The organism is Rhizobium sp. 1399 (genome assembly GCF_031455475.1).
Taxonomy (GTDB): domain Bacteria; phylum Pseudomonadota; class Alphaproteobacteria; order Rhizobiales; family Rhizobiaceae; genus Rhizobium.
Map to the genome: position 1 here is coordinate 1 of NZ_JAVDSU010000011.1, position 109,384 is coordinate 109,384.

General features: G+C 61.6%; 124 protein-coding genes and 1 riboswitch (1 of these 125 cut by a window edge). Of the genes, 62 read left to right on the top strand and 62 right to left on the bottom strand.

The annotated features are described in order from the left end of the window. Positions 1–617, bottom strand: a 617-nt coding sequence (locus tag J2X71_RS27510; RefSeq protein WP_310387147.1) for a TCP-1/cpn60 chaperonin family protein, incomplete at its 3' end; no start/stop codon positions are given. A 63-nt stretch (positions 618–680) separates the two neighbouring features. Next, complete coding sequence (gene groES / locus J2X71_RS27515) at positions 681–977, bottom strand: co-chaperone GroES (RefSeq protein WP_113321375.1); 297 nt, start codon at positions 975–977, stop codon at positions 681–683. 314 nt (positions 978–1,291) lie between these two features. On the opposite strand from groES, the gene J2X71_RS27520 reads away from it, so the two are divergent. Continuing rightward, complete coding sequence (locus tag J2X71_RS27520; protein WP_037110174.1) at positions 1,292–1,480, top strand: hypothetical protein; 189 nt, start codon at positions 1,292–1,294, stop codon at positions 1,478–1,480. 129 nt (positions 1,481–1,609) lie between these two features. On the opposite strand, the gene copD is transcribed toward J2X71_RS27520, so the two are convergent. The 7 genes from copD to J2X71_RS27555 form a co-directional block, all read right to left on the bottom strand. After that, positions 1,610–2,497 carry a copper homeostasis membrane protein CopD gene (gene copD / locus J2X71_RS27525; RefSeq protein ID WP_310387152.1) on the bottom strand — a complete coding sequence of 296 codons (888 nt, stop codon included), beginning with the start codon at positions 2,495–2,497 and terminating at the stop codon, positions 1,610–1,612. Then, positions 2,497–2,862, bottom strand: coding sequence for a copper homeostasis periplasmic binding protein CopC (copC, locus tag J2X71_RS27530; protein WP_310387154.1), 366 nt, complete (start codon positions 2,860–2,862; stop codon positions 2,497–2,499). Before copC ends, copD begins: the two co-directional genes overlap by 1 nt. A 139-nt stretch (positions 2,863–3,001) precedes the next feature. Beyond that, positions 3,002–3,598 (bottom strand): SCO family protein, encoded by a 597-nt coding sequence (locus J2X71_RS27535; protein ID WP_310387156.1) that lies wholly within the window; start codon positions 3,596–3,598, stop codon positions 3,002–3,004. Then, on the bottom strand, positions 3,595–4,503 hold the full coding sequence (locus tag J2X71_RS27540; RefSeq protein ID WP_310387158.1) for a copper uptake system-associated protein: 909 nt from the start codon (positions 4,501–4,503) through the stop codon (positions 3,595–3,597). Before J2X71_RS27540 ends, J2X71_RS27535 begins: the two co-directional genes overlap by 4 nt. 10 nt (positions 4,504–4,513) lie before the next feature. Next, complete coding sequence (locus J2X71_RS27545; RefSeq protein WP_310387160.1) at positions 4,514–5,887, bottom strand: PepSY domain-containing protein; 1,374 nt, start codon at positions 5,885–5,887, stop codon at positions 4,514–4,516. Between the two features lie 88 nt (positions 5,888–5,975). Next, positions 5,976–6,383 carry a hypothetical protein gene (locus J2X71_RS27550; protein WP_310387162.1) on the bottom strand — a complete coding sequence of 136 codons (408 nt, stop codon included), beginning with the start codon at positions 6,381–6,383 and terminating at the stop codon, positions 5,976–5,978. Between the two features lie 242 nt (positions 6,384–6,625). Beyond that, positions 6,626–7,507, bottom strand: coding sequence for an NmrA family NAD(P)-binding protein (locus J2X71_RS27555; protein WP_310387163.1), 882 nt, complete (start codon positions 7,505–7,507; stop codon positions 6,626–6,628). Between the two features lie 155 nt (positions 7,508–7,662). Here J2X71_RS27555 and J2X71_RS27560 point away from each other — a divergent pair, with 155 nt between their 5' ends. The 5 genes from J2X71_RS27560 to J2X71_RS27580 all read left to right on the top strand — a co-directional run bounded on the left by J2X71_RS27560 (position 7,663) and on the right by J2X71_RS27580 (position 10,650). Continuing rightward, the gene (locus J2X71_RS27560; protein ID WP_310387165.1) at positions 7,663–8,223 is read left to right on the top strand and encodes a TetR/AcrR family transcriptional regulator; all 561 of its coding nucleotides are present in this window, start codon (positions 7,663–7,665) and stop codon (positions 8,221–8,223) included. Between the two features lie 54 nt (positions 8,224–8,277). Next, complete coding sequence (locus tag J2X71_RS27565; RefSeq protein WP_113321365.1) at positions 8,278–8,592, top strand: helix-turn-helix transcriptional regulator; 315 nt, start codon at positions 8,278–8,280, stop codon at positions 8,590–8,592. Further along, positions 8,589–8,957 (top strand): hypothetical protein, encoded by a 369-nt coding sequence (locus tag J2X71_RS27570; RefSeq protein ID WP_310387167.1) that lies wholly within the window; start codon positions 8,589–8,591, stop codon positions 8,955–8,957. Before J2X71_RS27565 ends, J2X71_RS27570 begins: the two co-directional genes overlap by 4 nt. Before the next feature lie 48 nt (positions 8,958–9,005). Continuing rightward, on the top strand, positions 9,006–9,626 hold the full coding sequence (locus J2X71_RS27575; protein ID WP_310387169.1) for an ATP-dependent Clp protease proteolytic subunit: 621 nt from the start codon (positions 9,006–9,008) through the stop codon (positions 9,624–9,626). A 106-nt stretch (positions 9,627–9,732) separates the two neighbouring features. Further along, the gene (locus J2X71_RS27580; protein WP_310387170.1) at positions 9,733–10,650 is read left to right on the top strand and encodes a LysR family transcriptional regulator; all 918 of its coding nucleotides are present in this window, start codon (positions 9,733–9,735) and stop codon (positions 10,648–10,650) included. Here the strand turns inward: J2X71_RS27580 and J2X71_RS27585 are convergent. Next, on the bottom strand, positions 10,638–11,696 hold the full coding sequence (locus J2X71_RS27585; RefSeq protein ID WP_310387172.1) for an NAD(P)-dependent alcohol dehydrogenase: 1,059 nt from the start codon (positions 11,694–11,696) through the stop codon (positions 10,638–10,640). The genes J2X71_RS27580 and J2X71_RS27585 overlap by 13 nt on opposite strands. Before the next feature lie 368 nt (positions 11,697–12,064). On the opposite strand from J2X71_RS27585, the gene J2X71_RS27590 reads away from it, so the two are divergent. The 5 genes from J2X71_RS27590 (at position 12,065) to J2X71_RS27610 (ending at position 17,440) form a co-directional block, all read left to right on the top strand. Beyond that, positions 12,065–13,297: a hypothetical protein gene (locus tag J2X71_RS27590; protein WP_310387174.1), complete on the top strand. Its 1,233-nt coding sequence runs from the start codon at positions 12,065–12,067 to the stop codon at positions 13,295–13,297. A 55-nt stretch (positions 13,298–13,352) separates the two neighbouring features. Continuing rightward, a riboswitch (cobalamin riboswitch) is annotated at positions 13,353–13,662 on the top strand. A 177-nt stretch (positions 13,663–13,839) separates the two neighbouring features. After that, positions 13,840–14,865, top strand: a complete 1,026-nt coding sequence (locus J2X71_RS27595) for an ABC transporter substrate-binding protein (RefSeq protein WP_310387176.1) — start codon at positions 13,840–13,842, stop codon at positions 14,863–14,865. Between the two features lie 11 nt (positions 14,866–14,876). Next, the gene (locus J2X71_RS27600; RefSeq protein ID WP_405049762.1) at positions 14,877–15,902 is read left to right on the top strand and encodes a FecCD family ABC transporter permease; all 1,026 of its coding nucleotides are present in this window, start codon (positions 14,877–14,879) and stop codon (positions 15,900–15,902) included. Next, entirely contained in the window at positions 15,899–16,663 is a 765-nt protein-coding gene (locus J2X71_RS27605) for an ABC transporter ATP-binding protein (RefSeq protein WP_310387180.1), read from the top strand. The genes J2X71_RS27600 and J2X71_RS27605 overlap by 4 nt, the downstream gene beginning before the upstream one ends. A 3-nt stretch (positions 16,664–16,666) precedes the next feature. Then, positions 16,667–17,440, top strand: coding sequence for a methyltransferase domain-containing protein (locus J2X71_RS27610; protein ID WP_310387181.1), 774 nt, complete (start codon positions 16,667–16,669; stop codon positions 17,438–17,440). A gap of 34 nt (positions 17,441–17,474) precedes the next feature. Here J2X71_RS27610 and J2X71_RS27615 read toward each other — a convergent pair whose 3' ends face one another. The 3 genes from J2X71_RS27615 to J2X71_RS27625 all read right to left on the bottom strand — a co-directional run bounded on the left by J2X71_RS27615 (position 17,475) and on the right by J2X71_RS27625 (position 19,984). Next, positions 17,475–17,690 (bottom strand): hypothetical protein, encoded by a 216-nt coding sequence (locus J2X71_RS27615; RefSeq protein ID WP_310387183.1) that lies wholly within the window; start codon positions 17,688–17,690, stop codon positions 17,475–17,477. A 482-nt stretch (positions 17,691–18,172) separates the two neighbouring features. Next, positions 18,173–18,958: a class I SAM-dependent methyltransferase gene (locus J2X71_RS27620; RefSeq protein WP_310387185.1), complete on the bottom strand. Its 786-nt coding sequence runs from the start codon at positions 18,956–18,958 to the stop codon at positions 18,173–18,175. Positions 18,959–19,279: 321 nt separating this feature from the next. Beyond that, positions 19,280–19,984, bottom strand: coding sequence for an SDR family oxidoreductase (locus tag J2X71_RS27625; RefSeq protein WP_310387186.1), 705 nt, complete (start codon positions 19,982–19,984; stop codon positions 19,280–19,282). Between the two features lie 117 nt (positions 19,985–20,101). Here J2X71_RS27625 and gcvA point away from each other — a divergent pair, with 117 nt between their 5' ends. Both gcvA and J2X71_RS27635 read left to right on the top strand, forming a co-directional pair. Next, a complete protein-coding gene (gene gcvA / locus J2X71_RS27630; RefSeq protein WP_310387188.1) occupies positions 20,102–20,995 on the top strand; it encodes a transcriptional regulator GcvA in 894 nt (297 codons plus the stop codon). Between the two features lie 131 nt (positions 20,996–21,126). Continuing rightward, positions 21,127–22,245 (top strand): metallophosphoesterase, encoded by a 1,119-nt coding sequence (locus J2X71_RS27635; protein ID WP_310387191.1) that lies wholly within the window; start codon positions 21,127–21,129, stop codon positions 22,243–22,245. On the opposite strand, the gene J2X71_RS27640 is transcribed toward J2X71_RS27635, so the two are convergent. After that, the gene (locus J2X71_RS27640; RefSeq protein WP_310387193.1) at positions 22,228–23,088 is read right to left on the bottom strand and encodes a helix-turn-helix transcriptional regulator; all 861 of its coding nucleotides are present in this window, start codon (positions 23,086–23,088) and stop codon (positions 22,228–22,230) included. The two genes, J2X71_RS27635 and J2X71_RS27640, sit on opposite strands and share 18 nt — an antisense overlap. A gap of 181 nt (positions 23,089–23,269) precedes the next feature. On the opposite strand from J2X71_RS27640, the gene J2X71_RS27645 reads away from it, so the two are divergent. Beyond that, a complete protein-coding gene (locus tag J2X71_RS27645; protein WP_310387194.1) occupies positions 23,270–24,169 on the top strand; it encodes an SDR family oxidoreductase in 900 nt (299 codons plus the stop codon). Here J2X71_RS27645 and J2X71_RS27650 read toward each other — a convergent pair. Both J2X71_RS27650 and J2X71_RS27655 read right to left on the bottom strand, forming a co-directional pair. Beyond that, complete coding sequence (locus J2X71_RS27650; protein ID WP_310387196.1) at positions 24,166–25,134, bottom strand: SDR family NAD(P)-dependent oxidoreductase; 969 nt, start codon at positions 25,132–25,134, stop codon at positions 24,166–24,168. The two genes, J2X71_RS27645 and J2X71_RS27650, sit on opposite strands and share 4 nt — an antisense overlap. Before the next feature lie 55 nt (positions 25,135–25,189). Further along, on the bottom strand, positions 25,190–25,948 hold the full coding sequence (locus J2X71_RS27655) for an SDR family oxidoreductase (protein ID WP_310387197.1): 759 nt from the start codon (positions 25,946–25,948) through the stop codon (positions 25,190–25,192). A 157-nt stretch (positions 25,949–26,105) separates the two neighbouring features. Between J2X71_RS27655 and J2X71_RS27660 the strand changes: the two genes are divergently transcribed. Further along, a complete protein-coding gene (locus J2X71_RS27660) occupies positions 26,106–26,696 on the top strand; it encodes a TetR/AcrR family transcriptional regulator (protein WP_310387199.1) in 591 nt (196 codons plus the stop codon). A gap of 17 nt (positions 26,697–26,713) precedes the next feature. Here the strand turns inward: J2X71_RS27660 and J2X71_RS27665 are convergent, their stop codons facing one another. After that, positions 26,714–27,232: a helix-turn-helix domain-containing protein gene (locus J2X71_RS27665; RefSeq protein WP_310387201.1), complete on the bottom strand. Its 519-nt coding sequence runs from the start codon at positions 27,230–27,232 to the stop codon at positions 26,714–26,716. A gap of 90 nt (positions 27,233–27,322) precedes the next feature. Between J2X71_RS27665 and J2X71_RS27670 the strand changes: the two genes are divergently transcribed. The 3 genes from J2X71_RS27670 to J2X71_RS27680 all read left to right on the top strand — a co-directional run bounded on the left by J2X71_RS27670 (position 27,323) and on the right by J2X71_RS27680 (position 29,722). After that, complete coding sequence (locus J2X71_RS27670; RefSeq protein ID WP_310387203.1) at positions 27,323–27,964, top strand: dihydrofolate reductase family protein; 642 nt, start codon at positions 27,323–27,325, stop codon at positions 27,962–27,964. A 21-nt stretch (positions 27,965–27,985) separates the two neighbouring features. Beyond that, the gene (locus tag J2X71_RS27675) at positions 27,986–28,642 is read left to right on the top strand and encodes a glutathione S-transferase family protein (RefSeq protein WP_310387577.1); all 657 of its coding nucleotides are present in this window, start codon (positions 27,986–27,988) and stop codon (positions 28,640–28,642) included. Positions 28,643–28,852: 210 nt separating this feature from the next. Continuing rightward, on the top strand, positions 28,853–29,722 hold the full coding sequence (locus J2X71_RS27680; RefSeq protein ID WP_310387205.1) for a Na+-dependent transporter: 870 nt from the start codon (positions 28,853–28,855) through the stop codon (positions 29,720–29,722). Between the two features lie 70 nt (positions 29,723–29,792). Here the strand turns inward: J2X71_RS27680 and J2X71_RS27685 are convergent, their stop codons facing one another. From J2X71_RS27685 to J2X71_RS27700, 4 genes are all read right to left on the bottom strand, one after another. Continuing rightward, positions 29,793–31,547, bottom strand: coding sequence for an acetolactate synthase 3 large subunit (locus J2X71_RS27685; RefSeq protein WP_310387207.1), 1,755 nt, complete (start codon positions 31,545–31,547; stop codon positions 29,793–29,795). A gap of 397 nt (positions 31,548–31,944) precedes the next feature. Continuing rightward, positions 31,945–32,388 (bottom strand): pyridoxamine 5'-phosphate oxidase family protein, encoded by a 444-nt coding sequence (locus tag J2X71_RS27690; RefSeq protein ID WP_310387209.1) that lies wholly within the window; start codon positions 32,386–32,388, stop codon positions 31,945–31,947. Positions 32,389–32,404: 16 nt separating this feature from the next. Next, complete coding sequence (locus J2X71_RS27695; protein ID WP_310387211.1) at positions 32,405–32,995, bottom strand: DUF1003 domain-containing protein; 591 nt, start codon at positions 32,993–32,995, stop codon at positions 32,405–32,407. Between the two features lie 80 nt (positions 32,996–33,075). Beyond that, complete coding sequence (locus J2X71_RS27700) at positions 33,076–33,378, bottom strand: hypothetical protein (RefSeq protein ID WP_310387213.1); 303 nt, start codon at positions 33,376–33,378, stop codon at positions 33,076–33,078. 415 nt (positions 33,379–33,793) lie between these two features. Between J2X71_RS27700 and J2X71_RS27705 the strand changes: the two genes are divergently transcribed. Then, positions 33,794–34,066: an alpha/beta fold hydrolase gene (locus J2X71_RS27705; protein WP_405049763.1), complete on the top strand. Its 273-nt coding sequence runs from the start codon at positions 33,794–33,796 to the stop codon at positions 34,064–34,066. 47 nt (positions 34,067–34,113) lie between these two features. Here the strand turns inward: J2X71_RS27705 and J2X71_RS27710 are convergent, their stop codons facing one another. Both J2X71_RS27710 and J2X71_RS27715 read right to left on the bottom strand, forming a co-directional pair. Further along, positions 34,114–34,659 (bottom strand): ATP-binding protein, encoded by a 546-nt coding sequence (locus J2X71_RS27710; protein WP_310387216.1) that lies wholly within the window; start codon positions 34,657–34,659, stop codon positions 34,114–34,116. A gap of 173 nt (positions 34,660–34,832) precedes the next feature. Beyond that, positions 34,833–35,567 (bottom strand): SDR family oxidoreductase, encoded by a 735-nt coding sequence (locus J2X71_RS27715; RefSeq protein WP_310387218.1) that lies wholly within the window; start codon positions 35,565–35,567, stop codon positions 34,833–34,835. 136 nt (positions 35,568–35,703) lie between these two features. On the opposite strand from J2X71_RS27715, the gene J2X71_RS27720 reads away from it, so the two are divergent. Then, on the top strand, positions 35,704–36,291 hold the full coding sequence (locus J2X71_RS27720) for a TetR/AcrR family transcriptional regulator (protein WP_310387220.1): 588 nt from the start codon (positions 35,704–35,706) through the stop codon (positions 36,289–36,291). Between the two features lie 31 nt (positions 36,292–36,322). Here the strand turns inward: J2X71_RS27720 and J2X71_RS27725 are convergent, their stop codons facing one another. Then, positions 36,323–37,486 carry a mandelate racemase/muconate lactonizing enzyme family protein gene (locus J2X71_RS27725; RefSeq protein ID WP_310387222.1) on the bottom strand — a complete coding sequence of 388 codons (1,164 nt, stop codon included), beginning with the start codon at positions 37,484–37,486 and terminating at the stop codon, positions 36,323–36,325. Between the two features lie 212 nt (positions 37,487–37,698). Here J2X71_RS27725 and J2X71_RS27730 point away from each other — a divergent pair, with 212 nt between their 5' ends. Continuing rightward, positions 37,699–38,661 (top strand): LysR family transcriptional regulator, encoded by a 963-nt coding sequence (locus tag J2X71_RS27730; protein ID WP_310387224.1) that lies wholly within the window; start codon positions 37,699–37,701, stop codon positions 38,659–38,661. Here the strand turns inward: J2X71_RS27730 and J2X71_RS27735 are convergent. From J2X71_RS27735 to J2X71_RS27750, 4 genes are all read right to left on the bottom strand, one after another. Further along, positions 38,651–40,348, bottom strand: a complete 1,698-nt coding sequence (locus tag J2X71_RS27735) for an FAD-dependent oxidoreductase (protein WP_310387226.1) — start codon at positions 40,346–40,348, stop codon at positions 38,651–38,653. The genes J2X71_RS27730 and J2X71_RS27735 overlap by 11 nt on opposite strands. 10 nt (positions 40,349–40,358) lie before the next feature. Further along, a complete protein-coding gene (locus J2X71_RS27740; RefSeq protein ID WP_310387228.1) occupies positions 40,359–40,661 on the bottom strand; it encodes a UBP-type zinc finger domain-containing protein in 303 nt (100 codons plus the stop codon). A gap of 331 nt (positions 40,662–40,992) precedes the next feature. Next, positions 40,993–41,196 (bottom strand): hypothetical protein, encoded by a 204-nt coding sequence (locus J2X71_RS27745; protein ID WP_310387230.1) that lies wholly within the window; start codon positions 41,194–41,196, stop codon positions 40,993–40,995. An 822-nt stretch (positions 41,197–42,018) separates the two neighbouring features. Beyond that, on the bottom strand, positions 42,019–42,420 hold the full coding sequence (locus J2X71_RS27750; protein WP_310387232.1) for a GFA family protein: 402 nt from the start codon (positions 42,418–42,420) through the stop codon (positions 42,019–42,021). 219 nt (positions 42,421–42,639) lie between these two features. Between J2X71_RS27750 and J2X71_RS27755 the strand changes: the two genes are divergently transcribed. Beyond that, complete coding sequence (locus tag J2X71_RS27755) at positions 42,640–42,879, top strand: hypothetical protein (protein ID WP_113321377.1); 240 nt, start codon at positions 42,640–42,642, stop codon at positions 42,877–42,879. Next, positions 42,876–43,142, top strand: a complete 267-nt coding sequence (locus J2X71_RS27760; RefSeq protein WP_007818286.1) for a hypothetical protein — start codon at positions 42,876–42,878, stop codon at positions 43,140–43,142. Before J2X71_RS27755 ends, J2X71_RS27760 begins: the two co-directional genes overlap by 4 nt. A gap of 13 nt (positions 43,143–43,155) precedes the next feature. On the opposite strand, the gene J2X71_RS27765 is transcribed toward J2X71_RS27760, so the two are convergent. The 5 genes from J2X71_RS27765 to J2X71_RS27785 form a co-directional block, all read right to left on the bottom strand. Then, on the bottom strand, positions 43,156–44,400 hold the full coding sequence (locus tag J2X71_RS27765) for a glycosyltransferase (RefSeq protein ID WP_310387236.1): 1,245 nt from the start codon (positions 44,398–44,400) through the stop codon (positions 43,156–43,158). Positions 44,401–44,569: 169 nt separating this feature from the next. Next, complete coding sequence (locus J2X71_RS27770) at positions 44,570–45,334, bottom strand: sugar phosphate isomerase/epimerase (RefSeq protein WP_310387238.1); 765 nt, start codon at positions 45,332–45,334, stop codon at positions 44,570–44,572. Positions 45,335–45,457: 123 nt separating this feature from the next. Further along, complete coding sequence (locus tag J2X71_RS27775) at positions 45,458–46,390, bottom strand: glycosyl hydrolase family 43 (protein ID WP_310387240.1); 933 nt, start codon at positions 46,388–46,390, stop codon at positions 45,458–45,460. After that, complete coding sequence (locus J2X71_RS27780; RefSeq protein ID WP_310387242.1) at positions 46,368–47,510, bottom strand: glycosyltransferase family 4 protein; 1,143 nt, start codon at positions 47,508–47,510, stop codon at positions 46,368–46,370. Before J2X71_RS27780 ends, J2X71_RS27775 begins: the two co-directional genes overlap by 23 nt. 313 nt (positions 47,511–47,823) lie before the next feature. After that, positions 47,824–48,558, bottom strand: a complete 735-nt coding sequence (locus tag J2X71_RS27785) for a glycosyltransferase family 25 protein (protein ID WP_310387245.1) — start codon at positions 48,556–48,558, stop codon at positions 47,824–47,826. Between the two features lie 246 nt (positions 48,559–48,804). On the opposite strand from J2X71_RS27785, the gene J2X71_RS27790 reads away from it, so the two are divergent. Next, positions 48,805–50,148: an FAD-binding oxidoreductase gene (locus J2X71_RS27790; protein ID WP_310387247.1), complete on the top strand. Its 1,344-nt coding sequence runs from the start codon at positions 48,805–48,807 to the stop codon at positions 50,146–50,148. Positions 50,149–50,252: 104 nt separating this feature from the next. On the opposite strand, the gene J2X71_RS27795 is transcribed toward J2X71_RS27790, so the two are convergent. The 3 genes from J2X71_RS27795 to J2X71_RS27805 form a co-directional block, all read right to left on the bottom strand. Continuing rightward, a complete protein-coding gene (locus J2X71_RS27795; protein WP_310387249.1) occupies positions 50,253–51,146 on the bottom strand; it encodes a class I SAM-dependent methyltransferase in 894 nt (297 codons plus the stop codon). 302 nt (positions 51,147–51,448) lie between these two features. Beyond that, entirely contained in the window at positions 51,449–52,255 is an 807-nt protein-coding gene (locus tag J2X71_RS27800; RefSeq protein WP_310387251.1) for a class I SAM-dependent methyltransferase, read from the bottom strand. Between the two features lie 57 nt (positions 52,256–52,312). Beyond that, the gene (locus J2X71_RS27805) at positions 52,313–53,050 is read right to left on the bottom strand and encodes a carbonic anhydrase (protein ID WP_310387253.1); all 738 of its coding nucleotides are present in this window, start codon (positions 53,048–53,050) and stop codon (positions 52,313–52,315) included. 243 nt (positions 53,051–53,293) lie between these two features. On the opposite strand from J2X71_RS27805, the gene J2X71_RS27810 reads away from it, so the two are divergent. Next, the gene (locus tag J2X71_RS27810; protein WP_310387255.1) at positions 53,294–54,055 is read left to right on the top strand and encodes a TSUP family transporter; all 762 of its coding nucleotides are present in this window, start codon (positions 53,294–53,296) and stop codon (positions 54,053–54,055) included. A 16-nt stretch (positions 54,056–54,071) separates the two neighbouring features. Here the strand turns inward: J2X71_RS27810 and J2X71_RS27815 are convergent, their stop codons facing one another. Beyond that, entirely contained in the window at positions 54,072–54,881 is an 810-nt protein-coding gene (locus J2X71_RS27815) for a pirin family protein (protein ID WP_310387257.1), read from the bottom strand. 143 nt (positions 54,882–55,024) lie between these two features. Between J2X71_RS27815 and J2X71_RS27820 the strand changes: the two genes are divergently transcribed. Continuing rightward, positions 55,025–55,615: an SMI1/KNR4 family protein gene (locus J2X71_RS27820; RefSeq protein ID WP_310387258.1), complete on the top strand. Its 591-nt coding sequence runs from the start codon at positions 55,025–55,027 to the stop codon at positions 55,613–55,615. Between the two features lie 54 nt (positions 55,616–55,669). Here J2X71_RS27820 and J2X71_RS27825 read toward each other — a convergent pair whose 3' ends face one another. Together J2X71_RS27825 and J2X71_RS27830 are read right to left on the bottom strand one after the other, a co-directional pair. Then, a complete protein-coding gene (locus J2X71_RS27825; protein ID WP_310387259.1) occupies positions 55,670–56,197 on the bottom strand; it encodes an AAA family ATPase in 528 nt (175 codons plus the stop codon). A gap of 30 nt (positions 56,198–56,227) precedes the next feature. Continuing rightward, entirely contained in the window at positions 56,228–56,788 is a 561-nt protein-coding gene (locus J2X71_RS27830) for a helix-turn-helix domain-containing protein (protein ID WP_310387261.1), read from the bottom strand. A gap of 285 nt (positions 56,789–57,073) precedes the next feature. Here J2X71_RS27830 and J2X71_RS27835 point away from each other — a divergent pair, with 285 nt between their 5' ends. Beyond that, complete coding sequence (locus J2X71_RS27835) at positions 57,074–57,910, top strand: hypothetical protein (protein ID WP_310387263.1); 837 nt, start codon at positions 57,074–57,076, stop codon at positions 57,908–57,910. Positions 57,911–57,959: 49 nt separating this feature from the next. Here the strand turns inward: J2X71_RS27835 and J2X71_RS27840 are convergent, their stop codons facing one another. Beyond that, positions 57,960–58,436, bottom strand: coding sequence for an Lrp/AsnC family transcriptional regulator (locus J2X71_RS27840; RefSeq protein ID WP_310387265.1), 477 nt, complete (start codon positions 58,434–58,436; stop codon positions 57,960–57,962). Between the two features lie 101 nt (positions 58,437–58,537). Between J2X71_RS27840 and J2X71_RS27845 the strand changes: the two genes are divergently transcribed. The 6 genes from J2X71_RS27845 to J2X71_RS27870 all read left to right on the top strand — a co-directional run bounded on the left by J2X71_RS27845 (position 58,538) and on the right by J2X71_RS27870 (position 66,956). Continuing rightward, entirely contained in the window at positions 58,538–59,737 is a 1,200-nt protein-coding gene (locus tag J2X71_RS27845; protein ID WP_310387267.1) for a diaminopropionate ammonia-lyase, read from the top strand. Next, positions 59,734–60,972: a Zn-dependent hydrolase gene (locus J2X71_RS27850; RefSeq protein ID WP_310387269.1), complete on the top strand. Its 1,239-nt coding sequence runs from the start codon at positions 59,734–59,736 to the stop codon at positions 60,970–60,972. Before J2X71_RS27845 ends, J2X71_RS27850 begins: the two co-directional genes overlap by 4 nt. 2 nt (positions 60,973–60,974) lie before the next feature. Next, on the top strand, positions 60,975–62,135 hold the full coding sequence (locus tag J2X71_RS27855) for a M20 aminoacylase family protein (protein ID WP_405049764.1): 1,161 nt from the start codon (positions 60,975–60,977) through the stop codon (positions 62,133–62,135). A gap of 142 nt (positions 62,136–62,277) precedes the next feature. Next, the gene (locus J2X71_RS27860) at positions 62,278–63,786 is read left to right on the top strand and encodes an ATPase domain-containing protein (protein WP_310387271.1); all 1,509 of its coding nucleotides are present in this window, start codon (positions 62,278–62,280) and stop codon (positions 63,784–63,786) included. After that, a complete protein-coding gene (locus J2X71_RS27865) occupies positions 63,752–65,827 on the top strand; it encodes a PAS domain-containing protein (protein ID WP_310387274.1) in 2,076 nt (691 codons plus the stop codon). Before J2X71_RS27860 ends, J2X71_RS27865 begins: the two co-directional genes overlap by 35 nt. 136 nt (positions 65,828–65,963) lie before the next feature. Beyond that, complete coding sequence (locus J2X71_RS27870) at positions 65,964–66,956, top strand: SDR family oxidoreductase (protein ID WP_310387277.1); 993 nt, start codon at positions 65,964–65,966, stop codon at positions 66,954–66,956. 18 nt (positions 66,957–66,974) lie between these two features. Here J2X71_RS27870 and J2X71_RS27875 read toward each other — a convergent pair whose 3' ends face one another. Further along, positions 66,975–67,847 carry a LysR family transcriptional regulator gene (locus J2X71_RS27875; protein ID WP_310387279.1) on the bottom strand — a complete coding sequence of 291 codons (873 nt, stop codon included), beginning with the start codon at positions 67,845–67,847 and terminating at the stop codon, positions 66,975–66,977. A 99-nt stretch (positions 67,848–67,946) separates the two neighbouring features. Between J2X71_RS27875 and J2X71_RS27880 the strand changes: the two genes are divergently transcribed. The 4 genes from J2X71_RS27880 to J2X71_RS27895 all read left to right on the top strand — a co-directional run bounded on the left by J2X71_RS27880 (position 67,947) and on the right by J2X71_RS27895 (position 71,440). Further along, positions 67,947–68,156, top strand: a complete 210-nt coding sequence (locus J2X71_RS27880) for a DUF1127 domain-containing protein (protein ID WP_113321312.1) — start codon at positions 67,947–67,949, stop codon at positions 68,154–68,156. 96 nt (positions 68,157–68,252) lie between these two features. Then, positions 68,253–68,726 (top strand): VOC family protein, encoded by a 474-nt coding sequence (locus J2X71_RS27885; RefSeq protein WP_113321311.1) that lies wholly within the window; start codon positions 68,253–68,255, stop codon positions 68,724–68,726. A gap of 294 nt (positions 68,727–69,020) precedes the next feature. Further along, complete coding sequence (locus J2X71_RS27890) at positions 69,021–69,440, top strand: GFA family protein (RefSeq protein ID WP_113321310.1); 420 nt, start codon at positions 69,021–69,023, stop codon at positions 69,438–69,440. A 131-nt stretch (positions 69,441–69,571) separates the two neighbouring features. After that, complete coding sequence (locus J2X71_RS27895) at positions 69,572–71,440, top strand: ABC transporter ATP-binding protein (protein ID WP_310387283.1); 1,869 nt, start codon at positions 69,572–69,574, stop codon at positions 71,438–71,440. Positions 71,441–71,578: 138 nt separating this feature from the next. Here J2X71_RS27895 and J2X71_RS27900 read toward each other — a convergent pair whose 3' ends face one another. Further along, positions 71,579–71,914, bottom strand: coding sequence for a helix-turn-helix domain-containing protein (locus J2X71_RS27900; RefSeq protein ID WP_113321308.1), 336 nt, complete (start codon positions 71,912–71,914; stop codon positions 71,579–71,581). A 124-nt stretch (positions 71,915–72,038) separates the two neighbouring features. Between J2X71_RS27900 and gstA the strand changes: the two genes are divergently transcribed. After that, a complete protein-coding gene (gene gstA, locus J2X71_RS27905; protein WP_310387286.1) occupies positions 72,039–72,674 on the top strand; it encodes a glutathione transferase GstA in 636 nt (211 codons plus the stop codon). On the opposite strand, the gene J2X71_RS27910 is transcribed toward gstA, so the two are convergent. Next, complete coding sequence (locus J2X71_RS27910) at positions 72,671–73,459, bottom strand: methyltransferase domain-containing protein (RefSeq protein WP_310387581.1); 789 nt, start codon at positions 73,457–73,459, stop codon at positions 72,671–72,673. The two genes, gstA and J2X71_RS27910, sit on opposite strands and share 4 nt — an antisense overlap. A 114-nt stretch (positions 73,460–73,573) precedes the next feature. Here J2X71_RS27910 and J2X71_RS27915 point away from each other — a divergent pair, with 114 nt between their 5' ends. From J2X71_RS27915 to J2X71_RS27925, 3 genes are read left to right on the top strand one after another with little or no spacing between them, the layout of a single operon-like run. Next, on the top strand, positions 73,574–74,704 hold the full coding sequence (locus J2X71_RS27915; RefSeq protein WP_310387288.1) for an ABC transporter substrate-binding protein: 1,131 nt from the start codon (positions 73,574–73,576) through the stop codon (positions 74,702–74,704). Between the two features lie 6 nt (positions 74,705–74,710). After that, positions 74,711–75,781, top strand: coding sequence for an iron ABC transporter permease (locus tag J2X71_RS27920; RefSeq protein WP_310387290.1), 1,071 nt, complete (start codon positions 74,711–74,713; stop codon positions 75,779–75,781). After that, entirely contained in the window at positions 75,775–76,527 is a 753-nt protein-coding gene (locus J2X71_RS27925) for an ABC transporter ATP-binding protein (RefSeq protein ID WP_310387292.1), read from the top strand. Before J2X71_RS27920 ends, J2X71_RS27925 begins: the two co-directional genes overlap by 7 nt. Before the next feature lie 141 nt (positions 76,528–76,668). Here the strand turns inward: J2X71_RS27925 and J2X71_RS27930 are convergent, their stop codons facing one another. From J2X71_RS27930 to J2X71_RS27940, 3 genes are all read right to left on the bottom strand, one after another. Beyond that, positions 76,669–77,445 carry a hypothetical protein gene (locus J2X71_RS27930; RefSeq protein ID WP_310387294.1) on the bottom strand — a complete coding sequence of 259 codons (777 nt, stop codon included), beginning with the start codon at positions 77,443–77,445 and terminating at the stop codon, positions 76,669–76,671. An 84-nt stretch (positions 77,446–77,529) separates the two neighbouring features. After that, positions 77,530–78,843, bottom strand: a complete 1,314-nt coding sequence (locus tag J2X71_RS27935) for an epoxide hydrolase (protein WP_310387296.1) — start codon at positions 78,841–78,843, stop codon at positions 77,530–77,532. An 83-nt stretch (positions 78,844–78,926) separates the two neighbouring features. Then, on the bottom strand, positions 78,927–79,367 hold the full coding sequence (locus J2X71_RS27940) for a VOC family protein (protein ID WP_310387299.1): 441 nt from the start codon (positions 79,365–79,367) through the stop codon (positions 78,927–78,929). 232 nt (positions 79,368–79,599) lie between these two features. Between J2X71_RS27940 and J2X71_RS27945 the strand changes: the two genes are divergently transcribed. Continuing rightward, positions 79,600–80,550, top strand: a complete 951-nt coding sequence (locus J2X71_RS27945; RefSeq protein WP_310387301.1) for an alpha/beta hydrolase — start codon at positions 79,600–79,602, stop codon at positions 80,548–80,550. Here the strand turns inward: J2X71_RS27945 and J2X71_RS27950 are convergent. Next, the gene (locus tag J2X71_RS27950) at positions 80,539–81,444 is read right to left on the bottom strand and encodes a LysR family transcriptional regulator (RefSeq protein WP_310387302.1); all 906 of its coding nucleotides are present in this window, start codon (positions 81,442–81,444) and stop codon (positions 80,539–80,541) included. The genes J2X71_RS27945 and J2X71_RS27950 overlap by 12 nt on opposite strands. A 629-nt stretch (positions 81,445–82,073) precedes the next feature. Between J2X71_RS27950 and J2X71_RS27955 the strand changes: the two genes are divergently transcribed. The 6 genes from J2X71_RS27955 (at position 82,074) to J2X71_RS27980 (ending at position 86,085) form a co-directional block, all read left to right on the top strand. After that, positions 82,074–82,388 (top strand): DUF2282 domain-containing protein, encoded by a 315-nt coding sequence (locus J2X71_RS27955; protein WP_018115181.1) that lies wholly within the window; start codon positions 82,074–82,076, stop codon positions 82,386–82,388. 42 nt (positions 82,389–82,430) lie between these two features. Continuing rightward, positions 82,431–83,357 (top strand): DUF692 domain-containing protein, encoded by a 927-nt coding sequence (locus J2X71_RS27960; protein ID WP_310387307.1) that lies wholly within the window; start codon positions 82,431–82,433, stop codon positions 83,355–83,357. Beyond that, on the top strand, positions 83,344–84,165 hold the full coding sequence (locus J2X71_RS27965) for a DNA-binding domain-containing protein (protein WP_310387309.1): 822 nt from the start codon (positions 83,344–83,346) through the stop codon (positions 84,163–84,165). Before J2X71_RS27960 ends, J2X71_RS27965 begins: the two co-directional genes overlap by 14 nt. Further along, entirely contained in the window at positions 84,158–84,685 is a 528-nt protein-coding gene (locus J2X71_RS27970; RefSeq protein WP_310387311.1) for a DoxX family protein, read from the top strand. The genes J2X71_RS27965 and J2X71_RS27970 overlap by 8 nt, the downstream gene beginning before the upstream one ends. A gap of 211 nt (positions 84,686–84,896) precedes the next feature. After that, complete coding sequence (locus J2X71_RS27975) at positions 84,897–85,463, top strand: sigma-70 family RNA polymerase sigma factor (protein ID WP_310387313.1); 567 nt, start codon at positions 84,897–84,899, stop codon at positions 85,461–85,463. After that, positions 85,450–86,085: a DUF1109 domain-containing protein gene (locus J2X71_RS27980; RefSeq protein ID WP_310387315.1), complete on the top strand. Its 636-nt coding sequence runs from the start codon at positions 85,450–85,452 to the stop codon at positions 86,083–86,085. The genes J2X71_RS27975 and J2X71_RS27980 overlap by 14 nt, the downstream gene beginning before the upstream one ends. Before the next feature lie 14 nt (positions 86,086–86,099). Here J2X71_RS27980 and J2X71_RS27985 read toward each other — a convergent pair whose 3' ends face one another. Both J2X71_RS27985 and J2X71_RS27990 read right to left on the bottom strand, forming a co-directional pair. After that, positions 86,100–86,330 carry a hypothetical protein gene (locus J2X71_RS27985; RefSeq protein WP_113323897.1) on the bottom strand — a complete coding sequence of 77 codons (231 nt, stop codon included), beginning with the start codon at positions 86,328–86,330 and terminating at the stop codon, positions 86,100–86,102. Between the two features lie 134 nt (positions 86,331–86,464). After that, complete coding sequence (locus tag J2X71_RS27990) at positions 86,465–86,638, bottom strand: hypothetical protein (RefSeq protein ID WP_310387318.1); 174 nt, start codon at positions 86,636–86,638, stop codon at positions 86,465–86,467. A 221-nt stretch (positions 86,639–86,859) separates the two neighbouring features. Between J2X71_RS27990 and J2X71_RS27995 the strand changes: the two genes are divergently transcribed. Next, positions 86,860–87,060 (top strand): hypothetical protein, encoded by a 201-nt coding sequence (locus tag J2X71_RS27995; RefSeq protein ID WP_113323899.1) that lies wholly within the window; start codon positions 86,860–86,862, stop codon positions 87,058–87,060. A gap of 293 nt (positions 87,061–87,353) precedes the next feature. Here the strand turns inward: J2X71_RS27995 and J2X71_RS28000 are convergent, their stop codons facing one another. Continuing rightward, positions 87,354–87,668 (bottom strand): hypothetical protein, encoded by a 315-nt coding sequence (locus tag J2X71_RS28000; protein ID WP_310387320.1) that lies wholly within the window; start codon positions 87,666–87,668, stop codon positions 87,354–87,356. Positions 87,669–87,728: 60 nt separating this feature from the next. Here J2X71_RS28000 and J2X71_RS28005 point away from each other — a divergent pair, with 60 nt between their 5' ends. From J2X71_RS28005 to J2X71_RS28015, 3 genes are all read left to right on the top strand, one after another. Continuing rightward, entirely contained in the window at positions 87,729–87,992 is a 264-nt protein-coding gene (locus J2X71_RS28005) for a DUF982 domain-containing protein (RefSeq protein ID WP_007817636.1), read from the top strand. Positions 87,993–88,101: 109 nt separating this feature from the next. After that, positions 88,102–89,238, top strand: coding sequence for a hypothetical protein (locus J2X71_RS28010; protein ID WP_310387323.1), 1,137 nt, complete (start codon positions 88,102–88,104; stop codon positions 89,236–89,238). 312 nt (positions 89,239–89,550) lie between these two features. Next, positions 89,551–91,035 (top strand): MDR family MFS transporter, encoded by a 1,485-nt coding sequence (locus J2X71_RS28015; RefSeq protein WP_310387324.1) that lies wholly within the window; start codon positions 89,551–89,553, stop codon positions 91,033–91,035. 15 nt (positions 91,036–91,050) lie between these two features. Here the strand turns inward: J2X71_RS28015 and J2X71_RS28020 are convergent, their stop codons facing one another. After that, entirely contained in the window at positions 91,051–91,917 is an 867-nt protein-coding gene (locus J2X71_RS28020) for an SDR family oxidoreductase (protein WP_310387326.1), read from the bottom strand. A 77-nt stretch (positions 91,918–91,994) separates the two neighbouring features. Further along, the gene (locus J2X71_RS28025; RefSeq protein WP_310387328.1) at positions 91,995–92,651 is read right to left on the bottom strand and encodes a class I SAM-dependent methyltransferase; all 657 of its coding nucleotides are present in this window, start codon (positions 92,649–92,651) and stop codon (positions 91,995–91,997) included. A 91-nt stretch (positions 92,652–92,742) separates the two neighbouring features. Here J2X71_RS28025 and J2X71_RS28030 point away from each other — a divergent pair, with 91 nt between their 5' ends. Next, positions 92,743–93,369, top strand: coding sequence for a TetR family transcriptional regulator (locus J2X71_RS28030; RefSeq protein WP_310387329.1), 627 nt, complete (start codon positions 92,743–92,745; stop codon positions 93,367–93,369). A 21-nt stretch (positions 93,370–93,390) separates the two neighbouring features. On the opposite strand, the gene J2X71_RS28035 is transcribed toward J2X71_RS28030, so the two are convergent. After that, positions 93,391–94,149, bottom strand: a complete 759-nt coding sequence (locus J2X71_RS28035; RefSeq protein ID WP_310387331.1) for a prolyl oligopeptidase family serine peptidase — start codon at positions 94,147–94,149, stop codon at positions 93,391–93,393. Positions 94,150–94,362: 213 nt separating this feature from the next. On the opposite strand from J2X71_RS28035, the gene J2X71_RS28040 reads away from it, so the two are divergent. Next, positions 94,363–95,013, top strand: a complete 651-nt coding sequence (locus tag J2X71_RS28040; protein WP_310387334.1) for a dihydrofolate reductase family protein — start codon at positions 94,363–94,365, stop codon at positions 95,011–95,013. Between the two features lie 80 nt (positions 95,014–95,093). On the opposite strand, the gene J2X71_RS28045 is transcribed toward J2X71_RS28040, so the two are convergent. Further along, positions 95,094–95,495 (bottom strand): VOC family protein, encoded by a 402-nt coding sequence (locus tag J2X71_RS28045; RefSeq protein ID WP_310387583.1) that lies wholly within the window; start codon positions 95,493–95,495, stop codon positions 95,094–95,096. Further along, positions 95,473–96,186, bottom strand: a complete 714-nt coding sequence (locus J2X71_RS28050) for an SDR family oxidoreductase (protein ID WP_310387336.1) — start codon at positions 96,184–96,186, stop codon at positions 95,473–95,475. Before J2X71_RS28050 ends, J2X71_RS28045 begins: the two co-directional genes overlap by 23 nt. A gap of 85 nt (positions 96,187–96,271) precedes the next feature. On the opposite strand from J2X71_RS28050, the gene J2X71_RS28055 reads away from it, so the two are divergent. From J2X71_RS28055 to J2X71_RS28065, 3 genes are all read left to right on the top strand, one after another. Next, positions 96,272–97,213 carry a LysR family transcriptional regulator gene (locus J2X71_RS28055; protein ID WP_310387338.1) on the top strand — a complete coding sequence of 314 codons (942 nt, stop codon included), beginning with the start codon at positions 96,272–96,274 and terminating at the stop codon, positions 97,211–97,213. Positions 97,214–97,403: 190 nt separating this feature from the next. Next, complete coding sequence (locus J2X71_RS28060) at positions 97,404–98,891, top strand: L,D-transpeptidase family protein (protein WP_310387339.1); 1,488 nt, start codon at positions 97,404–97,406, stop codon at positions 98,889–98,891. 108 nt (positions 98,892–98,999) lie between these two features. Beyond that, positions 99,000–99,968: a DMT family transporter gene (locus J2X71_RS28065; protein ID WP_310387341.1), complete on the top strand. Its 969-nt coding sequence runs from the start codon at positions 99,000–99,002 to the stop codon at positions 99,966–99,968. 90 nt (positions 99,969–100,058) lie between these two features. Here the strand turns inward: J2X71_RS28065 and J2X71_RS28070 are convergent, their stop codons facing one another. Next, entirely contained in the window at positions 100,059–100,658 is a 600-nt protein-coding gene (locus J2X71_RS28070; protein ID WP_310387343.1) for a hypothetical protein, read from the bottom strand. A gap of 69 nt (positions 100,659–100,727) precedes the next feature. Next, positions 100,728–101,327 (bottom strand): helix-turn-helix domain-containing protein, encoded by a 600-nt coding sequence (locus tag J2X71_RS28075; protein WP_310387585.1) that lies wholly within the window; start codon positions 101,325–101,327, stop codon positions 100,728–100,730. A 152-nt stretch (positions 101,328–101,479) separates the two neighbouring features. Between J2X71_RS28075 and J2X71_RS28080 the strand changes: the two genes are divergently transcribed. Then, a complete protein-coding gene (locus tag J2X71_RS28080; RefSeq protein ID WP_310387345.1) occupies positions 101,480–102,511 on the top strand; it encodes an aldo/keto reductase in 1,032 nt (343 codons plus the stop codon). A gap of 82 nt (positions 102,512–102,593) precedes the next feature. On the opposite strand, the gene J2X71_RS28085 is transcribed toward J2X71_RS28080, so the two are convergent. Further along, on the bottom strand, positions 102,594–103,334 hold the full coding sequence (locus tag J2X71_RS28085) for a gamma-glutamylcyclotransferase (RefSeq protein WP_310387346.1): 741 nt from the start codon (positions 103,332–103,334) through the stop codon (positions 102,594–102,596). Between the two features lie 206 nt (positions 103,335–103,540). Between J2X71_RS28085 and J2X71_RS28090 the strand changes: the two genes are divergently transcribed. Next, positions 103,541–104,287 carry an aminoglycoside phosphotransferase family protein gene (locus tag J2X71_RS28090; RefSeq protein ID WP_310387347.1) on the top strand — a complete coding sequence of 249 codons (747 nt, stop codon included), beginning with the start codon at positions 103,541–103,543 and terminating at the stop codon, positions 104,285–104,287. Between the two features lie 6 nt (positions 104,288–104,293). On the opposite strand, the gene J2X71_RS28095 is transcribed toward J2X71_RS28090, so the two are convergent. Genes J2X71_RS28095 through J2X71_RS28105 form a run of 3 tightly spaced genes read right to left on the bottom strand, consistent with a single transcriptional unit; the run spans position 104,294 to position 106,423 of the window. Beyond that, positions 104,294–104,692, bottom strand: a complete 399-nt coding sequence (locus tag J2X71_RS28095; RefSeq protein WP_310387349.1) for a Fur family transcriptional regulator — start codon at positions 104,690–104,692, stop codon at positions 104,294–104,296. After that, entirely contained in the window at positions 104,689–105,504 is an 816-nt protein-coding gene (znuB, locus tag J2X71_RS28100) for a zinc ABC transporter permease subunit ZnuB (RefSeq protein WP_310387351.1), read from the bottom strand. Before znuB ends, J2X71_RS28095 begins: the two co-directional genes overlap by 4 nt. After that, positions 105,497–106,423, bottom strand: a complete 927-nt coding sequence (locus tag J2X71_RS28105; RefSeq protein WP_310387353.1) for a metal ABC transporter ATP-binding protein — start codon at positions 106,421–106,423, stop codon at positions 105,497–105,499. Before J2X71_RS28105 ends, znuB begins: the two co-directional genes overlap by 8 nt. 102 nt (positions 106,424–106,525) lie before the next feature. On the opposite strand from J2X71_RS28105, the gene J2X71_RS28110 reads away from it, so the two are divergent. The 3 genes from J2X71_RS28110 to J2X71_RS28120 all read left to right on the top strand — a co-directional run bounded on the left by J2X71_RS28110 (position 106,526) and on the right by J2X71_RS28120 (position 109,109). Next, entirely contained in the window at positions 106,526–107,488 is a 963-nt protein-coding gene (locus J2X71_RS28110; RefSeq protein ID WP_405049765.1) for a zinc ABC transporter substrate-binding protein, read from the top strand. 242 nt (positions 107,489–107,730) lie between these two features. Beyond that, complete coding sequence (gene zigA / locus J2X71_RS28115) at positions 107,731–108,936, top strand: zinc metallochaperone GTPase ZigA (protein ID WP_310387354.1); 1,206 nt, start codon at positions 107,731–107,733, stop codon at positions 108,934–108,936. Continuing rightward, a complete protein-coding gene (locus J2X71_RS28120; protein WP_310387356.1) occupies positions 108,933–109,109 on the top strand; it encodes a hypothetical protein in 177 nt (58 codons plus the stop codon). Before zigA ends, J2X71_RS28120 begins: the two co-directional genes overlap by 4 nt. Before the next feature lie 88 nt (positions 109,110–109,197). Here the strand turns inward: J2X71_RS28120 and J2X71_RS28125 are convergent, their stop codons facing one another. Further along, on the bottom strand, positions 109,198–109,384 hold the 3' portion of the coding sequence (locus J2X71_RS28125; protein WP_310387357.1) for an RcnB family protein. It continues 146 nt past the right edge of the window; only the last 187 of its 333 coding nucleotides appear in the window; its start codon lies beyond the right edge, outside the window — the gene reads right to left on this strand; its stop codon occupies positions 109,198–109,200.

Consider the following 109,384-nt stretch of genomic DNA (forward strand, 5'->3'; position numbering starts at 1 on the left):
GTGACGAAGTACGGGCTCAGGTAGCCGCGGTCGAACTGCATGCCTTCGACGACTTCGAGCTCGGTTTCAGCGGTCTTGGCTTCTTCGACGGTGATGACACCTTCGTTGCCGACCTTCTGCATGGCATCGGCGATGTACTGGCCAACATCCGTCTCGCCATTGGCCGAGATCGTACCCACCTGGGCGATTTCTTCCGACGTGCTGATCGTCTTGGCCTTGGAAAGCAGGTCCTTGACGACAGCGGCAACGGCAAGATCGATGCCGCGCTTCAGGTCCATCGGGTTCATGCCGGCTGCAACGGCCTTGCCGCCTTCGCGAACGATGGCCTGCGCAAGAACGGTAGCGGTCGTGGTGCCGTCGCCGGCAATGTCGTTGGTCTTCGAAGCAACTTCTCGGACCATCTGGGCGCCCATGTTTTCGAACTTGTCATCCAGTTCGATCTCTTTGGCGACGGCGACGCCATCCTTGGTGATGCGTGGCGCGCCGAAGGACTTGTCGATAACGACGTTGCGGCCTTTTGGACCAAGCGTGACCTTCACCGCATCGGCGAGAATATCGACACCGCGCAGCAGCTTTTCGCGCGCATCACGGCCGAATATGATTTGTTTGGCAGACATGGAAACCTCCCGGGCTGATCGCCCAATGATCATTATAAAACAGAATAGGGATGCGGTCGACGATCAGGCGATAATGCCCATCACATCCGCTTCCTTCATGATCAGCAGATCCTCACCGTTGATCTTGATCTCGGTGCCGGACCACTTGCCGAACAGGATGCGATCGCCGGCCTTGACGTCGAGCGGGACGACCTTGCCGGACTCGTCACGAGCGCCGGTGCCGACGGCGACGATTTCGCCTTCCTGCGGCTTTTCCTTGACCGTGTCAGGAATGATGATGCCGCCCTTGGTCTTGGCTTCAGCCTCGATCCGGCGCACGACGACGCGGTCGTGTAACGGCCGAAAATTAATCTCTGTCATTGTGGGGTTCCTCGACGGGATCGCAGCCGAATGGCCAATCCCGATGAACCGTTTTAGCAGTCTTACGTTGAGAGTGCTAGTGAGATTCGTGTTTTGGTAGAATCCGAGAGCGTGATCTCCACCGGGCCTTGAATGACTGCCGATCGGTGGGGCCCACTTGTTTAAAATCTTTTGGATCTTATTTAAATTTTTTAAGGATCGAACGTCTGGCGTCGATGGAATTCGAAACCGGAATAGTTGCGGTCGCCATGCGAACCTCGTGCACCAAGAAGAGCTCAAATCTGCCTGATATCGGCCACCCAAGGAGACGCGATATGATCGAGTTCCGGAAAAAGAGTGAAAACGAAGTCAGATCTGCCGAGATAGAAGCAAGTCTGAAGAAACTGGACGCGGAAATGGCCTCCCCGAACATCAAGGAAGTCAAGCATGAAGAGCTCTCAAAACTCCGCGACCAGCTGACCATCGAGCAGGCAGCAATAAGAGAGCCAACCAAGCGCGTTTGAGAATGGAAGGCTTCGCGGCAGCCTGATCGCCGCGAATGGGCTCCAGATGACCTCGACTTCGTCCTTGCCCGTTTATGGATGGATGAGCATTTTCCGGCTTAGCTCCGGAAGGTGGCGTTAAGCAGCGCCCTATCCCGGAAACGGCTCCAGCGTCCCGAACCAGGCGACGAGCGCGACAACGACAATGGCAATGACCATCTCCCCTACGGTCCCCGCCGCCAGCGCTTTCCCGGCAGCATGAGACCGCCCCATGCGCGGCACCAGCCCATAACGGTTGAAGACGGCAATCAGCATCATCAGCAAGGCAAGCGCGATCTTCAGGGAAAGCAGCCGCTGATACGGCAGGCTCCAGTCAAGCGGCAAGCCGCCGATGATCAGCAGACTATTGGCAACCCCGGATAAAATGACCAGGGCCACCGCGACATGCCCCGCCGTCGAGAAGCGGATCAACGCTGTCAGGGCATCCGCCCCTGCCGCGCTATCACCAAGCCGGGAAAGCACGAGCGCCACGGGGATCAGCGCCCCGACCCAGGCGCCGCCCGACAGCACATGCACCATGTCGTTCGCCCGGTGCAGCACCCGCAGCCACCCGTCATTCATGGACGCATGGCCGGTCAGCGACAGGCCGCAGAGAAGAAGCGCGGAGACGACAGCCGTAGCGGCAACCTGCTGCCGTAACGGCAGCAATGTCACCGCCAGGAGAAGTGCGGCAAACACCGCCTGCCAGGCCCAGGCAGTGCCGACGGAGGTTCCCGTCAGCACTGAAGTCATCACATCCCCATCCAGCCCATCCGCCCAGCCATTGCCGAGCATGGCGCAGCGCACCGGCAGCAGCACCAGCGTCACGAGGACAGCCAGTGCCACCACGGCAACACGCACGGCCCGGAGCTTCACCCAGATGCAGCCGCTCAAGCCCTCGGGCACGAGCAGCCACAGATAGGCGGCGCTGCCCCAGAGAAACAGGACAGCCCCGTCGAAGACGAAACGGCAGCCGATGTTGGCGGTATCAGGTGTCATCAGGGCTTTACGGTGAAGGTGAAGTTGCCCTCTGTCTTGTGCCCATCGGTCGAAAGCACATGCCAGTCGACCGTATAGCTGCCGGGAGCGAGCTTATCAGACACCGGCACCATCAGCACCTTGCCGCCATCCTCGAGCATGGTGTCGCCGAGTTTGATCTCTATCTTGTCCGGCCCGGTGACGGTGACGCCGCTGAACTTGAGGTTCAGTTCCTCGGTGAAGGTGAGATCGAGTTCGCTGAGGGACGCGACGGCGGCCTTGTCGGCTGGAGCGGAGCTTTTCAGATGCGCATGCGCAAAGGCCTGGCCGGCAAGCGCGATGCTTGCGATGGCGGCGACGGAGAGAATGCGGGTCAGTTGAGACATCAGATCATGCCTTTCGGTTTCATTGGGACAGGCGATGGCGTTTGGCCCTTGCCTGGTTAGACAGTCGGAGAGCGGATTTATTCCGGGCGATGCTGCAATTTGCTGCTGGGGTTTGCGCTTTGTGCGGAGGAACGTCATCTCACAGCCCTCCGCCGAGCAACACATCACGGATCTTCGCCAGCGCCTCATCCCGATCCGTGCCATACGGAATCAACCCCTTCAGCCGCCCATCGGCGCCGATCATCAGCAGCGAAACCGTGTGGCTCATGTGATAATTGCCGTCTTCGCTCGGCAGCTTCGACGCATGGATGAACCAGCCGTCGGAGACCTTCCTCATCTCCGCCGGCTCACCGGTAATGCCCGTGATGCGGCTGGAGAAGGCGGTGACGTAGTCATGCATCACTTCTCGCGTGTCGCGCTCCGGATCGATCGAGAAGAAATAGGCCTTCAGCGCCCTGCCCTGATCGCCGAGCGTCACCAGCCAGTCGGCCACCTCGTAGAGCGTCGTCGGGCAGGCCTCCGGGCAATGGGTATAGCCGAAATAGACGAGCGCCGGATGCCCCCGGAAGATCGACTGGTCGACCGCATTGCCCCTGTCGTCGACGAGAGAAAAATGCGTGTTGAAAGGCCCGGTGCGCGGCTCCGAAAGATAGAGCGACACCATCAACGCGACGAGCGCGCCGACGAAGACCGCACTTGCGGCAAAGCCTGAAATGGCAAGGGTGCGCGCGCTCATTGGCCATGCCCCTCATGGCCGCCCTGACCGGCATCACCAGCCTCGCCCGCCATCATGACGGTGCCTTCGAAGCTCGCAAACAGCGCCAGCACTTTGGGGTCGAGCCTCGCTTCAGCCTCCGCGAGATCCGCCGCCAGCGCCTTGGCATCGTCAGCCGAAAGCCCGGCCTTCTCCAGCGCCGCCGCTTGCCTGATCCCATCACCGCTGCAGAGAAAGACGCTCCAGCCATGATGGCCCTTCTTCAACAGCGCTCGTCCGCCCCGCCCATCCTGCTGCCAGCCGGCGATCGCCCAGTCATTCCTGACGACCACGGGCAGAATGGTCAGCGGCTTGTCCGGCCGCTCGAACATCGTCTTCAGCGTCGCGGGAATGGCCTCTTCAGGCGGTGGCCCCGACATGTCCATGCCTTCCATCCCAGGCATATCCATCGCCCCATGGTCCATGCCACCGGCTCCACCGACATCATCCAGCGGCCCAGCGATCTTGCCGACGGCGAAATCGACCGTGATCTCACCAGCCTTCTCGAAGCTCAGCACCGCCCGGATCGTCTCGCCCTGCTTGAAGGGTTTGATCACGTCCTGGAACATCAGGTGGTAGTTCGGCGCAAGCGTCACCGTCTGCCCGGCCGGAATGGCAAGCCCGCCCTTCAGCTCACGCATGGTCATGATGCCATTTGCCATGGTCATCTGGTGCAGTTGCACGGTCTTTGCCCGATCCGAGCTTGCGGCAACAAGCCGGTCCGGCTCGCTGCCACTATTGGTGATAACAAGATAACCGTCGCCAACCTTGGCGCCCGGCACCATGGAATGTGAGGCCGCATGGTCGATCCTGATCGTCGGCTCCTGCGCCACCGCAGCCGTCGCAATCATCAGGCCCACGAAGAGAGAAACAATCGTCTTCATCATCATCCCCTCCTCAGGCAAAGGCGCGCTTCAGCGGCGGCACGAAGCGGATCACCATCTGGTCGAAGGCGATCATCACCAGGATCACCAATCCGCTCATCGGAAAGGCGATGGCGAAGGCGAGCACAATGGTCCAGAGCCCGAGATAGACCGAGCGTCGCGGCGGCATGGGCGGCACTCCGAGCCTTCCGGCCGGCCGCCGCTTCCACCACATGACGATGCCGGTTACGCAGGAGAGGATGATGACGAGGCAGGTCGCCAGCATCAGCAACTGGTTGAAGAGCCCGAATTCCTGGCCCTGATGCACGTTGATGCCCCATTCGATCGCCCGGCCGAAAAAGGGATACTGCCCGAAGGAGAGATCGATGAGCGGTTTGCCGGAATATTGGTCGATATGAAGCGTGCGCTCGTTGGTGAGATCGTCAGGATAGACCGCCGCCGTATAAACGCCCGTCTCGCCGCCGGGAATGGCAAGATCGAAACCCGGCGCCATGCCAAGACCCCGCGCAATCTCCACCGCCTTGTCAAGCCCGATCGGCTTCTTCGACTGCGCCGCCGCAATCTCCGACAGCGGCACTGGCGCCTTCTCGACGATCCAGCCGGCCTTGGGAAGAATATCCTCCGTCACCTTCTGCGATTTCGGCACGGCATCCCACAGCTGCACCGGATAGCCGAGATCGTGGCTCGTCAGCCAGGCGTTGGCATTGGCGCCCCAATAGCCGGACCAGGGCATGCCCGTCATCGCCATGAAGAAGATCAGGATACCGGCGAAGGCACCGGTCACCGCATGGAGATCGCGCCAGAAGACCCGCCGCGAAGGCGTGCCGCGCACGGTTACCACCCCACCCGTCTGCCGCCGCGGCCACCAGAGATAGATGCCGGTCACGACCAGCACCATGGCAAAGCCGCCCGTGATCTCGATCAGCTTGTTGGGCAAGCCGCCGAACAACGCAAGGCTGTGGATGCGCTTGACGACATAGTTGAACTCCTCGGTGGAGCCCACCGTATCAAGCACCTTGCCGTCATAGGGATTGACGAAAACCAGCGTCTGGCCGGCATCCGAAGACACGGTTACGATCGCTGACCGGTCGAGCCCGGCCGGGTCCCTGTAGGAGCTCGCAACCGAGCCCGGAACAGCAGCCGCCGCTATATCGGCAATCTTCTGCGGCGACAGCGCCTCGCCGGCGGGCTCGACGATATAACGATAGGCAAAGACCGTATCGTTGATCTCGTCCTTGAAGAGATAAAGCGAGCCGGTAATGGCGAGATTGAGCAGGAAGGGAATGACCAGCAGGCCGGCAAAAAAGTGCCAGCGCCAGATGGCGCGATAGAGCGAAACGCCTGGTACGGCGTTCTCTGCCGCCTCAGTGGCAGTGGTGATAGACATGAAAGTGGATCCGAATCCTCGGCCGGCGGCGTCAATGCGGCCCGGCCATGATTGCAAGACGCATCACGGCCTTGGCCGCAATGCGGGTTCAGGCAAGGATCGGGTTTGCAGGCGGGGCGCGCGGCCCGGTATTCGGCGGGAAAAGCTGGCGATGGAAAGCCTCCACGCGGCGCGGCAGCTCCACCTTGAACGTAAAGCCGATGCGCGCACCGGTGATATCGGCCGGCTGCGGCAGCACCACGGAAGCGCCGATGCGGCAGGCTTCGCACGGATTGAGATGCGCAATCTTGCCATGCTCCTTGCCGTGGTCGTCGACAACGGTGACGCAGAGCGTTGGAAGCGTGCCGTCGGGCAGCACATATTGGGCAAGCGCCGCAGGGCTCAGAGCATCTTCGGCAGCTGCTGGAACCTGATGCACAAGACCGACGAAGACGAGCGCGATGGTGCACAGAATGCGCACCAGCCATTGCTCGATCCTGTCCAGACGATGTTGCATCGTTCCCCTGCGCCGCGAGGCCCCTACCTCGGTATTGAATCCGTGATAGCGGCATCTCGCGCAAAGCTCAATGCGACATTCATGACCAGACGACGGATCATAGCGGCTCAGGCAGCCGGATTGAATGGTGACGGATGGGACGGAAGCAAGGTCGCCCCATCCGTCGAAATCCCGCTACACGCATCCACGTCGGTCAGATGCGCCAGTTCCATCTGGGCCTTGAGGCCAGCCGGTCGCCCGAGTTAAGCGCGATCGAAGGCGGCGCGGTTTTGCTCGACGAAAGCCTCCACCGTCATTGGCGGCGTTCCCGTGAACTGCTCGATGACGTCGTTGGTGCCCGCAAAGACGCCGTTGCGGCAGTCCTCGGCGATGCACAGGAAGTGCTGGATGATGAAATCGTCAAGGCCGAAACTCTTCAGGCGCGCCGTATAGGCTTCGGCAGTCGCCGGCCGGTAGCCGATCTTGCGGCCGAGCACTTCGCTCATCCTTGCGGCGATCTCCGCCTCGCTGAGCTCCACCGGACCGAACAGCGGATAGATCTTGCCAGCGTGTTCGGCCGGGTTTTCCAGCATGGCCGCAATCAGCCGCGCCTGGTCCTCGCCAGTAACAGGCGCATGCCTCCCCTCGCCATAGGGCAGCTCGATCACGCCCTCACTGGCAATGACGTCGCTCACCCAGGGGAATGTCAGCCATTCGGAGAAGAAGGTCGGGCGGATATGGGCGGTCGGCACACCCGACCAGTCCAGCACGCGCTCGGCGACCCAATGGTTGCGGGCAGCATGGCTTTTCGCCACCTCGCGCGCCGAAATCTGCGACATGTTGACTATGAGCTCCAGCTTTGCCCGCCGTGCGGCATCGGCAAAATAGGCCGTCACATCGATGAGATCCGGGCGGATCGGATAGCAGAGATAGGCGGCATTCACGCCCGCGACCGCGCTGATGACGGCATCATGATCGGTGAGGTCACCGACCACGACCTCCGCCCCTGCCGCAGCGAGTGCTTGAGAACGCGCATCTTCCTTATGCACGAGCGCGCGTACCTTGTGGCCCTTTTCCAGGAGGATGCGGGTCGTATGCTTGCCGGTTTTACCTGTGGCTCCGGTCACGAGATAGGTCTTGGACATGGTCTTCTCCAGTTGTGAAAAGGGCGCAGGATTCCACCGGAGCGAACCACAAGGCTCGCCCGTTACAAATCGCCCGCCCTTGAAATTTAGATTACGAGTGACATCTAATTAGATGTTGGTTACAATCTAAATTGTCAAGGTGCGGGAGACCGGAAATGCGAAAATCAAACGAGGAAGCGGCAAGGACGCGCCAGACCATCGTCGCCACCGCAGCCGACGAGATCAGGCGTTCGGGCATTGCTGAAGCAAGCGTCGCCGACATCATGGCCGCTGCCGGCCTGACACCGGGCGGCTTCTACCGCCACTTCGAAAGCAAGGATCATCTGGTCGCCGAAGCGCTGGAAAAGGCGGGAGATCAGGTCGCCGGAAGCATGCGCAAAGTGCGCGACGAGGCCAGCTTCGACGATGTCGTCAACGCCTATATCGACGGCACCCGGGCCGGCGGCAAAGCCGTGCCCTCCTGCCCCATCTCCTCCCTCGGCAGCGAGCTCGCCCGCTCCGGCCCAGAGACGCGTGAAGCTGCCACCAAAGTGATCGAAGACATGTTCTCCGTCTTCAGCTCTGGCCCCGCCGGTACCAAGGCCAGCCGCCGCAAGGGAATGGCCGCCTTCGCCACGCTGGTGGGCTCACTGACTTTGGCGCGTATTGTGACCGATGAAGAGATGGCGGATGAGATTCTTGATGTAGCCCGGCAGAAGCTGCACCGGGCGGAGTGACCCCGCTCATTGGACACTCTTGCGAATCGCATAAGTGTATGCTTATGTGTTGTCATGATGGAACACGATATTTTTCGCGCGCTCGCCGACCCGACCCGCCGCACGATCTTCGAGAAGCTGGCGAACGGCAGCATGAATGCCAGCGCGCTTCGCCAGGGCATGGATATCAGCCAGCCGGCCATGTCCCAGCATCTCGCCGTGCTGCGTTCGGCACGGCTGGTGCGCGAACAGAAGGAGGGCCGTTTCGTGAATTACGAGGTCGATCCCGAGGGGCTCACCCTCATCGCCCAATGGCTGGCGAAATATCGCGCCTACTGGCCAGCCCGCATCGATGCTCTCAAGCTCTTGCTGAAGGATATGGACCAATGAACGAGGTGAAGACCGAGATACAGACCAAGCAACAAACCGGCTTCGAACAGAGATACGAGCTGGATGCGCCGCCGGAAAAGGTCTGGCGTGCGATCAGCATCGCCGATTTTCGCGAGAGATGGCTGCCGAAGGAAGCGCTTGCCGATCCGCAATCGCTCTCCGAAACACCGGGAAAGGAGGTTCGCTACAGATTGCGCGACGACAGCCCGCCCTTCCTGGAAAGCATCGTCACCTTCGCGATCGCACCGAATGCATCGGGCGGGACCAGCCTGCGGATCGTCCACGAGTTGACTGGTGACACTTTCGAGCGGCTTTCGAGATCGGTCGCCAACAGCAACAGCCAGACTATGATGCTCGCCGCCTGACGCGGCAGGCCTTCCCGCTTATCAATTCTGAAAGATTGGAGTTCGCCGATGCGCGAAGCGATGCAACTCGTCCCCATGGTCGTCGAACAATCCTCCCGAGGGGAGCGATCCTTCGACATCTATTCCCGCCTCCTGCGCGAGCGGATCATCTTTCTGAACGGCGAGATCAACGACGGCGTGTCCGCCCTCGTCTGCGCCCAGCTTCTGTTCCTGGAGGCCGAAAATCCCAAGAAACCGATCAACCTCTACATCAATTCGCCGGGCGGCGTCGTGACCAGCGGTTTTGCCATGTACGACACGATGCGTTTCATCCGCGCGCCGGTGCACACGCTCTGCATGGGAACGGCCCGCTCCATGGGCTCCTTCCTGCTGATGGCCGGCCAGCCGGGAGAGCGATATGCCCTTCCGAATGCCAGCATCCTCATCCACCAGCCCCTCGGCGGCTTCCAGGGCCAGGCGTCCGATATGCTGATCCATGCCGAGGAAATCAGGAAGACGAAGCAGCTCATGACGCGGCTCTACGCCGAACATTGCGGCCGATCCTATGACGAGTTCGAGCAGGCCATGGATCGCGATCGTTTCATGACGGCGCAGGAAGCCCTGGAATGGGGCCTGATCGACCGCATCCTGCAGGAGCGTGAAGAGATGGCGGACGCGCTACCGCAATAGTCCCTGATGTCACGGACCACGACCACCTTGCGAGATCAGCCGTCCCTGCCCTAAATAAGTGAGCGACACCTCATAGTTGCCCACCACTCCTGAAGGCAGGTCAGAAATGAAACGCCATGATTTCGATGATCTCGCCGCCTTCGTCATCGTCGCCGAGGAGCGCAGCTTCACCAAGGCCGCCGCCCGCCTCGGCATTTCCTCCTCCGGTCTCAGCCACATGATGCGCCAGTTGGAGGAGCGGCTCGGCATGCGGCTTCTTGCCCGCACCACCCGCAGCGTGGCCACCACGGAGGCCGGCGAGCGCCTGCTTCTCACCCTCCAGCCCGCCTTTGCCGAGATCAACCGCGGCCTGCAGGAACTCGGCAATCTCCGGGAAAAACCCTCCGGCACAGTACGCATCACCGCAGGCAAACATGCCGCCACCGCGCTCGTCATGCCCATCCTGCCGGAATTCCACCGCACCTATCCCGAAATCAAGGTCGAGTTGATCGTCGGCGACCGTTTCGAGGATATCGTCGCCTCGCGTTTCGATGCCGGCATCCGCTTCGGCGAGCGCATCGACAAGGATATGATCGGCCTGCGCATCGGCCCGGATATCCGCGCCGCCGTCGTCGGCTCTCCCGATTATTTCGCCCGCTACCCGCAGCCGAAGACGCCCCACGATCTCGCCGATCATGATTGCGTCACCTATTACATGGCTTCGTTCGGCGGCGCCTACGCCTGGGAATTCGAGGAGGATGGCCGCGACATCGAGGTGAAGGTGTCGGGCAGCTTCATGGTCAATGATTCCGACATGATGATCGAGGCTGCGCTTTCAGGTTCCGGCCTCGTCTATGCCTTCGAGGATTTCACCGAGCAGCATGTCGCCAGCGGCCGGCTGATCCGCGTGCTGGAGGATTACTGCAAGCCCTTCAGCGGCTACTCCCTCTATTATCCGAGCCGGCGACAGATGCCGCCGGCCCTTTCGGTGTTCATCGAGGCGCTGCGCGCCATCCCGAAGCGGTCAGGATATCAAGCTGCCTGAGCCACAGGCATCGTCGCCATGTCGATGACGAAACGGTAGCGCACGTCACCGCGCTCCAGCCGCTCGAAGGCTTTGGCGATGTCCCCCATGGCGATCATCTCGCATTCCGGCAGGATGTTCTTGCGGCCGCAGAAATCCAGCATCTCCTGCGTCTCCTTGATACCGCCGCTCGGCGTGCCGGCAATGCGCCGGCGCCCCATGATCAGCGGCAGGTTGCTGAATTTGGGCGTATCGACCAGCGAGCCGGCGATGACCAGTGTCCCGTCGGTATCAAGCGTGTTGAGATATGGGGTGAGATCGTGCTCGTAAGGCACTGTATCGATGATAAGATCGAAGGCGAAGGCGGCAGCCGCCATCTGCTCGGCATCGGTCGACAGCAGCACCTTGTCGGCGCCGAGCGCATGGGCCGTATCGACCTTGCCTTCCGAGCGAGTCAGCACCGTCACTTCAGCGCCGAGCGCAGAGGCGAATTTCACGGCCAGATGCCCGAGCCCGCCAAGCCCGATCACGCCCACCCGGCTGCCGGGGCCGACATTCCAGGTGCGCAGCGGCGAATAGGTGGTGATGCCGGCGCAGAGCAGCGGCCCGACGCGCGACAGATCCAGCCCATCGGGAACGCTGAGCACGAATTCCTCGCGCACGACGATATGATCGGAATAACCGCCATAGGTCGTCTCGCCGGTCACCCGGTCCTGGCCGTTATAGGTGACGGTGACGCCCTTGTAGCACATCTGCTCTTCGTTGCGGCGGCAGTTGGGGCACTCCATGCAGCTGTCGACGATCGTGCCGACGGCAACATTGTCGCCGACCTTGAAGCGCGACACGCTGCTGCCAATGGCAGAAACACGCCCGACGATCTCGTGGCCGGGTACCACGGGATAGACCGAAAATCCCCAGTCGTTGCGCGACATGTGCAGGTCCGTATGGCAGACACCGCAATAGAGAATATCGATCGCCACGTCCTCGGGACGCAATTCCCGGCGATCGAAGGAGAAAGGTTGCAACGGCGTGTTCGCATCGGTTGCGGCAAATCCTGATGTTCTCAATGGCTTATCCCTCGCAATGCTGTTGAAAGCTGACGGGCAGCAGAAGCTGCACCGAAGGGATATAGCGTCCACGGACTATCCGAATTAGACGAGGCAGGCGGGATAGGCTTGTGAGCCGGGCTCAGCAATCGATTATCAATGCGCATATGGCGGTGGGATCAGCGCTTGCGCACCGCCATCCGATGAAAAAGCCGGCCAAACATCAAACGAGGCCAGCCCGATGCGTAGATTCAAAGAGTTAGAGCGCCGTGCGTCCGAATGGACGCACGGCGCTCTGGTTTCTCAAAAATCCGACAGCCAGGGCTGGACAGGGCAAACGTAACTTTATAACAACGGGAATGTAATGTTATTACATTAAAGGAAGTTTCATGTCCCGGCGCCTTTTCGCTATCTTCGCAGTCGCCACCGCGCTCACATCCGCCGCCTTGCCATCGGCTTCCCGCGCCGAGGAGGAACAGCAGGAAAGCTGGCGGCTTTTCGTGGCTGATCACAGCCTGCCGGTCGTCCACGCCATCGACCTTGCAAGCGGTAGACAGATCGGTCGCTTCGATCTCGAAGGTTATGCCGCCTTGTCGCTGAGCGACACCGGGCGCACGGTCTTTGCCGTCCAGGGCGAAGAGAATGTCGTTCATGCCATCGATACCGGCATTGCCCTTTCCGATCATGGGGAGCATCGCGATCTCGAGGTGGCGCCGCCGAAGCTGATCGGCACGACGATAAAGGGCGAGAAGCCCGGTCATGTGGTGACGCATGGCGATGACGTGGCGATCTTCTACGATCGCACCGACCGCTTTGATCTCTTGAAAGAAAGCAGCTTGCTGCAGGAAAAGCCGGAGCCGAAGGCTGTCGATACCATCGCCGCCCATCACGGCGTCGCGGTGCCGATGGGTAATCACCTGCTGGTTTCGGTGCCGAACATGCAGGCGCCGGTCAAGGAGGGCGAACTGCCGCCGCGCCTTGGCCTGCGGGTGCTCGATCGTGATGGTCGGCAGATCGGCGATGTCGCGCCCTGCTCCGGCCTGCATGGCGAGGCGACCTCTGCTCGTCTCGTCGCCTTCGGTTGTGAGGAAGGCGTGCTCGTTGCGCGTCCGGGCGGCGCGGAAGGCCCCACGGTCGAGATGCTCGCCTATGGCGTGTCGCTGCCGCGGGGCAAGGTCTCGACGCTGCTCGGCGGCCGCTCCATGCAGTTCTTCCTCGGCAATTACGGGGAGGACAAGCTGGTGCTGATCGATCCTGACAATACGGACGCGCCTTACCGCATCATCGACCTTCCGACGCGGCGCGTCGATTTTGTACTCGATCCGGCAAAGTTCCAGAATGCCTATATCCTCACAGAAGATGGCAGGCTGCATCTGCTCGATACGGTAAAGGGCGAGATCGTCAGATCGGAAACCGTCACAGAGCCCTACAGCAAGGACGGCCATTGGCGCGATCCGCGTCCTCGGCTGGCCGTGGCCGGCGATGATATCGCCATCACCGATCCTCGCCACAGCCTGATCCGCCTTGTCAGTAGCGAAACACTGAAGGAAACGCGCACGATCCCCGTCGAGGGCCAGCCTTTCACGCTGGTCGCCGCCGGCGGCTCGGGCACCAGTCACTGAGCCTGTTGGCCGACCATACTTCGCATTCCCCACGCTTGACGTAGCCCATGGCGGCGTCATAGATCGGGGTGACGGTTCCCCGAGGAAGACTCCAAGGGGATTAATAGGGAACACGGTGCGGACGACCCAATAGGGACCAAGACCGTGGCTGCCCCCGCAACTGTAAGCGGATTGCCGGTTATATCCGGAATGAATGCCTCGTCGTTCATTCCAGGAAATCACCGGCGAGCTGGTCATATCGGGAGTGATCGCTTGCGATCATCTCCGCCGGCCTCAGGGCCATGCCACTGCGCGCGAGCGCGGGAAGGCAGATGACCGGCTGACATCCGCGAGCCAGGAGACCTGCCGTCAATCGCAATCCAATCAGCCAGGCGGGGATGCCTGGACAAGGAGCAGATATGATTGACCTTATTTCCTGCCGCTTGCCGCACGCGATCCGTCCCGATTGGACCACCCGCCGCTAGCCCTCCCTCCACGCTTTGCTCACGCATCTGCGCGCGCCGGCGTCTGCTAGCCCTTTTCCTTCCGATCGAGAGTTTCCAATGCGCCAGATTATTCCAGGCTTTTCCCTTGCGCTCGGGCTCGCCAGCCTTTGCCTGGCCGGCCTTGCAGCACCCGCCTTCGCCGCCACCCAATATCCCCTCACCCTCAGCAATTGCGGCCAGAAGGTCACTTTCGAAAAAGCCCCGGCCAAGATCGTTTCGATCGGCCAGGGCATGACCGAAGTGCTCTTCTCGCTCGGCCTTGCCGACAAGATCGCCGGCACCGCCGTCTGGGTCGGCCCGGTCCTGCCGCAATATGCCGAGGCCAACAGCAAGATCAGACGGCTGGCCGATAATGATCCGAGCTTCGAATCCGTCGTCGGTGCCGAGCCCGATCTGGTGGCCGCCGAATTCGAATGGCATGTCGGCGCCCAAGGCTCCGTCGGCAAGCAATTTGGGGATCTCGGCATCAACACCTATATCGCGCCGGCCGATTGCGTCGCCAAGATCAACACCGATGGCGGAGACGGCGTGCGCAAGGAGCTGTTCACGATGGACCTGATCTATCAGGAAATCGCCGAACTCTCCGAAATCTTCGACGTGAACGACCGCGGCGATGCACTGATCGCCGACCTGAAGAAACGCGAGGCCGCGGCCGTCGCCTCCGTTTCAGGCGCTGCAGCCAAGAACCTGCCTGTCGTCTTCTGGTTCTCCAGCAAGGAAGTGAAAGGCGATGCCTTCATCGCCGGCAAGAACAGCGCCCCTGCCTACATCCTGAAGGCACTCGGCGCGAAGAACGTCGTGACGACTGAGGAAGAATGGCCCCTCGTCGGCTGGGAAACGATTGCTCAGGCCAATCCCGCCGTCATCGTCATCGCCACCATGGACCGCCGCCGCTATGCCGCCGACGATCCCAAGGTGAAGGTGGATTTCCTGGAAAACGATCCGGTCACAAGGGAGCTCGATGCCGTCAAAAACAAGCGCTTCATCATGATGGACGCGCAGTCGATGAACCCGACGATCCGCACGATCAACGGCATCGAAATCCTGGCAAAGGGCATCGCCGCCTCCGGTCTGGCGCAGTGAGCCAGGCTGCCTTGCCACAGAGACGATGGTGGGTGCTTGCCACGCTCACCATCGCCGCCTTCATCCTGCTCGGTATCATGATCAGTCTCGCCGTCTCGATCGGCGAGATATCGATCCCGCTCGCCACCACGGCAAAGGCGGTCTCCAACCGCCTGTTCGGCACGGCATTCGAACTCAGCCGCATCCACCAGGGCATCGTCTGGGATTACCGCCTCAGCCGCGCGCTGGTGGCGGCCAGTGCCGGCGCGTCGCTGGCGCTTTGCGGCACGGTGCTGCAGGCCCTGCTGCGCAATCCGCTCGCCGAACCCTATGTGCTCGGCATTTCCGCCGGCGCCTCCACCGGCGCCGTCTGCGTCATGATCCTAGGCCTCGGCTATGGCGTGCTCGGCATTTCCGGCGGCGCCTTCATCGGCGCCGTCGTCGCCTTTCTTCTGGTCGGCATTCTGGCGGCGGGCGCGGGTGGCACCAGCGAGCGCATCATTCTCTGCGGCGTGGCGGGCTCGCAGCTCTTCAATGCGCTGACGTCCTATATCGTCACAACCTCGGCCAATGCCGAACAGGCGCGCGGCGTGCTTTTCTGGCTGCTCGGCTCGCTTTCCGGCGTGCGCTGGCCGGATGTCTATCTCTCCGTGCCGGTCGCGCTGACAGGCTTGATCGTCTGTCTTGCCCATGTGCGCGCCCTCGATGCCTTTGCCTTCGGCACGGATGCCGCAGCCTCCCTCGGCATCGCCGTGCGCCGCGTGCAGTTCACCCTGCTCGGCGTGACAGCGGCGATGACGGCAGGCGTGGTCAGCATGGTCGGTTCCATCGGCTTCGTCGGTCTCGTCATTCCCCATGCCGCCCGCTTCCTCGTCGGCCCCGCGCATGGCCGCCTGCTGCCGGCGACTGCGCTTGGCGGAGCGATCTTCATGGTCGGCGCCGACATCGTCTCGCGCATCATCATTCCCCAACAGATCTTGCCGATCGGCGTCGTCACCGCGCTCTTCGGCGCACCGGCCTTTGCCATCATCCTCTATCGCGTGCGGAGAAGCGCATGAGCATATCAGTCGACAAGGTCACCTATGCCGCCGGCAATACCGTCATCGTCAACGGCATCAGCATATCAGTCGAAAAGGGCAAGGTGCTCGGCCTGCTCGGGCCGAACGGTTCCGGCAAATCGAGCCTGCTACGCCTGATCTGCCGGCTGCGGCAGGTCAAAAGCGGCGTCATCCGCCTCGGCGACGACGATGTCTCCGGCCTCTCGCGCGCTGCCCTTGCCCGCCGCATCGCCTTGGTCGAGCAGCAGTCGACGACCGACACGCAGCTCACCGTGCGCGATATCGTCCGCCTCGGCCGCACCCCGCATCGCGGCCTCATCGCCTCCTGGGGACCCGATGACGATGCCGCCGTTGCGGAAGCACTCGCCCGCGTCGACATGACCGCGCGCGCCGGCCAGCTCTGGCAGACGCTGTCAGGCGGCGAACGCCAGCGCGTGCATATCGCCAGAGCCCTGGCGCAAACGCCGAGCGAACTCCTGCTCGACGAACCGACCAACCATCTCGATATCCAGCATCAACTCGATATCCTGGCGCTGGTCGCCAGACTCGGCCTCACCTCCATCATCGCGCTCCACGATCTCAATCTGGCGGCGATGTTCTGCGATCACCTGGCCGTGCTGCAGAAGGGCGAGGTCGTGGCCGCAGGCACGCCCGAGGAGGTGCTGACCGAAGCCTTGATCGCCCGCGTCTTCGGCGTGCGCGCCCATATCGAAAGATCGGCCGTGCATGGCCGCACACATATCCAGTATCGGATGGGCTGAGAGATGGATGGCGTAAATTTCGATCTGAAGGAAGAGATCCGCGACTACTGGTCGAAACGCTCGGAAACCTTCGATCTCGCCTTCGGCCACAAGATCGCCCCCGGCCCGGAGGCAGATGCCTGGCAGAAACCGATCCGCGATACCCTCGGCCCTGAGCCCAAACACGTGCTGGAACTTGCCTGCGGCACCGGCGAAGTGACGCGCCTGATCCACGATCTCGGCCATGACGTTACCGCGCTCGATTTCTCCGAAGCGATGCTGAAGGTTGCCCGCGCCAAACACGCCGGCAAGGAGCGCCTGCGCTTCATCTTGGCGGACGCCGAAAACACCCTGGAGCCGGATGCGCATTACGACGCGATCATCTGCCGCCACCTCGTCTGGACGCTGACGCGGCCGGAAGAAAGTTTTGCCGAGTGGTTCCGCATCCTCAAACCCGGCGGCCTTCTGCTCTTCTTCGATGGCGACTGGGCAAGCCCGAAACCGACCGGCCGCATCGCCAGCCTGCTGATCTCCTGGATCGACCGTTTCATCGGCGCCGACAGCAACTATGATGGCGCGCTCAGCACCCGCCATGCCCGCATCATGTCAGCCCTGCCCTTCGGCTCCGGCCTGCGCCCCGACATGCTACTGCCGCTCCTGAGACCGGCAGGCTTTACAGGCATCGAACTACACTCCCACGCCCCGATCGCCCGGGCGCAGAGGAAGAATGCCAACCTCAGAAATAAGCTTAGAACGCTGGTCTACCGCCGTTTCATCCTGACCTGCCGGCGGCCCTGATACTTCGAATGGGGGCCGACCGGTCAGCCGCTGCCTACCAGTTGCCAGGATCGGCAGTATGATCAACAGCGGCGAATTCGTCCGCCTTAGCCCGATCCAGTGTCACAGTTCTCGTCCTCTTCGTCTCGTCCGCGACCAGATAGCGAAGCGGTGCCGCGTCCTTGGCAAGCTCCTGATAGACGAGAAGCGCGGCCTCCTCGGCGGTATCGGCCTCGATCTCTCGCGTGATGGACACAGTGAACTTCTGCATGGCTTCGGGCCTTCTCGATCGTCGCGGGCATGGGCGCAATGTCCACCGCCTGACAATAAGCGCAGAGCCGAATAGTTCAAGCTGCCCCTGCCCTCAACGATCAGCCGCCACAGACGGAAGCCATTGGCAGCGGCCGGCTTTGAGCGGCGTACCGTCGTGGCAATGGGAGACGGTGATCAAGGAGGCCACATGACAGAACGGCGGCGCTAATATTCGCCCTGTTGACCCAAAAGAACTGTCGGCACCTATTTGAACATCTCAGGCGAATAGGTGCCGTCGCTGTTCAATATCTCAGCGCGTTGCTGCAGCCGGCAGAGATATTGGTGGATCGAGCATCTGATTGCTGTCAGCGGTCGAACCATAAAGCGCCGCATAACGCCGACATCTATCCAGATGAGCCGGAAGTGGGGAGCATCCGGCTCACAGGTTTCGGCATAACCAAGAAATGGCGGAGATCGAATATCCGAGCCATCAACGAGCTTTCACGGTTTGCGTGCTCGGATGTGTAGGAAGATTGGCGCAACGCGGGTATCGGCTACTACAGGTTCGGCAAGGGCGACTTCCGGCGATGCCATTGGTTCGCCAAACGCCTCGATTATGAAGCCGGCACCGACGATCATGGATACCCAGCTTGTCAGCGTGCGATGGAAACGCGGCACCGAAAAGGGTGTCAGCGCTGCACGCTCTTCAGCTGGAATCTCGGAAAACAGCCAGCGCTCGATGCGCCCGTCGGTCTCATCGAAATAGTCGGCAACCTGAACGGCAACTGCAGCGCCGCTCTCATCGCGGATATTGCGGCGGGTCGGCGGAACGAAACATGGATGCAGAATCGAAAACTGCAAGAACCCACCGGGCTTCAGAATGCGGTGAAGGCTCCCCAGAACTTTTTGCTGGTCAGCCATGTCCATCAGCGACATAAAGGCGGTGACGAAATCAAAATTCCCTTCCGGAAAGTCAAGGCTCTGGCCGTCGCCAACCACGTAGTCGATACCGAGTGGGTCCTGTGCCTCCGTTTGGCGGGCATAGCGAATGAAGGTAGGTGCGATGTCCACCCCGGTCATGCGGGCACCAAGTTGGGCTACTGCGCGGGTATTGGTGCCTTCACCACAACCGAGATCAAGTCCCGTCAGACCTGCGATCGGGGGTAACATGTCCAGAAAGGCGGGCGTGTTAAGTGCGTCGCGATATTTGTCGTAACCTGCACGACTATAGATCGTCCAAGTCTCCGCATTGCTTTCCCAATGAGTGGCGACATCGTTTGTGTTCATGCTCATCGTCCTTCACGTCCTTCCAATCTTTGCTTCTACGTCCGCTTGCCATCCGCAGCAGCGCGAGCCTCGAGATCAGCTCATTTCCGCCGTCGGCTGAACGACCGCCGACGCAGGCACGTGTTTCCAGTTCTTGAGGTCCGACGCCTTAAGACCGGAATGAAAATCAATCAGGTCTGCTGGGCCAATCATGTTTGCCAAATCCAATCCCCCTCGGCGCACAATCAAAAGGTGTTCTCTCTTATCGAGAAAACACCTTGTGTAGAGCTTATCCGAGAAGAACGTGGGCCGCGGCCCGCCTCAGCAACCCATCCCTGCCGCTCAAACAGACCGCATTAACCCGCCATCCACCTTCAGGCTCTGGCCGGTAATATACCCCGCCCCATCAGACACCAGAAACGCGATGGTCGCGGCAACTTCCGCACTCGTGCCATAGCGCTGCATCGGCACGGTCTCGCGCCGCTCCTCGGTCGCAGGCAGGCTGTCGATCCAGCCGGGCAGCACATTGTTCATGCGAATGTTCTCGGCCGCATAGGTATCCGCAAAGAGCTTGGTATAGGCGGCAAGGCCGGCGCGGAAGACCGCCGAGGTCGGGAACATCGTCGACGGCTCGAAGACCCAGGCCGTGGAGATATTGACGATCGCACCCTTCTTCTGCGCCTGCATGATCGGCGTCACCAGCCGCACCGGGCGGATGACGTTCATCAGGTAGACGTCCATGCCCGTATGCCACTGCTCGTCGGTGATCTCATTCAGCGGTGCGCGCGGTCCATGTCCGGCGCTGTTGACGAGAACGTCGATACGGCCCCAGGCCTGCATCGCCGCATCGACCAGCCGCTTCAGGTCTTCGTTTGACTGGTTGGAACCGGTGACCCCGACACCGCCGAGCTCCTTGGCCAGCGCCTCGCCCTTGCCGGAGGAAGACAGGATTGCAACCTTGTATCCATCGGCCGCAAGGCGTCTCGCACTTTCGGCGCCCATGCCGCTGCCGCCTGCGGTGATAACAGCCACTTTTTCTACTGACATTTCGGTGCCCTCCTGAAGTGATATCGTCGATTGATCGATGTGTGCACGCACGATACCATCTCCGTCACGTGAGCGCGAACCAGTTCTCCTCTTTTATGGCAGTAGAAAAACTACTCGATGAGCGATATCCCGGGAAAGCTTCCCTCCCTCAATGGCCTCAGAGCCTTCGAAGTCGCGGCGCGCCACCTGAACTTCAGGCTTGCCGCCGAAGAGCTCGGTGTGACGCAGGGCGCCGTCGCCCAGCAGGTTCGCGGGCTCGAAGCGCAGCTTGGCTTGACCCTCTTCGAGCGGCTTCCCCGCACGCTGGCGCTGACGGCCGAGGGCCGGCGCTACATCGCCGATATCAGGCGCGCCTTCGAGCTCATCGCCCGCGCAACGGACGAACTGAAGCCGCAGGCGATCAAGCTCACCATCAGCACGACGCCGACCTTCGCCTCCAAATGGCTGATCCCGCGCCTGCCTGACTTCACGGCTCTGCACCCCGATCTCGATCTGCATATTCTGGCGACCGAGCGCATCTCGAATTTCGTCGTCGATGGCGTCGATCTCGCCGTCCGCTATGGCCGCCCGCCCTTCGGGCCGGGCCTGAACGCCGAGCTCCTGTTCGAGCAGGAGGTCATTGCCGTCTGCAGTCCGCTGCTGCTTGCCGGCCGGGATGCACCGCGCACGGCCGAGGAGCTTGCGGCCTATCCGCTGCTGCACGATGCCCACAATCTCTGGCCGGAATTCGTCGAGCGCCACCTCACAAACAGCCGCAGCCCCTCCTTCAAGGGCATCAGCTTTTCGCAGACCTCGCACGCCATCGAGGCGGCGATTGCCGGACAGGGCATCGTTCTCGCCAATGGCGGCTTCGTCACCGACGATCTGGCCAAGGGCCGGCTGGTGCGTGTCTTCGAAGCCAGACTGCGCGGCCCTTCGGACATCTACCTCGTCTGGCCCCGCTACCGGAAATCTCCTGCGCGGGAAACCGTGATCGGCTGGTTGTTCACTGAGGCGCAGAAGGCAGGCTGAGCGCTCGCGCACGGGGCAGCGTCAGCTTGGCGGACATGAAGAACGACTAGCCCCTTGCGCAGGACGCCGGAGACACCAGATTCAATCTCTTCATTCCCTCCGATAAGCATCGATAATCACAGGCCTATTTAATGTTCCATTTCATTCTCGGGCTTCCATGGCTGGTTGTCCTCCTTCGCTTCATCCTGCCCCTGCCGTGGATATGGCCTGCCAAGGCGCTGCTTGCCGGCGTGCTCCTGGTCGCCTCCCAGCAGGTACTGCTGAACCGTATCTCGTCGGGTTCCGTCTTCGCGCCCGAATATCCGCGCCCGCTGATTATCGTACTGAATTTCCTCTTCGGTGCGACGCTCCTGCTGGCCGTCTTCCAGATCGCGCTGGACGCCGTCTCGCTTGTCCTTGCTCTCATCGAGGGACAATTCCCGGCCGTGCCCCCTGAGGTCCGCTATATCATCGGGCTCGCGGCCTTCGGCCTGGCCGCTTTTGGCGTCGCTGGAGCCGTGCGCATTCCACCCGTGAAGAATGTCGAGATAGCAATCCGGGATCTCCCCGATTCCTTCGACGGCTACCGCCTGCTGCAATTGACCGACCTGCATCTCAGCCGCCTCTTTCCGGCGTCCTGGGCCGAAGCGCTCGTGAAGAAGGCCAATGATCTGAAAACCGACCTGATCGTCGTGACGGGCGATTTCATCGACGGCCGCCTGGAAAAGCGCCGTGCGGACATCGCACCCCTGGCGAAGCTCGAGGCGCGCGACGGCATCTTCGCCATTCCCGGCAACCACGAATATTATTTCGGCTACGACGATTGGATAGCGCACGACGCCAGTCTTGGCATGCGCATGCTGATGAACGACCACGCCGTCATCGAGCGCGGTGCTGATCGCATCGTCATTGCCGGTGTGACGGATCTGGCAGCATTCGGCAGACCGATGCCCAATCCCGATCTTGCCGCGGCCCTGAAAGACGCTCCGGCCGAAGCCCCGATCATTCTTCTCGACCATCAGCCAAGAATGGCAGCCGAGACGGCCAAATCCGGCATTGCCCTGCAGCTGTCAGGCCACACCCATGGCGGCATGATCCTCGGCCTCGACCGGCTGGTCGCCCGTGCCAACGGCGGCTTCGTCTCCGGCCTCTACCGGGTCGGCGCCATGCATCTCTACGTCAACAATGGCACCGCGCTCTGGCCGGGCTTTGCGCTCAGGCTCGGCCGGCCCTCGGAACTGACGGTCTTCACGTTACGGAAGGGTTCCTGACAGCAGATCGGCAACCGGCCGGCTTTCGCTCTCCCTCACCAGCAGGCGAATACGCTCGGCCACATCGGGATCGACGGGATTGTAGACGACCATGTTGAGATCCGGCCGGCCGTCGATGGCAAAGCCGGAATATTCGAGCGCGATATCGCCGAGGATGGGATGTTTCAGCCGCTTGGTTCCCTCGCCATGCGCGATCACCTCGTTCTCCTCCCAGATCCGCTTGAATTCCGCGCTGGTGCGACAAAGCTCTTCCACCAGCTCTGCTATCTCCGAGGTCGCGCCCGCCCGCGCCGCATCCGCCCGGAAGGCGCCGACGACGAAGCGGGCCATCGCCTGCCAGTCATACTGAACATTGCGCACGCCGGAGTTGGAAAAGAGCAGCCGCAGGATGTTCCTGTCTCCGGGCGCAAGCTTCCCGTAATCGGTCATGACGATGGTCGCCGCCCGGTTCCAGGCAACGATATCCCAGGCAGCCGTGCGCACCAAAGCCGGGCTGACCTCCAGCGTATCGATAAGCCGCTGCAGCCGCGGGCTGATGCCCTCGACGGCGCGGTAGCGCACCTCCGGCGGCCGGCCGAGGCCGAGAATGAAGAGATGCTCGCGCTCCGGCTCGGTCAGCATCAGGCCGTTTGCGATCCGGTTCAGCACGTCGGCGGAGGGTGCCCCGCCGCGCCCCTGCTCCAGCCATGTGTACCATGTGGGGCTGATATTGGCGCGCTGCGCCACCTCCTCGCGTCGCAAGCCCGGCGTGCGCCGGCGGCCCGAGAATCCGAACACGGCCGGATCGAGGCGCGAGCGGCGGTCGCGAAGGAAGGTGCCAAGGGGGCTGCCGTCGGTGCTCATGCTGTCCCTGTTAGCCATTATAATAGGATAACGTCACTACTTTAACAGCATAAAACATAGCGCAATATTGGGGTCTGTAAAGCCAGTCGCGCAAAAGTGTGAAGCGGTTTTGCGATAACGACATGCGAAAAAACAAGGACTTAAAGCGTGCAGCGGCATGCTTTGAAACAAGGAGATACCCATGCGCATTTTCCTCACTGGCGCCACCGGCTTCATCGGCTCGGCGATCATCCCCGAACTCCTGAAGGCAGGCCATCATGTCATCGGCATGACCCGCTCGGATGCCGGCGCAAAAGCGCTCGAAGAGGCAGGTGTCGACGTTCACAAGGGGACGCTGGAAGAGCCCGAAAGCGTCCAGCGCGGCGCCGAAAAGGCCGATGCCGTCATCCACACGGCCTTCGACCATGATTTTTCGCGTTTCGTCGAGAATTGCCAGAAGGACAGCCGCGTCATTGCCGCAATGGGCGAGGCTCTCAAGGGCTCGAACCGCCCGCTGCTCATCACCTCGGGCACCGGCATCGGCAATGCCCATCTCGGAGAGCTCGCGAGCGAGGATGTCTTCAATATCGAGCATCCGAACCCGCGCATCGCTTCCGAACTTGCCGGCAACGCACTTCTGGATGCCGGCGTCAACGTATCCGTCATGCGCCTTCCCCAAGTCCATAACACGTTCAAGCAGGGCCTCGTCTCGCCACTCATCGAAATATCAAAGGCAAAGGGCGTTTCCGCCTATGTCGGCGAAGGCCGCAACCGCTTCCCCGCCGGCCACCTGCTGGACGTCGCCCTGCTCTACCGGCTGGCCATCGAACGTGCTGAACCCGGCGCCCGCTACAATGCCGTCGACGAGGAAGGTGTGACCATGCGCGAGATCGCCGAAGCTCTCGGCCGCGGCCTGAAGCTGCCAGTCGTCTCGGTCACGCCGGAAAAGGCGGCGGAGCATTTCGGATGGATGGCAATGTTCGCCGGCCTCGACTTCCCGGCCTCCAGCGAAAAGACCCGCCGGACCCTTGGATGGAATCCGACAGGTCCCGGCCTGATCGCCGATCTCGATGCGATGGATTACGACAGCCTGGCGGCTTAAACCAAGGCGCCGATCAAGGCCTCGCTTTTCACCCAGAGCTGCCGTGCCTTGTCGGTATCCAGCGCATAGGACCTGACACCGTCGGCAAACGGGCTCTCGGCGTCGTTGATCGGCGCAACTGCGCAATCTTCGTGATAACGCCCGCCGATCTCATCCCTGTCGGCCACAACAGCCGCCCAGACGGATGTTGCCGCCGCCTGCGGAATTTCTTTCAGTTCCGCAGGCGGAAGCCCCGCCTCGGCGCGCGCCTTGCCGACGGTCTCCAAAAGACCTTGCAATGCCTCCGGCGAGAAATGCCGGGGAAGATCCGTGATGCTGTTGCCAGGCATCACCGACGCAGCCCGGATGCCGCGACCCCGGTGCCGCCGGTCGAATTCCACAGCAAAGAGAGCATTGGCCGTCTTCGACCGCCCATAGGCGACGAAGGGCTGGTACTCCTGCGCTTCGAAATTCGGATCGTCGAGATCGACATCGGCAACGCGATGCGCCTGCGACGACAGCACCACCAGCCGCCCATTGTCGGCAAGCAACGGCTCGATGCCGACGATCAGCGCGAAATGGCCGAGATGGTTGGTCCCGAACTGCATTTCGAAACCGTCGACCGTCCGGCCGAATGGGGTTGCCATGACCCCGGCATTGGCGATGACGGCATCGAAGCGCCGGCCATCGGCAAGCAGCCTGTCCGCCGCGGCCCGAACACTTTTCAGGGATGCCAGATCGAGCCCGATCAGTTCCAGACTGCCGCCGCCCTGCTTTGCTGCCTCCCGAACAGGCGCAGCGGCGGGCTCGCTCCTGGCGAGGTCCCTGATCGTTCCGACGACGCTTGCGCCATGGGACACGAGCGAGCGCGCCGTTTCGAGCTCGATGCCCGATGAGACACCGGTGACGAGAAACCGCTTTCCCGTGAGATCGACGCCGGAAAGCACTTCGTCGGCGGTCGATTTTGCGCCAAAGCTTTTGGTCATGTCTTGTCCTTCAATGGTTGATCTCGGAGTTTCGATATTCGACGCCTGCCAGGCGTCAGATTGCCAGGCCACCGGCCACATCGATCACGCTGCCGGTCATGTAGCCTCCATGCGGTCCCGCCAGATGGCAGATGAGCGCGGACACTTCCTCAAGCGTCGCGATACGGCGGATCGTGTGCAGGTTCATCAGCGCGTCGGGCACGCCATCACCCAGCACTTCGGCAGACATGTCTGTCGGCATCACGCCAGGCTGAACGACGTTGACGGTGATGTTGCGTCCACCGAGATCGCGGGCAACACCTTTCGCATATCCGACGATGGCCGCTTTCGTTCCCGAATAGTCGGCAGCTCCGGCAAACGGCACATGCGTGCCGAGCAGCGAGCCGATGAAGATGATCCGCCCGCCATCCGACAGCACGGGTGCTGCCGCACGCGTTGTCGCCACTGCACCCATGACATTGATCTGCCACTGGCGATCGAGATTGACCGTATCCAAATCGGGATTGTCGACCGTCTTGCCCTGCACGGCGATCGCCGCATTGTTGACGAGAATGTCGAGCTTGCCGAAATAGGCGATCACCTTGTCGACTAGCGGCTTGGCCGCCGTCATGTCGGCCTGGTCGCTCTTGATCGCCAGAGCCCGCACACCCGTCGCCCTGAGCTTCTCCACCACCGCCTCGGCCTTCGCGGCAGAGGCCACATAGCTGATCGCAACATCAGCACCCTGATCGGCCAGCGCCTCCGCCGTAGCGGCACCGAGCCCGCGAGAACCACCGGTCACGAGCGCAACCTTGCCCTTCAGAATATTCGACATGGAAATCCTTTCTACACACTATCGGACACTGCCTGCCCTCATCGAGCGGCCGCGCCTTTTTCGTAACGATCGTTACTGTAATGAGTGGTATGAAATGTAGACAAAGCCTGTCAAGTGGTTTAATAACGATCATTATGAAATTGGCCGAGTTGATCTGATGGGACGCCATCGCGAATTTGACATGGAGAAAGTGCTCGATGCGGCGCTATGCGTTTTCTGGCGCAAGGGCTACGAGGGAGCGTCCTATGCTGACCTGACAGAGGCTGCCGGCGTCGAGAGACCCGCCCTCTATTCCGCCTTCGGCAACAAGGAAGCGCTCTTCCGGCGGGCGCTGGATCGCTATTCCGAGCGATATCTGGATTATCTTCCGGAAGCGCTCAAGCTCCCCACCTCGCGCCAGGTCGCAGCCCACATCCTCTACAATGCGGTCGACCTCAATACGCGTTTTCCCAATCATACGGGCTGTCTCGGCATCAATGGCGCCGTGGCGGGATCGGACGAAACCGAACCCGTGCGACAGGCGCTGATCGACTTCCGCGCTGCTGGCCAGGCACAGCTTCATGAGCGCTTCGAGCAGGCGAAGGCAGAAGGCGATTTGCCGGAAACGGCCAATACGGAAGCCCTTGCGGCATTCGTGATGGCGATGACCCACGGCATGGCGGTACAGGCCAAAGCCGGTTTCAGCCGCGACATGCTGAACGCCGTTGCCGATCAGGCGCTGTCCACCTGGCCGGCAAAATCATACTGAACCTCGTGGACGGAAACCTATCCTGCCGCATTCATCTTGGCGCGCACCTCCAGAAAGGCCGCCGTCAGTCGCGCCAGAACCGGCGATTTGACTGATCCGTTCGCCCCGCCGATCGGGTCCTGGATATGGATCCTTCTGAGATCCTCCATGAACTCGTCCCAGAGCGGCTGGCCGCCCTCTTCCAAGAGTTCGGCGCGAATGCTGAGATCCTCGCTGACCGGCAGATGCCTGCGCCCCCAGGCGCCGATCATCGCAAACATCGGCACGAGTTGGATCGAGGCTTCCGTCAGGCTGTAGATCGACTTCTGGCTGTGGGAGGGATCATCGAGCTTGGTGATCAGCCCGTAGGACATCAGCCGCTTGAGACGTGCCGCCAGAATATTGGAGGCGATACCCTCCTCCGACTGCGTCAAGAGCTCGCGAAAGTGACGGCGATTGCCGAACATGATATCCCTGATGATGACAAGGCTCCACCGATCGCCCAGCACCTCCATCGTCAGGTTGATCGGGCAGCCCGACCGCATTTCGATATTCATATCCGACTCCGTGGGAAAAACCAGTTGCATCATAGGATCGGTTATGCAACAACTCAACCGATTTCAAAATGCAATCAGATGGAGGCTGACATGACACGTGTACGTGTTGCTGCATTTTCCCTTTCTATCGATGGTTTCGGCGCCGGTCCTGACCAGAGCCTTGAAAATCCCCTCGGCAAAGGCGGCATGGCGGTGCACCAATGGTTCTTCCCCACCCGCACCTTCCGCACCATGATCGGCAAGGACGACGGCACGACTGGCGTTGATGACAAGTATGGTGCGGCAGGCATGGCGGGCTTCGGCGCTTTCATCCTCGGCCGCAATATGTTCGGCCCGATCAGGGGCGAATGGCCTGACGAAGAGTGGAAAGGCTGGTGGGGTCCGAACCCGCCCTATCACGCGCCCACCTTCATCCTAACCCACTACGCCCGCGAGCCCATCGTCATGGACGGCGGCACCACCTTCCATTTCATCACGGGCGGCATCGAGGAAGCGCTTGAAAAGGCCAAGGCCGCAGCCGGCGACAAGGACGTCAAGATCGGCGGCGGCGTCAGCACTGTCCGGCAATATCTGCAGGCAGGGCTGCTCGACGAGATGCATTTCGCCATTTCCCCCGTCGTCCTCGGCAAGGGCGAAGCCATGTTCGAAGGCATCGACCTGCCGGCGCTCGGCTTCTCCGTCAAATCCCACGAGATGACGGAACTGGCCGCGCATGTCGTGCTCTCGAAGTGAGGCTTGCCCATGTCCGCCGCCATGTCGCTGGTGATCTACCTGCACCCGCTCTCCTCTTACTCCCAGAAGGCGAAGACCGCCTTCTACGAGAAGGACCTGGCCTTCGAGGTGAGGCTTCTTGACGGAAGCGAGCCGATCACCTCGGAGTTTTCGGCAAAGTGGCCGATCAAGCGTTTTCCGATCCTTGAGCATGGCGGCGACTTCATTTTCGAAGCGACAAGCATCATCGAATATATCGACGCGCTCAGCCCCGGCGACCAACCGCTGATCCCCAAGGATGCGGCAACGGCTATCAAGGTGCGCATGTGGGACCGCTTCTTCGATAACTACCTGCAATATCCCCAGCAGCGCATGGTCAATGCCGCGCTCGGCCGGGAGGTCGAGCCCGGTGACGGCTATGTCCGCTGGCGCCACGCGCTCGAAACCGCCTATGGCATTCTCGACGCGCATATGAAGGGCAGGCAGTGGGTGGTCAGCGAAACCTTCAGCCTCGCCGATTGCTCGGCCGCCCCGGCCTTGCTCTATGCCGACTGGGCGCATCCGATCCCCGAGCATTTTGAGAATGTCCGCGCCTATCGCGCCCGCCTGCTCCAGCGCCCGAGCTATGCCCGCGCACTCGATGAAGCGCGCCCCTACCGTCACCTCTATCCGCTAGGAGCACCTGCCGGGCGTGATTGAACGGGTGAGCGCTCCGCTTTCGCGCAGGTACCGCGGCAAGCGGTATCGGTGCAAAACCGCCTTTGTTCGATAGCTGATAACGGCAGCATCTGAAGATATCGGGTATTTACTGTAACGTACTTCCGCCCTGCGCCATTTTTCCCTACCGATCGCCCCATAACAGCCAGGCGCATCGGCAAGCGCATGATAAACCGGCCAGCGGGGGCAGCAATGACACTTGCGGAATGGATCATGCTCGCTCTGAGGGCCAGCCTGTTCTCGATCGTCTTTGCACTTGGGCTGCGGGCGACGCTCAAAGACATCGCGTATCTGCTGGCCCGCCCCATGCTGTTGTTCAAATCCATCCTGTCGATGAATATCGTCATGCTCGGTTTTGCCCTCGCAGCCGCCTATCTCTTTCCGCTGCCCCCGCCGCTCCAGATCGCGCTCCTCGGACTTGCCATGGCCCCGGTTCCGCCAATCCTGACGTGGAAGCAGAAACGAGCGGACGGGACATCCTCTTACGCGATCAGCCTGTGCGTAACGGCCTCCTTTCTGGCCGTCCTCCTCGTTCCACTCGCCATCGCATTGGCAGACATCGTCTTTCACGCAGACTACCGGATGCCCGCGACGCGCGTCGTGCCCATCGTCCTCATATCCGTCATCGTGCCGCTCGTGCTCGGCATGCTGGTCGAGCGCCTCGCGCCCACCATCGCCGCCAGGATCGCCCAACCGGTCGCGATATCAGGAACGGTCCTTCTCATTCTGGCCGCCCTGCCCGTTCTTTTCGTGACGCTGCCTGCGGTCTGGGTGCTCGTCGGCAGGGGACTCCTTCTGTTCCTTGCCCTCTTCACCGCCTTTGGCCTGCTGGTCGGCCACGTCCTGGGTGGGCCGCACACGCATGATCGCGTCGTTCTGGCGCTCGCGACAGGCACGCGGCATCCCGGTGTCGCAATGGCGATCGCCGCATTCAATTTTCCCGATGAAAAAGCCGCGGTGGCGGTCGTGCTGATGCACGTTTTCATAGGCGCACTGGTCTCGATACCCTATTTGAAACTTGTCCGGATAAGCGTCGCGCCTGCGAAGAGCCTCGACAAGTAATGGATATAGGCCACCTCATCTCGTTGCATTGGCCGGTATCCTGCGACACCGGCCAATCCATTGCAGACGATCAGACGAGCCCCTGGCTGAAGCCGAATTCGCCCTCCGCTTCCGCCGCACGCACATCCTCGCCAAACAGCATGTCATTATGCGGCCGGCCGCTGCGAACCATGGGATAGACGTTTTCGAGCGCCGCGACACGGCAGTCGAACAGGACAGGCCGGTCGATGGTGATCATCTCCCTGATCTTCGCATCCAGCTCATCCGGCCTCTCGCAGCGCAAGCCCACCGCGCCATAGGCTTCCGCCAGCTTGACGAAATCCGGCAGCGAAGCGGAGTAAGATCGATCCCGGCGGTTGCCATGCAGGATCTGCTGCCATTGCCGGATCATGCCGAGCTGCGCATTGTTCAAGATGAAGATCTTGACCGGCGCCTGATGCTGCATCGCCGCCGAAAGCTCCTTCAGCGTCATCTGCACCGAACCATCACCGACAATGCCGAGAACCAGCCGCCCGGGATGGGCAATCTGCGCCCCGATGGCCGCCGGCAACCCGTATCCCATCGTGCCGAGCCCGCCAGAAGTGAGCCATCGGTTCGGCCCCTCGATGCCGAAGAGTTGCGCCGCCCACATCTGATGCTGACCGACATCGGTCGTCACGATCGGGTCGAGATCGGTGGTCAGCGCATGCAGCCGCTCCAGTGCATATTGCGGCATGATCTCGTCCCGGCGCCTCTCATAGGCAAAGGATTTTCGCCCCCGCCACTGCTCGATCTCGGTCCACCACGCATCCATCCGCTTCCGCTCCGGTATGGCGGGAAGCGCCCGCCAGGCTTCGATCATCTCCGAAAGCACCGCCGCCGCATCGCCCGTGATGCCGATATCGACTGATACATTCTTGTTGATCGAGGATGGATCGATATCGATATGGATCTTTTTCGAGCCCGGCGAAAAGCGGTCGACGCGCGAGGTTACGCGATCGTCGAAACGCGCCCCGATCGCAACCATCAGGTCGCAATCATGCATCGCCATATTAGCTTCATAGGAGCCATGCATGCCCGGCATTTTCAGCCAGTTCGGCCCTGACGCGGGATAGGCGCCAAGCCCCATCAGCGTCGAGGTGATGGGAAAGCCCGTCAGCTCCACCAGCTCCCGCAGCAGGCGCGAGGCCTCCGGCCCGGAATTGATGATGCCGCCGCCGGTATAGAGGACCGGCCGCTTCGCCTGCGCCATCAGCCTGACCGCAGCCGCGATCGCCTCGCGATCGCCGCCCGTCCGCGGCTCGTAGCGTGCCGGCACCGATATCTCCTTCGGGCCGACATAAAGCCCGCTCGCAAACAGCACGTCCTTGGGCATATCGACCAGAACCGGCCCCGGCCGGCCCGATGTGGCGATCCTGAAAGCGAGATGGATCGTCTTAGCCAGATCATCGATGTGATCGACGAGGAAATTATGCTTGGTGCAGGGCCGCGTGATACCAACCGTATCGCATTCCTGAAAGGCATCCGTGCCGATCAGCGTCGTCGGCACCTGGCCGGTCAGGCAGACGAGCGGAATGGAATCCATCAGCGCATCCTGCAGCGCCGTCACCGCATTGGTGACACCTGGTCCTGAGGTCACCAGCATGACGCCGACCTTGCCGGTCGAGCGGGCGTAACCTTCGGCGGCATGGCCGGCCCCCTGCTCGTGGCGCACGAGCAGATGCTTGATCTCGTCCTGCTGAAAGATCTCGTCATAGATCGGCAGCACGGCAGCGCCGGGATAGCCGAAAATGTGCTCGACGCCATTGTCGCGCAGCGCCTGCAGAACGATTTCGCCGCCGTTCATCAGGCGGCCAGAGGGAGTATTCGCGGAAGTCTCGGGAGAATTTTGGGTAAAGCTAGCCTTATCGCCGGTCATAGCAATGTTCCGTCGTTGATGAGGTGATTGGGGGTGCGACGGGGCATAAAAAAAGGCCCCGTCAGGGACCTTGTGTTCGGCGCATGGGTGGCTGATGCCGGACGGTTACACCGTCCTGCCCATGCGCGATATCACCACGACGAGAACCATTGCGATTTTCATGGGCGTAAGAGCTAACCGCAATTTTGCGCTCCGTCAATCGCATCTGTGCGTTCGGCCCGAACCGCTGTTCGCCTTGTCAGATGTTGATGGCTGATGGGTTATCGATCCGGCTTGGCTGCCGGGGCGTCCCCGGCCCGCAGGCGAAACATGCCGCGCGGGACCGTCAGATCGTCTGCCGTCCCGAAAGCACCTCGATCGAAAGGCTGAAGAAGATCGGCCCGTCCACAGGCTCATCCGTATCGCCGTCGAAATTGAAAGATCCAGGCTCCCACCAGAAGGCACGCTTTTCCAGAAGCGACCATGCATGGATGCGTTCATTTCGGCGCGCGGGGGTATCCGTCAGCTCCTCGAAACGACCGTGAACAAGGACGCTTTTCCACTTTCTGTCCTGGCCGAGCTCTTCGGCATGGAAACTGGCCAGGGGGTTTGCCCTGAGACGGTCGATCTTCAGGCCAGGCATGGAAAACATGAACAGCCGGCGTCCTTCATAGGCGTAGTGAATGGGAACGATATAGGGATATTGCTCACCGCTGCACCCGAGATGGCCAAACATGTGGTTCGCCAGAAACTCGATGCAGGCATTATCGGTCATTTCTCGCAGCTGCATGCTAGCCTCCGGTACTTTAAAGGTCCTGCCGTTGCTGACCCGGCGGGCCGAGCATCAATTTCGTCAGAAGTGCGATCTGCTCCTGCTGCTGGGCGACGAGCGATTTCAGATCGGTATTTCTGAGCTCGTCGAGCTTGTCATGCAGCGCCATGATTTCGATCTCAGCCTTCAAATTGACCTCGTAGTCGTGCGCGGCATCCACTCGGTCTTTGGCGGCATGCCTATTCTGGCTCATCATGATGACCGGCGCCTGCACGGCCGCCAGCATGGAAAGGATGAGATTGAGGAAGATGAAGGGATAGGGATCGAAGGCGCGCGTCGCGGCCAGCAGATTGCCGGCGACCCATACTGCAAGGGCGATCCCGAAGAGGATGATGAAGGTCCACGAATCGCCGAATTCCGCCACCTTGTCCGCCAGCCGCTGCGACGGTGTCAGCTTTGCATCGAAGGACTGATTGGAATCATGGGCAATCGCGTGCCGGGAGATCAGTCGCCGGAAGACTGCCCGTTCGCGCTCGGTTAAGAGCTCGAACGGTTTGCCGAGGTATCTGTTCGCGCCGGAACCGATTGCCTCGTCGGAGATTTCAGCAACAGTGCCGGCCGACATGATATTCTCCCGTCGAATGCACCGGCCGGCACCGGACCATGACAATATGGCCGATCAGCCGCACCGGCATTGATCCCAGATTACGGTGTCACTTCGGATTGCGATGTCACATCAAGGGAATCTTCGATACGCTTCAAGTGGTAGATAACCCGTCTCTTGCGATCGTACAGCCTGCCCAACAGCGCATTTTCGACATCCAGCGGCCTCCCCGTCAGCCGCAGCCTTTTAACGACGATTTCCTGGCCGGTGATGCGCTGCTCCGCCTTCACGGCGTGGAGCCTTGCGAACCTCAGATCCTTATTTCCATATCGTGCCGATTGCATATCTATCTCGCCAATCATTTTTTTATCCGCGCCTGGCCGAGACGCTGTCTTTGCGGCCATTGCCCCTGGGGGTCGACGGCACGAACGTTATGATCCGCGCTTCTGCAGCAGGTTCCCCGCCTGTTCGATGGGTGCCGGCCGAAAGTCAAATTCATAGATAGAAAAAGAAATCATAGCACGTTCTTCGATTATTCTCATATAATAAATATTATATATCGAAATTAGAGACTTTTCTAAAATCAGAAAATAAAATAGCGAAGAAAATCGCGTCACGTTATACGAACAATCTTCCTTTTGTCTCTGCACGCTCCGGCTACTGCGCAACAATTCTACGTTACAGCGCCTGTTATCTTCGGCGAAAAACGCCATGAAGCCGTCACCTGGAATTGGGGTGACGTGTGTTGGACTTTCATGGCTGCTAGAGCTATCGCAGACAGGCAGGCCGCCAATCGCGTCTCTGCACCCCCTATTGCTTATGGCATCGGCTGAGCAATATCCGTTGCTGTCGCTATCGGCATGCCGTGCAAGCGTTGGCGACAAGATCAGCCGGGCCGCATGGCGTTCCAAGCCCTCTTGGTACCTCGTTGCGGCCAAAGACGAAACGATCCCGCCGGCCGTGGAATGCGATTCCGCCTCGCACATGAAGGGCGAGACGCTTGTCCTGCAAAGCGGCCACGTCCCCATGCTGTCGCAGCCCGAAGCGGTCGCAGACTTTGTCGCCAGTGCCGCGGCCGCGATCGACGCCTGACCCTCCCGAGGGCGTGGCTTTCGTCGCGCCCTCGCAGGGAAACTTTCTCAATCGAATGTCGCCTGCACGATCCATGCCTCCTCTTCGCTCGGAATATCAAAGCCTTGGACATATTTCGCGAGCAGCTCGTCCGTTATCGGAAACGCGGCATTTGCATCACGTCGTGCTGAGCGTTCTCTCAAACGACCGCGCAAAATCGCCTCCTCCACCTGAAGATAAATGACGCGGCACCGGTGATCACGGGCTTCGACAAGCCCACGGTAGCGGGTGCGAGCCGCCCCATTCCAGAAGGCAAAATCGATCACTGCCTTCGTGCCGCGCATGAGCTGGTCTTCAAGGCGGAGCCTCAGCCGCGTTTCCGCGGCGGCCTGCAGATCGGCATAGGCAGCCTCCGGATAATCGACGCCAAAACGCCCGTCATGCCGCCAGACCTCTTCGTCGATCGAGAAACGCTCACATCCGAGCGCCTCCAGCCGCTGTGCAAAGGTCGTCTTGCCGGAACCTGCCAAACCGCACATCATGAATACGATCCGCGGCTCGGTTCGTACCAGATCTTCGGCGGCAGCCACTGCCTGCCGATAAGACATCACCATCCGAAACTCGCCTCCTGCGATCCTGATCGGCGACGGAACCTCCGCATTTGACCTTGTGCCTCGACTGACGAGAGCCGGCCACCACCTATGTATGTATTTCTATCCCTCTGAACTTGCTCACACAATGCGTCTGTGGCGGACACGCTTTCCGTCAATTGCCAATGAGAAGGCCATCACCAGGGGATAGCGCCCTGCTCGCTCTGGCAAATGCCTTTGAGGTCGCGCCCTTGAAGCAAAGCCATTCGCACCGGAAAAGCCGCAGCCTCCGAGGGCGTGCGATCGCCGCGGTGGCCGCTGAGATCGGTGGCGACGAGGCCGGGGCAAGCCGATACGGCGGTGATCCCGGTATCGCTGAGCTCGGCATTGAGCTGGACCGTCAGCATGTTCAGCGCCGCCTTCGAGGCATTGTAGCCGATAAGGCGAACGCCATAGAACGGCCAGCTTGGATCGCCGTTCAGCGTCAGGGAGCCGAGGCTGCTGGTCATGTTGACGATGCGCCCTGCCCCGGCCCTGCGCAAGAGCGGCAGCATCGCCTGCGTTACCGCGAGCGCGCCGATGAAATTGGTCTCCAGCTCGCGGCGCACAGCCTCCAGCGAAGCCTTGCCGGGAGCGCCGTCGGTATAGTCGGCAATGCCGGCATTGTTGACGAGAATATCGAGGCGGCCATGCCCCGCATCGATCTCGGCAGCGGCGGCAGCGATGCTCCCGGTGTCACAGACATCGATCCGGATGAACGACACATCAAGCCCCTGCGAGACCAGTTCCTCGGCCGCCGATTGCCCGCGCTCCGCATCACGCGCGCCGAGCAGAACAGTCACGCCGGCCTGGGCGAGCTGTCTGGCGATTTCATATCCGATACCCTTGTTCGCGCCGGTCACGAGCGCGATGCGGCTGGAGCTGTCTGTCATCTGAAGATCCTTGAAAATCCTGTTCGTTGCGAGCAGATTGAAAATAAGAAGGATTCTTCAGGTTTTGAATTCGCATATGGTTTCCGCCCAGACATCAGCTGCAAATGCCCGCAAATCACCGCGTCAGGCGCGGTCGGTGAACACTGTCGAGGCAATTTTCGAAGCGACGATTCAGGTTTTGATATCCGACGGGCCGGGTGATCTGACGACCACCCGTGTCGCGGAAAGAGCCGGTGTCTCCGTCGGCTCCCTATACCAGTATTTCCCGAACAAGCAGGCCCTGTTCCACGCCGTCAACGAGCGCTACCTGACGATGCTGGCAGAACGCGTGGAAGCGGCCTGCCTCGACCATCGCGGCACGCGGTATGCCGAGATGGCCGATGCGCTCGTCAGCACCTATATCGAGGTCAAGATCGAGCGCCGCGACGTCACGATCGCCCTCTACCGCGCCGCCGCCGAAGTGGACGTCGCCGAGATCGTCGAGGCCATGTCACAGCGCATCGAAGCGGCGAGCCAAGCCATGTTCGCCACCGCCTCGGATGCGAAATTCGCCAATCTCTCTACGGTCAACGTGATGATGCTGAACGTGCTCTGCGGCACCGTCCGCAACGTCTTCGAGCGGGATATGTCAGAACTTCTCATCGACGGCGGATTGCAGACGCAACTGACGCTCATGTTCTGCACCTATCTGGACGCCGCGAAGATCCCGCCGTCGGAAGCTTAGGCCCTATCAAGCGATCGCAAGCTCTTCGCCCTTACTCCGCCAGCTCCCGCATGACCTTGATGAGGTCTGACTTGCCCTCGAAGCCGATGCCGGGCAGCTCCGGCATGGTGATGTGGCCGTCGATCACCTGAACGCCGTCGGGGAATCCGCCATAGGGCTGGAAGAGATCGGGATAGCTCTCATTGCCACCTAGGCCGAGACCAGCCGCGATATTGAGCGACATCTGGTGGCCGCCATGCGGAATGCAGCGCGAGGGCGACCAGCCGAACTGCCGCAGCACGTCGAGTGTGCGCAGATATTCGACAAGCCCGTAGGACAGCGCGCAATCGAACTGCAGGTAATCGCGATCCGCACGCATGCCGCCATAGCGCAGCAGGTTGCGGGCGTCCTGATGCGAGAAGAGGTTCTCGCCGGTTGCCATCGACGCATCGTAGAATTCGGAGATGGCCGCCTGCAGTGCATAATCGAGCGGGTCGCCGATTTCCTCGTACCAGAAGAGCGGATAGTCGCGCAGCATCTTGGCATAGGCGATGCCGGTCTCCAGATCGAAGCGGCCGTTCGCATCGACGGCAAGCTGCGCCTCAGAACCGATCTCTTCCAGCACAGATTCGATGCGGCCGCGGTCTTCCTCGATCGAAGCACCGCCGATCTTCATCTTGACCACGGTGTAGCCGCGGTCGAGATAGCCGTGCATCTCCTTGCGCAAGGCACTGTTGTCCTTGCCGGGATAGTAGTACCCACCGGCCGCATAGACGAAGACCTTCGGGTCAGCCTCCCTGCCCTTCATATCCGCCAGCAGCCGGAAGAGCGGCTTGCCCTCGATCTTGGCAACGGCATCCCACACCGCCATGTCGATCGTGCCAACCGCGACCGAACGCTCGCCGTGGCCGCCGGGCTTTTCATTCTTCATCATCGCCGCCCAGATCCTGTGCGGATCGAGATTGGTGCCGGCATCATTCACGAGGCTTTCCGGCGCCGCTTCCAGAATACGATCCCTGAAGCGTTCGCGGATAAGGCCGCCCTGGCCATAACGGCCATTGGAGTTGAAGCCGTAGCCAACCACGCGCCGCCCGTCTCTCACGACATCGGTGACGACGGCCACCAGGCTCGCCGTCATCTTGCTGAAGTCGATATAGGCGTTGCGGATCGGCGACGCGATCGGCTTCGTCACTTCGCGGACATCGATGATACGCATGGCAGTCTCCCAGTCCGGATCTGAGGGCCGTTGCCCTCGCATAGGAACGATTTAAGCGAAATCCGCCCTCACCGTCCAATGCCGATCCGGGTTCCTTTAATGCCGAATCGGCACTGTAAATTTCTCGAAGCATCCATGAATTTGCTTGAAATCGTCGGAACGATGCCGTTCTGTCAATGCTCCCTAAGCATCAGAAAAACGGATGAACCATCGTGGAAACCGCCTGGCTCGCCGATCTCCAGGCTCTCGCCGAAACCCTGAACTTTTCGAGAGCAGCAGAGAAGCGCCACATCACCCAGCCGGCTTTTGGGCGCCGCATCAAATCCCTCGAGGACTGGTGCGGGTCCGAACTCGTCGATCGCTCGACGCATAGGTTGAAGCTGACCCCTGCGGGCGAAGCCATGCTGGAGGCGGCAAACGATATCGCTGCACGGCTGGAGCGCGTCAGCCGGGATCTCGAGCAGATGCGTGCGGCAACCTCGACCGTGACCTTCGCCGCCACCCACGCCCTCTCCTTCATCTTCTTCCCTGGCTGGATACAAGCTCTGGGTCACGAGGCATCGACGATGCCGATCCGCCTCCTCTCGGACAATATGAACGAGTGCGAGCGGATCATGACGGAAGGCCGTGCCCAATTCCTGCTCTGTCACGACCACCAGAACAGCAGGATCCGTCTCGACAGGAATGCCTACAGGCACGTGGAGCTTGCGACCGACCGCCTGATCCCCGTCAGCGGGCGGGACCGGGATGGCCGACCGCTCCACAGCATCTCGGAGGCAACGGATCGCACAATCCCGCATCTCGCCTTCGAAGAAACATCCGGAATGGGCCGCATCCTCTCGTCCGCCCTCTCCGCCCACACAGATCAGCTGCACCTCTCGACAGTCTTCACTTCCCATCTGGCCATGGCGCTGAAGGCGCTCGCCATTGAGGGAAAGGGCGTCGCCTGGATACCGGAGAGCCTGGCAGCCGACGAGATGGGACCGGATGGAAGATTGACCTCAGCCGGATCGGCGGACTGGGCAGTCGACGTCAAGATCGTGCTGATCAGACCACGGGCGCGCATGACTGACATTGCCGAGAGCTTCTGGACCCTGGTTCAAGGCAAGGATTGGCGTTCAAGCCGCCAGCCGCTGCCTGCAACGGTGCCACCCGGGCAGCAGATCATTTCATGAGCGCGGCCTGTCTCAGCGCCGCGTGAATATCGCTGACGACGGCAGCCCCTTCGCCGACGGCTGCGGCAACCCGCTTTGTCGATCCGGCCCGGACATCGCCGATCGCAAAGACGTTCGGCAGGCTGGTTTCCAGTTGCAGGGAGCGCCTTCCCAGCTCCTCTTCGACATCAGGGCTGAAAGTCGTACCGGTCCTTATGAACCCCCTGTCATCCGTCTTGATGCGGCACTTGATCCAGTCGGTATTCGGGTCGGCGCCGATGAACATGAAGACGCGGCGAAGATTGTAGTTCTTCCCGGACTGCGCCCTGAGATCCGTGATGGTTGCCGCCAGGCGACCATGCAGATCTTCCGACAGCGCTGTCAGCTCGCATCCGAGATGCATCTCCACGTTTGGCAGTGCCGCAATGCGATCGATCAGATAGGTGGACATGGTTTCGGTCAGGCTTCGGCGGATCACCAGGTGGAGACGCCGGACCCGCGGCGCCAGGAATGCGATCGCCTGGCCGGCCGAATTGCCGCCGCCAACCAGGGCAATATCGTCGTTTTCGCATAGTTTCGCTTCGATTGCGGATGCCCAATAGGAAATGCCGGCGCCCTCGAAGCGCGCTATGTCGGGAATATCAGGCCTGCGGTACCTGGCGCCTGAGGCGATGACGACGGTTCGCGCCTTGACTGCCCTGTCTCCGCCAATCCGCAATACCATGGGGTCGGTTTTGCGTTTGCCGGCCGGGGCCGGAATCAGCTCGTCGACATCGAGCGGCAAGGCGATTTCCGCTCCGAATTTGAGCGCTTGATTGAAGGCGCGGCCCGCAAGCGCCTGGCCTGAAATTCCGGTCGGAAAACCGAGATAGTTTTCGATGCGGGAGGAACTGCCGGCCTGCCCGCCGATCGATCGTGCGTCGATGACGATGACGCTGAGCCCCTCCGATGCCGCGTAGACCGCAGCCGCCAGACCCGATGGACCTGCTCCGACGATCGCCACATCGTAGACGATTGCCGGATCGAGCTCCGGCGTGATGCCGAGGCAGCAGGCAGCTTCAGCGTCTGTCGGATGTTTGAGTACCGTTCCGTTGGGGCAGACCATGAGCGGCAATTCGCTCGCCAGTATCCCAAGCCTCTCCACCAGGCCCCGGCCTTCGTGGTCCGACGCCGCATCGAGGACGACATGAGGGTAGCCGCTTCGGGTCAGAAAGCCCTGCAGGCGAACCAGATTGGGCTCTCCGGGATTGCCGATCAGAACCGAACCGGCGCCGCCGAAATTGATCAGTTCCACACGCCGCAGGATATAGGCGCGCATGATGATCTCACCGATATCGGCCGATCCTATGATGAGAGCCTTCAGATGCGCGGCATCGAATGCCAGCGCCACACACCCTTCCGGCCCGGCACGTCCGCCTGCAAGCACGGGCCGTCCGGAGAGCTGACTGACCTCTCCCGAAAATTGCCCGGTGCCATGGCTCGTGATCAGCGCTTCCGGCATCGACAGCCCGTCGTGCCTAAAGACATCGAGGCGGCCGGAGAGGATCAACCATGCGGGCGAATGCCTGTCACCGATCTGGGACACGATCTCGCCGGGAGCAAAGGAATGCGGGCCACTGCTGGCAAAGCGTGTCGCCATTTGAACTTGTGCGGCACTCAGCACCGGAAACATCTGGTGACGGCGGGTTTCGAGGCTGTCGGAGCTCATGGCGGCACGCTCAATAATAGCGCGGGATCGGGCCGCGTTGCGGCGTCTGATCCGGCAGTTCCACCATCGTCTCGTCGAGATAGCACCAGCCCCAGCCCTCAGGCGGATCATAGCCCTCGATAATGGGATGTCCCGTAGCATGGAAATGCGCCGTCGCATGCTTTCCGATGGACTGGTCGCAGCACCCGACATGGCCGCATTCCCGGCAGAGCCGAAGATGGACCCATTCCTGTCCGTCCTCCAGGCATTCCTCGCAGCCAAGCGTCCTGGGCTCTACGGATCGAACGGCTGCAACATGCTTACATCCCGACATCTCTATCTCCTGTGGTTATGGAAGTCCGCGCCTGCCGGAAGGAAGATAGATCAGGAGACGATTTTCTCTATCATACGCAGGTGTAGAACCGTATCTTCGTCGACCAGTATCAGGGCAGAGACGGCGCCCGCAATGCACGCGAAGCTGGTTAGTTCAGCTTCCGCTAGAAAATATTGCCATGTTGTGACCGCAGTCACTATCGGAAACAGCCGCTGCTTGTATTTTGCCCCCGCTGGATGCTGCACCTACCAGCCGGAGAAGGGTCGCCAGGCCCCACTTGACGGCCCTTCTCAATTTTTTTCTCGTTGGCGATGACGGCGTGACGCCCCGATCAGCGAAACATCTCGCTCTGGCTGCCGATCCTGCCGCCTTTTCGCACGCTGATCGCCGTGTTTTGCTGCGCGTCGGACGGCGTGTCACTGAACCATGACACCATGAACAGAAGAAGCGCAGCTGCCATCAATGGCGGGCCAAGGTAGACGATCAAGAGGGAATGCAGCGTTCTCATAGTAGTGTTGTGCGGCGTCGTCGTCATCGGGCGTTTCCAGGGATTGCTGCGATGTCAGTTGAAGCAAAGGCAACAATCTGCGAGTGCGAAGCATTCAGCGTGAGATAAAATCCCTGAGCACTATAATAGGCCCCAACCCACATCAGTAGGCTAAGCTGAAGCGCAATGATGAGATAGTAAATCCTCATAGCTTCCCTTCGAAAACAGTTTTTATAAAGCCAAAATTCGGACTTATTCTGCACAAGTAAGCACATAATAAGATCCGTATTTTCAACGTTATCGCAAAATTAGACAATTTACTATTATCCACTACACAGTAAAAAAGGTGACTAAATAGAACGAACGGATAAAACGGCTGACATCGAAAGAATTATACTTACTGCTCCGCTGACAGCAGCGTCTTGGTCCTCACGAGCCCGCATCATCGATCAGCATGCTTACTACACCCCTCGGTGGCGGCGGTACCGCGGACGGACGCGCACCCGCATATCTCAAAACGGCCGGTTTCACCGGTCGTTTCCGCTGGGTGATAAAGTATCCACCGGAAGGTGATTGAACCTTTGGCGATCTGCCCAAATCATCAGAACGAGCGCATGCTGACCCTTGGCCTGACAGATATTTGGGCCGGATACTTGGGGGGCATGAAATGCGCGATTTGCTGTCAAACTTCGAAGAAGACCATCGTAGCCTCGGCTATGGTGCAGAAGCTCCAACGCATGGAGGACATGGATTTTCCCGGGTCCATGCGGTCGCGGCGATTTTGATCCTGTCCGCGGCGATCTTATTTATCGGAGGTCACGGACTGGTTTAGCGCAATTCCAGCAAAATTGTGCAGCGGTTTTGCGTCCGTCAGAACCAGAGATCACGCACGCACCGCCCTTTGGACGGAAGGTCGTCAAACGTTTCCAGCCCGTCGAAATGATCGATCGGCAGATCGGAAACGAGATCCGGCGGCGCCAGCCGCAAATTGACCGCCATGCGCCGGCGCCCATCCCTGTTGAGCCTCAAGCCGCGCCAGCTGAGCACGCAGGCGCAAGTCGGGCAGAACAATATTTCCAGCGACGACGTCTCCCGGCCGGTCCGCGTATAGGAGCCGGTCTCGCCATTCATGTTGATCCGCTCGCCCTCGTAATCATAGGCCCAGAGCGCTCCATAGCGCCGGCAGAGCGTGCAGTTGCACGCCGTAATCGAGCCGGGATCGCCTTCCAGCGTCCAGCCCGCCTTGCCGCAATGACATGAGCCGATCAGCATCAGCGCACCGTTTCATCCCTGCTTGTTCCGAGGAGCGTATCTTGCCCCAATCACGTAATGTCCGCAAACCGCGCCCGATCCAATTCTCCTCTCCGCGCTCAGCCCCTGACCACAGCCCTTGACTCCCGCCAGAATGAGAACATAATAAGAACACTCCTGGCGCTGCGGTCGCCATCCCGACAATCCTGAACTGAAATGCTCTGCAAGGAGAATGAGAACATGCGTCCGCAATTGGCCCCAAAAACCGATGGTGATGTGATCGGAAACGAAGATTTGAGCTGGGAGGTCGAGGCAGTGCTCTCCTGGCATGACGAGGATGCCAAGGCCGCCATCGCAACGCTTCTGCAGGACTGCCGCCACCTGCGCGAACAGCTTGCACTTGCCGAAGGCGCCATGAGCCGGGGCATGACCCGCGGCTGGCGGCCCACCTTCGACAGGTCCTCCTTTGACCGGACATGAAACACCGCCGCAGCATTGATCTCGTCGCCAGCCATGAGGAGGTCGCAACCGACAGGGAGACGCTCGCCACCCTGCCGCAATGGTATGTCCTCCATGCCCGCTGCCCGGCCTGCCAGCACGAGACGAGGATCGACCGGCGCATGCTCGCCTACCGCTACGGCAAGGACATATCGCTGGCGAGGATCGGCCCTCGCCTGAAATGCATCGGTTGCGGCAACCGCACGGGAAACCAGCTGCTGCTCGGAAGGCTGCCGCGCGATTGACCGCGATCCCCGTTTATGCGCCGGACGAGGCAAGCAGCAGCCTTGCCGCCACCATCGCCCCGTCGGTTCGGATCGTGGGAGCGACAGTCGCGGCGCGCTGGCGCATATCAGGCTCCAACGCCGCCGAAAGCGCGGCGGAAAAGGTCTGAGGCGTCGGTATCGTTCCCTCATGCGCCACGCCGATGCCGAGTGCTGCAACGCGGCCCGCCCAATAGGGCTGGTCGGCAATCTGCGCCACGACCACCTGCGGCACGCCCGCCCGGCTTGCCGCTGCCGTTGTCCCTGCTCCGCCATGATGGACGATCGCCGCAACCCGCGGAAAGAGCCCCTGATGGTTGGCCTCGTCGATGACGAAGCAATCGCTTGCGCCATCATCAGGCACCAGCCCGGCCCAGCCGCGCGACAGCACCGCACGCCGCCCGTGAGCGCGGATCGCCGTAAGGATCACGCCCGCGGCATCCTTCAGCGCATGCATCGGCATGCTGCCGAAACCGACATAGACGGGCGGCTCGCCGGCATCGAGAAAGGCCTCCAGCGCCGCCGGCAGCGGCCGGTCGTCATCGAGCATCCAGGCGCCCGTCTGCACTGCGTCGATCAGATCCGTCGCAAGCAGCGGCCCGATGACCGGATCGGCCGCAAGCAACGGCCGGCGGGTCAGAACTGGATCGCGCACATTGTCCACCGGCGCCATGCCCATCGATGCACGCAGCCGATTGTAGGCTCCGCCGAAGATCACGTTCTTCGTTTCGATATCATAGCCCCAGAGCACCCGGTTGTCGGTCACGCCGGGCGGATGCGGCCGACCCTTGAATTCATGCGGCTTGTGATGATGCGACGGCAGGAAGATCGGGCAGAATGTCGCCCCGAAATAGCCGATGCCGGCCCGCTCGGCCACCAGTCGTGCCGCCGCCATCGCCGGAAACAGCCCTGCCGCGACGATGAGATCGCATCCTTCCGCAGCCACCGACAACGCCTCGAACTGTCCCGCCAATATCCCGGCCGCCCGCTCCGAAATGCCATCGGCCGAACGCTCCCGCGTATTGCGCTCGGCGGTCTTCATCACCTCGCTCACCCATTGCCGCACGGGCGCGTTGGCCGGCGCCAGCGGCACGCCGAGCCGATCGAGCAGCCCGGCAAATTCCGCATCCGGCGGCGCGCAGACCACCGCCTCGGCGCCTGTTGTCTGCAAGGCAACCGCCAGCGCCGCCAGTGGCTGCACATCTCCCCGTGATCCGTATGTGGATAGCAATACACGCATGCTCATCTCCCGATGCTGTTGATCAGGTTGAGCGTTCTACGCCCTCTCCAGGGGCTTGCCGCAAGTCCCCCCTGCGCCATATCTAAAGGCATAGCGGGGATGATGATTGTTCCCGGCCGCATCCCTTCCCCACATTTCCAGCGATCAGCGGCAGGCAAAGGCCGGTGTTCTACGTCACAAACCGGCTGAGATAGGCATAGCTGCGCGCCGCAAATTCGAAGGGCAGCCGTGGATTGTCGTGCTCGACGACGAAGAGCCGCGCCCCGCTTGCGACAGCCGCCTGCCACAGCGACGGCCAGACAAGCACGCCGGAGCCGACATTGGCCCAACCGCCTTCCTCCGGATCGACATTATCGGGCGCCTGATCCTTCACATGCACCGAGACCAGCACATTGGCATAGCGCCTTATCCATTCGACCGCATTCGGCTGGGCGCGCGCCAGCCACGCAATATCCGCCTGCCAGGTGAGCGGGCTGCCCTTGGCCGCATCGAACATCAGCTCGAACCCGTAGCGCCCGCCAATGGTACGGTCGAAGCCCGCCATCTTGTTGTGATAGCCAAGCACGATGCCCGCTTCCTTCATCTGCTCCGCAAGCGCGCCCAACTCATGGCCGATCCGCTGCCATGCCGCCTTCGTTTCCTTCATCGCAGACGGCGCCGGATGCGGAACGAAGAGCTGCCCGATGCCGCATTGCTGGCAGGCATCGACAAAGCGCTGCCGCTCGCTGCGCAGCGCCTCCAGCCCGACATGGGCTGATGGTGCCGTTAGCCCATTCCTGACAAGCCCGGCCTCAAGGTTATTCGCGTCACGCAAATGCCCTTCGAGCGGCTCGACAGCGCCAAAACCGGCGCTCGCCGCCTTGTCGAGCTGCGTGCCGAGATCTCCAAGGCCGCGCATCGAATAGAGCTGCAACGATAGCATCGGCTTCGTCATCGCTCATCTCCAGGCCATTGTCGCTCTTGCCGGCAAGGCATCCCGACCGTTCCTCCGCATCGAATCCGCTGGGGTCCAGTTTCACCCGTGTCGACGCAGATTGCGAGGGCAAAACGGCCGATATCACCCCAATGCCGACAAGGCGGGCTTCGGCAGCAGCTTGCGTTTCAGGTTGACGATATGGCGGCCGAAGGATCTGTCGATACGCTTCACATCGATCAGCGTCAGGTCTCCGCAGGCAGAAAATGTGTGCAGGCCATCGGGGTAATCGGCAGTGGCGAAACCGCCCGTCAATTGGACCGGCAGATGCGCGCAGGTCACATGAGTCTCGCTGAGCAGGCTGAAGCGCAGGAAGCGCAGACCGCCGCCATAGCTGACGCTGCAGTCCTGAACCGGCAGGATGATCTGCCCATCGGCGCCAATAAAGGGCGTGCCGCCCGGCCGGGCGCCGGAGCGATCCACCAGAACCGGATTTTGCGGATGGGTCTTCCACGGGCCGGTCAGACGATCTGCAAAGGCGATATGCAGCTCGCGCTGGTCACGCGCGCCGGCGCCGACAAGCGTATAGAACATCCACCACTTGCCCTGATGCTCGATCAGGCAGGCCTCGGCAGCGGGCAAATCGGTCAGGAGCACCGTTTCCCGCACCCAGTCATCGGGGAACGAGCGGGCGCGGTAAAGCGCGACCTCCCCCGCCTTATGGCTTTCCGGCATCATCAGCACCTCGCCATCCTGCTCGATCAGGAAGGGATAGGAGAGATGAAAGGGCTTGGTGAGCACCACCGCCCTGCCGCGCCATTGCAGGTCCGGCCCCACCAGTTCGTGGCGCTCGATGAAGCCATGCTTCGTGTGGTAGTCATAGGCTTCCACGAAGACGTGCAGGCTGTCACCCTTCTTCACGGCGAAGGGATCGGCGAGATATCGCCACGGCCCCGGATCGGGCAGCCATGTGATGCGATCGGAACAATCCGCCAAAGTCTCGGCATCGAGCAGCGCCTCGGCGGCTGCGGGCACGATGCCGACCTGCCAGAAATCACTCTTGGGCTTCAGACGCATAGATCAACCGCGGCTGATCGATGTCGGGCGCAGCCTGAACTGCGGCTCCGCGGGAAACCCGGGAATAGAAATCGAGAACATTCGCAATACCTGCCGGACGAGAGAAAGGAGCCAAGTCGTAGCCTACGCGCGACAGGCGGACAACAGGCTGTTCCCGCAGCACATCGGCAAGCGCCTCGGCGAGCCCCTCGACAGAGCCGGGCACGACCAGCGTCACCGGATGCTCGCGCAGATATTCCGACGGGCCTTCGGCCGCCGTGGCGATGATCGGCAGCCCCTCATGCATGGCTTCGAGGATCGCAAGCCCCGCCGATTCCTCTCGCGAAGGCGAGACGAAAAGATCCAGATTGCGCAAGAACCCCGGCACATTGTTACAATGGCCGAGCAGATGGATGCGGCTATCGCCCTTGGCGAGCTTTTCCAGCGCGGCGCGATGCGGCCCATCGCCGACGATGACGAGGGCGACATTACCGGGTGCCGACTGCCGGAAGGCCGACACCAGCACATCATATCCCTTGCTGAGATGCAGGCGCCCGACGCTGCCGACGAGCCGTGTCTCGCGCGGCAAATTCAGCTGCGTACGCAGGTCGAAGCTCTCGGCGGATTTGACATCGGGCAGCCAGTTGGAAATCAGCGTCGACTTGCCGTCAAATGTGCCGAGCCGCGTCGACTGGGCGGTGTTGACGCAGATCACCCCGTCGAGGCAGGCATGCTGCCTGGCCTTGTAGCCGACATGCAGGGTCGCGATCCTGGCGACGTTGTCGGGCGTTGCGGCAAGTGCCTTGCAGCCATGGCTGAGATGCCCGTGCGCGATCTCGATCCCTGTCCTGTCCACCAGCCGCCGCAGCCGCAGGCCCCGCAAAAACGGGATTGCGAAGCCGTGGAAAACAACCTCTTTCGAGAGCAGACCAGCAATCGGCGAGCCCGATCGTCCGGCAACGTGAACCTCATGTCCAAGAGCAGCCTGCCCGTTGGCGAGGTCTGCGCAGTATCGTTCCGATCCAGCCACTCTGGAGGAGAACAAGACATGCAGGATTTTCAACTTACGAGATACTACCGGATCGACAGCCGCATAGGCACGCGGGTGCAACTCACCCACGAAATCATTTCGAGCGCTCAAGATACACCTCAGACCGATAGCCGACCGAGTTGAGATGTTGACGAAACACTTCTCGATAGGTTTCGGCGATGATTTACATCGGAGATCCGGCGCAAACAAGACTGTGTAAGTATACAGAATCGTAAGCTTTTACGCCACAGAATGACCATTTTTGGGGTAACTTGCTGAACTAGCTCTTGAAAAAATGCGGCACTATTATGCACGACTGTGACACCGATAAAACAGCCTGCCAAAGTGCCAAAAAAAGTCTTGAGACGGACTTTGCGGGCAACAGCAAAGCCGCCCTGAAAACCGGGCTTTCCGTCCCGGCGCCTTATTTTTTCAATGCATAGTTGATTCTGCGAACCGTCTCAGCTATGCGGATCGCATAGGTCGGCAATCGCCTCCACCAGGGAAATTTGGTGGCCCTGTAGACGGATCGCGTCCCGATATTCGAGCCGCCCTCTTGTACGACAGTCACGTTTTGGCGGGTCGTGTAGACCCGCGCTCGGGATGCCCAGCCGCGCTCCAGTTCGATATCCCAGGGAAACCGCATGACGCCGACCGTCTTGAGAAGCTTCAGGGCACCCATCCGCGTCACCGCATAGCAGGCTGCCGACCCCTGCGGACCATGCGTTACCCGCCCGATCTCATCGCCGATAGCCGAGGTGGCGACAGGCCTGAAGCCGACGATACGGTGATTGAAGAGCTTGATCACATCGGCACCGGGCACCGCCGCAAGTGCCGCTTCGGCGCGCGCAATGAGGTCGGCAGACAAAATGACATCGTCCTCGACGATGATGCAGGCGGCCTCGCCCGTTTCCAAGAAAGCCGCGAGCACCTTCAGATGGCTCCGGTAGCAGCCATATTCGCCCGGCAGGATGGTCCGGCCATTGTTGCGCTGAAAGGCGCGCTCATCACAGGCCGTCCGCTGATCTGCGGCAATCTCCCGCCCATCGACGCCGGCAATGCGAATAAGGTCGAACTGCAGGGCCTTGGCCCGATCGGACAATGCATTCCACCGATCCGTGGACCGGTCGAGATTAATCACATAAATGCGGGTCGTCATCGTCCAACCGTGGTTTGCAGCTCAAAGCAGCCGGGCCCCCCCTGAGGCCAAGCTTCCCGGCAAACTCGCCTAGCACTTCCCCCGCCGGCTGTGCAACCTGCCGTCGCGGCATGGCAGCAATGTCGGTAACGAATTTCTCCTTGATCGGCCAAGGGCAAGCCCAGAACCGCGATGACATCAGCTTGAATTGCCGCCCCGGAGCCTCTAGCACTCGTACCTATCGATCATCCCGTCAGGACGCATAGCTTGCCAGCCTTCCCCTTCTCCGTCGCCGATCCCATCCAGCATCATGGCGCGCTTCCGAAAACCTCCGACGTCGTGATCATCGGCGGCGGCGTCATCGGTGTCACGACGGCGCTGTTTCTGGCGAGGCGCAGGATCTCCGTAACGCTCATCGAGAAGGGACGCATCGCCGCCGAACAGTCCTCGCGCAACTGGGGCTGGATCCGCAAGCAGGGCCGCGATGCCGACGAGCTGCCCATCGTCATCGAAGCCTGCCGCCTGTGGAAGGAGCTCGCGGCAGAATGCGGCGAGGATATCGGCCTCACCGAGACCGGCGTCACCTATCTCGCAAACTCCGACAAGCAGATGGCCAGCTTCGAAACCTTCATGAAGCTCGCGAGCGCCTACGACCTCGACACCCGCCTGCTCGACAGCGGGCAGACGGCCGCCCTCTTCAAGGGCATCTCCCGCAAATTTGCCGGCTCGATGACGACGCCATCGGACCTGCGCGCCGAGCCATGGCTCGCCGTCCCTGCCCTTGCCCGGCTCGCCGCCCGTCTGGGTGTCACGATCATCGAAAACTGCGCGGCGCGAACCCTTGATATCTCCGCCGGCAAGGTAAGCGGTGTGTGGAGCGAGGCCGGCCGCATCGAGACCTCGACGGTGCTCGTCGCAGGCGGCGCCTGGTCGTCGCTCTTCCTCAGAAAACACGGCGTCTCCATCCCGCAGCTTGCTGTCCGGGCAACCGTGGCCGCAACCGAGCCCTTGGCCGAAATCCACGCAGGTGCCGCAGGCGGAGCGGACGTCGCCTTCCGCCGCAGGCAGGATGGCGGCTACACGCTGGCGCCGGCAAGCCACCGCCTCTATCTCGGCCCCGACGCCTTCCGCCACGCCACGAAATATATGCCGGCGCTCATGGCCCACCCCTTCGGCACCCGCTATTCGGCGGCAGCCCCCGAAGGTTACCCGGACAGCTGGTCGACCCCGCGCAACTGGACAGCGGATACCGAGAGCCCGTTCGAACGGATGCGCGTGCTGAACCCCGCCCCCGAACAATCCAGCCTCGATGCAATCAGCCGCAATTTTCAGCGCCTCTTCCCGCAATTCGAAACCGTCCGCCTGAGGACGACCTGGGCCGGCATGATCGACGCCATGCCCGACATCGTTCCCATTGTCGACCGCGTGCAGGCCATCACCGGGCTCTTCGTCGCAACCGGCATGAGCGGCCACGGCTTCGGCATCGGTCCCGGCATCGGCCGCGTGGTCTCAGACCTAATCCAGGGGAACGCGCCCGGCCACGATCTCAACCGGTTCCGGCTCTCACGCTTCACCGATGGAAGCCGCATCCGGCCGGGGCCGGCGATCTGATCTGACGCGAATGCCTGCGCGCGCTCATGGGGCGCGTGCTTGGCACCGAGTAAGGCGTTTGCTTCCGTGTCCACACTGCCCAGACAGGACAGATCACCGGATGATCAAGTGTAGGGATTTTTTGGCGACACCTCGATCCGGAAGCCCTGCTTCTTCAGGTCGCGAAGAAGCTCCGGAGCAGGCGGCTTCTTCAGGCAGATCATGGTCACAAGCCCCGGCGACAGCAGCCGCAAGCTGCAAGCCATATCCTGCGCATAAACGCCTGACCAGTATCCCGCGAGCCGCGCGGAAAATTTCGATTTGCTCGCGCCGCTGAGCGGCCCCCACCAGAAGCCGTTCATGGACCGCCAGGCAATCCCGTAATATCCGAGAGCAGTCATGATCTTGAATGTTTCCGATCGCGACAGGCGGAAGACAAAATTGCCGACGGGTTCAAATTGGTCGTAGGGATGCTCGCCTCGCAGGAAGCGTTTGATGCTTCTCTTGAGGCTTCCAAGCGGCGACCAATGGCCGTCCAACGGTTCGATAAGCACGACGCCTAAGCGGGAAACGCGCAGCATCTCATAGAGGCCGACGGCTGGCCGCGGGAAGTGATGATAGGCTTCCTTGCACAGCACATAGTCGAATTGTTCGTCATCGAAGGATATCTTTTCGGCATTCTCTTCGGAATAGGCGTCGATCCAGCTTCGCCGCTTGGCAATCTCGAGCGTCGACGCGGATATGCTGGTTGCAAGAACCGATCGAACGTGGGGCCGCAGGAAATTGGCATCGGTCCCGAAGCGGCCATCGCCGACCGTCATCCAGCTCGTGCCTGCAGCATGCCTGAGGAGCGGATCGAGCGACGCATACATCCGGTCGTGATGCAGGCAGTCGACCGTATCCTGGGCGACGTAGCGCGACGGCAGATGGCTTTCCGACGCATTGTGATCCTCATCGGAGCGATGCCGGAGATAGGTATCGCTGATGCGTGCGGAATTGGGATATTGAACTGAAGCCATTGAAACCCACCCCTCAACTGTCAACTACGCGCAATCAAACCGCCAGACTCGTTTGCCTGGCGTCACTGGACGCACGGCCGCCCGGTGCGGCCTCCTTCGCCCTACGCAATCATCACTAGGCTACCGGCCAATAGACACGCAGGACACATGCTCTTAAGGACGAATCCGCTAGACCGGTCACCAACCTTTGGGGGTCAAGTGCCACCCAAGGGCTTAGATGCGACAACGTCGTGAGATGACGGCAATGCCCATCAGAAGTAGCGCCGTGGCGAGCCTGAGACCACCACCATTCTATTCCGGCTCTAGTTCCGCCTCGCGATGAAAACCGATGTCGTCATGTTTCTGGTGACGACGCCGCCAAAATCGCTCCGTGCGAGATCCTCCAGCGCGTCCAGCAACGCCTCGCGCTTCTCCGCCGCCAATGCCACGACATTCGAATAGGTCGCGTAGAGCCGCCGCACCGCGGGCGGATCGAGCGTCAGCGTCCACTCGAACATGACAGGCGGATCGCAGTGGAATGAGGCCTCCTCGAAATCCCTAAGTCGGGCCTCGCTGTCGAGCCCGTATGGTGTTTGCGTCGTCCCTCCGCCAGACGGGCTTGGGCGATGCCCGGCAAAGAGGTGCGCACTCGCCTTATGAAAGGGGTCGGGCCTGATGCTGTCGCCAAAGACATTCCAGATCAGAGCGACGGCGCCGCCATCGTGCAGCAGCGCATGGATACGCCGCAGCGCCGGAACGGCATCGAGCCAATGAAATGCTGTTGCGCTGACGACGAGGTCGTAGGATTGCGGCGTCTCATCCAGTTCTTCGAAGGCTTGCTCGATCACCTCGAGTTCGGGGCGATGCAGCCGCGCACGCAGGAACTCCGCAAGCCGCCTGTCCGGCTCGACAGCCAGAAGCCGCTGCGGCTCCTGTTCAAGAAGATGTTCCGTGGCAAGCCCGGTTCCCGCCCCGATCTCCAGTATCGAAATACCGGATCGCAATCCGGCCCGCTGCCGCAACACATCCCACACCACCGGCGGATAAGGCGGCCGGGCCAACTGATAGTTTTCAGGGCTCAGTCCAAAGGCTTGCCGGCCGAATGAACGGGCAAGGGTGTCACCGGACATGACGATCTCCGCTCTGATCGACGTAGACCTATCTCATTCCGCAAGAAAGCGCACCCACTAACCAAGCAGCGAAACCACGCCGCTGGCGATATCGTAGCGCGCCGCCACGACCTTGAGTTTGCCCTCCTTGGCAGCCCCTGCGATGACGGTCGAGCTTCGGCTGATCAGCGTCGCCTGCATCCTGGCATTGGCATCGATGGCTGCCCCAAGGTCGTTGCCTGCGGCATTCACCGCCGGCCAGATCGGCGCATAGAGGGCGCCGATCTGGCCGGGCACGGCCTTGCCGTCGATGGTCGCCTTCACCGCGCCGCAGTTGGTATGGCCGAGCACCATAAGAAGCCGGACGCCAAGAACGGCAACACCATATTCGAGGCTGGCGATGATCTCGGGCGTAGCGATATTTCCCGCGACACGCACGACGAAAAGCTGGCCGATGCTCTGGTCGACGACAAACTCCACCGGCACGCGTGAATCGGCGCAGGAGAGGACCGCCGCGAAAGGCTCCTGCTTTTCCGCCGTCTTCGCCTTGAGGATCGAAAGGTCTTCATTGAGGGATTGGAGACGCCCCTCGATGAAGCGCCTGTTTCCATCCATCATCGCCTTCAGCGCCTCATCGGGCGCCAAGATGCTCTGTGCCGATGCCGGCCCCGCGGACGAGGTGACAGCCCCGGCCGCTACTGCCGCCACACCTCCCAATGCACTGCACAGGAAGCGGCGGCGCCCCTGATCCTCAGGAACATCAGGATGGCCACCGCAGCCGCAAGCCACCGCAGGGTGTCGCTCAAAACCATGCATTTTCCCCTCCCAAGATTGAGAATGCCGAACCCAAGCCCCCCGCTTCCGCATGGCAACGCGAGCGCCCGCCTTGTGCAAGTCGCCCAAACGGGTGAGCCGCGACCGGTCTTTGCCCGCGCGTTATTCGTGGCGTCATCTCCCAGAATATTTCGCAACGCGAACGGCTCGAAGCCATCGGCGGCTTGTCCTCGCAATGTCCCCTGATGCATCCAGGGACACGTTAGGGAGATGGGGAGCAAACCAATGACACCAGCAATCGTTTTATTGCTGTTTGTATCAGGCATAGCTGGTGGCGTGATCAATGCGCTCGCCGGCGGCGCCACGCTCTTGACCTTCCCCGCCATGCTCGCTGCCGGCCTGCCGCCCGTCACCGCCAATGCCTCGAATGCGGTGGCGATCGTGCCGGGCCATCTGCTCGCCGTCCTCGCCGATCGCCGCAAGGTCCTACCGTTGGACGCCAAACTCTGGTCATCCGTCCTCGTCTGCCTCGTCGGCGGTGCCGTCGGCGCGCTGCTGCTGCTCGCCTTGCCCGAGCGGCTTTTCGTTCTCCCCGTTCCAGCCCTGATCGGCATCGCCACCCTGCTCTTCCTCTTCTCGCCCCGCATCGCCGCCTGGGCCGAGGCAAGGCGCGGCGATGCCGAGCCCTCGCGCGGTCTCGGCCTTTCCGTCCTGGGCCTCTCGTCGATCTATGGCGGCTTCTTCGGCGCCGGCCTCGGCGTCATCCTGACGGCGGTTCTCTCGATTGCCGATCCCAATGACATCCGCCGCGTCAAGGCGCTGAAAAACCTGCTCGCCACCTCGGTCAGCATGGCAGCCGTTATCATTTTCATCGTCCAGCGCGCCGTCCACTGGCCCGAAACGTTGACGATGCTGTCAGGCGCCCTGGTGGGCGGCTATCTCGGCGGTTACCTCGTGCGCGTGCTGCCGGCCACCATCGTCCGCTGGTTCGTCATCCTCACCGGCTCAGTCATGACGGTTGTCTATGCGGTGAAATACTGGAGCTGAGGCCCGCCCCTATCCTTCACTTCCGCCGCCACAGCCGCTTCAACCCCTGCCACCGTTTCACGAGACGGATCACGACAGGCGGCGGGATCTTCCTGTTGTCGGCTATTGTCCCCTCTCTCGTGACAGGCGACCGGGGATCGAGCAGGAAGGCCACCATCACGCAGGCGTTCGTCGCCTCTGCCGTCAACATCTCATCCGACAGCAGCAGACCTTGCTCGCCTTCGCCAAACGCCTGCCCGCCGGCGAGAACCGCGCCGCTAAACACATAGAAATACAGGTCGCACCCCTGCTTATGCGGAAAGTCCACCCGCACACCTGCCTCCAGCCGGATATCGAAGAAATCGATCCGGTTGCGCACGAAAAAGGGCGCGTCGCCCCCTTCCGGCCCGACAAGGTGCCGCCAGCGATTGGGCATGATTTCGGGCATTGCCCCATACTGGATGCCGGGTTCGAGATCGACAGCATCGGGCCGCACGAGGATCTGCAGCATGCGCAGCGGCGGATCGGAGGCCAGCGTCTCCTCGGAGTGCCAGAAGCCGCGCCCTGCATTCATCACCATCAGATGCCCGCTGTCGCAAACCAGCCGGCCACGGGCTCTGTCTTCATGGCGCATCACGCCTTCAGGCACCCAGGAGATGATCTCGTCATTGCAGTGCTCGTGCATGGCAATGAACCGGCCCGGATGCAGGATGGATTCGACCACCATCGCCAGCGGCCCATGCCCATGATCTCCAGGCTTCGGCTTCACCCATCCCGGCATGTTGATATGCGCGACAAACCCTCCCATGTCGCGCACGACGAAGGTACGTTCCCCCTTGAGCAGCATCGCGTCCTCCTTGCCTGCAAGCAGTGACGATACCGGTCCATTAGCGCCCCGATACCATTAGAGGTCAATGAAGCGGCCTGCCATTGACCTGTCCCGCCCCGGCCTTAAATGCCTGCGCCGTACTCGCAACAAGGAAACCCATCGTGAGCAACGACAACACAATTCCGTTCCGGCGCCCTGACGCCCTCGCCAGATTTGCGAAGTCTCCTCTCGTCGCAGCCCGCTATGGCGGCGCGGATGAAGCGCGGCTCTCGGCATTCGAGACGCAGCACGAGGTCAGTCTTTCCGATGGCTATCGCGATTTCCTGATGCGGGAAAACGGCCTTGACTATCATATCCCCCACACCACCATCGCCACCCTGCCCGCAGAGGCGCAGCGCGATGCCTTCGTTCTCTCGGACATCAACACCCTGTTTGGCATCGGCAACGGGCATCCGTATTTCGATCTCGAGGAAGTCGCCCCGGACATGGATTTCCACGACTACGGTTTCACCCCCTTCGCACATGTCGTCGGCCTCGGCGGCGACTTCTGCACCCTCGTCGAACTCACCGAAGGCAAACATACAGGCGCGATCATGTACACCGATGGCGAGCTTTTCCATGGCATGCGCAGCGGCGGCATCGCCGGAAAATCCGCTGACGAAGCGATCGATTATTTCATCGAGAGCGGTTACTACTATCGGATCGCGACGAACTTCTCCGACCTCTTCGAAAAATATGCCCGACTGACCTGAGGCTTCGCACCGTTCCGATCATTCCCACAGATACAAAGCCCTAGGCGGCCAATATCAGACCTCCCGTGTTTTCTGATAGCGGCCAGTTTCAAGCTTCGATAGCAACGCGACAACAGCCTCATCCACACCCTGCTTCGCAGTGTCGATGGTGACGGGGCTTTGCCCCCAAGCCTCATAGTCGTGTGCAGTCACCTCTTCCCAGCGAGGCTTTACCAACCCCGGAACATCGCTTGCCCGCGTTTCCACCCGTCGGCGATGTTCATTCCGGTCCGAGCAGATGATCTCTATCTCAACGGCCGGCACACCTGATCGCGCTGCGACCGACAGCCAGGCGTCTCGTGTCACTTTCAAGGGATTGACGGAATCCGCGACGACAATGTTGCCGAGCGTGAGATTATCTTCGGCAATCCCGTATCCGACCATGTAACCTGCCGGGCCGACCTCCGAGCTCAACATGCCCGAGGCCCGGATATTCTGTTCGATCGTATCGATACGCAGATGGACGGCCCCAAGCTCCTTCGCCAGGGCACGCGCAATCGTCGTCTTCCCCGAACCCGGCAAACCGCCGAAAATGATCAGCATGAATTGGCACCTCCCGCTTGCTGATGGACTTCACGAATCCGATTTTTGTACATCCGTTGCCTCGCCCGAGGCAGCAAGAATATCATCGAGCGCCTGACGGCGCGCCCCGGCGTGAGACAATCGCCAGCGAACTGCGTCATCCGCGCCATCCCCTTCCTTGATGTCGAGATCCACCGGGCTCACCGGTTCGCCGGTCTTCTGATCGATGAACCCCCAGCGGATCTCCGCCCCTGTTTTACGATTGACGAAGGTCATGGGCGGTCCAGAAGCACCCGACATGCCGAGGCTGTCGCCGATCTGGGCGAGCACCGGCATGATGGGCGCGATCTGCCAACCCTTCTGGGTCAGGAGATATTCGAACCTTTCCGGGTTCACCTGATAGCGCCGCCGCTCGATGAGGCCATTGGCTTCCAGATGCTTCAGCCGGTCACTGAGCGTCGCATTGGTCACGCCAGACGATTGGCGAAAATCCTCATAGCGGCTGAGGCCACAGACAAGATCGCGCAAGATAAGCATACCCCACCGATCGCCGATCGCCGCCATGACGCCGGCGATCGAGCATACCATTCCATCGAAACCCTTCGAACGCATCGAACCCTTTCCGAAGCCCGTGAAATCGCCTGGCTCCTCTGATCATGAGAGCCACATTAGTTTGCCGGAACGGCCGTTTCAAGAAAGCCCGGCAAACAACCGCCCTGCGACAAACCGGGCGGATAATTCGCTTGCCCGACCAGTTACTCTTATTATAAGAGTTACAATGTCTTTGGAGCGTGCCACGCCTCCGAATGAATGCAGCGCAGGCCTGAAGCTCGATGTGGATCGGGCGCCGATTGCTGCAACGCATCACCGGTTTTGCCAAAACGGGAGGATCTCACCTTGGCGCCGAACACCACCGCTAACTTCACCAGCCCGACACTTGCATTCGCCGGCAGCGCAGTCGCAACAGGCCTCTGGTTCGCTGCCCTTGTCGCAATACCGGAGCTTCAACGCTCGGACCTGTCCATCATCGTCGCGCGCATCGCAGTGCACCTCATCGTGCTCGGCGGAACCTGGGCGGGATTGTCGCGCACCTCCCTCACGGCATCTGAGCGGACATGGACCTGGCTGGCGATCGCCATTCCGCTCACCCTCTGGCACGGCGCAGCCTGGATTATTGTCGCCGATGGCCTTCTCCTGCCGGGAGCAGTCTCAATCCCTTTGCTGCCGCTGATGATCGTCGTGCCGACGGCCATCGTGATCACGCTTTTGTCGCGCTCGGACCGGATCGGCGTGCTGCTCGATGTTATGCCCGCCAACTGGCTGATCGGCCTCCAGGCCTACAGGGTGATCGGCGGCGTGTTCCTCGCCAACTGGCTGGCCGGGACGACGCCAGGCGTTTTCGCCCTTCCTGCCGGTACGGGTGACGTGATCACCGGGCTGATGGCCTTACCGACAGCAGCAATGCTCGCAAGTGGCCGGCCAGGCAGCACCCGGGCAGCTCTGTTCTGGAACCTCTTCGGCATAGCCGATCTGGTCGTCGCGGTCACGATGGGCGCCCTTACCACGCCCGGCCCCCTGCAGCAGCTCGCCCTCGATCATCCCAATCTGACGACCGGCACCTACCCAACCGCCATCATTCCGGCCTTCACCGTCCCCACGTCTCTCGTCCTGCACGCCCTGTCACTGCGCCAATTGCTGAGGCGCACGCGAGGCGCGGCGGCAATTGCCGTGTGACGGCGAAATATCTCCGGGTCTAGGCGCGATCCACTGGCCCGGAGCCTCCTCAGATAGGAACACTGAGACCTACCTTGATCCTGTCCATGGCGACGAACGTCCGAAACCGCTTCACATTGTTGTTGCCGAAGAATAGCCGCCGCGTCAGCGCCTCGTAATCGGCCATCGCGGGCACGGTGATGACGAGCACGAAGTCGGCTTCCCCCGTCACGTAGTAACACTGCTGGATTTCCGGGGCGGCGGCGAATTCGCGTTTGGCTGCCTCGATCTGCTCCGCCGTTTCGCTAATGACCTCGACCTCGACAAAGATGGTGATCGCCTGGCCGACGGCGGCCGGATCGATCACCGCGATATTGGCCTTGATGACGCCCTCCTCCGTCATCCGCCTGATGCGCCGCTGCACGGATGGCGCCGACAGGTTGACGGCCTCGCCGATCGTCCTTTGCGGCGTGGTATTGTCGCGCTGGAGGATCTCAAGAATCTTGCGGTCGAAGGCGTCGAGCGTGGATGTCGAAGGGACAGGCATGGGCGGCTCTCATGAAACAAACTTGCAAAAACGGCTCTCAATATCAGCGCAATTTTCGCCCGCTCTGCAATATGTTTCCATAACAGAGCAGCGAGGCCTTCATGTTCATCCTCAACACGACAAGCGATTATCGACATCAGCTCGAAACGGCAGATGCCAATACGCTCGGCATTGCCGCTGCCGCAGGCATAGAAGACCACCTGCGATACCGCGACGACAACGCCGAAACACCGCTGGTCTCGCTGCCGGCGCTGGCAGCCGCGTCAGGCGTTGCTGCGATCCATGTGAAGGATGAGGGAAAACGCCTCGGGCTCGGCAGCTTCAAGGCGCTCGGCGGCGCCTATGCCGTCATTCGCCTCGTTCTGGAGGCCGCCGAGGCAAGGCTTGAACGCAGGGTCGACATGGCCGAACTGCACTCTCCGGACGTGCGAAAAGTCGCGGAAGCCATGACCTTTGCCTGCGCCACCGATGGCAATCATGGCCGCTCGGTCGCCCAGGGTGCATCCCTCGTTGGTGCGCGGGCGTCGATTTTTGTCCATGCCGGTGTAAGCGACGAACGCGTCGCCGCGATTGCCCGCTTTGGGGCAGAGATGATCCGGGTGGCGGGAAGCTACGACGACTCCGTGAAGGAAGCCACCCGCGTCGCGAAAGAACGCGGCTGGACCATCGTGTCCGACACCTCATGGCCCGGCTATGAGCGCATCCCCGGCCTCGTCATGCAGGGTTATACGGCGCTGGTGCGCGAGGCGCTGAAACAGATGCCGCAGCCGCCCACCCATGTCTTCATCCAGTCCGGCGTCGGCGGCATCGCCGCTGCCGTCGCAGGCCATCTGGCGATTGTGCTGGGCGCGCAGCGTCCAGTCTTCACCGTCGTCGATCCCGCCCGTGCCGCCTGCCTGTTCGAAACCGCGCGTGCCGGCTATCCGGTCACCATTGCCCATGGCGAACCGACCGTCATGGCGATGCTGGAATGCTACGAGCCCTCCCTCGTCGCCTGGCGCATCCTGTCGCGCACCGCCGATGCCTTCATGACCGTCGATGAGGAGGATGCGATCTCCATCATGCGGCAGCTTGCCAACCCCTTGGGCAGCGATCCCCCCATCGTCTCGGGCGAAAGCGGCGGCGTCGGCCTTGCCGGCCTGTTGAAGGCGCTCGCCGATCCCGATGCGAAAGCCGCCCTTTCCCTCGGCGCGGATTCGCGCATCTTCGCGGTGAACACGGAAGGCGCCACCGACCCCGGCCGATATCAGGAAATCGTCGGCCGCTCGCCTGACGCGGTCCTGACGCGAGGTGCAGCATGAGCAACATCTCCATCGATGCATCGAGGCTCCTCGGCCGGATCGCCGAACTCGGCGCGATCGGCCGCGATGCGGATGGCAGGCTGGTGCGCCTTGCCGCCTCCGACACGGACAAGCTCGGCCGCGATCGCCTCGTCACCTGGATCGAAGCTGCCGGACTGGAACTCGCCATCGACCGCATCGGCAACATTTTCGGCATCTGGGCGCCCGCTGGCACAGAGGATCGCCCGCCGCTGCTGCTCGGTTCGCATATCGATACAGTCATCGACGCCGGCATCTATGACGGCTGCTACGGCGTGCTGTCGGCCCTCGAGGTCATCGAGACGCTGAAGGCATCAGGCTTCACCCCCTCTCGCCCTATCGCCGTCGCGGCCTTCACCAATGAGGAAGGCGTGCGTTACGCGCCCGATATGATGGGCTCGCTCGTCTATGCCGGCGGGCTTGATGTAGAAACGGCGCTTGCGGCAACAGGAACCGACGGTTCACTGCTCGGTGACGAGCTGAAACGTATCGGCTATGCCGGTGAGAAAGAGCCGGGTTTCCTGGAGCCCCACGCCTATATCGAACTCCATATCGAGCAAGGCCCGGTGCTGGAGCGCGAGGGCATCCCGCTTGGCGCGGTCGAAAACCTGCAGGGCATTTCCTGGCAGCGCGTGACGATCGAAGGTGACGCCAACCATGCCGGCACCACGCCGATGACGATGCGTCGCGATGCCGGCCATGCGAGCGCCCGCGTCATCACCTTCCTGCGCGGGCGCGCCATGGCGTCGAACACGCCGACGGTCGCGACCGTCGGCTGCATGGAATTCCAACCCAATGCCATCAACGTCATCCCCTCGCGGGCAATCTTCACCGTCGACCTGCGCGACCCGGATGAGGATCGGCTGAGAGAGGAAGAGGCAGCCCTGGCCCGTTTCCTCGAAAGCCTCGCTGTCGAAGAGCAGGTTACGATATCGGCGGAGCGGCTCGCCCGCTTCGAGCCGGTCAAATTCGACGAACAGATCGTCGCCGCGGTCGAGGACGCCGCAAGAGCCCGCGCCCTGCCGTGCAAGCGCATGACCTCCGGCGCCGGCCACGATGCCCAGATGATCGCCCGCATCGCGCCATCAGCCATGATCTTCGTGCCGAGCAAGGGCGGCATCAGCCATAATCCGAAGGAATTCACCTCTCATGACGATCTCGTCGCAGGCGCCAACATCCTGCTCGATGTCGTCAGCACACTTGCGCAGGAGGAATAGCGATGGATCTCGATCAATTGGTCGCGGACATGCGCGCCTGGAGACGCCACCTCCATGCCCACCCGGAATTTGGCTTCGAGGAAAAGCAGACCTCCGCCTTCGTCGCTGAAAAGCTCCGTGAATTCGGCCTCGATGATGTCGCGGAAGGCATCGGCGGCACGGGCGTCGTCGGCACACTGAAACGCGGCAACGGGAACCGCTCGATTGCACTGAGAGCCGATATGGACGCCCTGCGCATTCCGGAGCAGGCCGACCGGCCCTATGCCTCGCGCAACCCGGGCATCATGCACGCCTGCGGCCATGACGGCCACACCGCCATGCTGCTCGGTGCGGCCAGAATGCTCGCCAAAGACGGCGGTTTCGACGGCACTGTGCGCTTCATCTTTCAGCCCGCCGAGGAATGGGGCAAGGGCGCGCTGGCGATGATCGAGGACGGCATTTTCGAGCGCTTCCCCTTCGATGAGATCTACGGCATCCACAACCTGCCGGGCCTTCCCGTCGGTCATTTCCAGACGCGTCCCGGTGCCTTCATGTCGGCGGAGGATAATTTCGAGATCGTGCTCAAGGGCACCGGCGGCCATGCCGCCCGCCCGCATGCGACGAACGAGGTGCTGGTCGCCGCCTGCGCGCTGGTCGTGAACCTGCAGACCATCGTTTCCCGCCGCCTCGACCCAACCGATATCGGCGTCGTCTCCGTCACCGAACTCCTGACCGACGGCACCCGCAACGCCCTCCCTGGCATCGCCCGCATTCTCGGCGATGCCAGAAGTTTCCACTCGGACGTCAGCGCTGAAATAGAAAGGCAGATGCGCATCATCGCCGAAGGCACCGCACTGACCTACAATCTCTCGGCCGAAGTCACCTACACAAGGGAATTCATCCCCCTGTTGAACGACCCTGCCCTTACCGAAGAGGCCTTCGCGGCGGCCCGCGACATCTTCGAGCCCGGCAGCATCGAGCTCCGAAAGGAACCGATGACGGCATCGGAGGATTTCGCCCGTTTCCTCGATGTCGTTCCCGGCTGCTTCGTCTTCCTCGGCAATGGCGAGGCCTCCGCGCCGCTCCACAATCCGACCTTCGATTTCAACGATGACGGGCTCCTTTACGGCGCAAAATTCCACGCCGGCATCGTCCGCCGGCGCTTGCCGCAAAGCGGCGCCTGACCGGCGGCTCCAAGCCTTTCCGCCGTCGACGCCGCCGGCGCGGTTACCGATCGGGACGAATCCCGTTTCGCAAATCAACGTCATCAGCAGTCTTGCTCCTTGAGCCTCCTGCCCTAACTCCTTGGCTGATATAGGAGACGGCATGGACCAAGTTTTGAGCAAGAAGGCGGAGACCGGAATCGAAGGACTGGACGATGTATTATTCGGCGGGTTTACACGTCGTCATGTATTCCTGCTGGAAGGCTCGCCCGGCACCGGAAAAACAACCATCGCCTTGCAGTTTTTACTTGAAGGCGCTGATCTCGGTGAGAGCTGCCTTTACATAAGTCTTTCCGAAACCGAGGAAGAGTTGCGCGACAGCGCCGTCTCGCATGGAATGGAACTCGGCGACGGCATAAAAATCTTCGAACTCGTGCCGCCCGAAAGCCTGCTCGACGCCGATCAGCAGCAGAGCCTCCTCTATTCGTCGGACCTGGAGCTGGGCGAGACCACCAAGCTGATCTTCGAGGCCTTCGAGCGGATAAAGCCGCAGAGGGTCGTCATCGACAGCCTCTCGGAAATCAGGCTTCTCGCCCAAAGCTCGCTACGTTATCGCCGGCAGATCCTGGCGCTGAAGCATTTCTTTGCCCGGTCGGATGCCACAGTCCTGCTCCTCGACGACATGACGTCAGATAATCTCGACAAGACCGTTCACAGTGTCGTTCATGGCGTGATCCATCTCGAACAGCTTGCACCCGATTACGGCTCGGAGCGTCGGCGGCTGCGGGTCATCAAATATCGCGGCCAGTCCTTTCGCGGCGGATACCACGACTTCGTCATCAAGACCGGCGGTGTGGCGGTATTTCCAAGGCTGCGCGCAATCGAGCACAAGAAGGGCTTCGAGCGAACGACCCTCTCGAGCGGTATCAAGGAATTCGATGATCTCCTGGGCGGCGGGATCGAGCGCGGCTCCAGCACGCTGCTGATCGGCCCGGCAGGTACGGGCAAGAGCCTGTTTACCCTGCAGTTCGTCGATGCGGCGGTCAAGCGCGGCGAAAAGGCGGCTGTTTTTATCTTCGATGAAGAGCTTGGGCTGCTGTTTTCGCGCACGAGATCGATGGGTATCGATCTGGAGAAGATGCACGACGACAGACTGATCCATATCGAGCAACTGGATGCCGCCGAGCTGTCGCCCGGAGAGTTTGCGCAACGTGTCAGGGATCGGGTCGCCAGCTACGACGCCAAGACCGTCGTCATCGACAGTATCAACGGCTATCAAGCATCGATGCCGGAGGAAAACGCGCTCATCCTTCACATGCATGAGCTTCTCCAATATCTGAACCGCCAGGGCGCCAACACCTTCCTCACCGTTGCCCAGCACGGCCTCGTTGGCGACATGAAATCACCGGTCGATGTTACCTATCTCGCCGATAGCGTGGTCCTGCTGCGCTATTTCGAGGCGCTCGGTAAAGTGCGCCGCGCGGTTTCCGTCATCAAGAAACGCACCGGCAGCCACGAAGAGACTATCAGAGAATTCCACATCACCAATGAAGGGCTGACCCTCGGCGAGCCGCTCTCCGGTTTCCAGGGCGTGCTTCGCGGCGTTCCGACATTCATCGGAGAAAGACAGCCGCTTCTTGAAACCTCAGACGAGGACGGCCACCATTCCTAACAGCGATGCCATCGGCCTGATCCACGCTCCAATCGGGCGTGATGCGCAGATTGCAGCTTCGCTCCTGCAGGAAGCGGGCGTACAACCAAAAGCGACGACCGATCTATCCTCCTTGGTCGAAAGCCTTAATGACGACGTCGCCTTTGCTGTCGTCACTGAAGAGGCTTTGCGTTCCGCCGATCTGCGCGCCATCTCCGCCTGGATCGAGCAGCAGCCGAGCTGGTCCGATCTGCCCTTCATTATCCTGACAAACAGGGGCGGCGGTCCCGAGCGCAATCCCGCAGCCGCCAGGCTGTCAGAGGTCCTTGGCAATGTCAGCTTCGTCGAACGCCCGTTCCACGCAACCACCTTCATCAGCGTTGCGCGCTCTGCCATGCGCGGACGCCGGCGGCAGTACGATGCGCGTTTGCGCATGGAGGCCCTCGATGCAGGCGAGCGCCGGCTTCAGACGGCTCTGGAAGCCGGGCGGCTCGGCGCATGGGAACTCGACCTTGCGTCAGGCGTGCTGACGACCTCGTCGACCTGCAAGGCCATTTTCGGCCGCCGTCCCGAAGACCCGTTTACCTACAAGGATCTGCTAAGCTCCGTTCACCCCGAAGACCGGGAGCGCATGGAGGCGGCAGTAAGCAAGACTGTTGAAACCGGCGCGGATTATTCCATCGAATACCGGACCATCTGGAGCGATGGTTCCGTTCATTGGGCCGAAATCCGGGCGCAGCTCTATAAGGATCGCTCCGGCAAGGCGATCAAGATGGTGGGCGTCTCCGCCGACATCACGGCGCGGCTGAAGGCCGAGGAGCACCAGCGGCAGCTCAATGAAATACTGGAGGAAAAGGTCGCCGAGCGCACGCGCGAGTTGGAGCGGGCGCATGCCGCGGTGATGGCGGAAGTCAGCCAGCGCGAGCGCGCCGAAGAGCAGCTTCGCCAGGCCCAGAAGATGGAGGCGATCGGCCAGCTCACCGGCGGCGTGGCGCACGACTTCAACAATCTGCTGATGGCCGTCCTCGGCAACCTTGAACTGCTGCGTAAATATGTCGGAGACGACATCAGGGCCGCCCGCCTGATCGACGGCGCCCTGCAGGGGGCGAAACGCGGCGCCTCCCTCACCCAGAGACTGCTGGCCTTTGCGCGGCGACAGGACCTGCGCATTGACCCGGTCGACATGCGCGCCCTGGTGCTCGGCATGGCGGATCTCCTGAAGCGCTCCGTCGGTTCCACCGTCCTGATCGAAACCACGGTTCCCGAGAATCTTCCTCTCGTCTCGGCCGATACCAACCAGATCGAGCTGGCCCTGCTCAATCTCGCCGTCAACGCCCGCGACGCGATGCCAGACGGAGGCACGATCCGCATCGAGCTGAAGGAGGCGGAGCAGATTGCGCCGACCGATGAGCTTGCCGCCGGCAGCTACGTCGTCCTGACTGTCGCCGACCACGGCTATGGCATGGACAAGGAAACGCTGCAAAAGGCGATCGAGCCATTCTTTTCGACAAAGGAGCTCGGGAAGGGAACTGGCCTCGGGCTCTCCATGATCCATGGTCTGGCACTGCAGTTGAAGGGCGACCTGAAACTGGAAAGCATGCCCGGCAAAGGCACGACCGCCGAACTGTGGATCCCCGTCTCCACATCGGCCAGCGTCCATACCGAGCCTGATGACGCGATGCCGGCGGACCCAGACAAGGTCTCGGGCCCGAAGCGCATATTGCTCGTCGACGACGACATCCTGATCGCCATGAGCTCTGCCGATATGCTCACCGATCTCGGCCATGAAGTGGTCGAGGCCCATTCGGGGAAAGAAGCTCTCGAGTGCCTGGGCAGCGGCGCGGACTTCGATCTGATGATCACCGATTACTCCATGCCCGGCATGACGGGCGGAGACCTCGCCAAAGCCGTCCGCACCATAGCCCCCGGCTTGCCGATCCTCATTGCATCGGGATATGCCGAACTCCCGCCCGGGCTAGACCTTGACGTCGCCAAGCTCGGAAAGCCCTACACCCAGGATCAACTGGCCCAGGAGATCGGCAAGCTGATGGTCGCGCCCTGAGCAGGCCTGCAAACCGGTTGCCGACACGCAAATGCCTGCTGCGTCACCATGCCGGCCATTTTGCAGAAGACGGCTCATCGCTTTCGCGCTATGAAGATTATCGATAATCCTGCCCCATCCGACACGGAGATCCCTTATGGCTTTGAAGATCCTTTTCATTGGCGGCACCGGCCAGATTTCCTATCCCTGCGTCGAGCGCGCCGTGGCTCAAGGCCATGATGTCAGCGTGTTTAACCGCGGCCTGAGGGGCGATCCCCTGCCCGCTGGCGTCACCTCCATCGTGGGCGAGCTGGGATCGTCGGCCTATGTCGATCTCGCCAAGGCCAATTACGACGTCGTCGCCCAGTTCATCGCCTTCACGCCGGATCAGATCGCCCGCGATATCGAGATCTTCTCCGGCCATTGCGGCCAATACATCTTCATCTCTTCCGCCTCGGTCTATGAAAAGCCGGCCCGCCATTATGTGATCACAGAAGAGAAAACACCGGCGATCAACCCCTACTGGCCCTATAGCCAGGCCAAGATCGCCTGCGAGGAACTGCTGAAGAAGGCCGACAAGCTCGCCTGGACGATCGTGCGCCCCAGCCACACCGTTCGCACCGGCCTGCCCATCATGATGGGCGATAGCGACGTCATGGCACGGCGCATGCTGGACGGCGAGCCGACCATCGTTGCCGGCGACGGCCATACACCCTGGACGCTCACCCGCTCGGTCGATTTCGCCGTGCCCTTCGTCGGCCTGTTCGGCAAGCAGAAGGCGCTGCACGATATCTTCCACATCACCAACGACCACGCCCATATCTGGGATCACATCCAGAAGGCGATCGCCAGGTTGCTGGGCGTCGAGGCGAAGATCGTCCATGTGCCGACAGACACGCTCGTCAAGTATAATCCGGAATGGATCGGCCCGCTGACCGGCGACAAGGCCTGGACGGCGATTTTCGATAATTCCAAGGTCAAGAGTGTGGCCGGCGATTTCACCTGCGCCACAAGCCTGGACGAAATTCTGGAAGAGCCGATCATGCACCTGAAGCAGCGTTTCGCGAAGGGCCGCCCACCGAAGGGCGATTTCGATGCCCTGATCGATCGGATCTGCGCCGAGCAAAGCGCTCTCGGAGCTGCCGCATGACAGCTTAGTCAAAAGCCGTTACGCCTCGAATGCGCGAAGGCATTTCATCACCTCGCGCAGCCCCCGCGTCAGGTGTTTGTCGCGCCGGATGACCATGCCGAGCTGGCGCACGAGCGGCGGCTGAACGGGTGATGTCACGAACCGGCCCCGGTCACGCTTCAGGGCAAGCCCCGGAAGTATCGACCATCCGAGTCCCGCGGCGATCAGTTCCTTGATCGCCTCGACGCTGCCGAACTCCATGGTGGGCTGGCTCCTGATGCCCGCAGCCTCAAACCATTCGTCGGTGGCCCGGCGCGTATTGCCGCCCTCATAGAGCATCATAATCTTGTCCGTGAAGAAATCAGCCGTCGGGCCGCCCTCCGGCATCGTGCTTCCCTTGGGTGCCACGGCGATAAGCTCGTCCTCATAAAAGGGCTCGACCTCTATGGAGCGGCCGGACGCCGGCAGCGTCACGACGGCGATATCGAGCGCGTTGGTTTCGAGATCGCGGACCATCTCGTCGGTGTTGCCGACACGAACCACAATTTCCAGACCGGGCATGCGTTTCTTGACGGCGGCGATCGCGCGGGGAAGCAGGTGGATCGAGGCGGTGCCGCCGCTGCCGATCCGCACGCGCCCCACCGCACCTTGCCTGTAAGGCGCCATCGCCTCCTCGGCCGCCGCGCATTCGCCGAGGATCCGGCGCGCATGGGCCAGCAGTTCGACACCCGCCGCAGATGGCTGCGCCCGGCGGCCAACCCGCTCGATCAGCCGAACACCCATCCTCTGTTCCAGAAGCTTCACCTGCAGGCTGACGGCCGGCTGCGTCAGCCCCGCTCTTTCGGCAGCAGCCGTAAAGCTGCCGAGATCGATGACGCTGACGAAGGCGGAAAGCTGGTCGAGATTCAGCATCAGAAGAATTCCTTATGGATTGCATAAGAACCATAAGCTTCCTTGCGGGCATGTGCCAGTCCATTTTGAGGCGTCCAAGACGAGTGCTGGAGATGCCTGATGACGACTAACGTGGAAATATCGAGAACTCTAGATCGCGCCCCAACCGGTGGCGTCGTACGCCGCTGCCTGATGGGCATCCGCCTTTACCTGAACAAGCGCCGCGAAAGGCTGACGCTCTCCTGCCTGTCCGACGACGCGCTCCGCGATATCGGCCTCACCCCATCAGAGGCGAGGACGGAGGTCAACAAATCATGGTTCTGGGGATAGCAGCCGCAATTTTTTAAAATGGCGCGCTTGGACTGGAGAAAACCGCTTTGTCCCTTATGTCACTGCCATCAGGGGAAAACACCAAAGGACCGCGCGATGCACAAGAACACGATCTGTGTCTGGTATGACAAGCACGCCGAAGAGGCCGCCCGCTTTTACGCCGGGATATTTCCGGACAGCAAAGTCGGCGCCATTCATCGCGCCCCCGGCGACTATCCGGCCGGCCAGCAAGGAGAGGTGCTGGTCGTGGAATTCACGGTCGCCGGCATTCCCTGCATCGGCCTGAATGGCGGCCCCTCGATCAAGCATAGCGAGGCCTTTTCCTTTCAGATCTCGACGGAAAATCAGGAAGAGACCGACCGCTACTGGAACGCAATCGTCAACAATGGCGGCCAGGAAAGCGAATGCGGCTGGTGCAAGGATAAATGGGGCGTCTCGTGGCAGATAACCCCGCGCGCCCTGATGGAAGCGATACAGGCAGGCGGGGCGGAGGCAAAGCGCGCTTTCGACGCGATGATGACCATGCGCAAGATCGACGTCGCGGCAATAGAGGCAGCTCGCCGCGGCTGAGACAACAGGCCCTGCAACCGTAAGATCACGACGCCAGGGCGGCCGACTGCTCTGATCCCTCGAACAACAGCCGGGCCTGTTCCACAGGCATCGGCTTTCCGAGCAGAAATCGCTTCGAGCATGGCCTCCTATTGGCGTGTTCGGCTTGATCTCTCGCTTATGGCCCTTCCGGAAAGGTGCCGCCGCTGATGGCACTGCCGTCATTTCAAGGTGAGCGAATTCAGCTCAGTGCCCCGGCATATCCCCATAAAACTCCGAAACCTTCCCCAAACTTCGCAAAACAGGAGTCTCCCGATGGCCAATGCCCAATGCAGCTGCGGCGCGCTCAGACTGGCGCTGCCGGAGAAACCAAATGCGGTGATCGCCTGTCACTGCATCGAATGCCAGAGACGAACAGGCGCCCCCTTCGGCGCCGGCGCCTTCTATCCGGCCGAAGCCGTCACCGTGTCTGGCTTCGGCAAGCAATATACCCGCGATGCGGCAAGCGGCGGAAAGGTGCATACCTACTTCTGCCCGAACTGCGGCTCATCGGTCTACTGGAAGGCCGAAAACCTGCCCTCAATGATCGGCGTCGCTCTTGGAGCGCTGACCGACGGGAGCCAATTCCTCGCCCCTGCCAAATCGATCTTCGAGCAGTCGAAACACCATTGGGTGCAGATCGACGCTGCCGACGAGCACTTCCAGCAAGGCAGCGTTGCGCGGCGGTCAAGTTGATACTTCGCCCTGTGATCTCAAAGATTTCCAAAATTTCTAATTGAGATTGCAGCCGGAAGATGATTCCATGCAGCCCACGTCGCCAGATACGCCGCCCTCCTGATGTTGCACCCGAGAGGCTCAAGTCGATTATGTCGATTTCAGATGCGATCTACCGTCCCTTCGAAACGCTGATCCGGCCGCTCGATATCCCCTACCGTCCGCTGCCGTCGAAGGGGCCGGTGACGGTGCTGCTGCACTTCATCTCGATGTTTCGTGGCATCCTGATCACGCTCGCACTTTGCACCATGGCGATCGAGGCCATGAATCTGACGATCGTCTGGGGCCTGTCGGTCATCGTCGATGGCGTCACGCAGCAGGGTGCCTCCGCTTTCCTGCACAATGACCAGCCGCTGCTGATCTTGCTCGGCCTGATGCTCTTCCCCGGCATCCCTATTGGCTCCTTCCTCGTCAATACGCTGAATTCGCATACGCTCGGCATCGGCATGCCGGCAGCCATTCAGTGGCAGGGCCACAGAGCGGTGGAGCGGCAGGATCTCGCCTTCTTCCACGATCTCTATGCCGGCCAGGTCGCCTCGCGCCTGCAGCAGGTGGCGTCCGCCGTCCAGCAGCAGGTTATGTCCGCCTTCCAGTCCATCCCGCGCTTCATCATGCAGATGGTCGGCTCCGTCATCCTTCTGAGCGCACTCTCCTGGCAGCTTGCGCTGCCGACCATCGTATGGATCACGCTCAACGTGCTGCTCGCGGTCAGGCTGGCACCTGTCTTCACCGAACGAGCACGCCGCTCCGCCAAGCGCCGCAGCCTGATTTCCGGCGCCGTTACCGATCTCTACGCCAATATGCAGATGGTGAAACAATTCGCCGCCGAAGACAGCGAGGCGGGCGCTATCCGAGGTATCATCGGCAAGGCGATCAAGGCCCAACAAAGCGAACAGCGCATCTATCGGACCGCAGAGGTCATCGTCGTCGTCCTCAACGTGATGCACTGGCTGGCCATCCTGTCGATCGGCTTTACCGGGCTCGTTGATGGCTTCGTCACGATCGGCGAATTCACTGCCGCCGTTTATGTTCTCAACCGGCTATCCGGTCACACGTTTACGTTCCTGCAAATGGGCCAGCAGATTTTCCAGGCGATCGGTACGATCAAGGACGCCATGCCGGTCATGACGACACCGCCCACCATCACCGACCGGCCGGATGCGCAGGACCTTGTCGTCCCGAACGGTGAAATCCGCTTCGACGACGTTCGTTTCGCCTACAAATCCGGCAAGCCCGTCATCGACAACCTGTCATTGACCGTCCGTCCCGGCGAAAAAGTCGGCCTCGTCGGCCTCTCTGGCGCGGGTAAGACGACGCTCGCCAATCTGCTCCTGCGCTTCTATGACATCAAGGACGGCGCGATCCTCATCGACGGCCAGGATATCCGCTCAGTCACCCAGTCGAGCCTTCGCCGCGCCATCGGCGTCATCGCCCAGGATGTTGCGCTGCTGCACCGCTCGGTCGGCGACAACATCCGCTACGGCCGGCCTGAGGCGACGCAGAAGGAGATCGAAGGCGTCGCGAAGATGGCGAGCGCCGACATCTTCATCGCCGATCTCGCCGATAGCGAGGGCCGCAAGGGCTACGAGGCCTATGTCGGCGACCGCGGCATCAAGCTCTCGGGCGGTCAGCGCCAGCGCGTGGCGATCGCCCGCGTACTTTTGAAGAACGCACCAATTCTGGTGCTCGACGAGGCAACCTCGGCCCTCGACAGCGAATCCGAAGCCGCCATCCAGGAGCGTCTGAACCTGGTGATGGAAGGCAAAACCGTCATCGCCATCGCCCACCGCCTCTCCACCATATCGAGCATGGACCGCATCGTCGTGCTCGACCATGGCCGCGTCATCGAGGAAGGCCGGCCGGAAGAATTGATCGAAGGCGACGGGCTGTTTGCGCGTCTGTGGAGACGACAGACGGGTGGTTTTATTCCGGAGGAGATCGAGGAGGTGGCGTCGGACTAGTCGGTGGAAGCAGAAGGTTGGCTTTGGGCACCGGCGCCCTCCTCCTCTCTTCCCTCATCAAGCCAGTTTGCAACTGGCTTGATGAGGGAAGTTGGGGGCCGCGTGGCCTTCCCAAAGGCGGCGCCTGCGCCACGACGACTACGACACTTCCACCACGTCCTCCCGCTCCAGCAGCCACTTCCCAAATTCCTGCATCACCTTCACCACAGGAACGAGCCGCTTGCCATCCTCGGTCAGCCGATACTCCACCGTGACCGGCACCGTCGGAAACACCGTACGCTTGATCAGCCCCGCCTCTTCCAGCGCCCGCAGGTCCAGCGTCAGCATGCGCTGCGATATACCCGGCACACAGCGACGCAGTTCGTTGAAGCGCCGGGGACCATCAAGCAGGAAATAGACGATCAGAAGCCGCCACCGGCCGCCCAAGAGCCGCATTGCCTCCTCGACGGTGCAGTTGGTGACGCTTTCCTTCATGCGGAATTTCCTCTGGTATAAAATATGTACCTACACCACAATATAGTGCCTTCTTCAAAAAATATCCTACCCTTCTAGATTGGCCGCGAACCAGAATCCTGGTGGACATCGAAAAGGGAAAACCATGAAATTATACTATCTTCCGGCCGCCTGCTCGCTCTCGCCGCACATCGTCCTCAACGAGCTCGGCATCGATGTCGAGCTCGTGCCTGTCGATAACAGAAAGCACACGTTTGGCGCGGGTGAAGACTTCGAAGAAATCAATCCGCTCGGCTACGTTCCCGCCCTCGAACTCGATGACGGCGCCATCCTCACCGAAGGTCCGGCGATCGTCCAGTACCTCGCCGACCTGAAACCGGAGCTCGGCCTGGCGCCGGCCAATGGCACGATGGAGCGCTACAGGCTGCAGCAATGGCTGAATTTCCTGTCCTCGGAAATCCACAAGGGCTTCATTCCCCTGCTCTACGCGCGGCTTGCCGGCCCCTATGTCGAGACGGCCAAACCGAAGCTCGAAAAGCGCTATGTCCATATCGACGCCGAACTTGCCACCCGCCCCTATATTGCCGGCCGGGCCTTCACCGTTGCCGATGCCTATCTCTTCGCCCTCACAGGCTGGGGACAAGCGCCATGGCTCGCCTCCTACTACAGGGCGGATATCCACTTCGACGCCCTGTCGAACCTGCAAGCCTGGTACGAGCGGGTGCAATCCCGCCCCTCCGTTCAAAAGGCGCTTCAGGCCGAAGGTCTGGTGAAGGCTTAAACGACCGGCTTCGTCGCGCAGATCGCGAAGCGGTCCTGCACCATGCGCTCCAGCCCGCGCAGGAAGGGCATCTTGCGCGCCTGCGCCCAGTGGATATCGGAGAGCTTGCGGTCGACGACGATATTGTCGAAGCCCGCCTGGCGCAGCAGCTCGACGATCGCTTCGGCCGGCATCTGTTTGGAGAAATAGACGCGCGAGCGGATGGCCTGGTGGCGGGCCATCATCTCGGGCTTCATGTGGCTCGCCGGCGCCTTGCCGGTCAGCTTTGTCCAGACTTTCTGCAGGCCCTTGACCCAGGTCTCCTTGCCCATGTTGCCGTCGACGATCAGGACCTTGCCGCCGGGCTTCAGCACGGAGAACCACTCGCGGAAGGCCGAGGGTGGATCGACCAGCGTCCAGACGAGATGGCGGTTGGTGATCACGTCGTAGCTTTCCTTGGCCTCCATGGTGTTTTCCGCATCGCCCGAGACGAAGCGAATATCGGTGCCGCGCTTCTTCGCCTTGGCGCGCGCCTGCGCCAGCATGGCATCCGACCAGTCGAGCCCCGTCACCTTGAAGCCCGCCCCATGCATGAGATGAGAAATGACCGCCGTGCCGCAAGCAAGGTCGAGCGCCGCACGCCCTTGCCCTTCACCGAGATGCTTGCGGATCAGCCGCTGCCAGCCCCTGCGCTCAGCTTCGGAAAAGATTTCGTGGCCGACGCTCTCGTCGAACGTGGCCGCCCTTTCCGACCAGAAGTCCCGGATTTCATCGCGAATAGAGTAATTTGTGTTCATCGTGTTCATCATCTTCACCCCGGCACTGCACTACTTTGGAAAAGCTCTAAAACATAAAACTTGATTCCAAAAGTCAATTTTTCTATGCCTCGGGACATTACCAAGGACGGGGAGAGTTTCCAGATGAAATTTATGAAATTGCTTGCGGTATCCGCAGTTGCAGGCCTGCTGCCACTTTCGGCTTTTGCCGATCCCTTCACCATCAAGGATGTGGCTGGCCGCGAGGTCACCTTCGACAAGCCGGTCGAGCGCGTGATCCTTGGCGAAGGCCGCATGCTCTATGCCGTCGCCCCGATCGAGAAGGACGATCCTTTCGCCAAGATCGTCGGCTGGCGCAATGATCTCTGGACGACCGACAAGGATGGCTTCAACGCCTATGTCGAGAAATTCCCTAGGGGTAAGGACCTGCCCTTCCTCGGCAACCTGACGGATGGCACGCTGCAGACCGAGACGGTTGTGGCGCTTCACCCCGATGTCATGCTGCTGCCGATCGGCAACAAGAAGGCCGCCGACGAGGTAAAGCTCGAGGACACGCTGAACAAGATCGGCGTGAAGATCGTCTACATCGATTTCCGCGAGCACATCCTCGCCAATACCGAGCCGAGCCTGGAGATCCTCGGCAAGCTTTTCGGCCATGAAGACCGCGCCCAGGCCGTCGCCGCCTACTGGAAGCAGCAGATGGCACGCGTCACCGACAAGCTGAAAGAAGCCAACCCCAAGAAGCCCAATGTCTTCATGTATCGCGCCGCCGGCCTCGTCGAGTGCTGCGGCACCTTCGGCCCCGACAATTTCGGCCTGATGGTGGATTGGGCCGGCGGCCACAATCTCGGCTCCGATTTCCTGCCGGGCTACACCGGCTCGATCAATGCCGAACAGGTCGTCGCTTCCAATCCTGACGTCGTCGTCGTCACCGGCTCGAACTGGAGCCAGACCAAGGATGCCAAGGATTTCGTCAATGTCGGTCCGGCCGCTGCCGCCACCATCGACGATAGCCGCAAGGCGCTGGATGCCCTCGTGCAGAACCCGGCCTTCACCGGCTCCAAGGCGGTTGCCGATAGCAATGTGCATGCGATCTGGCACCAGTTCTACACGAGCCCCTACCAGTTCGTCGCCGTGCAGCAGATGGCCAAGTGGTTCCACCCGGACCTCTTTGCCGATCTCGACCCGGATGCGACCTTCAAGGAATTCCACGAGAAGTTCCTGCCGGTCGCCTATCAGCCGGGTTACTGGGTCGACGCCAAGGCCGGAAAGTAAGGCGAGATGGCAGAGATCGCCGTCGCCCCGATCGAGGTCGAAGCAGGCAGGGCGCGTTACCGCGCCCTCGCCCGCCGCAAGCTTGTGATCCTGTTTGCCATGACGGCCGCGCTCTGCCTGTCCTTTGCCGTCGATCTCGCCTGGGGGCCGGCTCGTTACGGCCTCGGTGAGGTCGTCACCGCCCTCCTCTATCCCGACTCCGTCTCGGCGCAGGTCCGCGCCGTCGTCTGGGATATCCGCATGCCGGTCGCCGTCATGGCGATCGTCGTCGGCGCATCGCTCTCGGTTGCCGGGGCGCAGATGCAGACGATCCTCGCCAATCCGCTGGCAAGCCCCTTCACGTTAGGCATTTCCGCCGCCGCAAGCTTCGGTGCGGCCCTTGCCATCGTCACCAGCGTGCCAATCCTGCCGGTCGCGGCAGGCCTGCTGGTGCCGGTCAATGCCTTCATCATGGCGCTCGTCGCCACGCTCTTCATCCATTTCATCTCGCAGGCACGCGGCGTTTCGGTGCAAACAGTCGTGCTGCTCGGCATCGCCCTCGTCTTCACCTTCAATGCGGCTCTCGCCTTCCTGCAATATCTCGCCTCAGAACAGGCGCTCTCGGCCGTCGTCTTCTGGACCATGGGCAGCCTCACCAAGGCCACCTGGCCGAAGATCTGGATCACGCTTGCCGTGCTGCTTTTCGCCCTGCCGCTCTTTGCCCGCCATGCCTGGGCGCTGACGGCGATCCGCCTCGGCGAGGACAAGGCGGCGAGCTTCGGCGTCAATGTGCGCCGCATCCGGCTTGAGACGATGCTCATCGTCTCGCTGCTGGCGGCCGTTCCCGTCAGCTTCGTCGGTACGATCGGCTTCGTCGGCCTCGTCGGCCCGCATATCGCCCGCATGATCCTCGGCGAAGACCAGCGCTTCTTCCTGCCAGGTTCGATCCTTTCAGGCGCCCTGCTGCTCTCGCTGACCTCTGTCGTCTCGAAGTCGATCATTCCGGGCGTCGTCTTCCCGATCGGCATCATCACGGCGCTGGTCGGCGTGCCCTTCTTCTTCTCGCTCATCCTCTCGAACAGGAGCCGCTCATGGTAGCGCTTCAGCTGCAGTCGGTCGGCGCCTACCACGGCCGCAAGCTCTTCGTCGAAAACGTAACGACGCCCAAAATGACGGCCGGCGAGCTCGTCGCTGTGATCGGCCCGAATGCCGCCGGCAAGTCCACCCTCTTCAAGCGCATCACCGGCCTCTTGAAAGGGCCGGGAAACGTGCTGGTCGAGGGCGCAAAGACAAAGAACGCCATCAGCTACATGCCGCAGGATACCTCGGCCAATGCGGTGCTGACGGTCTATGAATCGATCTTGCTTGCCCGCAAGCAGGGCCAGTCCTGGGGCGTCAGCGATCAGGATCTCAGGCTCATCGACGACGTCATGAAGGCGCTGAACATCGAGGCGATCGCCTTCCGCGATCTCGGCGCCTTGTCAGGCGGCCAGCGCCAGCTTGTCTCCATCGCCCAGGCGCTGGTGCGCGAGCCGGAGATCATGCTGATGGACGAGCCGACCAGTGCGCTCGATCTTCATCGCCAGGTGGAAGTGCTCGATTTCATGCAGCGCCAAGCCCGCAAGCGCGGCATGATCGTACTGATCGCCATCCACGACCTGAACCAGGCGCTGCGCTTCGCAGATAAGGTACTGATCATCCAGAACGGCCGCATGCGCGCCTGCGGCAAGCCGCGCGAGGTCGTCACCGTCGACATGCTGCGCGAGGTCTACAAGATCCACGCCCGCATCGAGAAATGCTCCAGGGATCATGATCACGTCATCGTCGACGGCACCGCGCATTAAAGCATGTCGCGCAAAAGCGGGAAGCGGCCTTCGGATAATCCGATGCTTGAACAAAAACCTTAAAGCGGCAGAGATGATTCCGTTTTCCTTCCGCCGCTCTAAGGGGGCGCCGGAAATCCGGCGCGCCCATGTTTCAGACCATTATCGACCGCGCGGCAGCGTCTGCTCCTGCCGCATGCCGTCCACGTCCTGAGCCTGGCGAAGCTCGCGCTCTGCGCGCTCCGTGGATTCCTCCACCGTGCGGTGATGTCCGGTCGGCATGATGTCGTCACGCAGCTCCTGATCGAGCGGTGCCTCGTCATTGAGATCATAGGCACGAACGCGCGGGGAATTCGGATCGAGCCGGCGGGTATGACGTCCCATCGGCGTGGCCGGGCCGGCCATACCGGCCGCACCGGCTGCAAAGACGTCATCCTGCACAGCACTTGCCTGCCGGGCACGCTCGGCATCATCAGCTTCACGAGCCTGGCTTGCATCATATTTCGAGGCTGCAAAAGCCTCGTTCGACCTGCTGATATTCCAGCCCTCTGCGCGCCAGAGGTCCGCACGTTCGTCCATGTCGATGGAGCCTTCGTCATCGAGAATGTCGTATGCGATACCGTAGGTGGCATCATCGACCTCGACGGAGATCAGAAAGCCGCCCCGGCGCAGGCCTTCGGCATAGACCGACCGGTCTTCATCCGGAAACAGCCAGTCCTCCAGCTTCGACCAGAAACCGCTGCGGTCGTCGCCGGCAACGCCTGCCTTGTCGCCATCCGCTTCATATCCCCGCATCATTCTGACACCGGTGATACCCAGGTTCTTCAGCCGGTCGATCGCCCTGTCAGCGTCATCGCGGCTGTCGAAGAAAGCGGTCAGCGTACTGCGGCCCCCGCCGCCTGAGAATTCGGGGGCGCTGTCATTATGGAGATTACTCATTGGGATTCCTCCTCCAGGTCTTTCCTCTTCGCAAACGGTCGAAAAAGCTCGATGTTCCCAAGCGCTCGCGGAAATGCGATCTGCCTATGAGCGCAATGTCCTGAATGCGGCTCGGACCTCCTGGGCGAAGAGTTCCGGCTGCTCCCAAGCTGCGAAATGCCCGCCTTTTGCAGCCACATTGTAATAGATCAACTGCGGATAGGCTCTGCCGAGCCAGTGCCGCGGCGGCCGGTAAACCTCGCCGGGAAAGACCGTGACCGCGACCGGAACCTTGACCGGCTCCAGCTTTGCGCCGGCCGCGACATTCTCCCAATAGATGCGCCCGCTCGAAGGCCCGGTATTGGTGAGCCAGTAGAGCGTGATATTGTCGAGAATGGCCTGGCTGCCGAGCGCCTGTTCAGGATCTCCGCGGGTAAACACCCAGTCGGCGATCTTGTCATAGAGCCAGGCCGCAAGCCCCACGGGAGAATCCGCAAGCCCGTAGCCGATCGTTTCCGGCCGGGTTCCCATGATCGCAGCGTAGCCGAAGCCATTGGCGAGGAAATCCCGGGCTTCCATGAAGATCAGCTTCTCCTCTAGTGACAAGCTGTCGGGTGCGGCCGCCCCGCTCATCAGCGCCTGCGCCGCATCCGGCGGAAAGGTGGTCGCGCGCTCGACCCTGTTGACGTGGATGCCAAGCAGCCCCTCCGGCGCCTGTCGCCCCAGCGCATCGCTGATGATCGCGCCCCAGTCGCCGCCCTGCGAAACATAGCTGGTATGACCGAGCCGTTTCATCAGCGTATCCCAGGCGGCCGCGATGCGTTGCGGGTTCCAGCCCGTTTCCGTGGGCTTGCCGGAAAAGCCGAAGCCGGGGATCGAGGGGATCACCAGATGGAAGGCATCGTCAGCCGTGCCGCCATGCGCGGTCGGGTCAGTCAGCGGGCCGATCACGTTTAGCAGTTCGAAGACCGATCCCGGCCAGCCATGCGTCATGATCAGCGGCAGGGCATTCTCGTAGCGGGAGCGGACATGGATGAAATGGATATCGATGCCATCGATCTCGGTCACGAATTGCGGAAAACCGTTCAGCCGCGCCTCGGCTTTGCGCCAGTCGTAGGAAGACTGCCACTCATCCACCAGCGCCCTCAGCCTCTCCGGCTGCACGCCCTGCGAACGGTCGCGCACGGTCTCGCCGTCTGGCCAGCGGGTGGCGGCAAGCCGACGCTGGAGATCGGCAAGCGCGGCCTCGGGAATATCGGCCCGGAACGGCCGGATTCCGCCGGCGAGCGCCTCTGCATCGACGGGATCGGCCGCGCCCGCAGGCGACGACAGCACCACCGTCAACCCGGCCGCCGCGCCCGCAAACAACAGCGAACGCCGTGACACCCTTAGTCTTGCGATTGATTGCCCTGATTTCATGACTTGCCTCCATTCCATCGGAAGGTTCGCAGCCGCATTTCGGACGCCTGGCATCATGCGCCTGAAATACGCCGGAAGCGATCTCAGGCTTCGTCCGGCCCGGCGCAATAGACCAGGAACTTGTTGTCTTCTGGGTCACGGAAATAGGCGCAGTAAGGCCCCTCGCCATTCTCCCCGCGTGGCCCCGGAGCGCCCTCATCCGTTCCGCCGGCCTGTAGTGCCGTTGCATGAGCCTCGCGCACCTTTGCGCGGGAACGCGCCTCGAAGGCCACCATGCTGCCATTGCCGGCACGTGCCGGCCTGCCGTCGAAAGGCTTCACGACGCCGAATTCCAGCGTGCGCTCGCCGTAATAGACGGCCCGGCCCGGCTGGACCAGAAAACGGCCGATGCCGAAGACGGCCATGAGCTTGTCGTAAAATTCCCCCGCAGCCTCGAGATTGTCGGTACCAACGGTCGAGTGACCCGGCAGACCGCGCACCCTTTCGGGCTGAGCGATTGTCAGATTTACGGTCATATCATTCATGTCTCATCATCCTTTCTTGGGGACGCGGGGCCATCCCCCGGCGTCGCTGATGGCGATGATGTACGGCGCGGGCCGATCGCCCGGTACCGGGGGAAAATGAGAGGCAGACTCTCATGGCCGCGGTCTACCGACGGCAGGCGCGATGCACGATCCTTATCATCGAGAATTCACCCCGATTGCGGCCATGAGGCTTCTGAGCGAGTATGGCCGCCGGAGAGGAAGGACAACGGATATGCTGACATCATCACTTGGACCATTGCTCGTAGCCGCTGCAATCACAGGCGCCACACTCACCCCCGTAAGTGCCGGCACGACCGAAGCCGCAAACCCCGAAATCGGCACCATTGCCATCGGCGGGGATATCACCCTGCGGCGGCTCGTCGTGCACAATCCGGCGCCGAAAGGCACCGTACTTTTCCTGCACGGCTTTCCCGAAACCTCGCTCGTCTGGCGCGACATTGCAGCCGCGCTTGGCGACGAATTCGAGGTGCATGCCTTCGACTGGCCGGGATACGGCCTGTCATCTCGGCCAGCAGCCGAAAACTTCTCCTATTCACCGCGTGATTATGCCGGCGTGCTGAAGGCCTATATCGACAAAGCTGGCATCGACCGATCCACACTGACGATCTACGCCGCCGATATCGGCGCCCTGCCTGCCCTGCTCCTGGCCCTCGACGAGCCCGACATCGCAAGGCGCATCATCGTCGGCGACTTCGCCCCCTTCAATCGGCCGGCCTATATGCATGAGCGCCTGCAGAACCTGAAGGCCGAGCCGGCGGCTTCCAAGACCCGCGCCGCCATGAACCAGACGAGCGACGAAATCCTCGAGAACGCTTACCGGCGTGGCCTGCCTGACGACAGGCAGTTCGATCTCGCCGCCGGCGTCAAGGAAGACATGGTCCAATGCTGGAGCCATGGCGCCCTCACCTCCGCCGATGCCTTCTACCATTATTATGCGGCCTTCACCCGCGATCAGGATCTGCTTGAAGCATACCTCGGAAAGCTCAAGACGCCGGTAAAGGTGATATGGGGCGAAAAGGACATCTATATCGACAGCCGGATGGGCGCGGAATTCGCCGAGAGGACCGGCGCGACACTCGATATCCTGCCCGGCATCGGCCACTATCCGCACCTGCAGGCGCCGGAACGGGTTGTCGCCGAAATCCGCGCCCTACTGGATTGAGCCATAGGTCCGACAGGCCTCCCGCAGCCGCGGCAGCGTCCAGTCGATGAAGGAGCGCACCTTGAGCGCCAGAAAGCCCTGGCGCGAATAGACGATGTGGATCGGCTGCGGCGCCCCGGCATAATCATCAAGGATCGGCACCAGAGCCCCGGAGGCAAGTTCGCCGGGGACCTGGTAGTCGAAAAGCCTGGCAATACCGGCTCCGCCCACGGCGGCGGCAACGCAGTTCGCCGCCGTATTGACCTCGATGCGATGGCGCGGCACCACCTCCACCGGCCGGCCATCGATATCGAAGGTCCAGAAGAAGGTCCTGTTATTGAAGATAATACCGTCATGATCGGGCAGTTCGCCCGGATGCTGCGGACATCCGCAACGCCCGAGATAATCGGGGCTCGCGCAAGTCAGCAGCCGAAATTCGGCAACCTTGGCGGCATAGAGCGAACTGTCTGCCAGCGCTCCCAGCCGGATGGCGATATCCACCTGCTCGCTGACGAGATGAACGGTGCGATCGAGCGACAGAAGGTTGAGAGACACTTCCGGATGCTCAGCCAGAAAACCGAGCGCGATCGGCAGCACATAACGGTTGCCGAATTCCACCGGCATGGTGATCGTCAGCGTTCCCCGCGGCCGCTGATACTCACCGGAAGCCCGGCGCTCTGCCTCCTCCAGTTCTGCAATGATCTTGCGCGCCGCATCCACATAGTCGCGCCCGGCATCGGTGAGTTGCAGGTTCCGGCTTGTGCGGATGATGAGATTGGCGCCGAGCAACCGCTCCAGCTCGGCCACCTTGCGGCTGACGCTCGGCAGCGGCGCATTCAGCCGCTTGCTGCCCGCCGACAAACTGCCGGCATCGACAACGGCAAGCAACACGCGCATGGCATCCAGCCGATCCATCCCTGCCCATCCTGTCACAGGGAGAGGCAGCCGATCACCGGCATCCACGGGCCGCGCGATACGCCGCCCTCATCCCGAAGCCTTCCCCCGGCAAAATCCTAAACCTTCGGAACCCCAGCCGATAGTATCGATCGATATCCAGCAACGGTCAGACGAGAAGATCCACCCGGTCCCCGGAAAGCGGGTGAGGAGGAACTGGAACGTCTCCCCTCGGTTTTCCTATCCTCTCTTCTGCATCAGCACCGTGTTGGCGCGAGAAAAGTGAGGTGTTTCCGTGGGATACCCTCTCTGCCGCCGGGCATCTCCCCACAGGTGGGGAGATTGGCAAGTGGGTCGACCTTCGCACGTCATTGACGTTGCGCAGTTTGCAACGTTTGTTGTTTGGGGAAACCGGCGCGCCCAGCCAATCTCCCCACCTGTGGGGAGATGTCCGGCAGGACAGAGGGGGGTGTTCCACGGCACATCGCCGAATATTATATTCCCTCGCCGATAGAAACAGCCGGCCCGCACATCCCCCGAATCCCATCACGCGTTCGTTACCACCCCGCCTGTAACAACCCGCCCTCTCGTTGCGAATACCCCGACGTGCCCCGCTGAAACAGGGGCGTTTCAAGCAACGGAGACTACCAATGTTGAAGACTTCCATCAGCACCGCCCTTCTTGCCGGCGCGATCACCTCCGCTCTTGCCACGATGGCCAGTGCCGCCCCGCTGACCAAGGCTGAGGCCGCTGCTGCAACCGCAGCTCACAAGGAGAAGTGCTACGGCGTTGCGCTGAAGGGCCAGAACGATTGCGCTGCCGGTCCAGGCACCACATGCCAGGGCACCTCGGTCAAGGATTTCCAGGGCAATTCGTGGAAATTCGTCCAGGGCGGTACCTGCGCCTCGCTCGATATTCCCGGCGGCCGTCATGGCTCGCTGAAGCCGCTGACGCGCGACATCTAAGCCGTCGGAAGCAGACGAAGATCAAGGAAAGCGGAGGCGTACATGGCAAACGTCAGCATGACGAACAACCTTCCCATGGAGACGGAAAGCACCCTCCGCTTTCCGACACTTTCACTCGCCGGCCAGGCCGGTACCAGCTTCAAGCCGGAGCATCTTGCAGCAATCTCAGCCGTATCAGGCCCGCAGGGCTTCTTCGAAGTCCATGCCGAGAATTATATGGGCGCCGGCGGCCCGCCGCATCGCGCACTCGAAAGGGTGCGCCGCGACCACCCGATTTCACTGCATGGCGTCTGCATGTCGCTCGGCGGCCCGCAGCCGCTCGACAAGGATCATCTCAAGCGTTTCAGGACCCTCGTCGATCGCTACGAGCCGGCGCTGATTTCAGAGCATCTCGCCTGGTCGACGCATGTCGATACCTATCTGAACGACCTGCTGCCGCTGCCCTATACGGCCACAACGCTTGCCCATGTCTGCGATCACGTCGATCAGATGCAGAACGCCATCGGCCGGCCGATCCTGCTCGAAAACCCGTCCACCTACGTACTCTTTGCGGAATCCTCCATGACCGAGACGGATTTCATCCGCGATATCGCCCGGCGCACCGGCTGCGGCCTGCTGCTCGACATCAACAATGTCTTCGTTTCCGCCACCAATCACGGTTTTTCAGCACTGCAATATCTGCGCGATTTTCCGCTGTCCTGTGTCGGCGAGATCCACCTCGCCGGCCATGCCGAACAGGAGGATGACGAAGGCGAGTTGCTCCTGATCGACAGCCACGACGGGCCGGTCGCCGGGGCCGTCTGGCAGCTCTATGAAATCGTCATAAACAGCTGCGGACCGATCCCGACCCTGATCGAATGGGACAGCAAGATCCCCGACTGGCCGGTGCTGCGCGCCGAGGCGCTGGCCGCACAGGCGATCCTTGATCGGCACGCCAGAGACCGGGAGACCTACCATGCCCTCGGCTGATATCCTGCCCATGCGCCGATCCGCGCCTGACTTCGCGGGACAGTTTTCCGCAGCCCTGCTTGCCCCCGATGCGCCGGCCCCTGACCTGGTGACAGGTCCGCGCGGCAAGCGGGCGGAGAAGCGCTACAATGTCTACCGCAACAACGTGACCGTCGGCCTGATTGCCGCATTGTCGTCGATCTTCCCGGCAGTCGAACGCATCACCGGGGCGGATTTCTTCCGCGCAATGGCCCGCTTTCACGTGCGCGCAACACCGCCCAGCTCGCCGCTGCTCTTCGAATACGGCAGGGATTTCCCCGATTTCATCGACCGCTACGAATACGCGCAGGACATGCCCTGGCTGTCGGATGTGGCACGTATCGAGCGCGCCTGGCTGGATGCCTATCACGCCGCCGATGCGCCAGCACTCAAGCCGGAAACCCTTGCGGCCGTACCACCGGAAGACCTGGGTGCCGTAACCTTCCAGCCGCATCCGTCGACGCGGCTGATCGCATCGGCCTATCCCGCCGTGACCATCTTCGCCATGAACCGCGGCGACGGGCCGGTCGGCCGTGTCGAGAACGGGCCCGAGGAAGGTTTGATCACGCGCATCGACGATGAGGTCACGGTTCGCCACCTGCCGCCGGGCGGAGCCGCCTTCCTCGGCGCGCTGCTCTCAGGCGAATGCCTTGCGGCAGCCGTCGCGGCGGGGCTCGAGGCGGAGCCTGCCTTCGATCTCTCCGGCATGATTGGCGAGATGATCGCAGCCCATGCCTTTTCCACTATCAGCGCCTTCTCCCATGTCGAAATGGTGATTTTCAATGTCTGATATGCTTGATTCCATGCCTCACAATGGGCCTCGCCACGGCGCGCGCTCCCCGCTGGCAAGGTTGGTAGCGACGGCTGACGGACTTGTCCGCGCCGTCGCCCAGCCCGATATCGTCCAGGCTGTCCTCCGCGTGGCGCTCGCCGTTCCCTTCTGGCGCTCCGGCATCCTGAAATGGGATGGCTTCCTGCAGCTGAACGATACGGCAATCGACCTCTTCACCCAGGAATTCATGCTGCATCTGCCGGGCGGGCCTTACCCCTTCCCCATGCCATCAGTCATGGCCTTCCTGTCCGGCTGCGGCGAGATCATCTTCCCGACGCTTCTCGTCTTCGGCCTTGCCACCCGCTTTGCCGGCCTCGGCCTGCTCTTCATGACCCTGATCGTGGAGCTGACCGTGCCCGATGGCTGGCCCATCCACATCACCTGGGCGGCGATGGCGCTTGCCATCATGCGCTACGGGCCGGGCCGCCTGTCACTCGACCATCTGATCGCGCGGATGTCTGGCGCTGCCAACAGCTAGAATTCACCGCAGCAGCGATCCACATAGACACCCGCCCAGCTCCTCATCGCGCCGGGCGGCTTTTGCGCTTTGTTGCCGCACTACTCTTGCCGTTTGCCCGCCGATGCGCTCAATAGGCGCCGACGCCGGCTCTGCCTCACGTGCCGCGTCATCAAAATTTTCAGGATGACGGTAACAAACACGTGGCCCCGTGCGTAGAGGTGAGTAGCGGATGAAATATTCGGCCCGCGAAGAGGAATGGGCAGCCTGGATGCGCGCGGCAATCGCCGGCGACGCGCTGGCCTATGACCGTTTCCTGAAGGCCGTGACACCCTATCTGCGTTCGATTGCGCGCAGGCGCTGCGACCAGTTCGGTGCCCCGCCGAGCGAGGTGGAAGACGTGGTGCAGGAAGTTCTGCTGGCAGTGCACCTGAAGCGCGGGACCTGGGATATTTCGCGGCCGATCGGCCCTTGGCTGTCCACTATCGTGCGCAACAAGCTGATTGACAGCCTGCGCCGGCGTGGCCGCCATGTCAGCGTGCCGATCGAGGATGTGATGGAAACGCTGGAAGCCGACCACCAGGAGGATGGCGCCGACCGCATCGACGTCGACCGCATGCTGGAAGGCCTGCGCGACCCGCAGCGCGAAATCGTGCGGTCGATCTCGCTCGGCGGCGCCGGTATCCGCGAAACGGCCGACCGGCTACAGATGACGGAAGGCGCCGTGCGAGTGGCGCTGCACAGGGCGCTCAAAGGATTGGCGGCCCTCTATCGGAGCAACACGCGTGAAAACGGATGACCTGATCAACATGCTGGCAAAGGATGCGCGCGTTCGCATCCGCTTTGGCCGCGTCTTCATGATCGCACTGGTCATCGGCGTGGTGATTTCAGCCGCACTTCTCATCTCCACCATCGGCATCCGCAGAAACATGGCCGAGATGATCGAGACGCCGCGGGTCCTTTTCAAGCTCGGCACCACCCTGCTGATCGCCGTGACGGCCACCCGCCTCGCCTTCCGGATCGGCAAACCGGGCGTCTCGCTGCGCTCGGCGGCCCTGACGCTCATCCTGCCGCTGGCGGTTCTGATTGCCGGCATCGTGACCGAACTCCTCGTCGTGCCGCAGGCGAACTGGGCAAGCAGCATGGAGGGGCATTTCTCCGCCTTCTGCCTGTTCTACGTGCCGACCCTTTCGATCGCGCCGCTTGCCGCTATCCTCTATTCGGTCCGCCAGGGCGCCCCCGAAAGTCCGGGCACGGCGGGTGCGGTGGCAGGTCTTGCCGCCGGCGGCATTGCGGCCGCCATCTATGCCTGGCACTGCCCCGACGACAGCCCGCTGTTTCTGGCGACATGGTATTCGATCGGCATCCTGGTCGCGACGGCAACCGGATTCCTGCTGGGCAGAAAAATCCTCCGCTGGTAGCGACGCACGACGCTCTAACGCGTCCGCTTGCCCGTCAGCGCCTGCCAGGCAAGCCGCAGCGTATCGAGGCGGGAGCGAATGCGCTCCTGTTGCGGGATGGCCAGCCGGTTGCGAAAATCGGCAAGCGCCTGGGCTTCAAGCCTGCTTCCGAGTTTTTCCGGCAGATGCGGCACGGGTGCGCCCGTCAGCCGGTCGATGACAGTCCAGTCGTCGCCGTTCCGGCGCTCGATGTCGTAACGGTTCATTGCAGTCAGGATATCTCTAAATTAGGGGTGTGGATCACAAGAAAGCGGTTTTCCCAGCGACATGCAATCGGCAAAATGTGAGTGAACGTCAGAAAATACGCTCATGGTCAAAATTGCGTTGCCAAAGCGTGATGTCATGCGTTCGATTTCGCCGTTCTCGTCTTGCCGAGGCGCTTGCGCACCTTTGCGGGCCTGGCCTTCAACTCGGCCTCCGCATATTTCAAATCCATGAGAGGTAGGGGCTTGGTGTTGATCGTGGCGATCTCAGCCTCGAGCGTGTTCAGACCCACGATGATCTCGTCGAACATTCTTGCTTCCCCGTGTCTTGCTTCCATACGCCCGTCCTCCCCTACGGTTCACCTCGCAGGCGCTACGGTAGCATCCGACAAAATGGCAGACCAATCCCACATTGGAGCTAACCCGAATGAACCTCATTTACCGTCTTTTCGCCATCGTCGCGACATGCATTGATAGCAATACGGGCTTAAGATGCTTTGAGCGTTGGGAAACCAATTCCTGGAGGATAACCATGCACGAGATGACGCCATCGGAAATGCTGAGAGATCCGCTGATCCGCCAGATGCTTCGCGCCGACAAGATCAGCCTGGCATCCTTTGCGGCCCTGCTCGATGCTGCCGCCCGTCAGCACGCCCGTCCTGCAAACGACAGCAGCTTTGCGACGTCGAAGATGCCGGATAGCTGGAGCGTCGATGCCGCGGCCTATATCTGATTGACCCTTTTTTGCCGATGCCCGTCCGACTCCGGGCACCCCTGAGGCCCGCTCCCAAGTGAGCGGGTCCTTTTTATTTGCGAAGGCGCGAGCCTCGAAAGTCTTCTTGAAATCCGCCGATTTGTCTCAAACGCCTGATGATGAAGGCGGCAGGCCCTCATGCATGCCTGCCGCCTCCCACCTCCGAGCGTCCGCCGCCTAGCGCTCCAGGAGGGAGGGCCACCATAGCCCGGCATTGTGGCCTTTCGGGCAGTTTGCCCTGAAGATATTCCCGGTGTCGTCTGGCGGTCACATCACCCATCTGGAGCAGCGGGATTGCTTTCGGGCATATGTCGTTGAAAGCGTTGGAGGAGATTAGGCCGCACCTGTGGATAAGCTGTGGAAACCCTGTGGATTGCAGGCCGCATGCGGGCGTAGTCCGGCACCTGGCGTTGCCATTTCGTTCCAAATGCGGTCTTCTGAACCTGCTTGCCATCGGCCTCCGCCGCAACTGACGCCGATGCAGCCACAGGGCGCTCCGACATCAGGTCGTAGAGCGCCCTTTCTTTTGCCCGCGGCAAATAAGTCACGTGCTCAACATTCACGCATTCCGCAATTCCGAATTTCATAATTCACGCGTATAGTGTGTTGGAGGGTCTCAATCTCCGTGCCTTGAGGGGTCGAGGACAATGAACTGGAACACGTCATCGGCATTCGCGCCGGTCGGGCTGGTTTTGCGCGGTCGGGAAACGCACACCGTCGTGCGTACGCTCGGCGACGCCGCATACCTGCTGATCCGGGACTGGCCTTTCGATGATGGCGAGGAATATATGATCGCCGTCAAAGCCTGCATCGACGCCATCTGTGGAGACGTTGCCCCGGAGCAATTCCGGGAAGCGTTTTTGCGCGCCGCAGACGAGGCGGGCATCGCCGCGCTGACGATTGTCCATTGATCGGCGTCCATTGAGGCAAAAGACATAGGCTGCATTGATTTTCTCGGCAAAACCGTCATCTGCTGACGGCGGCGCGATGACGCGCGCAGGTTCGACGATCCGAGAAGCAATGAAGACAGCAGCACTCATTGGCACAATCGCCTTCATGGCCTTCGCGGGGGCGGCTGTCGCGCAGTCGAGTGTTACTACCTCCCTGCCACGACCGGATTACGTCGCCGTTATGCAGGCGCTCGACAAAGACGGCAAGAAAGTCGATCCGACCGTCACGATTGTCCATCACAACGGTATATTTCTGAGCGAGACGCTGCGAGGTGGACGGACGAGCATCGGCTTCGGACCGGATGAGACGAAGCCGGTCCTGCGCTGGAGCAGGCAGGCGGACGGTGAGATCACGTATATCGAGCTTCTCCTTCGTGACCGGAAACCGGATGCCACGCAGACAGAAGCGCCTCAGGCGCTCGCAGAGGTTTCTACCATTGCCGGAGAGCACTGCACATGGCGCGAAACGGCGAGCAAATCGCCCTCGCCCGGGACATTCATAGCGCGGGACCAGAACTGCGTCACCGAGGACGGCATCGTCATCGAAACACGGCTGCTCGCTCCGAATGACGTGCCGATCTATCACACCCGCCTCGCCAGCCTCGACCGCCGCGCCATCGCCCCTGCGGAGATCTACCCGCCATCGCAGATACTGACATCGGAATTCTGGCTCAGGCCGGTCCACAGCCAGAATGCCGATCCTTCCCAACCCGATTTCGACATCACGCTGGAGACCATAGGCGGCTCGACGATCCGCCTGTTGCGCCATTATCCCTGGCACTATCGGGAACAACGGGACCGTGGCGGCTCCCTTCGCATCACAATCTGGAACAAGCTCGAAGCGCAAGGCATCTCCTACCAGCAGGCAGGCGGCTATCGCAGGCTCACGGCGAGGCGTCCGGCAGACGATGGCTCTGCCTCGTTCAAATTCAATGACACGACCGGGAAGGTTTCGCTCGGCAAGGCCGAGACAATCCAGGGCGAGAGCTGCGAATGGTTTGATCTGATGCCGGGGATTCAGGACGCCGGAAACAGGGAATGCCTCACAGGCGACGGGCTGCCGCTCAAGCTTGATATCAGCGGAATGAATTTGGCTTTCCCCTACACCGCCACATCAGTCCGCCGTCGCCCTGTCGCTCTCTCGGAGATGCGCTTGCCAGCCGAAGCCTTTTCGCTGGACGAATGGGGATTGCCTGCGGTGCGGTAGCGCCTATAGCGCTCCGCATGTTAAATGCTTCTGCCCAAGTCCTTGGGCAGGAAAGACTTTCTCTTTCTCTCCCAACAAAACCAGTCATTCACCGCGCAGACGCGCGGTGGTTGGATTCCTGTGACAAGCATAGGAAAGAGGGAGAAAAAGATACGCCCTGTCCTAACATCACAGCGAAGCCTCGTAAAAATCGCCTTGCATCCAAGCGACAGCATAAAGACATAGGAAATACGCATACCCGGTGTCGCAATCAGCCCGGCACTTTCGTCTTAAGGCAGAACTCCTTCTTTCAGATATGGATATAGGAACGCCATGACCAGTGAACCCTTGCTTTCAGAGATCGAAGAACAGGCCGAACTGCCGGTCGAAGACCATAGTGCCCGCAACAGGCTGGTGATCGGCCTGCTGCTCGTCTCCGCCTTCGTGGTCATCCTCAACGAAACCATCATGGGTGTGGCGATCCCGCACCTGATGGCCGATCTGAAGATTCCGGCGAGCTCCGCCCAATGGCTGACCTCGGCCTTCATGCTCACCATGGCCACCGTCATCCCCGTAACAGGCTATCTCCTGCAGCGGCTGAACACGCGTCCGGTCTTCATCCTCGCCATGTCGCTCTTTTCCGCCGGCACGCTGGTTTCGGCCCTTGCCCCCGGCTTCCCCATGCTGGTCGTCGGCCGCATCGTCCAGGCCTCGGGCACGGCGATCATGATGCCACTGCTGATGACGACGATCATGAATCTCGTGCCGCCGCATTCGCGCGGCAAGACGATGGGCAATATCTCGATCGTCATATCCGTGGCGCCCGCTATCGGCCCGACGATCTCGGGCCTCATCCTCTCTTCACTCGACTGGCGCTGGCTCTTCCTGCTGGTGTTGCCCATCGCGCTTGCGGCTCTCGCGCTCGGCGCCTCGAAAATCGAAAACGTCACCGTGCCGTCGAAGGCGCCGCTCGATGTTATCTCGGTCGTACTCTCGGCCATCGGCTTCGGCAGTTTCGTCTTCGGCATCAGCGAGCTCGGTGCGCCCGAAGCGAGTGCGACGCCGCTCGATCCCCGCCTCATGCTTGTTGCCGGTGCCGCCGTCATCGCCATCTTCGTCTGGCGGCAGCTTCATCTCCAGAAGCACGAGCGGGCGCTGCTGGACCTGCGCACCCTCCAGACGAAGACCTTCACGATCGCCGCCGGCATGATGGCGATACTGATGATGTCGATGTTCGGCGTCTTCATCCTCATACCGATCTACCTCTTGTCCGTACTCGGGCAGACGACCTTGACGGCCGGCCTGCTGCTTCTGCCCGGCGGCCTGATCATGGGCCTCTGTGCCCCCTTCGTCGGCAGGCTGTTCGACCGCTACGGCCCTGCCCGTCTGGTCATTCCTGGCGCACTCCTGTTCAGTTCCGTCATGTGGGGCCTGACCTTCCTCACCGTCACGACGCCGATTTGGGTCGTACTCTGCTTGCACATCGTGATGAGCATCGGCCTTGCCCTGATGTTCACGCCGCTCTTCACCGTCAGCCTCGGCTCGCTGCCGCCGAAACTCTATTCCCACGGCAGCGCCATCATCGGCACCACCCAGCAGGTCGCCGGTGCCGCAGGCACCACGCTCTACGTCGCCATCATGACCTGGCGCGCAGGCATCCTGACTCAAGGGGAAGCAGATGCCGCAACGGCAACCGTCGGCGGCATGCAGTCCGCCTTCTTCGTCGGCGCACTGATCTCGCTGGCAGCGGTCGTGGCTTCCCTTTACGTGAGACGCCCGCCCAACCAGCCCGAGGGACAGCCGATGGGAGGGCATTGAACGCTTCTGACGAGCCTAGCGCGCGTAATAGCCTGGCTGGTCGAGATCATCGAGGAGGCTTCGGCAGGTTGGCTGCCAGCCGAGCAACCAGCGCGTATGGGCGCTGGAGGCCGCCATGTTCGTTGACGCCATAGTGGCAAACCAGCCGAAATGTTCGCGGGGGCGAGACTCCACCGGCAGGCCGAGCTGGCGTCCGATCACCTCGGCGATCCGCCGGAACGGCACCGCCTCATCGGCGACAGCATGATAAGCAGCTTCGGTCACGCCGCTTTCGAGCGCCAGGCGGTAAAGACGCGCCGCGTCCAGCCGGTGCACGCCCGACCAGCAATTCCCTCCATCGTCAGGATAGGCGGATACGCCTGTCTCCCGGGCGATGCCTGCGAGGATCGGGACGAAGCCATAATCGCCGATACCGTGCACGCTCGGGGCAAGACGTACCGTGGCCGCGCGTATCCCCTGCCCGGCAAGTACCCGGGCGGCGGCTTCCGATTTACGAGGAGATGCCGGGTTCGGCAGGTCCGCTTCCGTGGCACCGAGCGGAAAGCCCAGCAGGCCGGATGTGACGATGAGCGGACGATCCGATCCGGCAAGCGCGCTTCCGAGCACATGGATCGCGCGCTCATCCTGCGCCGCATTGTCGAGGAATTTCGAGAAGTCGTGGTTGAAGGCGGTATGGATCACCGCATCGGCCTTGGACGCGGCCTCGCCGAGAAGGTCGAGATCATCGAGCGATCCCGGAACGAGCTTTGCGCCGATGACCGCAATGGCCTTGGCTTTTGCGATCGAGCGGACCAGCCCGCTGACCTTGTGACCGGCGCGGATCAGTTCCTCGACGATGGCAGTGCCGACCCAGCCGGTCGCACCCGTTACGAATATGTGCATTGAAAATCTCCATGACGGGGCGCCCGATCGGGCAGCCCTGTTTGAGGTTAGGGTGGTTGTGCGGGAAATAGTCGAAGTCAGGCCATGCGCATCGACAGCTCGATGTCGTCGGCAAACGGCGTGGACATGTATCCGCCTGCAGGCGAACGGACATGGTCGAGATATTGGGGGCAGTAATCGGCATCGTCGGCAATGACGAGCGCGCCGGGCCGAAGCCGGCCTTCGACCAGCGCCAGCACCTCTGGATAAAGCGACTTCGCCCCGTCAAGCAGAAGCAGGTCGATACTATCAGGAAGATCGGTCCTCAATGTCTGGAGCGCATCGCCTTCGCGGATCTCGACGAGATCGGCAAGGCCGCCTTCGGCAAGGTTCTGTCGCGCCCGCGCGACCTTGGAAACCTCGAATTCGCTGCTGATCAGCCGCCCGCCGCCATTGTCGCGAAGGGCAGCGGCAAGATAGAGCGTCGAAATGCCGAAGGACGTGCCGAATTCGACGATGGTCCTGGCATTGGTGCTGCGCACCAGCATGTAGAGCAGCTCTCCGGTCTGGCGCGAAACGGGCAGCCACAGGTCTTTCATGCGTTCGTAGAAATCGAGATATTCGGTCTTGCTGTGCATGAGCCGTTCCCGCTCATCGCGGGAGAGCGCGGCCATGGCCGGGCTGGTGGCCTTGTCGGCCTCGGCAAACAGTTGATCGAGAAGCGGCGCGAGCGGTGCGCTTGCGAGAGTGTTCATCAGAGAAATCCTTCATTTCGGATGGCTTGCTTTCGAAATGAAAATACGAATAATCCGTCGCATTCGCTAATCGCATTTGCGGAGCGCCGGTATGGCCGATCGTCCAAGCCGCGGAATTTCTTCAAGAAAAGCACCGCGACAAGCGCGCTCGAACGAGCTCGTAAACGCCATTCTGCAGGCCGCTGTTCAGGTTTTGGCTCAGGAAGGCGCGCAGCGTTTCACGACTGCCCGGGTGGCCGAAAGGGCGGGCGTCAGCGTCGGCTCGCTCTACCAATATTTCCCCAACAAGGCCGCCATCCTGTTCCGGCTGCAGAGCGACGAATGGCGGCAGACGTCACATCTGCTGGGCGAAGTCTTGAACGACGACGCCCGCCCGCCCCTCGACCGGCTGCGGTCCCTCGTCCACACCTTCATTCGCTCCGAATGCGAGGAAGCCGCCGTCCGGGTGGCGCTGAACGATGCGGCACCCCTCTATCGCGACGCCCCGGAAGCGCAGGAGGCACGCCAGGCCGACGACCCCATTATCGAGCAGTTCATGCGCGAAGCGCTGCCAAACGCATCGGACGCAATCCGGACCATGGCCGGAGACCTCGTCATGACGACGATGAGCACGGTCGGAAAGGAATTTTCCGAGGCAGCGCATGACGAGAGCGAGATCTCAGCCTTCGCTGACGCGATGGCGGACATGTTCTGCGCCTACCTCCGCAGCCTGGGCTAACGATTGGGGCCGCCCACCGGCTCAATGGTACGTCACAACGGGCTCGAACATCCTTTGCAGGAAGGAGCGCTGCGCCGTCTGCGCATATTCCCGGGGAATGTCGTGCCCACATTCGAAGACGTGGAGCATGACCGGCACTCCGGCGTCGGACAGCGCATCGGAGAACAGTTCGGCCTGGGCAACGGGAGCACGCTCATCGAGCCTTCCGTGCAACAATAAGGTTTCCGCCCGGATTTTCGGCGCGTGATGCAGAGCCGAGCGGGCCAGGAAGGCTTCGCTCGACAGGCCGGCTTCCTGCTCGATCGCCCACCGCAAGCCTTTCGAACTGGCCTCATAGACCGCCTTGAGGTCGTAGACCCCACTGCGCAGAATGACGGCTCTGAGATCCGGAATCTGGGCCGCGACCATGGCCGAGGCGACCGCTCCCCGGCTGTTGCCATAGAGAACGATACGATCAGGATCGACGCAAGGCTGCTCCTGCAGGAAGGAGAGTGCGGCCATGATCGCCCGCTGGGTGTTCGGGCCGCAGAAATCCGCCGGTCCATCAGAAGCCCCGAAACCCGGCTGCGAGACCGCCGCCGCGGTGATATTCAAACGGGAACAGAACCGAAGCAGCGTGCCGGTATCGACCGCCTCTTTCGCGCCGATGAGACGGCCGCCCTGATTGCCGTGGACGAACAGAATGGCGCCAGCAGGCGTTTTGCTCTCGGGCTGAGCTTGAAAAAGCTCTACATTTGCCCCGTCACCCCTATCGATGAGATGTCGTGTCACATCAGGCATTTTCACCCTCGCATTCACGTCCAACGATGAGACCAGACAGGAGGCGAACCTCACCACTGAGGCCGCCTGCCGCTCTGCCCGGCAAAACTCGCATATGCGGAGAGGCAAGTCTCCCATAAATTTCCCCGGGATTTGTCGGCATGTTGTCGCGTGCTTCGTCCTCAGGCCGAGATCTGGCCCTGATGGCGCGGATCACCACGAGGAGAGACACCCATGAGAAAGATCATCGCTTCCACATTCGTCAGCCTCGACGGCGTCATGCAGGCGCCCGGCGGCCCTGACGAGGACCCCGTCAACGGTTTCAGGTTTGGTGGCTGGGTATTCCCCTATGCGGACGACACGATGGGATCCGTGATCGGCGAGCTCTTCGCAAAGCCCTTTGCCCTGCTGCTCGGCCGCAGGACCTATGACATCTTCGCCGCCTACTGGCCCTATCAGGACGACGACATCGCCAGGGCCTTCAATCCCGCTGTGAAATATGTCGCGACGCATCGGCCTGAAACCCTCACCTGGCAGAATTCGCAATCGCTTGGACCCGACATCGTCGCGGCATTGCGCAAGATCAAACAGGAGGACGGGCCGGACCTGCTCATCCAGGGATCGGGCAATCTCATCCAGACCCTGCTTGCCAACGAGCTGATCGACGAAATGACCGTGCTGACCTTCCCGCTGCTCCTCGGCAAGGGAAAGCGGCTGTTCGAGGGCGGCGCGGCGCCGGGTGCCCTCAAGCTCACGAGATCGGTGGTGTCGAGCACCGGCATCGTCGTCGCGACCTATGAGCGGAACGGCGCAGTCCAGACCGGCTCGTTCGCGTCCGATCAACCGTCCGAGGCCGAGCTCGAACGCCGCCGGACCTGGCAGTAGCCGTGCCGCCAGCGGCAGGACAAAACGCCGACGACAGTCATTCGCGCGCGACGCATTGTCCTCGATAGGCCCTGAGTTGTTCAATCAGACATCCCACCTTCGCGAAAAACGAGTTCCAGCAGAATGGCGCCAGGTGTGCGCACGAAGAGGCGCCGTTCGCCGAGTTCGGCGAGATCCATGGTGGAATAGGGAATTTCGTTCCTGTCGAGCTTCTGCCGAAAGGCCTCATAGCATTCGAGGCGGAAGCCGATATGGTCGATTGTCTCTGCGTCCCGGCCGACGGCCCTGCCGCCGCCGGGAATGAGGTGAACGATCGGCCCATCGCGACTGTAGAGCCAGTAGCCGGCAAAGCCGAAATCCGGACGGTAGCCGACCGTCAGCCCCAGCAGATCCTGCAGGAACTGCCTTGTCCCTTCCAGATCCGCCGTGCGTAACGTCACATGGTCGAGCTGCATGGCATCACCCGATCGCCCCGCCGCCATCGACACGTACCGTCGATCCTGTGGCAAAAGGCGTCACCATCAGGAAGAGCACGGCATTGGCAATATCGGAGGCCTGCCCGACCGTCTTTGCCGGCAGGCTGCCAGCGACGCGCTCGAACATCGCATTGCGGTTGCCCTCATCCATCTTCGACCAGAGCGGCGTGTCGATCATTCCGGGCGAAACCGCATTGACCCTGACCGGTGACAATTCCAGCGCCAGACCCCGCGCCAGCGATTCCAACGCCGCATTGATCGCCCCCTGCAGTACCGACGAAGCAGACGGGCGCTCGCTGAGGAAGCCGGAAATGAAGGTCAGCGTGCCGCGCTCGGCAAGGCGGGCAGCGCGTGCAACGCGATAGGCGCCCCAGAACTTGCTGTCCATGGCGCGCGCCGCATCATCGAGCGGAAGCTTGCGCACCGGCCCGCTTGCCGTCTGAGCCGCGGAAATGACGATATGATCCCAAGTGGCGTGAGCGGCAAAGAATGCCTCGACGCTGGCATTGTCGCCCGTATCCAGAACTGCCGTCTCGACCTTCTCGCTAATCGACCGGGCTGCTTCAGCAAGCTTTTCGGCAGAGCGCGAGGCAATCGTCACCTCTGCACCCGCGGTAGCAGCCTGTTGCGCAACGGCAAGGCCGATGCCGGAGCTTCCGCCGACGACGAGAACGCGTTGTTTGGCCAGGGATATCATCTGCTCTCTCCAATTTGCGGCGATCCCGCCGTGGTTTCGATGAGGAGAAGCTAGCGCGACAACACTCTTGCCGGAATAGGTGTTGTTGTCGACTATCTCTTGCGATATCAGCAAGAATATGAGCGACAATTTCCTCGACATGCTCGTCTTCGTGCGCGTGGTTCAGGCCGGCAGTCTCTCGGGCGCGGCCCGCGAGCTGAACTTCTCGCTGACCGTCGTCAGCCGCAAGCTGTCTCGACTGGAAGAGAGGCTGGGCGTCCGTCTCGTCAACAGAACGACGCGCTCCCTGTCTCTTACCGAAGAAGGCGCGCGCTTCTACGAACGCTGCACAAAAATCCTCACCGAGATCGACGATGCCGAAACCGAGGCGACGAGCGGCAGGGATAGGGCAAGTGGCCTTTTGAAAGTAACCGCCACCTATGCCTTCGGCCGCCGCTGGCTCGCGCCGATCCTGCATGAATTCCAGCAGGCCCATCCCGATCTCACCGTCCATCTCGATACCGAGGATGGCCTGGTGAACATCGTCGAGGCCGGCTACGATCTCGCGGTTCGTTTCGGCGCACTGTCCGATTCCAGCCTGATCGCCCGGCAGATCGCCCCCAACCGTCGTGTCATCTGCGCCTCCCCCGCCTATCTCGATCGCCGCGGCCGCCCCGAGGTGATCGACGATCTGCTCACCCACGACGTCATCGCCTTCGGAGACCCGCCCAACACGCACTGGACCTTTGCGGATGGGCGCAGTGCCAATGTCACGGCCAGGCTCACCACCAACAATGGCGAGCTCGCGCATCGCTGGGCGCTGCTCGGCGCCGGGCTCGTGCTGAAGTCGATCTGGGATGTGAAGGACGATATCGACAGCGGCGCGTTGGAGCTCGTTTTGCCGGAGGCGAAACTGCCCGCCGCCCCGATCCACGTCGTCTTCCCTCACAGCCGGTTGGCCGCAGCCAAAGTCCGCCTCTGCATCGATTTCCTGTCGCAGCGGCTGCGCAAGGCATCGCCGGCAGAAGTGTCGACGGATCACGGCTGATCTGTCGAAAAAGTGATTTCGTTCCAACCACTTCTGCCTTATCTGAGCTTGCCAGACACAGGGAATGCCCATCTTCTGCCCGATTGTTGGCGCTTTAGTCAGCCAATGCCCCCACACAGACTGCCCGCACGCGCTGGCCCCAAGACTGCGCGGCGAGACAGTGTTTCAATCAGGTTTCAAGGACGCCAGAATGCCGCTGAAAACATCTTCCCGCTGGATTGCACCGCTCGCCGGTCTACTGGCGCTCTCGGGAAGTGCAATTGCCGTGCGTGCCGAGCCGCTGCCGGCGCCGCCCGTCACGCAGGCCAGCCCGAAGCCCAACTATACGGTTCCGGCCCGCCGCCCCGCGCATATCGTCCGGCAGGATACGGGCGCGTCGCTGTCGGCGCTTTTTGATTCAGTCAGCGGCAATCAGGCCAAGGTGCTGAATGAAATGGGCGGCCTGACTGTTTCGATGAATAACGACATCGCCGATGCGGTCGAGGCCTATTACGCCCAGCCGAAGGCAAAGCTCATCTGGGTCGACGGCAAGGGACCGACCCCCAAGGCCGCACAGGCCCTGAGCCTTCTGAAACAGGCCGACGACTGGGGATTGAATGCCGGCGACTATGCCGTTGCCCCGCCTCAAGGATCGGATCGCGCGAGAGCACTGGCCGAGTTCGAAGCCTCCCTCTCAGCCAAGATGCTGATGTTCCTGCAGGATAATTTCCGCGGTCGCATCGATCCCAACAAGCTGTCCAACTATTATGATTTCAAGCGCAAGCCGGTCGATCTGAAGGGCACGATCGCCCAGCTCTCGGCCACGCCGGACCTGATGGTGGTCTTCGACCGCCTGCTGCCGAGCAACCCGAAGTTTGCCCAGCTCGCGGCCGAACTGCACTACCTGCGCACATCAGGCCAGGGCGGCGATAGCGCCGCCAACATCAACAAGGTGATCGTGGCTATGGAGGAAATGCGCTGGCTGCCGCAGGAATTTCCCGAGCGCTACGTCTTCATCAACCAGCCGGCCTACATGGCCTACTATTATGAAAACAGCACGCTGACGCTGTCGATGAAGGCCGTGATCGGCCAGCAGGACCACCAGACGAATTTCTTCGACGCCTCGATCAAGACGGTGGAATTCAACCCTGACTGGGGCGTGCCGCAATCGATCATCCGCAACGAGATGTTGCCGCACCTGAAGCGCGATCCTGCCTACCTGGACAAGGAAGGCTACGTGGTTTCGGTCAAGGGCAAGACGATGCCGTCCGCCAAGGTCGACTGGTCGCAGCCGCTCGAAAATATCGGCGTCGTCCAGCCGCCAGGTGCTGACAATGCGCTCGGCCAGCTGAAGATCCTCTTCCCGAATTCGCACGACATCTACATGCACGACACTCCCGCCCGCGGTAAATTCGCCTCGCAGGACCGTATGTTCAGCCATGGCTGCGTGCGTCTGGAAAACCCGAAGGCGATGGCCGCCGCTGTCCTGAAGACCTCGGTCGAATTCGTCGATCAGCAGATCGCCGACGGTGCAAAGAAGGACATGCCGGTGCCGGAACAGGTTTCGGTCTACGTCTCCTATTTCACCGCATGGCCGACAGACGATGGCGTCGTCCACTATTTCGACGACATCTACGGCCGTGATGCCGAGACCTTGACGGCGATTTCGGCAACGACTGCGAGCCGCGCTCAATCCTAAAGAGAGAGACAATCAAGACCTGAGCCGAGGGCCTTGCTGCGCAAGCAGACGGCGAAACCACACCGCCCTCACCTGTGCAGCGCCCGACAATTGTGGCATAACATGCCGATGGCGATACATGTCTTGGCAGTCCATCGTGATACTGTCGGGACGGAACAGGCCGCAGGCGGTTCGCTTGCAGGAGCCTATTCCGTAGGGGTTCTGTGCTGGCTCTTGTCAGCCGGCGTCTACATCGCAGCCAAATGGGTCTCCGCCGAAATGCCGCCCTGGGCGCTCTGCTTCTGGCGCGTGCTCATCGCCTTCGCGATCCTGCTGCCGATAGTGCGCCACCATTTCGGCGAGATGCTTGCGCTGATACGGGCGCGCGGCCTGGAACTGCTTTTCATCGGCGGTATGGGCCTGGCCATCTGTCAGGGCCTGATCTTCGTCGGCCTCGAACATGCCGACGCCACCACCGCCGGCATCATCATCGCGCTGATCCCGATCATCACCATGATCCTCGCCCGCCTGATGCTGTCAGAGCCAATGGGAAGCTGGCAGGTGGCCGGCTCGATCCTCGCCTTCCTCGGCATCGTCGTCATCATCGTCAAGGGCAGCCCGGACGCTCTGCTGCGCCTCGATCTCAATCCCGGCGAACTCTGGATCGTCGCCGGCGCCTTCTGCTTCAGCCTCTATACGGTGCTGCTGCGCAAGGCGAAATTCGATCTGAACCGGCTCGCGCTGCTCGTCCTGCTGCTGGGCTTCGCCGCGCTGACGGCGCTGCCCTTCTATCTCTTCGAACTTGCCTCCGACGAACGCTCGACGCTGAACGCCAGCGGCCTCATCGCGCTCGCCTATGTCGCAATCCCCGGCGGCGCGCTCATGTATTATCTCTTCAACCGCAGTATCGAAGCGCTCGGCGCCGCCCGCGCCGGCGTCCTCCTCTACATCCAGACGATCTTCATCGCCGTACTCGCCTATTTCATCCTCGGCGAAAAATTGCAGCGCTACCACCTCGAAGGTGCGGCCCTCATCATCGCCGGGTTGCTGCTCATCATCCTGCTGAAAGCGAAGGCGGCCCCGGCCAACCAGAAGTGACGCACGGAAGGTACGCCATGCGCTCGCCGGCCCCGGATAGTGCTCAGACAGTGTCGCAGGCGACGAGATTACAATCCTGAGGGCCGACGCTCACTGATAGGTATCCCGCCTGTAAAAATGGCTATAGAGATGCTTCCGTATCGCATCGGAAACTTCAATATCTGCCCCATCGTTTTCATCATAAATCAAAGCGATAAAGTGATTGGGGCTTACCCCCGCGAAGCCGGTTGATACATCCCACTCATCGATGATCGCAGACCTCGGGCTCGTTCCGGTGGCTTGATTTGCTGCAACGAGAGCTTCAAGCCGTGGTTTATTGATGACGACGTACCAAAACCAGGGATCGAAAATCGGCAAGGCGATCACCGTCGCAAGGCAACCAAAAGCAAGTGCAGTGGCAATCACGTTGCTCGCCATGAGGCGAATATGTCGTCGGAACAAAGCAACAATCGCGCTCACAATCCAAATGAAGACCATGAAATATGTGGGCAGAAACAGCAGTAGAGAACCCGGGAAGTCGAGCAGACCCCGCAATTCGCCAGCGAGACCGCCTCCGCCTAATGGCCAAAAATCGAAGATCCTGATGTAGACAGCGCATGCCGTGCCAAGCAGGCAAGCGGCTACCATCCGGCGAACACGCCATGCGTCCCGTGGCAAACTTGATGTAGTCGAAACATTGTCTGTCATCATCGAAATATCCGATGGAACCGACACGCGGCGTGACAATCCTTTTTAGCCACGCTGCACGATCTCACCTCTTCACCCCGCCCCGTAACGCAGCCCATCCACCAGCAGCGCAATCATCCGCCGCGTCGCCGCCGGATCATCCCCCTGCCCGAGATTGGAAAGCTGCGCGCCGGCGCGGATGAGTTCGCTTGCCTCCACATCGCCGCGTGCCGCCCCCACCGCAACAGCCCTATCCAGCAGGCCCTGCAGAGCCGGGATCATGTGTTGGTCGAAATAGATCGGCAACGCCTCATAGGCTGGATTGCCGGAATGGAGTGCTGCGGCAAGGCCGCGCTTGGCCATGATGAAATCCGCAAAGCGCTGCATCCAGCGCGACAGCGCCTCTCCCGGTTCATATTCGGCGGCAAGGGCGGCGGCAGATCCGGCGCAGGCATCCACCTCGTTGCGCACCACCGCCTTGATGAGATCCGAGCGCTGGGGAAAATGGCGATAGACCGTGCCGACGCCGACGCCCGCTTTTTCCGCGATCTCGCGCACCGGCGCATCCACGCCCGAGGTGGCAAACACATCCAATGCCGCTTTCAGCAGCAGATCGAGGTTGCGCCGCGCATCCGCCCTCACCGGCCTTTCATGGCCGCTATCAGCCTCACGCGCCTTACCCGGGCTGTCCATCCCGTCAGTCACATCAACACCTCTTGCAAAGCGGAACATTGTTCCGTATAAACGGAACAGCGTTCCGGATGCGCTCTTATAACCTGTTCAACAGGACTTTGCCAGATTCCAATCATGCCCGCGAGGGCATGGCCAGATTAAAGGAAACGAAGATGCAATACCGTCCCCTAGGCCGCACCGGCATCAAGGTCAGCCCCTATTGCCTTGGCGCCATGATGTTCGGCGCCATCGGCAATGCCGATCATGACGACTCCATCCGCATCATCCACAAGGCACTCGATACCGGCATCAACTTCATCGACACCGCAGATATGTACAGCCGCGGTGAATCCGAGGAAATCGTCGGCAAGGCGCTGAAGGGTCGCCGCGACACGATCGTGCTCGCCACGAAATGCTTCATCCCGATGGGAGAGGATCCGAACCAGCAGGGCAGCTCGCGCCGCTGGATCTTCCGCGCCGTGGAAGATTCGCTCCGCCGCCTGCAGACCGATTACATCGATCTCTTCCAGATGCACCGCCCGGCGCCCGATACCGATATCGAGGAAACACTCTCGGCCCTCACGGACCTGATGCGCGCAGGCAAGATCCGAGCCATCGGCTCCTCCACCTTCCCCGCCTCCGATATCATCGAGGCGCAATGGGTCGCAGAAAAGCGCGGCCTCGCCCGCTTCCGTACCGAGCAGCCGCCCTACTCCATCCTCCATCGCGGCATCGAGCGTGAAGTCCTGCCGACCCTGGAACGCTACGGCATGGGTGCCCTTGTCTGGAGCCCGCTCGCCATGGGCATGTTGACCGGTCGCTACCGCCGGGGTGCGGCCCAGCCTGACAGCACCCGCGTTGCCTATTTCCCCAAGCAGATGTCGAACGAAAACAGCCTCGATGCCGTCGAGCGGCTCATTCCCTTGGCAGAGTCGGCAGGCATCAAGCTCACCCACATGGCGCTCGCCTTCGTCACCGCCCATCCGGGCGTCACCTCGGCGATCCTCGGCCCGCGCACCATGGAACAGCTGGATGATCTCCTGGCCGGCGCCGAAGTGCGCCTGACCGACGAAATCCTCGACGCGATCGACGCCATTGTCCCTCCGGGCACCGAGACCGGTCCGCTCGAAGCCAACTACCAGACCCCGGCCATCAAGACCGCCGGCCTGCGCCGCCGCCCGCTTTCCGAGCGCTCCGCCGCCTGACAAGCCTGCGAAGGCTCCGCTATTCCAGCGGGGCCTTCAGCACATCGGCAATGTGGTCGAGGCCGGGTTAGGTCGCGGCTGATCAAATGTCCGCGGCGGGCAATTGCTGCAGCCTGCGTTGCGCTTCTTCCACCTCGACGGCGAGTTCTTCCAGAAGCTCGTCCCACATATCGAGCGCCCGCAGCCCGTCACGCGTGCGGAACAGATAGTCGGCCGAGCTGCCGATGCTGCCTGCGGCCGTCGCAAGCCGCTGAACGGTCGCTTCCCTGGAAAGCCCGCCGGCATAGGTGTTTGCCAGCGGGTTCATGGTGAAAGCGATGCCGCTTCCAAAACGGGCGCCCTCTTCATCAAGCAAATCGACCCACCGTGGAACATAGGCCTCGGCCACCATCTCCCGCCGCCACAAAATCTCCAGTTCGTGCACGACATCGTCTTCTTCCAGACGCAAAGCCACGCCATCGCAGGCGCCACCCGCATCCAGCCCGAGTACGAGGCCCGGATTGTCGGGCGAGCCGCGCCCGGAGACGGTGGCAAGGCAGAAGGATCGGCGCCAACCCTCGATGCGGGCTTTCCGGCTTTCGACGCTCAGAATGATCGGATTCCAGATCAGCGAGCCATAGGCGAAAATCCAGACATCACCCTCCGGCCGCTCGGCAAGCATCGATGCGAGCGATGCTCGCCGCTCCTCGTCGCTCAAAAGCCGGAGCGTCGGCGCCTCCCCGGCAATCAGGTCAGCGAAAGTGCCGCTCAGCAGCAGTTCGCGCGACAGGATTTCCTCGCCGCAGCAGGCGATCGCATCTGAGCTTTTCTTGTTGATGGTCATGACACTCCAATTCCCGGCCATGGACATCAGCAATGGCCCGATTTTGCCGCCATCATCCACGCCTCGCGCGCGGGATAAAGCCCGCCAACGCAGACACAGTGTCTCCACAACCGGAACAATCAGAGCCATCTGCGCCCTCCCTCTTCCCACCGCAAAGATCAGCACCACATCGCTCTGGATGACACTCCGGGAAATGGGAGCGCGACATGAGCGAAATCGGCCGTCTGCTCGGCGCCGGCAAGGAAGCGGAAGTCTATGAACATGGCACGCTGGCGCTGAAGCTCTACAGGCCTGGCCGCCCGAAGGCCCCAGCCTTCCGCGAGGCCGCCAATCTGGCCGTCGCCGAGCGGCTCTCGCTGCCCGCACCGAGGGTCCACGTCGTCGGCGATTATCACGGCCGCTGGGGCCTCTTGATGGATCGCGCGCCGGGCTTAAGCCTTGCCGATGAGATGATGCCGGAACCGCCGCTCTCAGCCATCAAGGAGATGGCAGCACTCCACCAGCGCCTGCACCGCGAACCCGGCACCGGCCTCCCCTCGCTGAAATCAAGACTGTCGGCCAATATCGAGCGCGCCGAACCTCTGACACCAGACTTGCGCGACCGGCTGCTTCTAACACTTGCCGCCCTGCCCGATGGCGACAATGTCTGCCATGGTGACTTCCATCCCTGGAATATCCTGGGCTCCGGCAACAATATCATGATCGTCGACTGGCTGGACGCCTGCAGCGGCAATCCGGCCGCCGACGTCTGCCGTACCTATCTCCTGATGCGCCGCGCGCTTCCGGCAATGGCCGAAGCCTATGTCGTCACCTATGCGAAGACGGCCGAATTGACCCCGGATGAGGTCTTTGCCTGGCTGCCGGTTATCGCCGCCGCTCGTCTTGCCGAGGACGTGCCTGAGGAAAACGAGGATCTGCTGCATCTCGCATCGCTGGCCCCCGTAAACCTCTAGGACGGATCACGCAGCACAAGCCTCGCAGGTGCCACGGATTTCGATCGTCGTCTTCGCCGGCTTGAACTTCTGCGAGCGCACCCAGCCCATCAGCCGATGATCCACCTCATGGTCGTGGAATTCCATCACTTGCCCGCAGCTTTCGCAGATCGCGAAGGCGACGATGCCATGGCTGTGGCAGTCCTCGCCTGGATGAGCGCAGGCGACGAAGGAGTTGATGCTCTCAAGCCGATGCACCACGCCGAATTCCAGCAGCTTTTCCAGCGCCCGGTAAACCTGCAGCGGCGCGCGAAAACCCTGGTCGCGCAGCTTGTCGAGGATCGTATAGGCGCTGAGCGGCCCCTCGGCCTTTTCAAGCACGTCGAAGACGAGCGCCTGGTTGCGGGTCATTTGCGGTGCGTTCATGAGCCTTGTCCTTGCAGTGCCCTGCGCCCGCGCCAGGCGGGAAGCAGGCTCAGTATGAAGAGGATGAGAGCGGCGACGACGATCGACGGGCCGGATGGCGTGTCATAAGTCAGCGAGCCGAAGAGCCCGCCGACCACCGCGACAGCGCCGATCAGCGAGGCGAGAACCGCCATCAGTTCCGGTGTCGAGGAGAAGCGCCGCGCCGCCGCCGCCGGAATGATCAGCAGCGAGGTGATCAGCATGATGCCGACGATCTTCATGGCAATGGCGATGACGACGGCCATCAGCAGCATGAAGAAAAGCCGCGCCCGCTCCGGCTGCAAGCCCTCGGCCTCCGCCAGTTCCGGATTGACGGTGGCCGCGAGCAGTGGCCGCCATAGCCAGGCGATGGCCGCCAGCACGAAGATGCCGCCGCCCCAGATGAGCCCGATATCTGTCGTCGAAACCGCCAGAATATCACCGAACAGGAAGGCAATGAGATCGATACGCACCCAACTCATGAAGGCGACCATCACGAGGCCGATCGCAAGGGTCGCATGCGAGAGAATGCCGAGCAGCGCATCGGCCGACAGCGCCTGACGTTTCTGCAGGAAGAGCAGCAGGATCGAAACGGCGGCGGCAACGACGAAGACGGCAAGCGTCAGGTTGAAATCGAAGAGCAGCGACAGCGCCACGCCGAGCAGCGCCGAATGGGCGATCGTATCGCCGAAATAGGCCATGCGCCGCCAGATGATGAAGCAGCCGAGCGGCCCGGTCGTCAGCGCGAGACCGACGCCGGCGAGAATGGCGCGCACAAAGAAATCGTCAAGCATGGCGGCCCTCCCCGCTCTGGGAGTGGGAATGGGCGTGAGCATGGGCCTCGGCATGCGCATGCCCGTCGTGATGGTCGTGAGCATGGTCATGCCCGTGCTCATGATGATGGCCGTCGTCCGGGTGGCAATGGTCCGTCACCGAACCGTCTTCATGCAGAACCCGCCCATCCGGCAAATGCGTATGGTCGTGATGATGGCTGTAAACGGCAAGTGTCGGCGCCGCGCGGCTGCCGAAGAGGCGCACATATTCCGGGCTCTGGCTGACGGCCTGCGGCGTGCCGCGGCAGCAGACATGGCCGTTAAGGCAGATCACAGTATCCGTCTCCGCCATCACCACATGCAGGTCATGCGAGATCAGCAGGATGCCGCAGCCTGTCGTGTTGCGGATCGACTTGATGAGTTCGTAGAGCGCAATCTCGCCGGCAAAATCCACGCCCTGCACCGGCTCGTCGAGTACGAGAAGATCGGGCTTGCGGGCAATGGCGCGCGCCATCAGCGCCCGCTGGAATTCGCCGCCGGAGAGGTGCTGCACCTGCGCATCCAGCATATGCGCCATGCCGGCGGATTCGAGCGCGGCCATGATGTCGGCCTCGGGCAGCGGTCCCGTCAGCGTCATCAGCCGGCGCACCGAAAGCGGCAGCGTCCAGTCCACCGCAAGCTTCTGCGGCACATAGCCGACCTTGAGGCCGGCCTTCTTCGTCACTCTGCCCTCATCCGGCTTCAACACGCCGATCGCCGCCTTGGCGCTCGTCGATTTGCCGGAGCCGTTCGGGCCGATCAGCGTGACGATCTCGCCGCGCGAAACGGAGAAATCCACACCGCGCACCAGCCAGCGACCGCCGCGGCGAATGCCGACATTCTCGAGCGAAACCAGCGGTTCGGCCCTGATACCAACGGGGTTATCTGCGGGAGAGAGCATCAAATTTTCCGAAAGTGCTGTTGCGTCCTGCTATTGCACACGTTATAGCATAACGCAATTGATGTAATAACATAACAACTGCAATTCAAGCGGAGCATCCAGATGAAACTGGCGATGGGCCTTTCCCTCGCAATTCCGGCTTTCCTTTTTGCCGGGTCCATTCAGGCCACTGAGGCGCCCGTCGTCGTCACCTCCATCAAGCCGATCCATTCGCTGGTTTCGGCCATCATGCAGGGCGTCGGCAAGCCGGAACTGATCGTCGATGGCGCCGCCTCTCCGCACACCTATAATCTGAAGCCCTCCAATGCCCGCGCTTTGCAGGACGCCAAGGTGATCTTCTGGGTCGGCCCCGGTCTCGAAGCCTTTCTCGAAAAGCCACTGGAATCGCTGGGCTCCGACGCGACAGTCGCCCGGCTGGACGATGCGCCCGGTCTTGTGAAGCTGCCCTTCCGCGAAGGCGGGGCGTTTGAGGCGCACGACGACGGCGACGAGCACCAGCATACGGAGGCAGATCATGACCACGACCACGACCACCGTGACCATGGCGCCTTCGACACCCATCTTTGGCTCGACCCAATGAATGCCAAGGCGATGGCCACCGAGATCACCACCACGCTGGTTGCCGCCGACCCCGCCAATGCGCTGACCTACGAGGCCAATGCCAAGGCGCTGGATGACAAGCTCGATACACTCGACAAGGAAATAGCCGCTACCGTGTCACCGGTGAAGGACAAGCCCTTCATCGTCTTCCACGATGCCTATCAATATTTCGAGCACCGCTACCATATTCGCGTCGCCGGCTCGATCACCGTCAGCCCGGAGACCATACCGGGTGCCGAACGCGTCTCCGAGATCCACAAGAAGGTCGGCGATCTCGGCGCCACCTGCGTCTTCGCCGAACCGCAATTCGAGCCGCGCCTCGTCGATGTCGTCATCGAGGGCACCAAGGCGAAATCAGGCGTGCTGGACCCAGAAGCCGCCACCCTGCCCGCAGGCCCCGATCTCTACTTCACCCTCATGCGCGGCATCGCCGACAGCATGAAGAACTGCCTTGCCAGCGCATGACCCGAAAATCGGAAACGATTTTCGATAAGGATCATGCGCCACTCGGAATGCATAGGCCTGGCGGAAGATCGGCGCCGATCTTGCCCCGGGATGCGCTAGGGAACAGCGACAGCGCGCCTCCGCGCCCTGCCGGACTTGCAGCTCTCCCCGCGAGCGCTGCGGCGAAAGAAGGCGGCGACACCCCCGTTCCGCCTTTTTTTGTCAAATATGAATGTTATGTTATAACATAAAGCGAGATTACAATGGACAAGAGACTTCCAGTCACCGTGCTCTCTGGCTTCCTCGGCGCCGGCAAGACGACGCTGCTCAATCATGTTCTCGGGAATCGCGAGGGCATGCGCGTCGCCGTCATCGTCAACGATATGAGCGAGGTGAATATCGATGCCGCCCTTGTGCGCGATGGCGGCGCCAATCTCTCCCGCACCGAGGAGCAGCTAGTGGAAATGACCAATGGCTGCATCTGCTGCACGCTGCGCGATGACCTCCTGAAGGAAGTGCGCCAGCTCGCCGAGCAGGGTCGATTTGATTACTTGCTGATCGAATCGACCGGCATTGCCGAGCCCCTGCCCGTCGCCACCACCTTCGAATTCCGCGACGAGAATGGGGCAAGCCTCTCGGATGTCGCCCGCCTCGATACGATGGTGACCGTCGTCGATGCCGCCAACCTGCTCGCCGATTATGCCTCGGCCGATTTCCTCGCCGACCGCGGCGAAACCGCCGGCGACGGCGACACAAGGACGATCGTCGACCTGCTCGTCGAGCAGATCGAATTCGCCGATATTGTCGTGCTGAACAAGATCGGCACGGCGAGCGAAGAGCAACGCGATGCTGCCCGGAAGATCATCACCGGCCTAAACCCGGATGCCCGCCTCATCGAGACGGATTTCGGCAAGGTACCGCTGAAGGACGTGCTCGGCACCGGCCGCTTCGATATCGACAAAGCCGAGACCCATCCGCTCTGGTACAAGGAGCTCCACGGCTTCAAGGACCATGTGCCGGAAACCGAGGAATACGGCATCAGCTCCTTCGTCTACCGCGAGAGGCGCCCCTTCCACCCCGCAAAACTCCAGGCCTTTCTCGACCGCACCTGGCCGGGCGTGGTGCGCGCCAAGGGCTTCTTCTGGCTCGCCACCCGCCCGCACCATGTCGGCGAGGTCAGCCAGGCAGGCGCCATCGTCCGCACCGGCAAGATGGGCCTCTGGTGGGCGGCAGTCCCGCGCGAGCAATGGCCGCAGGAAGCAGCCTTCCTGCGCGCCATCAGCCCCTACCTCGACCCCGTCTGGGGCGACCGCCGCCAGGAAATCGTCTTCATCGGCGCCGACCCGATGGATGAGGCCTGGATCAGGCGGGAGCTCGATGCTTGTCTGGTGGAAAGCGATACCTTCACGCCGGAGCGCTGGCGCAATCTGCCCGATCCGTTCGCGAGCTGGAGCCGGCAGGCAGCATGAGGGCAGCGGCAATCAAACCCTACCGGTGCCTGTGCATCGAGTGCGAACCGCTGCCGCCGATCGAGGGGCTGCATCCGCTGACCTATGGGGATGCGGAGAGTGAGGCGCCAAAGCCGAAGGGATTGCTCGGCATGATCGCCGAGCGTGTGATTTCGTCGCGAAAGCAGGATTAGGCATTGAGCGTTGTATCGTGGGACGCCCAGTCTCACAAAACAAAAAAGGGCGGCCGAAGCCGCCCCTTTTTCGAGTTCCTGCGTGAGCTCAGCGATTGGCGGCGATGATGCTGGTGATCACACCGGTGGCGACGCCGACGAGAAGGTAGTCGTTATCGGCCCTCACCCAGTGATAGCCGCGCGGCGGCGGTGCCAGGCGGTAACGGCGGTAGTCGCGGACTTCACCGTAGCGGCCGCGCTCGGCAGCCGACATGCGGTAACCCCTGGACCAGTGA

Coding starts and splice junctions, on each gene's coding strand:
- J2X71_RS27610 (WP_310387181.1), top strand. CDS start 16,667: ATGGATGGCGTAAATTTCGATCTGAAGGAAGAGATCCGCGACTACTGG.
- J2X71_RS27545 (WP_310387160.1), bottom strand. CDS start 5,887: ATGTCTATCACCACTGCCACTGAGGCGGCAGAGAACGCCGTACCAGGC.
- J2X71_RS27555 (WP_310387163.1), bottom strand. CDS start 7,507: ATGTCCAAGACCTATCTCGTGACCGGAGCCACAGGTAAAACCGGCAAG.
- J2X71_RS27650 (WP_310387196.1), bottom strand. CDS start 25,134: ATGACCAAAAGCTTTGGCGCAAAATCGACCGCCGACGAAGTGCTTTCC.
- J2X71_RS28030 (WP_310387329.1), top strand. CDS start 92,743: ATGGCCGATCGTCCAAGCCGCGGAATTTCTTCAAGAAAAGCACCGCGA.
- J2X71_RS27840 (WP_310387265.1), bottom strand. CDS start 58,436: ATGCCTGTCCCTTCGACATCCACGCTCGACGCCTTCGACCGCAAGATT.
- J2X71_RS28110 (WP_405049765.1), top strand. CDS start 106,526: ATGAAACTGGCGATGGGCCTTTCCCTCGCAATTCCGGCTTTCCTTTTT.
- J2X71_RS27550 (WP_310387162.1), bottom strand. CDS start 6,383: ATGCAACATCGTCTGGACAGGATCGAGCAATGGCTGGTGCGCATTCTG.
- J2X71_RS27775 (WP_310387240.1), bottom strand. CDS start 46,390: ATGCGTCTGAAGCCCAAGAGTGATTTCTGGCAGGTCGGCATCGTGCCC.
- J2X71_RS27665 (WP_310387201.1), bottom strand. CDS start 27,232: ATGAATATCGAAATGCGGTCGGGCTGCCCGATCAACCTGACGATGGAG.
- J2X71_RS27615 (WP_310387183.1), bottom strand. CDS start 17,690: ATGCAGAAGTTCACTGTGTCCATCACGCGAGAGATCGAGGCCGATACC.
- J2X71_RS28015 (WP_310387324.1), top strand. CDS start 89,551: ATGACCAGTGAACCCTTGCTTTCAGAGATCGAAGAACAGGCCGAACTG.
- J2X71_RS27520 (WP_037110174.1), top strand. CDS start 1,292: ATGATCGAGTTCCGGAAAAAGAGTGAAAACGAAGTCAGATCTGCCGAG.
- J2X71_RS28065 (WP_310387341.1), top strand. CDS start 99,000: ATGGCGATACATGTCTTGGCAGTCCATCGTGATACTGTCGGGACGGAA.
- J2X71_RS27700 (WP_310387213.1), bottom strand. CDS start 33,378: ATGGCCGCAAAGACAGCGTCTCGGCCAGGCGCGGATAAAAAAATGATT.
- J2X71_RS27745 (WP_310387230.1), bottom strand. CDS start 41,196: ATGACGACGACGCCGCACAACACTACTATGAGAACGCTGCATTCCCTC.
- J2X71_RS28045 (WP_310387583.1), bottom strand. CDS start 95,495: ATGGCGGCGGGGCGATCGGGTGATGCCATGCAGCTCGACCATGTGACG.
- J2X71_RS27925 (WP_310387292.1), top strand. CDS start 75,775: ATGGTAGCGCTTCAGCTGCAGTCGGTCGGCGCCTACCACGGCCGCAAG.
- J2X71_RS28070 (WP_310387343.1), bottom strand. CDS start 100,658: ATGATGACAGACAATGTTTCGACTACATCAAGTTTGCCACGGGACGCA.
- J2X71_RS28020 (WP_310387326.1), bottom strand. CDS start 91,917: ATGCACATATTCGTAACGGGTGCGACCGGCTGGGTCGGCACTGCCATC.
- gstA (WP_310387286.1), top strand. CDS start 72,039: ATGAAATTATACTATCTTCCGGCCGCCTGCTCGCTCTCGCCGCACATC.
- J2X71_RS27735 (WP_310387226.1), bottom strand. CDS start 40,348: ATGAGCTCCGACAGCCTCGAAACCCGCCGTCACCAGATGTTTCCGGTG.
- J2X71_RS28080 (WP_310387345.1), top strand. CDS start 101,480: ATGCAATACCGTCCCCTAGGCCGCACCGGCATCAAGGTCAGCCCCTAT.
- J2X71_RS27785 (WP_310387245.1), bottom strand. CDS start 48,558: ATGACGACCCGCATTTATGTGATTAATCTCGACCGGTCCACGGATCGG.
- J2X71_RS27920 (WP_310387290.1), top strand. CDS start 74,711: ATGGCAGAGATCGCCGTCGCCCCGATCGAGGTCGAAGCAGGCAGGGCG.
- J2X71_RS27960 (WP_310387307.1), top strand. CDS start 82,431: ATGGCAAACGTCAGCATGACGAACAACCTTCCCATGGAGACGGAAAGC.
- J2X71_RS27770 (WP_310387238.1), bottom strand. CDS start 45,334: ATGACGAAGCCGATGCTATCGTTGCAGCTCTATTCGATGCGCGGCCTT.
- copC (WP_310387154.1), bottom strand. CDS start 2,862: ATGTCTCAACTGACCCGCATTCTCTCCGTCGCCGCCATCGCAAGCATC.
- J2X71_RS27850 (WP_310387269.1), top strand. CDS start 59,734: ATGAGCAACATCTCCATCGATGCATCGAGGCTCCTCGGCCGGATCGCC.
- gcvA (WP_310387188.1), top strand. CDS start 20,102: ATGAGCGATATCCCGGGAAAGCTTCCCTCCCTCAATGGCCTCAGAGCC.
- J2X71_RS27645 (WP_310387194.1), top strand. CDS start 23,270: ATGCGCATTTTCCTCACTGGCGCCACCGGCTTCATCGGCTCGGCGATC.
- J2X71_RS27660 (WP_310387199.1), top strand. CDS start 26,106: ATGGGACGCCATCGCGAATTTGACATGGAGAAAGTGCTCGATGCGGCG.
- J2X71_RS27915 (WP_310387288.1), top strand. CDS start 73,574: ATGAAATTTATGAAATTGCTTGCGGTATCCGCAGTTGCAGGCCTGCTG.
- J2X71_RS27870 (WP_310387277.1), top strand. CDS start 65,964: ATGGCTTTGAAGATCCTTTTCATTGGCGGCACCGGCCAGATTTCCTAT.
- J2X71_RS27895 (WP_310387283.1), top strand. CDS start 69,572: ATGTCGATTTCAGATGCGATCTACCGTCCCTTCGAAACGCTGATCCGG.
- J2X71_RS27760 (WP_007818286.1), top strand. CDS start 42,876: ATGAAACACCGCCGCAGCATTGATCTCGTCGCCAGCCATGAGGAGGTC.
- J2X71_RS27830 (WP_310387261.1), bottom strand. CDS start 56,788: ATGCGTTCGAAGGGTTTCGATGGAATGGTATGCTCGATCGCCGGCGTC.
- J2X71_RS27605 (WP_310387180.1), top strand. CDS start 15,899: ATGAGCATATCAGTCGACAAGGTCACCTATGCCGCCGGCAATACCGTC.
- J2X71_RS28050 (WP_310387336.1), bottom strand. CDS start 96,186: ATGATATCCCTGGCCAAACAACGCGTTCTCGTCGTCGGCGGAAGCTCC.
- J2X71_RS27580 (WP_310387170.1), top strand. CDS start 9,733: ATGAAACGCCATGATTTCGATGATCTCGCCGCCTTCGTCATCGTCGCC.
- J2X71_RS27715 (WP_310387218.1), bottom strand. CDS start 35,567: ATGACAGACAGCTCCAGCCGCATCGCGCTCGTGACCGGCGCGAACAAG.
- J2X71_RS28005 (WP_007817636.1), top strand. CDS start 87,729: ATGAACTGGAACACGTCATCGGCATTCGCGCCGGTCGGGCTGGTTTTG.
- J2X71_RS27710 (WP_310387216.1), bottom strand. CDS start 34,659: ATGGTGATGTCTTATCGGCAGGCAGTGGCTGCCGCCGAAGATCTGGTA.
- J2X71_RS27795 (WP_310387249.1), bottom strand. CDS start 51,146: ATGGCTTCAGTTCAATATCCCAATTCCGCACGCATCAGCGATACCTAT.
- zigA (WP_310387354.1), top strand. CDS start 107,731: ATGGACAAGAGACTTCCAGTCACCGTGCTCTCTGGCTTCCTCGGCGCC.
- J2X71_RS27945 (WP_310387301.1), top strand. CDS start 79,600: ATGCTGACATCATCACTTGGACCATTGCTCGTAGCCGCTGCAATCACA.
- J2X71_RS27930 (WP_310387294.1), bottom strand. CDS start 77,445: ATGAGTAATCTCCATAATGACAGCGCCCCCGAATTCTCAGGCGGCGGG.
- J2X71_RS27685 (WP_310387207.1), bottom strand. CDS start 31,547: ATGAACGGCGGCGAAATCGTTCTGCAGGCGCTGCGCGACAATGGCGTC.
- J2X71_RS27680 (WP_310387205.1), top strand. CDS start 28,853: ATGACACTTGCGGAATGGATCATGCTCGCTCTGAGGGCCAGCCTGTTC.
- J2X71_RS27705 (WP_405049763.1), top strand. CDS start 33,794: ATGGCATCGGCTGAGCAATATCCGTTGCTGTCGCTATCGGCATGCCGT.
- J2X71_RS28085 (WP_310387346.1), bottom strand. CDS start 103,334: ATGACCATCAACAAGAAAAGCTCAGATGCGATCGCCTGCTGCGGCGAG.
- J2X71_RS27990 (WP_310387318.1), bottom strand. CDS start 86,638: ATGTTCGACGAGATCATCGTGGGTCTGAACACGCTCGAGGCTGAGATC.
- J2X71_RS28120 (WP_310387356.1), top strand. CDS start 108,933: ATGAGGGCAGCGGCAATCAAACCCTACCGGTGCCTGTGCATCGAGTGC.
- J2X71_RS27565 (WP_113321365.1), top strand. CDS start 8,278: ATGATGGAACACGATATTTTTCGCGCGCTCGCCGACCCGACCCGCCGC.
- J2X71_RS27725 (WP_310387222.1), bottom strand. CDS start 37,486: ATGCGTATCATCGATGTCCGCGAAGTGACGAAGCCGATCGCGTCGCCG.
- J2X71_RS27985 (WP_113323897.1), bottom strand. CDS start 86,330: ATGAACCGTTACGACATCGAGCGCCGGAACGGCGACGACTGGACTGTC.
- groES (WP_113321375.1), bottom strand. CDS start 977: ATGACAGAGATTAATTTTCGGCCGTTACACGACCGCGTCGTCGTGCGC.
- J2X71_RS27755 (WP_113321377.1), top strand. CDS start 42,640: ATGCGTCCGCAATTGGCCCCAAAAACCGATGGTGATGTGATCGGAAAC.
- J2X71_RS27620 (WP_310387185.1), bottom strand. CDS start 18,958: ATGAACACAAACGATGTCGCCACTCATTGGGAAAGCAATGCGGAGACT.
- J2X71_RS27595 (WP_310387176.1), top strand. CDS start 13,840: ATGCGCCAGATTATTCCAGGCTTTTCCCTTGCGCTCGGGCTCGCCAGC.
- J2X71_RS27655 (WP_310387197.1), bottom strand. CDS start 25,948: ATGTCGAATATTCTGAAGGGCAAGGTTGCGCTCGTGACCGGTGGTTCT.
- J2X71_RS27690 (WP_310387209.1), bottom strand. CDS start 32,388: ATGCAGCTGCGAGAAATGACCGATAATGCCTGCATCGAGTTTCTGGCG.
- J2X71_RS27950 (WP_310387302.1), bottom strand. CDS start 81,444: ATGGATCGGCTGGATGCCATGCGCGTGTTGCTTGCCGTTGTCGATGCC.
- J2X71_RS27540 (WP_310387158.1), bottom strand. CDS start 4,503: ATGATGAAGACGATTGTTTCTCTCTTCGTGGGCCTGATGATTGCGACG.
- J2X71_RS28040 (WP_310387334.1), top strand. CDS start 94,363: ATGAGAAAGATCATCGCTTCCACATTCGTCAGCCTCGACGGCGTCATG.
- J2X71_RS28090 (WP_310387347.1), top strand. CDS start 103,541: ATGAGCGAAATCGGCCGTCTGCTCGGCGCCGGCAAGGAAGCGGAAGTC.
- J2X71_RS27810 (WP_310387255.1), top strand. CDS start 53,294: ATGACACCAGCAATCGTTTTATTGCTGTTTGTATCAGGCATAGCTGGT.
- copD (WP_310387152.1), bottom strand. CDS start 2,497: ATGACACCTGATACCGCCAACATCGGCTGCCGTTTCGTCTTCGACGGG.
- J2X71_RS27815 (WP_310387257.1), bottom strand. CDS start 54,881: ATGCTGCTCAAGGGGGAACGTACCTTCGTCGTGCGCGACATGGGAGGG.
- J2X71_RS27940 (WP_310387299.1), bottom strand. CDS start 79,367: ATGAATGATATGACCGTAAATCTGACAATCGCTCAGCCCGAAAGGGTG.
- J2X71_RS28105 (WP_310387353.1), bottom strand. CDS start 106,423: ATGCTCTCTCCCGCAGATAACCCCGTTGGTATCAGGGCCGAACCGCTG.
- J2X71_RS27970 (WP_310387311.1), top strand. CDS start 84,158: ATGTCTGATATGCTTGATTCCATGCCTCACAATGGGCCTCGCCACGGC.
- J2X71_RS27635 (WP_310387191.1), top strand. CDS start 21,127: ATGTTCCATTTCATTCTCGGGCTTCCATGGCTGGTTGTCCTCCTTCGC.
- J2X71_RS27880 (WP_113321312.1), top strand. CDS start 67,947: ATGACGACTAACGTGGAAATATCGAGAACTCTAGATCGCGCCCCAACC.
- J2X71_RS27900 (WP_113321308.1), bottom strand. CDS start 71,914: ATGAAGGAAAGCGTCACCAACTGCACCGTCGAGGAGGCAATGCGGCTC.
- J2X71_RS27535 (WP_310387156.1), bottom strand. CDS start 3,598: ATGAGCGCGCGCACCCTTGCCATTTCAGGCTTTGCCGCAAGTGCGGTC.
- J2X71_RS27675 (WP_310387577.1), top strand. CDS start 27,986: ATGTCGCTGGTGATCTACCTGCACCCGCTCTCCTCTTACTCCCAGAAG.
- J2X71_RS27845 (WP_310387267.1), top strand. CDS start 58,538: ATGTTCATCCTCAACACGACAAGCGATTATCGACATCAGCTCGAAACG.
- J2X71_RS27750 (WP_310387232.1), bottom strand. CDS start 42,420: ATGCTGATCGGCTCATGTCATTGCGGCAAGGCGGGCTGGACGCTGGAA.
- J2X71_RS27975 (WP_310387313.1), top strand. CDS start 84,897: ATGAAATATTCGGCCCGCGAAGAGGAATGGGCAGCCTGGATGCGCGCG.
- J2X71_RS28060 (WP_310387339.1), top strand. CDS start 97,404: ATGCCGCTGAAAACATCTTCCCGCTGGATTGCACCGCTCGCCGGTCTA.
- J2X71_RS27640 (WP_310387193.1), bottom strand. CDS start 23,088: ATGAGCACCGACGGCAGCCCCCTTGGCACCTTCCTTCGCGACCGCCGC.
- J2X71_RS28035 (WP_310387331.1), bottom strand. CDS start 94,149: ATGCCTGATGTGACACGACATCTCATCGATAGGGGTGACGGGGCAAAT.
- J2X71_RS27955 (WP_018115181.1), top strand. CDS start 82,074: ATGTTGAAGACTTCCATCAGCACCGCCCTTCTTGCCGGCGCGATCACC.
- J2X71_RS27670 (WP_310387203.1), top strand. CDS start 27,323: ATGACACGTGTACGTGTTGCTGCATTTTCCCTTTCTATCGATGGTTTC.
- J2X71_RS27800 (WP_310387251.1), bottom strand. CDS start 52,255: ATGTCCGGTGACACCCTTGCCCGTTCATTCGGCCGGCAAGCCTTTGGA.
- J2X71_RS27570 (WP_310387167.1), top strand. CDS start 8,589: ATGAACGAGGTGAAGACCGAGATACAGACCAAGCAACAAACCGGCTTC.
- J2X71_RS27695 (WP_310387211.1), bottom strand. CDS start 32,995: ATGTCGGCCGGCACTGTTGCTGAAATCTCCGACGAGGCAATCGGTTCC.
- J2X71_RS27995 (WP_113323899.1), top strand. CDS start 86,860: ATGCACGAGATGACGCCATCGGAAATGCTGAGAGATCCGCTGATCCGC.
- J2X71_RS27560 (WP_310387165.1), top strand. CDS start 7,663: ATGCGAAAATCAAACGAGGAAGCGGCAAGGACGCGCCAGACCATCGTC.
- J2X71_RS27855 (WP_405049764.1), top strand. CDS start 60,975: ATGGATCTCGATCAATTGGTCGCGGACATGCGCGCCTGGAGACGCCAC.
- J2X71_RS27740 (WP_310387228.1), bottom strand. CDS start 40,661: ATGTCGGGATGTAAGCATGTTGCAGCCGTTCGATCCGTAGAGCCCAGG.
- J2X71_RS27575 (WP_310387169.1), top strand. CDS start 9,006: ATGCGCGAAGCGATGCAACTCGTCCCCATGGTCGTCGAACAATCCTCC.
- J2X71_RS27890 (WP_113321310.1), top strand. CDS start 69,021: ATGGCCAATGCCCAATGCAGCTGCGGCGCGCTCAGACTGGCGCTGCCG.
- J2X71_RS27805 (WP_310387253.1), bottom strand. CDS start 53,050: ATGCATGGTTTTGAGCGACACCCTGCGGTGGCTTGCGGCTGCGGTGGC.
- J2X71_RS27765 (WP_310387236.1), bottom strand. CDS start 44,400: ATGCGTGTATTGCTATCCACATACGGATCACGGGGAGATGTGCAGCCA.
- J2X71_RS27825 (WP_310387259.1), bottom strand. CDS start 56,197: ATGCTGATCATTTTCGGCGGTTTGCCGGGTTCGGGGAAGACGACGATT.
- znuB (WP_310387351.1), bottom strand. CDS start 105,504: ATGCTTGACGATTTCTTTGTGCGCGCCATTCTCGCCGGCGTCGGTCTC.
- J2X71_RS27935 (WP_310387296.1), bottom strand. CDS start 78,843: ATGAAATCAGGGCAATCAATCGCAAGACTAAGGGTGTCACGGCGTTCG.
- J2X71_RS28010 (WP_310387323.1), top strand. CDS start 88,102: ATGAAGACAGCAGCACTCATTGGCACAATCGCCTTCATGGCCTTCGCG.
- J2X71_RS27965 (WP_310387309.1), top strand. CDS start 83,344: ATGCCCTCGGCTGATATCCTGCCCATGCGCCGATCCGCGCCTGACTTC.
- J2X71_RS27860 (WP_310387271.1), top strand. CDS start 62,278: ATGGACCAAGTTTTGAGCAAGAAGGCGGAGACCGGAATCGAAGGACTG.
- J2X71_RS27875 (WP_310387279.1), bottom strand. CDS start 67,847: ATGCTGAATCTCGACCAGCTTTCCGCCTTCGTCAGCGTCATCGATCTC.
- J2X71_RS27590 (WP_310387174.1), top strand. CDS start 12,065: ATGTCCCGGCGCCTTTTCGCTATCTTCGCAGTCGCCACCGCGCTCACA.
- J2X71_RS27910 (WP_310387581.1), bottom strand. CDS start 73,459: ATGAACACGATGAACACAAATTACTCTATTCGCGATGAAATCCGGGAC.
- J2X71_RS28000 (WP_310387320.1), bottom strand. CDS start 87,668: ATGAAATTCGGAATTGCGGAATGCGTGAATGTTGAGCACGTGACTTAT.
- J2X71_RS27625 (WP_310387186.1), bottom strand. CDS start 19,984: ATGTCAGTAGAAAAAGTGGCTGTTATCACCGCAGGCGGCAGCGGCATG.
- J2X71_RS28095 (WP_310387349.1), bottom strand. CDS start 104,692: ATGAACGCACCGCAAATGACCCGCAACCAGGCGCTCGTCTTCGACGTG.
- J2X71_RS27885 (WP_113321311.1), top strand. CDS start 68,253: ATGCACAAGAACACGATCTGTGTCTGGTATGACAAGCACGCCGAAGAG.
- J2X71_RS28025 (WP_310387328.1), bottom strand. CDS start 92,651: ATGAACACTCTCGCAAGCGCACCGCTCGCGCCGCTTCTCGATCAACTG.
- J2X71_RS28075 (WP_310387585.1), bottom strand. CDS start 101,327: ATGGACAGCCCGGGTAAGGCGCGTGAGGCTGATAGCGGCCATGAAAGG.